At 59.1% G+C, this 96,149-nt stretch carries 89 protein-coding genes (1 of these 89 cut by a window edge); 66 read left to right on the top strand and 23 right to left on the bottom strand.

Annotation, left to right across the window (positions count from 1 at the left end; all coding sequences use genetic code 11):
- The 3 genes from Q7T10_RS16005 to Q7T10_RS15995 all read left to right on the top strand — a co-directional run.
- Nucleotides 1–2,203: PAS domain-containing sensor histidine kinase (locus tag Q7T10_RS16005; protein WP_304750237.1), on the top strand; the 2,203-nt coding region annotated here is incomplete at its 5' end.
- On the top strand, nucleotides 2,203–3,141 hold the full coding sequence (locus Q7T10_RS16000) for a diguanylate cyclase domain-containing protein (RefSeq protein WP_304750255.1): 939 nt from the start codon (nucleotides 2,203–2,205) through the stop codon (nucleotides 3,139–3,141). The genes Q7T10_RS16005 and Q7T10_RS16000, both read left to right, overlap by 1 nt.
- Before the next feature lie 76 nt (nucleotides 3,142–3,217).
- Complete coding sequence (locus Q7T10_RS15995) at nucleotides 3,218–4,066, top strand: response regulator (protein ID WP_304750236.1); 849 nt, start codon at nucleotides 3,218–3,220, stop codon at nucleotides 4,064–4,066.
- 28 nt (nucleotides 4,067–4,094) lie between these two features.
- On the opposite strand, the gene Q7T10_RS15990 is transcribed toward Q7T10_RS15995, so the two are convergent.
- From Q7T10_RS15990 to Q7T10_RS15980, 3 genes are read right to left on the bottom strand one after another with little or no spacing between them, the layout of a single operon-like run.
- Entirely contained in the window at nucleotides 4,095–5,348 is a 1,254-nt protein-coding gene (locus Q7T10_RS15990) for a triacylglycerol lipase (RefSeq protein ID WP_304750234.1), read from the bottom strand.
- An 18-nt stretch (nucleotides 5,349–5,366) separates the two neighbouring features.
- Nucleotides 5,367–6,311, bottom strand: a complete 945-nt coding sequence (locus Q7T10_RS15985) for a pseudouridine synthase (RefSeq protein ID WP_304750233.1) — start codon at nucleotides 6,309–6,311, stop codon at nucleotides 5,367–5,369.
- Nucleotides 6,312–6,368: 57 nt separating this feature from the next.
- A complete protein-coding gene (locus Q7T10_RS15980; protein WP_304750232.1) occupies nucleotides 6,369–7,079 on the bottom strand; it encodes a Crp/Fnr family transcriptional regulator in 711 nt (236 codons plus the stop codon).
- 173 nt (nucleotides 7,080–7,252) lie between these two features.
- Here Q7T10_RS15980 and Q7T10_RS15975 point away from each other — a divergent pair, with 173 nt between their 5' ends.
- The 9 genes from Q7T10_RS15975 to Q7T10_RS15935 all read left to right on the top strand — a co-directional run bounded on the left by Q7T10_RS15975 (nucleotide 7,253) and on the right by Q7T10_RS15935 (nucleotide 17,873).
- A complete protein-coding gene (locus tag Q7T10_RS15975) occupies nucleotides 7,253–9,199 on the top strand; it encodes a long-chain fatty acid--CoA ligase (protein ID WP_304750231.1) in 1,947 nt (648 codons plus the stop codon).
- Between the two features lie 17 nt (nucleotides 9,200–9,216).
- Nucleotides 9,217–10,002, top strand: a complete 786-nt coding sequence (locus Q7T10_RS15970) for an ABC transporter ATP-binding protein (RefSeq protein WP_304750229.1) — start codon at nucleotides 9,217–9,219, stop codon at nucleotides 10,000–10,002.
- 9 nt (nucleotides 10,003–10,011) lie between these two features.
- Nucleotides 10,012–10,941 carry a branched-chain amino acid ABC transporter permease gene (locus Q7T10_RS15965; RefSeq protein ID WP_304750227.1) on the top strand — a complete coding sequence of 310 codons (930 nt, stop codon included), beginning with the start codon at nucleotides 10,012–10,014 and terminating at the stop codon, nucleotides 10,939–10,941.
- A 90-nt stretch (nucleotides 10,942–11,031) separates the two neighbouring features.
- Nucleotides 11,032–12,108 (top strand): branched-chain amino acid ABC transporter permease, encoded by a 1,077-nt coding sequence (locus Q7T10_RS15960; RefSeq protein WP_304750225.1) that lies wholly within the window; start codon nucleotides 11,032–11,034, stop codon nucleotides 12,106–12,108.
- 53 nt (nucleotides 12,109–12,161) lie between these two features.
- Nucleotides 12,162–13,478 carry an ABC transporter substrate-binding protein gene (locus Q7T10_RS15955; protein ID WP_304750224.1) on the top strand — a complete coding sequence of 439 codons (1,317 nt, stop codon included), beginning with the start codon at nucleotides 12,162–12,164 and terminating at the stop codon, nucleotides 13,476–13,478.
- A 115-nt stretch (nucleotides 13,479–13,593) separates the two neighbouring features.
- On the top strand, nucleotides 13,594–14,403 hold the full coding sequence (locus Q7T10_RS15950) for an ABC transporter ATP-binding protein (protein WP_304750222.1): 810 nt from the start codon (nucleotides 13,594–13,596) through the stop codon (nucleotides 14,401–14,403).
- An 11-nt stretch (nucleotides 14,404–14,414) separates the two neighbouring features.
- Complete coding sequence (locus Q7T10_RS15945) at nucleotides 14,415–15,671, top strand: phenylacetate--CoA ligase family protein (protein WP_304750220.1); 1,257 nt, start codon at nucleotides 14,415–14,417, stop codon at nucleotides 15,669–15,671.
- A gap of 106 nt (nucleotides 15,672–15,777) precedes the next feature.
- Nucleotides 15,778–16,764: a tripartite tricarboxylate transporter substrate-binding protein gene (locus Q7T10_RS15940; RefSeq protein ID WP_304750218.1), complete on the top strand. Its 987-nt coding sequence runs from the start codon at nucleotides 15,778–15,780 to the stop codon at nucleotides 16,762–16,764.
- A gap of 158 nt (nucleotides 16,765–16,922) precedes the next feature.
- A complete protein-coding gene (locus tag Q7T10_RS15935; protein WP_304750217.1) occupies nucleotides 16,923–17,873 on the top strand; it encodes a tripartite tricarboxylate transporter substrate binding protein in 951 nt (316 codons plus the stop codon).
- A 24-nt stretch (nucleotides 17,874–17,897) separates the two neighbouring features.
- On the opposite strand, the gene Q7T10_RS15930 is transcribed toward Q7T10_RS15935, so the two are convergent.
- Complete coding sequence (locus Q7T10_RS15930; protein WP_304750215.1) at nucleotides 17,898–18,224, bottom strand: DUF1840 domain-containing protein; 327 nt, start codon at nucleotides 18,222–18,224, stop codon at nucleotides 17,898–17,900.
- A gap of 26 nt (nucleotides 18,225–18,250) precedes the next feature.
- Here Q7T10_RS15930 and Q7T10_RS15925 point away from each other — a divergent pair, with 26 nt between their 5' ends.
- Both Q7T10_RS15925 and Q7T10_RS15920 read left to right on the top strand, forming a co-directional pair.
- Entirely contained in the window at nucleotides 18,251–19,333 is a 1,083-nt protein-coding gene (locus Q7T10_RS15925) for an aminopeptidase (protein ID WP_304750213.1), read from the top strand.
- A complete protein-coding gene (locus Q7T10_RS15920) occupies nucleotides 19,326–19,652 on the top strand; it encodes a polyhydroxyalkanoic acid system family protein (RefSeq protein WP_304750212.1) in 327 nt (108 codons plus the stop codon). The genes Q7T10_RS15925 and Q7T10_RS15920 overlap by 8 nt, the downstream gene beginning before the upstream one ends.
- Before the next feature lie 63 nt (nucleotides 19,653–19,715).
- Here Q7T10_RS15920 and Q7T10_RS15915 read toward each other — a convergent pair whose 3' ends face one another.
- Nucleotides 19,716–19,970: an acyl-CoA-binding protein gene (locus Q7T10_RS15915; protein WP_304750210.1), complete on the bottom strand. Its 255-nt coding sequence runs from the start codon at nucleotides 19,968–19,970 to the stop codon at nucleotides 19,716–19,718.
- Nucleotides 19,971–20,104: 134 nt separating this feature from the next.
- Between Q7T10_RS15915 and Q7T10_RS15910 the strand changes: the two genes are divergently transcribed.
- A complete protein-coding gene (locus tag Q7T10_RS15910) occupies nucleotides 20,105–21,664 on the top strand; it encodes a wax ester/triacylglycerol synthase family O-acyltransferase (RefSeq protein ID WP_304750209.1) in 1,560 nt (519 codons plus the stop codon).
- Between the two features lie 4 nt (nucleotides 21,665–21,668).
- On the opposite strand, the gene Q7T10_RS15905 is transcribed toward Q7T10_RS15910, so the two are convergent.
- The 4 genes from Q7T10_RS15905 to Q7T10_RS15890 form a co-directional block, all read right to left on the bottom strand.
- Nucleotides 21,669–22,442, bottom strand: coding sequence for a hypothetical protein (locus Q7T10_RS15905; protein ID WP_304750208.1), 774 nt, complete (start codon nucleotides 22,440–22,442; stop codon nucleotides 21,669–21,671).
- 25 nt (nucleotides 22,443–22,467) lie between these two features.
- Complete coding sequence (locus Q7T10_RS15900) at nucleotides 22,468–23,133, bottom strand: TetR/AcrR family transcriptional regulator (RefSeq protein ID WP_304750207.1); 666 nt, start codon at nucleotides 23,131–23,133, stop codon at nucleotides 22,468–22,470.
- Nucleotides 23,127–24,380, bottom strand: a complete 1,254-nt coding sequence (locus tag Q7T10_RS15895) for a patatin-like phospholipase family protein (protein WP_304750206.1) — start codon at nucleotides 24,378–24,380, stop codon at nucleotides 23,127–23,129. The genes Q7T10_RS15900 and Q7T10_RS15895 overlap by 7 nt, the downstream gene beginning before the upstream one ends.
- A gap of 160 nt (nucleotides 24,381–24,540) precedes the next feature.
- The gene (locus Q7T10_RS15890) at nucleotides 24,541–25,122 is read right to left on the bottom strand and encodes a phasin family protein (protein ID WP_304750204.1); all 582 of its coding nucleotides are present in this window, start codon (nucleotides 25,120–25,122) and stop codon (nucleotides 24,541–24,543) included.
- A 205-nt stretch (nucleotides 25,123–25,327) separates the two neighbouring features.
- On the opposite strand from Q7T10_RS15890, the gene Q7T10_RS15885 reads away from it, so the two are divergent.
- The 42 genes from Q7T10_RS15885 (at nucleotide 25,328) to Q7T10_RS15680 (ending at nucleotide 67,936) form a co-directional block, all read left to right on the top strand.
- Complete coding sequence (locus Q7T10_RS15885; RefSeq protein WP_304750202.1) at nucleotides 25,328–27,325, top strand: SDR family oxidoreductase; 1,998 nt, start codon at nucleotides 25,328–25,330, stop codon at nucleotides 27,323–27,325.
- A 79-nt stretch (nucleotides 27,326–27,404) separates the two neighbouring features.
- A complete protein-coding gene (gene rfbB, locus Q7T10_RS15880) occupies nucleotides 27,405–28,475 on the top strand; it encodes a dTDP-glucose 4,6-dehydratase (RefSeq protein WP_304750200.1) in 1,071 nt (356 codons plus the stop codon).
- A 6-nt stretch (nucleotides 28,476–28,481) separates the two neighbouring features.
- Complete coding sequence (gene rfbD, locus Q7T10_RS15875; protein ID WP_304750198.1) at nucleotides 28,482–29,396, top strand: dTDP-4-dehydrorhamnose reductase; 915 nt, start codon at nucleotides 28,482–28,484, stop codon at nucleotides 29,394–29,396.
- Between the two features lie 16 nt (nucleotides 29,397–29,412).
- Entirely contained in the window at nucleotides 29,413–30,300 is an 888-nt protein-coding gene (gene rfbA / locus Q7T10_RS15870) for a glucose-1-phosphate thymidylyltransferase RfbA (protein ID WP_304750196.1), read from the top strand.
- A gap of 13 nt (nucleotides 30,301–30,313) precedes the next feature.
- On the top strand, nucleotides 30,314–30,889 hold the full coding sequence (gene rfbC, locus Q7T10_RS15865) for a dTDP-4-dehydrorhamnose 3,5-epimerase (RefSeq protein WP_304750194.1): 576 nt from the start codon (nucleotides 30,314–30,316) through the stop codon (nucleotides 30,887–30,889).
- 260 nt (nucleotides 30,890–31,149) lie between these two features.
- Nucleotides 31,150–31,809, top strand: a complete 660-nt coding sequence (locus Q7T10_RS15860) for a hypothetical protein (RefSeq protein ID WP_304750192.1) — start codon at nucleotides 31,150–31,152, stop codon at nucleotides 31,807–31,809.
- Between the two features lie 828 nt (nucleotides 31,810–32,637).
- Nucleotides 32,638–33,009, top strand: a complete 372-nt coding sequence (locus Q7T10_RS15855) for a MarR family EPS-associated transcriptional regulator (protein ID WP_304750190.1) — start codon at nucleotides 32,638–32,640, stop codon at nucleotides 33,007–33,009.
- Nucleotides 33,002–33,124: a hypothetical protein gene (locus tag Q7T10_RS15850; RefSeq protein ID WP_304750188.1), complete on the top strand. Its 123-nt coding sequence runs from the start codon at nucleotides 33,002–33,004 to the stop codon at nucleotides 33,122–33,124. Before Q7T10_RS15855 ends, Q7T10_RS15850 begins: the two co-directional genes overlap by 8 nt.
- A gap of 235 nt (nucleotides 33,125–33,359) precedes the next feature.
- A complete protein-coding gene (locus Q7T10_RS15845; protein ID WP_304750186.1) occupies nucleotides 33,360–33,842 on the top strand; it encodes an acyltransferase in 483 nt (160 codons plus the stop codon).
- Nucleotides 33,839–34,255, top strand: a complete 417-nt coding sequence (locus tag Q7T10_RS15840; protein ID WP_304750183.1) for an FdtA/QdtA family cupin domain-containing protein — start codon at nucleotides 33,839–33,841, stop codon at nucleotides 34,253–34,255. Before Q7T10_RS15845 ends, Q7T10_RS15840 begins: the two co-directional genes overlap by 4 nt.
- Nucleotides 34,252–35,361 carry a DegT/DnrJ/EryC1/StrS aminotransferase family protein gene (locus Q7T10_RS15835; RefSeq protein WP_304750182.1) on the top strand — a complete coding sequence of 370 codons (1,110 nt, stop codon included), beginning with the start codon at nucleotides 34,252–34,254 and terminating at the stop codon, nucleotides 35,359–35,361. The genes Q7T10_RS15840 and Q7T10_RS15835 overlap by 4 nt, the downstream gene beginning before the upstream one ends.
- Nucleotides 35,362–35,482: 121 nt before the next feature.
- Nucleotides 35,483–37,021 carry a lipopolysaccharide biosynthesis protein gene (locus Q7T10_RS15830; protein ID WP_304750180.1) on the top strand — a complete coding sequence of 513 codons (1,539 nt, stop codon included), beginning with the start codon at nucleotides 35,483–35,485 and terminating at the stop codon, nucleotides 37,019–37,021.
- A gap of 76 nt (nucleotides 37,022–37,097) precedes the next feature.
- The gene (locus Q7T10_RS15825; protein WP_304750178.1) at nucleotides 37,098–37,937 is read left to right on the top strand and encodes a hypothetical protein; all 840 of its coding nucleotides are present in this window, start codon (nucleotides 37,098–37,100) and stop codon (nucleotides 37,935–37,937) included.
- Nucleotides 37,934–38,923 (top strand): glycosyltransferase family A protein, encoded by a 990-nt coding sequence (locus tag Q7T10_RS15820; RefSeq protein ID WP_304750176.1) that lies wholly within the window; start codon nucleotides 37,934–37,936, stop codon nucleotides 38,921–38,923. The genes Q7T10_RS15825 and Q7T10_RS15820 overlap by 4 nt, the downstream gene beginning before the upstream one ends.
- 78 nt (nucleotides 38,924–39,001) lie before the next feature.
- The gene (locus Q7T10_RS15815) at nucleotides 39,002–40,339 is read left to right on the top strand and encodes a hypothetical protein (RefSeq protein WP_304750174.1); all 1,338 of its coding nucleotides are present in this window, start codon (nucleotides 39,002–39,004) and stop codon (nucleotides 40,337–40,339) included.
- Between the two features lie 15 nt (nucleotides 40,340–40,354).
- A complete protein-coding gene (locus tag Q7T10_RS15810) occupies nucleotides 40,355–41,398 on the top strand; it encodes a polysaccharide biosynthesis protein (protein WP_304750254.1) in 1,044 nt (347 codons plus the stop codon).
- Nucleotides 41,399–41,402: 4 nt separating this feature from the next.
- Nucleotides 41,403–42,530, top strand: a complete 1,128-nt coding sequence (locus tag Q7T10_RS15805; protein ID WP_304750172.1) for a capsular polysaccharide biosynthesis protein CapF — start codon at nucleotides 41,403–41,405, stop codon at nucleotides 42,528–42,530.
- A 29-nt stretch (nucleotides 42,531–42,559) separates the two neighbouring features.
- Nucleotides 42,560–43,708 carry a non-hydrolyzing UDP-N-acetylglucosamine 2-epimerase gene (wecB, locus tag Q7T10_RS15800; protein ID WP_304750170.1) on the top strand — a complete coding sequence of 383 codons (1,149 nt, stop codon included), beginning with the start codon at nucleotides 42,560–42,562 and terminating at the stop codon, nucleotides 43,706–43,708.
- An 11-nt stretch (nucleotides 43,709–43,719) separates the two neighbouring features.
- Entirely contained in the window at nucleotides 43,720–44,973 is a 1,254-nt protein-coding gene (locus tag Q7T10_RS15795) for a glycosyltransferase family 4 protein (protein ID WP_304750168.1), read from the top strand.
- A complete protein-coding gene (locus Q7T10_RS15790) occupies nucleotides 44,970–45,716 on the top strand; it encodes an NAD-dependent epimerase/dehydratase family protein (protein WP_304750166.1) in 747 nt (248 codons plus the stop codon). The genes Q7T10_RS15795 and Q7T10_RS15790 overlap by 4 nt, the downstream gene beginning before the upstream one ends.
- Nucleotides 45,713–46,273, top strand: a complete 561-nt coding sequence (locus tag Q7T10_RS15785) for a sugar transferase (protein ID WP_304750164.1) — start codon at nucleotides 45,713–45,715, stop codon at nucleotides 46,271–46,273. The genes Q7T10_RS15790 and Q7T10_RS15785 overlap by 4 nt, the downstream gene beginning before the upstream one ends.
- Nucleotides 46,274–46,345: 72 nt before the next feature.
- A complete protein-coding gene (locus Q7T10_RS15780) occupies nucleotides 46,346–46,711 on the top strand; it encodes an H-NS histone family protein (protein ID WP_304750161.1) in 366 nt (121 codons plus the stop codon).
- Between the two features lie 19 nt (nucleotides 46,712–46,730).
- Nucleotides 46,731–48,605: a nucleoside-diphosphate sugar epimerase/dehydratase gene (locus Q7T10_RS15775; protein WP_304750158.1), complete on the top strand. Its 1,875-nt coding sequence runs from the start codon at nucleotides 46,731–46,733 to the stop codon at nucleotides 48,603–48,605.
- Nucleotides 48,606–48,688: 83 nt separating this feature from the next.
- Nucleotides 48,689–49,579 carry an acetylglutamate kinase gene (gene argB / locus Q7T10_RS15770; RefSeq protein ID WP_304750155.1) on the top strand — a complete coding sequence of 297 codons (891 nt, stop codon included), beginning with the start codon at nucleotides 48,689–48,691 and terminating at the stop codon, nucleotides 49,577–49,579.
- A 58-nt stretch (nucleotides 49,580–49,637) separates the two neighbouring features.
- Entirely contained in the window at nucleotides 49,638–50,333 is a 696-nt protein-coding gene (locus tag Q7T10_RS15765; protein WP_304750153.1) for a response regulator transcription factor, read from the top strand.
- A gap of 18 nt (nucleotides 50,334–50,351) precedes the next feature.
- Nucleotides 50,352–51,794, top strand: a complete 1,443-nt coding sequence (locus Q7T10_RS15760; RefSeq protein WP_304750150.1) for a sensor histidine kinase — start codon at nucleotides 50,352–50,354, stop codon at nucleotides 51,792–51,794.
- A gap of 121 nt (nucleotides 51,795–51,915) precedes the next feature.
- Nucleotides 51,916–52,533 carry a nucleoid occlusion factor SlmA gene (slmA, locus tag Q7T10_RS15755; protein ID WP_304750147.1) on the top strand — a complete coding sequence of 206 codons (618 nt, stop codon included), beginning with the start codon at nucleotides 51,916–51,918 and terminating at the stop codon, nucleotides 52,531–52,533.
- A gap of 140 nt (nucleotides 52,534–52,673) precedes the next feature.
- Nucleotides 52,674–53,384 carry a TetR/AcrR family transcriptional regulator gene (locus Q7T10_RS15750; RefSeq protein ID WP_304750144.1) on the top strand — a complete coding sequence of 237 codons (711 nt, stop codon included), beginning with the start codon at nucleotides 52,674–52,676 and terminating at the stop codon, nucleotides 53,382–53,384.
- Between the two features lie 5 nt (nucleotides 53,385–53,389).
- Nucleotides 53,390–55,186 (top strand): acyl-CoA dehydrogenase C-terminal domain-containing protein, encoded by a 1,797-nt coding sequence (locus Q7T10_RS15745; RefSeq protein WP_304750141.1) that lies wholly within the window; start codon nucleotides 53,390–53,392, stop codon nucleotides 55,184–55,186.
- A 52-nt stretch (nucleotides 55,187–55,238) separates the two neighbouring features.
- Entirely contained in the window at nucleotides 55,239–55,673 is a 435-nt protein-coding gene (locus Q7T10_RS15740; RefSeq protein ID WP_304750138.1) for a DUF2147 domain-containing protein, read from the top strand.
- Nucleotides 55,674–55,693: 20 nt separating this feature from the next.
- Complete coding sequence (locus Q7T10_RS15735; RefSeq protein WP_304750137.1) at nucleotides 55,694–58,093, top strand: 3-hydroxyacyl-CoA dehydrogenase/enoyl-CoA hydratase family protein; 2,400 nt, start codon at nucleotides 55,694–55,696, stop codon at nucleotides 58,091–58,093.
- A 13-nt stretch (nucleotides 58,094–58,106) separates the two neighbouring features.
- Nucleotides 58,107–59,303, top strand: coding sequence for an acetyl-CoA C-acyltransferase (locus Q7T10_RS15730; RefSeq protein ID WP_304750134.1), 1,197 nt, complete (start codon nucleotides 58,107–58,109; stop codon nucleotides 59,301–59,303).
- Nucleotides 59,304–59,392: 89 nt separating this feature from the next.
- Entirely contained in the window at nucleotides 59,393–60,244 is an 852-nt protein-coding gene (locus Q7T10_RS15725) for an acyl-CoA thioesterase II (RefSeq protein WP_304750131.1), read from the top strand.
- Nucleotides 60,245–60,248: 4 nt separating this feature from the next.
- A complete protein-coding gene (locus Q7T10_RS15720) occupies nucleotides 60,249–61,037 on the top strand; it encodes an SDR family oxidoreductase (protein ID WP_304750128.1) in 789 nt (262 codons plus the stop codon).
- The gene (locus Q7T10_RS15715; RefSeq protein ID WP_304750125.1) at nucleotides 61,037–61,630 is read left to right on the top strand and encodes a 2-hydroxychromene-2-carboxylate isomerase; all 594 of its coding nucleotides are present in this window, start codon (nucleotides 61,037–61,039) and stop codon (nucleotides 61,628–61,630) included. The genes Q7T10_RS15720 and Q7T10_RS15715 overlap by 1 nt, the downstream gene beginning before the upstream one ends.
- 14 nt (nucleotides 61,631–61,644) lie before the next feature.
- Nucleotides 61,645–62,409 (top strand): enoyl-CoA hydratase, encoded by a 765-nt coding sequence (locus Q7T10_RS15710; protein WP_304750122.1) that lies wholly within the window; start codon nucleotides 61,645–61,647, stop codon nucleotides 62,407–62,409.
- Nucleotides 62,410–62,491: 82 nt separating this feature from the next.
- Nucleotides 62,492–63,340, top strand: coding sequence for an NAD(P)-dependent oxidoreductase (locus Q7T10_RS15705; protein ID WP_304750119.1), 849 nt, complete (start codon nucleotides 62,492–62,494; stop codon nucleotides 63,338–63,340).
- Between the two features lie 134 nt (nucleotides 63,341–63,474).
- Nucleotides 63,475–64,152 (top strand): TetR/AcrR family transcriptional regulator, encoded by a 678-nt coding sequence (locus tag Q7T10_RS15700; RefSeq protein ID WP_304750116.1) that lies wholly within the window; start codon nucleotides 63,475–63,477, stop codon nucleotides 64,150–64,152.
- Nucleotides 64,152–65,036, top strand: coding sequence for an SDR family oxidoreductase (locus tag Q7T10_RS15695; RefSeq protein ID WP_304750113.1), 885 nt, complete (start codon nucleotides 64,152–64,154; stop codon nucleotides 65,034–65,036). Before Q7T10_RS15700 ends, Q7T10_RS15695 begins: the two co-directional genes overlap by 1 nt.
- Nucleotides 65,037–65,055: 19 nt before the next feature.
- A complete protein-coding gene (locus Q7T10_RS15690) occupies nucleotides 65,056–66,231 on the top strand; it encodes an acyl-CoA dehydrogenase family protein (protein ID WP_304750111.1) in 1,176 nt (391 codons plus the stop codon).
- A 30-nt stretch (nucleotides 66,232–66,261) separates the two neighbouring features.
- Nucleotides 66,262–67,437: an acyl-CoA dehydrogenase family protein gene (locus Q7T10_RS15685; protein ID WP_304750108.1), complete on the top strand. Its 1,176-nt coding sequence runs from the start codon at nucleotides 66,262–66,264 to the stop codon at nucleotides 67,435–67,437.
- Nucleotides 67,438–67,447: 10 nt separating this feature from the next.
- On the top strand, nucleotides 67,448–67,936 hold the full coding sequence (locus Q7T10_RS15680) for a thioesterase family protein (RefSeq protein WP_304750107.1): 489 nt from the start codon (nucleotides 67,448–67,450) through the stop codon (nucleotides 67,934–67,936).
- Between the two features lie 49 nt (nucleotides 67,937–67,985).
- Here the strand turns inward: Q7T10_RS15680 and Q7T10_RS15675 are convergent, their stop codons facing one another.
- The 8 genes from Q7T10_RS15675 to Q7T10_RS15640 all read right to left on the bottom strand — a co-directional run bounded on the left by Q7T10_RS15675 (nucleotide 67,986) and on the right by Q7T10_RS15640 (nucleotide 77,289).
- Nucleotides 67,986–69,170: an ABC transporter substrate-binding protein gene (locus tag Q7T10_RS15675; protein ID WP_304750104.1), complete on the bottom strand. Its 1,185-nt coding sequence runs from the start codon at nucleotides 69,168–69,170 to the stop codon at nucleotides 67,986–67,988.
- 196 nt (nucleotides 69,171–69,366) lie between these two features.
- Nucleotides 69,367–70,545, bottom strand: a complete 1,179-nt coding sequence (locus tag Q7T10_RS15670; RefSeq protein WP_304750101.1) for an ABC transporter substrate-binding protein — start codon at nucleotides 70,543–70,545, stop codon at nucleotides 69,367–69,369.
- A 115-nt stretch (nucleotides 70,546–70,660) separates the two neighbouring features.
- Nucleotides 70,661–71,824: an ABC transporter substrate-binding protein gene (locus Q7T10_RS15665; protein ID WP_304750098.1), complete on the bottom strand. Its 1,164-nt coding sequence runs from the start codon at nucleotides 71,822–71,824 to the stop codon at nucleotides 70,661–70,663.
- Nucleotides 71,825–71,856: 32 nt separating this feature from the next.
- Nucleotides 71,857–73,713 (bottom strand): long-chain fatty acid--CoA ligase, encoded by a 1,857-nt coding sequence (locus tag Q7T10_RS15660; protein WP_304750095.1) that lies wholly within the window; start codon nucleotides 73,711–73,713, stop codon nucleotides 71,857–71,859.
- A gap of 4 nt (nucleotides 73,714–73,717) precedes the next feature.
- The gene (locus Q7T10_RS15655; protein WP_304750092.1) at nucleotides 73,718–74,515 is read right to left on the bottom strand and encodes an ABC transporter ATP-binding protein; all 798 of its coding nucleotides are present in this window, start codon (nucleotides 74,513–74,515) and stop codon (nucleotides 73,718–73,720) included.
- A complete protein-coding gene (locus Q7T10_RS15650; RefSeq protein WP_304750089.1) occupies nucleotides 74,512–75,324 on the bottom strand; it encodes an ABC transporter ATP-binding protein in 813 nt (270 codons plus the stop codon). The genes Q7T10_RS15655 and Q7T10_RS15650 overlap by 4 nt, the downstream gene beginning before the upstream one ends.
- Before the next feature lie 11 nt (nucleotides 75,325–75,335).
- Entirely contained in the window at nucleotides 75,336–76,412 is a 1,077-nt protein-coding gene (locus tag Q7T10_RS15645) for a branched-chain amino acid ABC transporter permease (protein ID WP_304750086.1), read from the bottom strand.
- 1 nt (nucleotide 76,413) lies between these two features.
- A complete protein-coding gene (locus Q7T10_RS15640) occupies nucleotides 76,414–77,289 on the bottom strand; it encodes a branched-chain amino acid ABC transporter permease (protein ID WP_304750084.1) in 876 nt (291 codons plus the stop codon).
- A 131-nt stretch (nucleotides 77,290–77,420) separates the two neighbouring features.
- Here Q7T10_RS15640 and Q7T10_RS15635 point away from each other — a divergent pair, with 131 nt between their 5' ends.
- The 3 genes from Q7T10_RS15635 (at nucleotide 77,421) to Q7T10_RS15625 (ending at nucleotide 80,743) form a co-directional block, all read left to right on the top strand.
- Nucleotides 77,421–78,236 (top strand): crotonase/enoyl-CoA hydratase family protein, encoded by an 816-nt coding sequence (locus Q7T10_RS15635; RefSeq protein WP_304750081.1) that lies wholly within the window; start codon nucleotides 77,421–77,423, stop codon nucleotides 78,234–78,236.
- Nucleotides 78,237–78,484: 248 nt separating this feature from the next.
- Nucleotides 78,485–79,441 (top strand): aldo/keto reductase, encoded by a 957-nt coding sequence (locus Q7T10_RS15630; protein ID WP_304750253.1) that lies wholly within the window; start codon nucleotides 78,485–78,487, stop codon nucleotides 79,439–79,441.
- Nucleotides 79,442–79,459: 18 nt separating this feature from the next.
- Entirely contained in the window at nucleotides 79,460–80,743 is a 1,284-nt protein-coding gene (locus Q7T10_RS15625) for an NTP/NDP exchange transporter (protein WP_304750078.1), read from the top strand.
- A 35-nt stretch (nucleotides 80,744–80,778) separates the two neighbouring features.
- On the opposite strand, the gene Q7T10_RS15620 is transcribed toward Q7T10_RS15625, so the two are convergent.
- On the bottom strand, nucleotides 80,779–81,219 hold the full coding sequence (locus Q7T10_RS15620) for an acyl-CoA thioesterase (protein ID WP_304750076.1): 441 nt from the start codon (nucleotides 81,217–81,219) through the stop codon (nucleotides 80,779–80,781).
- Nucleotides 81,220–81,260: 41 nt separating this feature from the next.
- Between Q7T10_RS15620 and Q7T10_RS15615 the strand changes: the two genes are divergently transcribed.
- Nucleotides 81,261–83,084: an ABC transporter ATP-binding protein/permease gene (locus Q7T10_RS15615; protein WP_304750073.1), complete on the top strand. Its 1,824-nt coding sequence runs from the start codon at nucleotides 81,261–81,263 to the stop codon at nucleotides 83,082–83,084.
- A 477-nt stretch (nucleotides 83,085–83,561) separates the two neighbouring features.
- On the opposite strand, the gene Q7T10_RS15610 is transcribed toward Q7T10_RS15615, so the two are convergent.
- The 3 genes from Q7T10_RS15610 to Q7T10_RS15600 all read right to left on the bottom strand — a co-directional run bounded on the left by Q7T10_RS15610 (nucleotide 83,562) and on the right by Q7T10_RS15600 (nucleotide 87,424).
- Nucleotides 83,562–85,337 carry a hypothetical protein gene (locus tag Q7T10_RS15610; RefSeq protein ID WP_304750070.1) on the bottom strand — a complete coding sequence of 592 codons (1,776 nt, stop codon included), beginning with the start codon at nucleotides 85,335–85,337 and terminating at the stop codon, nucleotides 83,562–83,564.
- Nucleotides 85,338–85,811: 474 nt separating this feature from the next.
- On the bottom strand, nucleotides 85,812–86,615 hold the full coding sequence (locus Q7T10_RS15605) for a hypothetical protein (RefSeq protein WP_304750067.1): 804 nt from the start codon (nucleotides 86,613–86,615) through the stop codon (nucleotides 85,812–85,814).
- Nucleotides 86,612–87,424, bottom strand: coding sequence for a 5'-3' exonuclease H3TH domain-containing protein (locus Q7T10_RS15600; protein WP_304750066.1), 813 nt, complete (start codon nucleotides 87,422–87,424; stop codon nucleotides 86,612–86,614). The genes Q7T10_RS15605 and Q7T10_RS15600 overlap by 4 nt, the downstream gene beginning before the upstream one ends.
- 251 nt (nucleotides 87,425–87,675) lie before the next feature.
- Between Q7T10_RS15600 and Q7T10_RS15595 the strand changes: the two genes are divergently transcribed.
- Together Q7T10_RS15595 and ppk2 are read left to right on the top strand one after the other, a co-directional pair.
- Entirely contained in the window at nucleotides 87,676–88,431 is a 756-nt protein-coding gene (locus Q7T10_RS15595) for a hypothetical protein (protein ID WP_304750064.1), read from the top strand.
- A 125-nt stretch (nucleotides 88,432–88,556) separates the two neighbouring features.
- Entirely contained in the window at nucleotides 88,557–89,357 is an 801-nt protein-coding gene (gene ppk2, locus Q7T10_RS15590) for a polyphosphate kinase 2 (RefSeq protein ID WP_304750061.1), read from the top strand.
- Here the strand turns inward: ppk2 and Q7T10_RS15585 are convergent.
- Nucleotides 89,332–91,197: a diguanylate cyclase gene (locus tag Q7T10_RS15585; protein ID WP_304750059.1), complete on the bottom strand. Its 1,866-nt coding sequence runs from the start codon at nucleotides 91,195–91,197 to the stop codon at nucleotides 89,332–89,334. The two genes, ppk2 and Q7T10_RS15585, sit on opposite strands and share 26 nt — an antisense overlap.
- A 25-nt stretch (nucleotides 91,198–91,222) precedes the next feature.
- Nucleotides 91,223–93,343 carry a bifunctional diguanylate cyclase/phosphodiesterase gene (locus Q7T10_RS15580; RefSeq protein WP_304750057.1) on the bottom strand — a complete coding sequence of 707 codons (2,121 nt, stop codon included), beginning with the start codon at nucleotides 93,341–93,343 and terminating at the stop codon, nucleotides 91,223–91,225.
- Nucleotides 93,344–93,451: 108 nt separating this feature from the next.
- Between Q7T10_RS15580 and Q7T10_RS15575 the strand changes: the two genes are divergently transcribed.
- The 3 genes in view from Q7T10_RS15575 to Q7T10_RS15565 are tightly spaced (at most 41 nt apart) and all read left to right on the top strand, a layout consistent with a single transcriptional unit that may run on beyond the window.
- Nucleotides 93,452–94,426 carry a LysR substrate-binding domain-containing protein gene (locus tag Q7T10_RS15575; RefSeq protein ID WP_304750054.1) on the top strand — a complete coding sequence of 325 codons (975 nt, stop codon included), beginning with the start codon at nucleotides 93,452–93,454 and terminating at the stop codon, nucleotides 94,424–94,426.
- Nucleotides 94,427–94,467: 41 nt separating this feature from the next.
- On the top strand, nucleotides 94,468–95,499 hold the full coding sequence (gene pyrC / locus Q7T10_RS15570; RefSeq protein WP_304750053.1) for a dihydroorotase: 1,032 nt from the start codon (nucleotides 94,468–94,470) through the stop codon (nucleotides 95,497–95,499).
- Nucleotides 95,496–96,149 carry the 5' portion of an NYN domain-containing protein gene (locus Q7T10_RS15565; RefSeq protein ID WP_304750050.1) on the top strand. 159 nt of this gene lie beyond the right edge of the window, so 654 of the gene's 813 nt are visible here — the first part of the coding sequence; it begins with the start codon at nucleotides 95,496–95,498; its stop codon lies off the right edge, out of view. The genes pyrC and Q7T10_RS15565 overlap by 4 nt, the downstream gene beginning before the upstream one ends.

The following is a 96,149-nucleotide window of genomic DNA, read 5'->3' as shown; positions in this document are numbered from 1 at the left end:
GCGCGGCATCGAGGACATCTACGAGCTGACCTACATCCGCAAGGACGGCAGCCGCTTTCCGGCGGTGGTGTCGGTCACGGCGCTGCGCGACGCTCAAAACGTCATCATCGGCTACCTGTTGATCGGCACCGACAATACCGCGCGCAAGCAGGCCGAGGAAGCGCTGCTCAAGGCCGGGGCCCTGCAGAGCGCGATTTTTAACAGCGCCAATTTTTCGAGCATCGCCACGGACGCCAAGGGCGTCATCCAGATTTTCAACGTCGGCGCCGAGCGCATGCTGGGCTACTTGGCCGCCGATGTGATGAACAAGATCACCCCGGCCGACATTTCGGATCCGCAGGAAGTGATCGCACGTGCCAAGACGTTGAGTGCCGAACTCGGAACCCAGATCGAGCCGGGCTTCGAGGCGCTGGTGTTCAAGGCTTCGCGCGGCATCGAGGACATCTACGAGCTGACCTATATCCGCGAGGATGGCAGTCGCTTTCCGGCCGTCGTGTCCGTCACGGCGCTGCGCGATGATCACAATGCCATCATCGGCTACCTGCTGATCGGCACGGACAACACCGCGCGCAAGGAGGTCGAAGCAGAACAGAAAAAGCTCGACCAACGCCTGCGTGACCAGCAGTTCTACACCCGGTCCCTGATCGAATCCAACATCGACGCGATCATGACCACCGATCCAGCGGGCATCATCACCGACGTCAACAAGCAGATGGAGGCACTCACCGGTTGCACGCGTGACGAACTGATCGGCGCGCCGTTCAAGGATTACTTCACCGACCCGGAGCGGGCCGAGGCGGGCATCAAACTGGTGCTGAGCGAAAAGAAGGTCACCAATTACGAGCTCACCGCGCGCGCCAGGGACGGCAAGGAGACGGTGGTGTCCTATAACGCGACCACCTTCTACGACCGCGACCGCAAGCTGCAGGGCGTGTTCGCCGCTGCGCGGGACGTTACCGAGCGCAAACTTCTTGATCAGGTGCTGCAGGAAAAGAACGTCGAGCTGGAGAGCGCCAGATTCGTGGCGGAAAAAGCCAATCTCGCCAAATCGGATTTTCTCTCCAGCATGAGCCACGAATTGCGCTCGCCGCTCAATGCGATCCTCGGCTTTGCCCAGCTCATGGATTCGGGCTCACCCCAGCCCACGCCCACCCAGAAGGCCAGCATCGGCCAGATTCTCCATGCTGGCTGGTATTTGCTGGAGTTGATCAACGAAATCCTCGATCTCGCCCTGATCGAGTCCGGCAAGCTGTCGCTGTCGCTGGAGCCGATGTCCCTGCCCGAACTGCTGCTCGATTGCGAGGCCATGATCGAACCGCAGGCCCAAAAAGGCGGCATTCACGTCAGTTTTCCGAAGTTCGATGGCCCGTACGTTGTCAGCGCTGACCGGACCCGGCTGAAACAGGTGCTGGTGAACCTGCTGTCCAACGCGATCAAGTACAACCGCCCGGGCGGCACGGTCGAAGTGACGTGCCGCGCGGTGACCGCACAGCGTCTGCGCATCAGTGTGCAGGACAGCGGGGAAGGATTGTCGGCGGACAAACTCGCCCAGCTGTTCCAGCCGTTCAACCGGCTCGGACAAGAGGCGGGCGCCGAAGAAGGCACCGGCATCGGCCTGGTGGTGAGCAAGCGGCTGGTGGAGCTGATGGAGGGTGAAATTGGTGTGCAAAGCATTGTCGGTGTCGGCAGCGTGTTCTGGATTGAACTGAACCAGGCGGCCGCATTGCAGCTCCCCCCCGATATGGACGGACCGACGGCGATGCTGCGCGCACGGGTGCATGATGGCATGGCGCTGCGCACCCTGCTGTATGTCGAAGACAACCGGGCCAATATGCAGCTGGTTGAGCAACTTATCGAGCGTCGTCCCGACATGCGCTTGTTGAGTGCGGGGGATGGCTTGCGCGGGATCGCGCTGGCGCGCATTCATAAGCCTGACGTCATTCTGATGGACATCAACCTGCCTGGCATCAGCGGCATTGAGGCGCTGAAAATTCTGCGTGAAGATCCTGCCACCCGGCACATCCCGGTCATGGCACTGAGTGCCAACGCCATGCCCCGTGACATTGTGAGGGGTCTGGAGGTCGGATTCTTCCGCTATCTCACCAAGCCGATCAGGGTCAATGATTTCATGGAGGCGCTGGACACCGCGCTGGAATTTGCACAAAGCGGAATGGACGGTGCGGCCGTGGAAGATTTCATGTGATGGTTGACGCTGCCGATATTCTTGATGCCCGTATCCTGATCGTCGACGATCAGGAAGCCAACGTGCAGCTGCTGGAGCAAATGTTGCGTCAGGCCGGCTATCGGTGCCTGACGTCGACGATGGATCCACATGCCGTGTGCGACCTGCATCGCGTCAATCAGTACGACCTGATTCTGCTCGATCTGCAGATGCCCGACATGGATGGTTTCCAGGTAATGGAAGGCCTGAAGGAAGACAAGTTGGGTGGCTACCTTCCTGTGCTCGTGATCACGGCCCAGCCGGGTCACAAGCTGCGCGCGCTGGCCTCGGGCGCGAAAGACTTCATCAGCAAACCATTTGACCTGATGGAGGCCAGGACGCGCATTCACAACATGCTGGAAGTGCGCCTGTTGTACAAGCAGCTTGAAGATAGCAACCGTGCCCTGGAGTCCCTGGCGCTGCATGACCCGCTGACCGGGCTGCCCAACAGGCGGCTTTTGATGGACCGCATTGCGCTGGCCATTGCCCATGCGCACCGGAACAAGGGCAACATGGCGGTGATGTATCTCGATCTCGACGGGTTCAAGCAGATCAACGATACCTTGGGTCATGATGCGGGCGACGCCCTGCTGGGGCTGGTGGCCGCCCGTCTGGTCGGCGCTGTGCGTCAGGAGGACACGGTGGCGCGGGTGGGGGGCGATGAATTCGTCATCGCTTTGCCGCAATTGAGTCATGGTGACGATGTGGCCGATCTGGTGTCAAAAGTGATACAAGCCGTGTCACAGCCCTACAGCATTCAGGGCCGTGGCGTGGATGTGACGGCCAGCGTCGGTGTCAGCGTTTACCCGACGCATGGTGATAACGTGGAGACGCTGATGAAGAGCGCGGATCTGGCCCTGTATGCGGCCAAACGCGCAGGAAAGAACGACTACCGCATCTCAGGGTACGCCGACCTGTGATGGCGACGCAGAGTTGACGTAAGCTGTCGCCGCAGGACTTTGATCTCAGTGCAAATTGACAAGAAAGCGAATTTTTATGGTTAGTACCGCCGATATTTTCAATGCCCGTATTCTGGTCGTGGACGATCAGGACGCCAACGTACGGCTGCTGGAGCAAATGCTGCGTGAAGCCGGCTATCAGTCCCTGACCTCAACCATGGACCCCTATGCCGTGTGTGCACTGCATCGCGCCAATCACTACGACCTGATACTGCTCGATCTGCAGATGCCCGGCATGGATGGTTTCCAGGTGATGGAAGGCCTGAAGAAGGTTGACCCTGATGGCTATGTGCCGATTCTCGTGATCACGGCCCAGCCGGGCCACAAACTGCGCGCGCTGGCCTCGGGCGCGAAGGATTTTGTCGCCAAACCGTTTGACCTGGTTGAAGTCAAGACGCGCATTCACAACATGCTGGAAGTGCGCCTGCTGTACAAGAAACTCGAACAATACAACGAGGTGCTGGAACAAAAAGTGCAGGAACGCACGGCCGAACTGCTTGAAAGCGAAGCGCGCTTTCGTCGCTTGACGGAACTGGCCTCCGACTGGTACTGGGAGCAGGACGAGAAAGGGACTTTCACCCGGGTTTACGGTCCCGTGCTGGAGATGCTCGGCATCCCGCTTGACTCCCTGCTTGGCGAGATCACGGAAGAGCAGGCGGTGCGCTGGAATGAGGCCGAACGCGCGGTGCTCAAAGCCAACATGGCGGCGCGGCGGCCGTTCCTCGATTTCGTCTTCAGCCGGAGCGATGCCGACGGTTCGCACCAATATTTCCAGGTGAGCGGGGAGCCAATGTTTGACGCAACGGGCCGCTTTACCGGTTATCGCGGTGTCGGACGGGACGTGACCGAGATCATGCGCGATATCGCGCAACCGCAGACAGCCTAGACTGCCCCAAACCGGGGGGCAGTCAACTTCAGGCGTGCCCCGGCGTCAGCCACTGCACGATTTGCCGCATCACATCAGGGCTGCTCAGCAAGGCCACATGACCGGTGCGGTAGGCAATCCATTGCGATGTTTTTGCAAACTCCAGGCTGCGTTGAGGGTCGTCATGCTGCCCCAGTGCGCTGTGCAGCGGCACCAGGCCGTCACCGATCAGACGGTCGGCCAGGGTGCCGCGCTTGGGCGCCAGGGTGGCGGCCACGGCATAACAGGCCACACCTTCAGGCAGGGGTACGAACTGGCGGCTGTCGGGCTTGCGATGAAAACGGTCATGGCCTTGCCAGTCAATGTCGAGCACATGGCCATAACGCAAATCGGTGATCCCGGCGCTGCGCAAATGGCCCAGCTTGGCAAAAGGCGCGGTATAGGGCGTGCTGCCCAGGATCACGTCCACCCAGTTGCCGGCCCGCTCCAGCGGGGCGCCGTGGTGCGGCGTGCCCAGAAAAACGATGTTCTTCAGATACGCCGGCCAGCGCAAGCCCTCCACTTTGGCGTAGTGAAAAGCGCTGCGGGTCAGCAAGCCGCCCATGCTGTGGGCGACCACGGTGATGTCTTCAATGGGGACGGGCCAGTGCGTGACCAACTGCTCCAGCATGGTTGACAGTTGATGCCCATTTTCTGAGGTGTGCAGGCCGGAGTTGTAGCGCAGATAAACCGGCGTGTAGCCCAGGCTGGATGCCAGTGCTTCGCCATGGTCAACCACCTGCCCCTTGTGCTGCGCGTGCCACTGCAGGTCGTTCATGCACAGACCGTGGATCAGCAGCAGGACCTTGCCCGTGGCCTGCGGCAGGCTCAGGGGCGCCTGCCAGTCCAGGGCTTCACCCCGGTAGCGCAGGGTCATGCGGGTTGCGAGCGGGTTGTTACTCTGAAGCAGGCGGTCACCCATCACGCCATTGAGGGCTGCGAGTACGGCTTCGCGCTCCGGCGTGCCGGGTCTGGCATCTTCAGCCGACTCCAGCATGGGCTGCAGCCTGGCCAGCAGGGTGTCCACGCCCTGGCCAAGCAGCTGCGTGACGCGCCGTATGCTCTGGTAGACCAACCCCGTGATGCCGCGTGCCTGCCCCGGCGCCTTGCCGCCGGGCGCACCCAGGGTCTTCCACACGGACTGGTGCACGCCTTCGGCGATATGCGTCACGCCTGTGGTGGCCTGCGTTGCGAGCTGGGCAATGCCGCGAAGGTCTGCGGCGCGCAGGTGCTTGAGTGGGTTCTGAGTTGCGGGTTTGGTCATGATGCTGGGGCGTCGCTGCTAGAAGCGCTCGTGCGGCGCCAGGTAGCGCCACTGGCCCACGGGCAGGTTGCCCAGCATCACATTGCCGATGCGCACGCGCTTGAGGCCCACCACTTTCAGGCCCACCAGTTCGCACATCCGGCGGATCTGGCGCTTCTTGCCCTCGGTCAGCACAAAGCGCAGTTGCTCGGGGTTCTGCCATTCGACCTTCGCCGGTTTCAGGGCCTGGCCGTCCAGGCTCAGGCCGTGGCGTAACAGGCGCAACTTGTCAGCGGGGAAGACCGATTGCACATCGGTGCTCACCGGATCGTCATCGTCGATGCGGCTCAGTTGCGTCGTCTTGCCGCCATAGGTAGCGGCAGCGGACGTGGCGGCCGCGGTGTTCTCGGCGCCGGTGTACACCACCCGCACCAGATACTCTTTCTCCATCACCGAATCTTCGCCGATCAGCTGGCGCGCCACGCGCCCGTCCTGCGTCAGCACCAGCAGGCCGGTGGAGTCGATGTCGAGCCGCCCGGCCGGCACCAGGCTTTTGAGCTGGCTGGGGTGGAAGAAAAAGCGGGCGTTGTCCTCGGCCCAGCGGTTTTGTGGCTGCACCAGGGTGATGGCGGGCTCATGGCCATCCTCGGCCTGCCCGCTGACCAGCCCCAGCGGCTTGTTGATCAGCACCGTGACCTGGTTGGCCTGCTGGCCCTGCGCCTGCTTGTTGATCTCAATGCGCACATCGGGCGTGACCTGCATGCCCATGGTGGCGACCTCGCCGTTGACCTTGACCCAGCCTTTGCCAATCCATTCGTCGGCCTCACGCCGGGACGCCAGACCGAGTTCGGCCATGCGTTTGTTGAGGCGCAGGGTGCCATTGGGGCCGATGGCCGCCGTGTTGCGTTGACCTGCCGGAATGGGCGCACGACTGGGAGGCGGGGCTGCGCGACGGAAGACGGGGGGTGTTTTGGAGTTTGTCATTTGCTATATTTTTTGTAGCTGCTTGCGCATATTTTACGGGGGCTGGCGGCTAATTTACTATGAAAAAACCCGGGAGCGCAGGGCTTGCAGGTCCAGCACCCGCAGGCCGCCGTATTCGACCCGGATGGAGCCTTGCGCGGCCAGCGAGGTCAGGGCTTCGTTGACGCGCTGGCGCGACAGGCCCACCAGATAGGCCAGTTCCTGCTGCGTGATGCGCAACACCTCGCCGACGCCGGGATACAACACCGGGTTGAACAGCGCGGCCAGGCTGCGGGCCACCCGGATGTCGGGGTTGGTCATGCGGTCGATCTCGCGCGCGGCAATGAACTGCCCCAGCCGTTCATTGAGCTGGTTCATGACAAAGCGGTTGAAGCCGATCGAATGGTCCAGCAGCCAGTGAAAGGTGTCCACATGCACCCCGGCTACCAGACTGGCGCGCAGGGCCTGGATGTTGTAGCGGTAGGTCTCGCGCTTGAGGGCGGTGCCTTCGCCAAACCAGCCACCCGGCGGCACGCCGGTGAAGGTCATGGTCTGGCCTTCGGCGTTGTCGCTGCTCATCTTGAGCAGGCCGTCCACCACGCCAAACCAGTAGGTCACAGGACGGCCGGTGCGGCACACGAATTCGCCGGGGCTGGCCTCGGCGATCTGGAGCTCGTCCACCGCCCGCTCGCGCTCAACCGGCGCCAGCAGGCGAAGCCATGGAATGGTGTCGAGTTCGGCCGCGCTCAGGCGGCGCCGGCGCTGGTGCAGAGAGGTTTCGGAGCCCATGGGTGAGTTGCGCTGTAAGCAGACAGAAAGTGCAGGGAAAACACCTACCTGGAAAAGTCCTGATTGTCGTCCAAACGACAACCTGACGTCAAACGAGTGACTATTATTTGGTCCATTCCAGCAACCAGACGACTCGTGTCCAGGTTGCTCCCATTTGAAGACAAGGTACCGGGATGCAGACGACTTTCCCTCGACTTCTTTTAGATCACGCCGCCAAACGCCCGCTGGAGCCGGCCATGCGCGAGAAAGAGTACGGCATCTGGCAGGCGCTGTCGTGGGCTGATCTGGCCGCGCTCGTGGAGCAGCTGGCGTGTGGCCTGCACCAGGCCGGGCTGCGCCGCGGTCAGCACATGGTGGTGGTGGGGGCCAACCGGCCCCGCCTGTACGCCACCATGCTGGCAGCGCAATCGCTGGGTGCTGTTCCCATCCCCCTGTACCAGGACGCCGCCGCGCTGGAGTGCGTGTTTCCCATCAACGACGCCGAGGTGTGTTTTGCCTTTGCGGAGGACCAGGAGCAGGTCGACAAGCTGCTGGAAATTCGTGACAAGTGCCCCCAGTTGGCGCACATCTATTTCGATGATCCGCGGGGCTTGCGCAACTACGACGAACCGGGACTCGCGTCGCTGGATGAGCTGGTGGCCTCGGGCCAGGCGTTTGCCGCCCTGCACCCCGAGTTTGTGAAGACTGAGGTGAACCAGGCCCGGCCCGATGATGTGGCGGCCATGTTTTTCACGTCAGGTACCACCGGCAACCCCAAAGGCGTGGTACATACCCACAACTCGCTGCTGAACCGCGCCAAGGCGGGGGCTGACTTTGACAAGCTGACGCACGCTGAAGAGGTGCTGGCGTATTTGCCACCGGCCTGGATTGGCCAGAATATTTTCAGCTATGCCCAGTGGCTGGCCTGCGGCTACGTGGTGAATTGCCCCGAGTCGGCGGCCACCGTCACCATCGACCTCAAGGAAGTCGGCCCAACCTATTACTTCGCGCCGCCCCGGGTGTTTGAAGGCCTGCTCACCAGTGTGATGATCCGCATGGAAGACGCGGGGGCCCTCAAGCGCCGCATGTTTCACTATTTCATGTCCGTAGCGCAACGGGTGGGCCCTGCCAAGATGGATGGAAAAGCGGTTTCCTTTACCGATGCCGTGTTGTACGCGCTGGGTAATCTGATGGTGTACGGCCCGCTGCGCAACAACCTCGGCATGAGTCGTGTGCGCGTGGCCTACACCGCCGGCGAGGCGATTGGCCCGGATCTCTTCACGTTTTATCGCTCCATCGGCATCAACCTCAAACAGCTCTATGGCTCGACCGAGACAGCCGTGTTTGTGTGCCTGCAGCCGGATCACGAGGCTCGCGCCGACACGGTGGGCGTCCCGATCGCCGGGGTGGAGATCAAGGTGGCCGACAACGGCGAGATTCTGGTCAAGTCACCTGGCCTGCTCAAGGAATACTACAAAAATCCGGCTGCCACCGCCGAGGTGCTGACCGCCGACGGCTGGTACCACACCAGTGACGCCGGCTTTCTGGACGCCCATGGTCACCTCAAGATCATCGACCGCGTGAAGGATGTGGGCCGCATCAAGGGCGGCGTCAATGACGGCGCCATGTTTGCGCCCAAGTATGTGGAAAACAAGCTCAAGTTCTTCCCGCACATCAAGGAAGTCGTGGCCTACGGTGACGGTCGCGAAAAAGTGTGCGTCATGATCAATATTGACTTCGACGCGGTTGGCAACTGGGCCGAACGCCGCAACCTGCCCTATGCCGGCTACACCGATTTGGCGCAAAAACCCGAGGTCTACCAACTGATCAAGGAATGCGTGGAAAAAGTCAACGCCGACTTGAGCGTGGACACCTTGCTGGCTGGTTCGCAAGTGAGCCGCTTTCTGGTGCTGCATAAAGAGCTGGATGCCGATGACGGCGAGCTGACCCGGACCAACAAGGTTCGCCGCGGCTTCATCGCCGAAAAATACCAGGCGCTGGTGGATGCCCTGTACGGCGGCAAGACCTCGCAGTTCATCGAAACCCAGGTCAAGTTTGAAGATGGCCGCACCGGCAGCGTCAGTGCCACACTGAGAATCGACGACGCAAAAACTTTTGCGCCGGTCAAGGCCGCTGCCTGAATACCGACTGAAGCACCATGGCGACAAAAAAAATTGGCGATGTCATTCTTGACGTCAAGAACATTTCCCTCAGTTTCGGTGGCGTTAAGGCGCTGACCGATATTTCCTTCAATGTGCGCGAACATGAGGTGCGCGCCATCATCGGCCCCAACGGCGCCGGCAAGAGCTCCATGCTCAATTGCATCAATGGTGTGTACACGCCTCAACAGGGGTCGATCACCTTTCGCGGCAAGACCTTCAGCCACATGGACAGCCATGCAGTGGCGGTCATGGGCATTGGGCGCACCTTCCAGAACCTGGCCTTGTTCAAGGGCATGAGCGTGATCGACAACATCATGACCGGCCGCAATCTCAAGATCAAAAGCAATTTGCTCTGGCAAGCATTGCGTGTCGGTCCGGCCCAGCGCGAGGAAGAAATGCACCGCGAAAAAGTCGAGCACATCATCGACTTTCTGGAAATCCAGGCCTACCGCAAAACGCCCGTGGGCCAGTTGCCTTATGGCCTGCAAAAGCGCGTCGACCTGGGTCGTGCGCTGGCGATGGAGCCGCAAGTGCTGTTGCTCGACGAACCCATGGCCGGCATGAATGTGGAGGAGAAGCAGGACATGTGCCGCTTCGTGCTGGACGTGAATGAAGAGTTCGGCACCACCGTGGTGCTGATCGAGCACGACATGGGTGTGGTGATGGATATCTCGGACCGCGTGGTGGTGCTGGATTACGGCATGAAGATTGGCGACGGCACGCCTGACGAGGTCCGAAACAATGAAGACGTGATCAGCGCCTATCTGGGCACCAGTCACTAAGGAAAAAAAATGGCATTCTTTTTTGAAACATTGCTGGGCGGCCTGATGGCCGGCATGCTGTATTCCCTGGTGGCGCTGGGCTTTGTCCTGATCTACAAGGCCTCCGGCGTATTCAACTTCTCGCAAGGCGCCATGGTCTTGTTCGCCGCGCTGGGGATGGCCCGCTTTGCCGAGTGGATTCCGGGCTGGACCGGCATCAGCAACCCTATTGCTGCCAATGTGCTGGCCTTCCTGATGGCCGGCGGCATGATGTTTGTCGTGGCCTGGCTGATTGAGCGGCTGGTGCTGCGCCACCTGGTCAATCAGGAGGGGACGACCCTGTTGATGGCCACCCTGGGGATTGGCTACTTCCTGGACGGCATCGGACAAACCATTTTTGGCAGCGACATTTACAAGATCGACATTGGCATGCCCAAGGAGCCCATCCTGGCATTCGAGAGCCTGTTTGAGGGCGGCATTCTGATCAACAAGGAAGACCTCTATGCCGCTGTAATTGCCGCGGTCCTGGTGGCCCTGCTCAGTGTGTTCTTCCAGAAAACCGCCACCGGGCGGGCGCTGCGGGCGGTGGCGGACGACCACCAGGCGGCGCAGAGCATTGGCATTCCACTGAACCGTATCTGGGTCATTGTCTGGTGTGTCGCCGGCGTGGTGGCGCTGGTCGCCGGAATGATCTGGGGCAGCAAGCTGGGTGTGCAGTTCTCATTGACCACGGTGGCCTTGCGCGCCTTGCCGGTGGTGATCCTGGGCGGTTTGACCTCGGTACCCGGCGCCATCATCGGCGGGCTGATCATCGGCGTGGGTGAGAAGCTGTCAGAGGTGTTTTTGGGACCCTATGTGGGCGGCGGCATCGAAATCTGGTTTGCCTATGTGCTGGCCCTGGTGTTCTTGTTGTTCAGGCCGCAAGGATTGTTTGGCGAAAAAATCATTGACCGTGTGTGAAGACGCACGGCACGATTTTTCAGTGAACACTCGACCCGCATAGTGAAGCGACGCGTGTTGAACCTAAAAGATTACTAGAGATCCACAAGTATGTTCTACAGAGAAAACGGTCAGTTCAAGACCAGCTATCGCGCCGACAGCCAGATATTCCCGATTGCGCAAGACCGCTGGGCGGTATTGCTGATCATCGCCGCCGCTTTTATCGTCGTGCCGATGGTGGGCAGCGACTACATGTTTCGGGCCATTCTCATTCCATTTTTGATCATGGCGCTCGCGGCCCTGGGTGTGAACATCCTGGTCGGTTATTGCGGTCAGATTTCTCTGGGTTCCGGCGCTTTCATGGCGGTCGGTGCCTATGCCGCCTTCAATTTCTTTGTGCGCGTGCCGAACATGCCGCTGATTCCGGCCCTGATCCTGGGCGGTCTGTGTTCTGCCGCCTTTGGCATCCTGTTTGGTTTGCCCAGTTTGCGCGTCAAGGGCCTGTACCTGGCGGTCGCCACGCTGGCGGCGCAGTTCTTCAGCGACTGGATGTTTCTGCGCATCAAATGGTTTACCAATGATTCGCCATCGGGGTCGGTGTCGGTGTCGGGGCTGCAGGTGTTTGGTGTACAAATCGAGAGCCCCATTTCCAAGTACCTGCTGTGCCTGACCATTCTCGTGGTGCTGGCCCTGCTGGCCAAGAACCTGGTGCGCTCGGCAATCGGCCGGGAATGGATGGCCATTCGCGACATGGACGTGGCTGCTGCGGTGATTGGTATCCGGCCCATGTATGCCAAGCTCAGCGCCTTTGCCGTGAGTTCATTCATCATCGGCGTGGCCGGCGGGCTGTGGGGTTTTGTCTACCTGGGGTCGTGGGAGCCGGCGGCGTTCTCCATCAACTTGTCATTCAGTCTGCTGTTCATGGTCATCATTGGTGGCATGGGTTCCATCATGGGCTGCTTCTTTGGTGCCGGCTTTATTGTCCTGCTGCCGATTGCCCTGAACCAGTTCCTGCCCATGCTGGGCAATCTGTTTGGTTTCCAGATATCAACCTCCGGCATTTCGCACGCCGAATTGATTATCTTTGGCGGCCTGATCGTGTGGTTCCTCATCGTGGAGCCCCACGGCCTGGCCAAGTTGTGGTCCATCGGCAAGCAGAAGCTGCGGCTGTGGCCTTTCCCGCATTGAGATTGTTTTTCGTTAACCCAGGCACCTTGGTGCCTCATATTTAGGAGACAAGCATGAAAATCAAAAATATCGCAGTGGCTGCCCTCATCGCCGCCGTGGGCTCTGCTGCCTTGGCTCAGGCCAAGGAGCAGTTCTTTCCGGGTCTGCCGTATCGCACCGGCGCCTATGCCCCCAACGGTGTGCCTTGGGCCAACGGCTACGCCGATTACCTCAAGCTCGTCAATGCCCGCGGCGGCATCAATGGCGTGAAGATCATCTATGAAGAGTGCGAAACCGGCTACGACACCGCGCGCGGTGTGGAGTGCTATGAGCGCCTCAAAGGCAAACATGGTGGTGCCACCGTGTTCCAGCCACTGTCGACCGGCATCACCTTTGCCCTGACGGAAAAGGCGCCAGGCGACAAAATTCCCTTGATCACTGCAGGCTATGGCCGCAGCGAGAGCCAGGACGGTACCGTTTTCAAATGGAACTTCCCATTGGCAGGCACCTATTGGCTGGCGGCGGATGCGCTGGTGCAGACCCTCGCCAAAAAAGAAGGTGGCCTGGACAAGCTCAAGGGCAAGAAAGTCACACTGGTGTACCACGACTCACCGTATGGCAAAGAACCTATTCCCTTGCTGCAGGAACGTGCTTCCATGCACGGTTTCAACCTGCAATTGCTGCCCGTGACCGCGCCTGGTGTGGATCAGAAATCCACCTGGCTGCAGGTGCGTCAGGCCAAGCCTGACTATGTGCTGCTGTGGGGCTGGGGTGTGATGAATTCCACCGCTCTGAAGGAAGCACAAGCCACCGGCTACCCACGGGAAAAAATGTACGGCGTCTGGTGGTCCGGCGCAGAGCCTGACGTGAAAGACGTGGGTGAAGGTGCCAAGGGCTACAACGCGGTCACCATGCAGCACGGTGCCGAGCCGCAGTCGGCCGTGGTCAAGGAAATCATGGCCAAGGTCCATGACAAGGGCCAGGGTACCGGACCCAAGGACGAAGTGGGTCAGGTGTTGTACATGCGTGGTGCCATGAGTGCCATGCTGGCCGTCGAAGGTGTGCGTCGTGCGCAGGAACGCTTTGGCAAAGGCAAGTGGGTCAGCGGCGAACAGGCACGCTGGGGCTATGAGAATCTGGCCCTTGACCAGAAGAAACTTGATGCATTGGGTTTCGGTGGCGTGATGCGTCCGATCAGCACCTCATGCGCGGACCACATGGGTTCCAACTGGGCGCGTGTGCACACGTGGGACGGCAAGAAGTGGGCGTTCTCGTCTGACTGGCTGCAGGCGGATGAGCAGGTTCTCAAGCCGCTGGTGAAATCCACGGCCGCGAAATACGCCGCAGACAAGAAGCTGACACCCCGCACGCCTGCGGACTGCCAGTCCTGATAAAGACCCGGTTCCCGGCCCGCGCATCTGGCGCGGCGGGGGCTGGAGGTTCGCAAGAACCTCCAGCCGAAAGGGCAGCCTCGCTGGTCTTTCGGCTGGTAACCACACATTCATCATGAGCACTCCAAACATCGTTCTCAACGTCAATGGCATCGAGGTCATTTACAACCACGTCATCCTGGTGCTGAAGGGGGTTTCCCTGAACGTGCCCGAAGGAAAGATTGTGGCCATTCTGGGTGGCAATGGCGCGGGTAAAACCACGACACTGCGCGCCGTCTCCAACCTGCTCAAAGGGGAGCGCGGTGAAGTGACGAAGGGCTCGATTGAACTGCGCGGCGAGCGCATCGAGAACCTTTCGCCCGCGGACCTGGTGCAGCGCGGCGTGGTGCAGGTGATGGAAGGGCGCCACTGCTTTGCGCACCTGACCATCGAGGAAAACCTGCTCACGGGCGGCTACACCCGCAAGAACAAAGCAGAAGTGGCGGCCAATCTGGAGAAGGTCTACAACTACTTCCCGCGCCTCAAGACGCGGCGCGCCAGTCAGGCGGCCTACACCTCGGGTGGAGAGCAGCAGATGTGCGCCATTGGCCGCGCCCTGATGGCCAACCCGAGCATGGTGCTGCTGGACGAGCCGTCCATGGGCCTGGCGCCGCAGATTGTGGAGGAGGTGTTTGAGATTGTGAAAGACCTCAACCTCAAGGAGAAGGTCACCTTCCTGCTGGCAGAGCAGAACACCAACATGGCACTGAAGTACGCCGACTACGGCTACATCATGGAGTCCGGTCGCGTGGTGATGGACGGTGTGGCCAGCGACCTCGCCAACAACGAAGACGTCAAGGAGTTCTACCTGGGCGTGGGCGGCGGCGAACGCAAGAGCTTCAAGGACGTGAAGAGTTACAAGCGTCGCAAACGCTGGTTGGCATAAGGGCTGTGCAAATGAACAACTATTTCGATGCGCTGGAAACGCGCGACAACGCCGAGCGTGAAGCCGCGCTCATGGCCGCATTGCCGGGCCAGGTGGCCCATGCCAAAAATTCGTCAGCGGCGCTCAAGGAGATCTTGAAGGACGTCGAGCCAGCCGGCGTGACCAGCCGGCAGGCGTTGGCCAGCCTGCCCGTGACCCGCAAGCATGAGCTGCTGGAGCGCCAGCAGGCCACGCGCAGCGCCGGCGGCGATGTGTTTGGTGGCTTTAGCGCGCTGGGCTTCGGCGCCCACATGCCGCGCATTTTTTCCAGCCCCGGCCCGATCTACGAACCGGAAGGCGTTTCACCGGACTACTGGCGCATGGCACGCGCCATGTTCGCTGCGGGTTTTCGCCCCGGTGAGCTGATTCACAACTGCTTCAGCTATCACTTTGTACCGGCCGGCTCGATGATGGAGACCGGCGCCCACGCGCTGGGTTGCACCGTGTTCGCAGGGGGCACCGGCCAGACCGAGCAGCAGGTTCAGGCCATGGCCCAACTGCAGCCCGCAGGCTATATCGGGACGCCCAGTTTTCTGAAAATCATTGTGGACAAGGCGGCTGACATGGGTGTGGCCTTGCCCAGTGTGAAGAAAGCCATGTTTGGCGGCGAGGCGTTTCCGCCGTCCCTGCGCGACTGGTTTGCCGAGCGCGGCATTGCCGGTTACCAGTGCTACGCCACGGCCGATCTGGGTTCGATTGCCTACGAAACCCAGGCGAGAGAAGGCCTGGTGCTGGATGAGCGCGTGATCGTCGAGATCGTGCGACCCGGTACGGGCGACCCGGTCAGTGACGGTGAAGTGGGCGAGGTGGTGGTGACCACCTTGAACCCGGTCTATCCCCTGATCCGGTTTGGCACCGGCGATCTGTCGGCCGTGCTGACGGGGCCATGCCCCACCGGGCGCACCAACACCCGCATCAAGGGCTGGCTGGGGCGGGCGGACCAGACCACCAAGATCCGGGGCATGTTTGTGCACCCGGGTCAGATTGCCGACATCGTCCGCCGCTTTCCAGAAGTGGCACGGGCTCGCCTCGTGGTGACTGGTGAGATGGCGAATGACGCCATGACGCTCAAGGTCGAGACCGCGTGTGGCGGGCCGGATGCGCTGGCGGCGAAGATTGGTGAGGCGATCCGTGACGTGACCAAGCTGCGCGGCCAGGTCGAACTGGTTTTGCCCGGCAGCCTGCCCAATGATGGCAAGGTCATTGAGGATGCACGCAGCTACAAGTGAGCTCAGTCAGAAGGTACCTGATCTGGCGTTTTCTAGGTAGTTTCCGCATTGCGCAGCGGGTCGCCGTGCCCTACGCTCAACACATTGTTTTATATGGAGTTGAGACATGAAACGTTTACTGGTTCTGGCTGCCGCCGTGACGGCACTTTTTGCCAATGCGCAGGGCTACCCTGGCAGCAAGCCGATCACCTTCGTGGTGCCCTTTGCTGCCGGCGGACCGACTGACCGCGTGGCGCGGGACTTGGCGGAAGCCATGCGCAAGACCATGGGCGGTGGCGCCAACTTTGTGGTGGAAAACGTCAACGGTGCCGGTGGCACGATCGGCGCCACCAAGGTTGCCAAGGCCAATCCGGATGGCCACACACTGTTGCTCTGGCATATCGGCATGGCGTCCACCGCAGGGCTGTACCGCAAGCTGCAGTACAAACCACTGGAAGATTTTGAATACCTGGGCATGGTCAATGATGTCCCGATGACCCTGATTGGCAAGCCGCAACTGCCTGCCAATACCTACCGCGATTTTGAAAATTACATCCGGGCGAACAGTGGCAAGCTCAACATTGCTCACGCAGGTCTGGGGTCAGCCTCCCACCTGTGCGGACTCATGTGGCAGTCGGCCGTCAACGCCAAAGAGGCGATGACCACGATCCCGTTTGGCGGCACGGCGCCCGCCATGACGGCCCTGATCGGCGGGCAGGTTGATTTGATGTGTGACCAGACCACCAACACGACCGCCCAGATTGAATCGGGTCGGGTCAAGGGGTTTGCCGTCACCACGGCCGGTCGCCTGTCAAATCACAAGGTTCTCAAGGACTACCCGTCCCTGCAGGAGATGGGTCTGAAGGGTTTCAACCTGACGATCTGGCACGGTCTGTACGCACCCAAGGGAACGCCTGCGCCGGTGCTCAAGCAACTCAATGACGCAATGAAGCTGGCGTTGAAAGACCCGGAATTCATCAAGAAGCAGGAAGGTCTGGGCGCGATCGTGGTGACTGACAAACGCATGGACCCCGCAGGCCACAAGGCCTTCGTCACGGCGGAAATAGCGAAGCTCAAGCCGCTGATCGAAGCAGCGGGCAAGTTCGCAGACTGATTCGCCGGACATCCGAACCAAGCCGCCCGATTTGCGTCCGGCGGCTTTTTTTATCAGCGGCATGGTCATGCCGGAACCCGAAACCTGAGGAGACTTCAATGACATCAAATTTCAAGACAAATCGCCGGCTAGCCCTCGCCATTTCTGTCGGAACTGCTATGTTTTCAATAGCAATTCCGGCCTTGGCGCAGACCGCCTGGCCGACCAAGCCGGTGAAAATCGTGGTGCCGTTTGCACCCGGTGGCACCACCGATATCCTGGCCCGTGCCGTGGCACCGGAGTTGTCGAAGGCGTTCGGTCAGACTTTCATCGTCGACAACCGTGGCGGAGCCGGGGGCAACGTGGGGGCCGATATTGTGGCCAAGTCGCCAGCGGACGGCTACACGCTGTTGATGGGCACAGTGGGTACCCATGGCATCAACAAGTCCCTGTACAGCAAAATGCTTTACGACCCGCAAAAAGACTTCGCGCCGATCACTCTGGTAGCAGGGGTGCCCAATGTGATGGTGATGCAGACGGAGAAGGCCAAAGCACTGGGCATCAACAGTGTGTCGGACTTCATCGCTTACGCCAAGGCGCACCCGGGCCAGCTCAACATGGCGTCCAGTGGCAATGGCACCTCCATTCACCTGGCCGGCGAACTCTTCAAGTCCATGACGGGGATTTTCATGACGCACATTCCCTATACGGGCTCGGGCCCCGCCATGATGGGAATGGTGTCGGGCACGGTGGATGTGATGTTTGACAACCTGCCCTCCGCCATGCCGCAGATCAAGGGGGGCAAGCTCAAGGCGTTTGCCGTGACCAGCTCGCAGCGTTCTGCCGCCATGCCCGATCTGCCCACGATTGAAGAGGCAGGCAAGCTCAAGGGCTTCGAAGCCAGCAGCTGGTTTGGGTTGCTGGCACCAGCGGGTACCCCGGCAGACGTGGTGTTGAGGCTTCAGCAGGAAACCGCCAAGGCGCTCAACTCGCCGGCCATCAAGGAAAAACTGCTGGCCCAGGGCGCCATTCCCAGCGGCAACAGCCCCCAGGAATTTGCCCGGTTGATCGATGCTGAAATCAAGAAGTGGGCGCCGGTGGTGAAAGCGTCCGGCGCCAGGGTCGATTGAGCTTTATTTGTCGCTCATCCTCATTTAGACGCCCCAGACAATTTCGGTGCCGGCTTTTTCGCAGCGGCGCAGCATCTCGATAAAGGGCAGGGCGCGTTGGCGCAGTGAGATAGCTTCGAAGCGCGGTGCTGGCTCGCCGCGGGCCAGCGCATCTGCCACGGCGGCCTTCTGTTCAGATTCCTCTTTGGCAATGGCCGCTTCCAGCGCATCGACCGCGGCGGACATCTGTTCGGGCAGGATGATGCCCTTGGCGCCCGCGGCGTCCTTGCCGATGATGTCCAGCACGCGCTGTCCATTGGGCTGCAGCATGATGACATCACCGGTGGTTTTGGATTTGAATTTGTAGAGCATAGAGGCACATCGTAAACTGTTCCCCAATGCGCGTCTTTCAATTTCTCGCCCTCGTGCTGCTCACCCCGTGGCTGGCGGGTTGCGCCGACACCAGCTATTACCTGCAGTCGGTTGGCGGGCACCTGCAAATGATGCAGGCGGCCCGGCCGGTGACGCAGTGGCTGGCCGATGAGAGCGTTGAGCCCGCCTTGAAGCAGCGCCTCGCCCTGGCCCAGCGCATTCGCAGCTTCGCCGTGACTGAACTTCACTTGCCCGACAACGCCAGCTACCAGCGCTACGCCGACTTGCAGCGCCGCGCCGTCGTCTGGAATGTGGTGGCGGCACCCGAGTTTTCGCTCACCCTCAAGACCTGGTGTTTTCCGGTCATGGGGTGTGTCGGCTACCGCGGCTACTTCAGCGAAGCCGAGGCGCGCGCTAAAGGACGGGAACTCGCCGCTGCCGGGCTGGAGACCAGCGTGTATGGCGTACCCGCCTATTCCACGCTGGGCTGGCTGAACTGGGCCGGCGGCGACCCCCTGCTCAACACCTTCATCCGCTATCCGGAAGGCGAGCTGGCCCGCATGATTTTTCATGAGCTGGCGCACCAGGTGCTGTATGTCAGGGACGACACCTTGTTCAACGAGTCCTTCGCCACCGCGGTGGAGCGCCTGGGTGCCGAGCGCTGGCTGGCGGCGCAAGGTTCGGAGTCCGCCCGGCGCGAGTATGCCGAGTTTGACGGACGGCGCCGGCAGTTTCGCGCGCTGTGCCTGGCCACGCGCACCCGGTTGGCGCGCATTTACAAGCAAAATGAGCCGTCAGCCCCCGATAAACAAGCGTTGTTAGCTATGAAAAATATAGCAATGCAGGATTTTCGGGATGACTACACCCGGCTCAAAAGCAGCTGGGGTGGTTATGCCGGTTATGACGCCTGGGTGGCCGGTGCCAACAATGCCGCGTTTGGCGCTCAAGCTGCCTATGATGAACTGGTCCCGGCTTTCGAGGCCTTGTTTGTTGCGCAAGGCAAAGACTGGTCGCGGTTTTATGATGCGGTCAGGCGGCTGGCGGAAATGCCAGCACCTGAACGGGCCAAGGCCCTGAAAGAAATATCAACGGAGCACACAAGTGGCTGATCTTCATATCCTGCGTGAACACGGTCTTGGTCTGATGGAGGCGCGAAAGATCGCCTTCAAGTGGGCGGAGCACGCCGAAGAAGAATTCGGCATGGCCTGTACCTATGAAGAGGGAAAGGCCGCGGACGAAGTGAGTTTCACCCGATCCGGCGTGCAGGGCACCTTGTCCGTCACCAAGGACCGGTTCGAACTCAATGCAAAGCTTGGTTTTCTCGTGGGCGCGTTCAAGGCAAGGATTGAGAGCGAGATCGTGAAAAATCTCGATGACCTGCTCACGCCGAGGCCGCCTGCAAAGACGCAGATGGCCAGGAAGAAATGAGCAGCGGCCCACAGGGGGCCGCCGTTCTGCGCAAACCAGCGGGCGCCGGCTCGTGTAGGTGCTTCAGCTCAGGGATTCGATCAGGTCAATGTATTGCTGCATGGCGTCCTCGTTGGACGTGCCTTTGAGCCCATTCCAGGCGTCCCATTTGGCGCGCCCCACCATGTCGGTGAAGCCGGGCTTCTTGTCCGCGTTGTCGCCCACGCTGGCCTGCTTGTACAGCGCGTAAATCTTGAGCAAGGTCGCGTTGTCGGGGCGCTCCGTCAGGTTCTTTGAATTGGCAACGGCGGCTTCGAATTTCTTCTTCAGGTCAGGCATTTTTTTCTCCGGATAGGGTGAATACCCACACACTTGGGGTATTTGCGCAGTATCTTACGGTTCGTTTTACCTACAGAATAGGGGGCCTTCCCCAAGAACCGCATTTGCACCATTTTCCCCCGTCTGGAGTAGTCATGGTTACCCGCATCATTGCCAAGAAAGTCGCCAACAAGGCACCGCGTCGAGCGGCGGCCAAAGTGGTCCGGAAGAATGGAGCCGATGCCGATCAAGGCACACCGGGCTCGACGGGCGAGCGCATGAGCAAGGTCGATACCGCCTGGCTGCGCATGGACTCCCCGATGAACCTGATGATGATCGTGGGCGTGTGGATCATCAAGCCGGGCGTCAGCTATCGGGCCGTGTGTCAACGCGTCGAGGAGCGGCTGCTGAAATACCCGCGCTTCGGCCAGCGGGTAGAGCAGGACGCCCTCGGTGCCATTTGGGTCAGGGACGAGGGCTTCCGGATTGAACGGCATGTGGTGGTCGAGAAACTGCGTCCCTCGGCGAAAGGTGGCGAGCAACAAGCCTTGCAGGACCGTCTGGGCGAACTGGCGGTTCAGCCGCTCGACATGAACCATCCGCTGTGGCAATTCCACCTGGTGGAGCACTACCAGGGTGGCTCGGCCTTGATGGCGCGCATTCATCATTGCATTGCCGACGGTATTGCCCTGATTGCGGTCACGCAGTCGCTGATGGACGGTGGGTCGGAACCCCCGCAGCGCACATCGAGAGCATCGCATCATGAGGGCGAGGCGGGTGCTGAGGACTGGGTTGCGGACATGCTGATCAAGCCGTTCACCGATGCGGCGGTCAAAGCGCTTGGGGCGGCGGGGGATGGGGCCGTCAACGCCATGGAGATGATGATCGAGCCGAAGAAAGGTCTCGGAAAGGGCATGGAACTGGGCCTCGCCGGTTCGGTAGAACTCGCCAAGCTGGCTTATCACGTGGTTCGTGACGGTGCCGCCCTGGCGCTCATGGCCGATGATTCGCCTACCCGCCTCAAAGGCATTCCCGGCGCGGCCAAACGCGTGGCATGGTGCCAACCGGTCCCGCTCGACGAAGTAAAGGCAGTGGCGAAGGCGCTGAACTGCTCCATCAACGATGTCCTATTGAGTTGCGTGGCCGGCGCGATAGGCGAATATCTCAGATCCTTTGGCGATGAGATTACGGGCAAGGAAATCCGGGCCATGGTGCCGGTGAACCTGCGCCCCATTGAAGACGCTTACAAATTGGGCAACCGCTTTGGCCTGGCGCCCGTGGTCTTGCCCATTGGCATAGAGAACCCGGTGGAGCGCGTGTATGAAGTGCGACGCCGCATGGGCGAGATGAAGGGCAGCATGCAGCCTCTGCTGGCCTACGGTCTGCTGGCGGTGGCCGGCTTGCTGATCAAGCCGGCGCAAGACGCCATGCTCAGCCTGTTCTCCAAAAAAACCACTGCCGTCATGACCAATGTTCCGGGGCCGCGCGAAAAACTCAAATTCTGTGGCGCCACGCTGGAGCAAAACCTGGTGTGGGTGCCTCAATCCGGCACCGTGGGCTTGGGGGTTTCTATTCTGAGCTACGGTGGCGGCGTGCAGTTTGGCGTGATCAGTGATGCGAAGCTGTGCCCTGATCCCCAGAAAATCATCAATGAATTCGAGCCGGAATTTTCCAAGCTGGCCATGGTCACGTTGATGCTGCCCTGGGGCGAATGACGGGTCAGTCTGCCAGTTCCACCCGGGCCATTTCCACATCCAGTCGTTCCATGGCGTCCATGGGTGTGGCTGCGGCTGCCTGCTCATAGAGCCGGGTGGCTTCCTTCATCATCCTGTCGCCCTCGAGCATGACCATGGCGTTCGCATATTCGATCATGCCAATGGCTGAGTCGAAGTTCAGTTTGAGCGCGTCTTGCAGCAGCTTCAGGCCGGTGTCTTTCCGGGCGCCGTAGGTCATGCCGCCAATGAGCGAGCCCACCTTGTCAATGACCTCGGCGTGGAACGTTCCCAGCGCGATGTGGGCATCGGCGTGATTGGGCTGAAGCTCAATTACCTTCTCCAACGATCCCTTGACCTTGCTGCCAAGCCCCTGGGCCAGCGCCTTGGCCACGCTGATGCCCTGGCAGTAACGTCCCAATGCGTAGGCCTGCCAGTAATGGGCGTTGACGTTTTGTGGATCTTCCTGGGCCTGGGCTTCAGCGCGCCGGGCTACTTCCATGTACAGGTCGAGCCGGGTTTTTTCCTTCTTTTCAAGGTAAGTGGCATAGATGCACGCGGCCTTGTTGGCGACGGTCAGACCGGCACCACCGAGACTGAGTCCCATGTCCACGGCCTGCTGGAATTCGCCGCTGTGAAACAGGGCCCAAGCCTGCAGCACCTGGACGTCCCGGGGCAGCGGCTCGGTATCGCCGGCATGCAGTCGCGCCCAGTTCTGCTGCACACGGGTGACATCAAACGCATAGTCGCCCGCATAGGGAAAAGCGGTCCATTTGGCCATGTTTGTCTCCTCTGCCTGACTTTTTTTATTTGTCGGTGTGATTATTGTAGGCGCCCACCAGCTTGAGCAAATGCAGGCGCTGCCCCTGCTCCAGATAGGGCGCCAGCAGGTTTAACACGTGTTGCGCACCCCGCAGCAGGGCGGACTGCGCGTTTTCGGGTTCCAGTGCCCGGCGTGGGTCGCGTACATACTCAAAGCTCAGCCAGTAGGTTAGTACCACCACCATGCTGGTGGCCGTAGCCTCGACCTCGCGCGAATCAATATGAACCGCGCCGGCGCGGCTCATGCCGTCCAGCAGTGCCTTCACGGCACGGGTTTTGTTTTTCAGGACGGCCTGGAAATGGGTTTCCAGCCGGCGGTTTTTGCTGAGCAGATCGTTCAGGTCGCGGTACAGGAACCGGTATTGCCAGATCAGCTCAAACAGGCTGTGCATGAAGAACCAGGCGTCTTCCACGTCGCGCACGCCGTCGCTGGCGTTGAGCAACTCATTGAGGGCACGCTCGTAGCGGTCGAACAGCGAGTTGATGAGTTCGTCCTTGGCCGGGGAATGGTAGTCAAGGTTGCCCGGGCTGATACCCAGTTCGGCCGAGATCAGGGTCGTGGACACATTGGGCTCGCCGAAGCGGTTGAAAAGCTCCAGCGTGATTTCCAGAATGCGCTCGGCTGTGCGCCTGGGCGCCTTTTTCACCACGAGGGGGTTTCCTTGTGTGCTGCGGACCGCACGACGTGACCCAAGTCGTCCATGATTTCCTGCAGGTTCGCAATCGCCCGCCCGATCTGGGTGGGCGCTTTGGCGGGGGCGGTCAGGTGCCGTTTCGGGTCATCCAGGGCTTCATGGTGCAGCGTGATGCCATGGCGCCAGAGGGTCGCTGAGAGACCGGTCTTGCGCGAGCGCAGCATCTGCCGCGTTTGCTGGTAGGCGTGTTCCGCCAGATGGCGGCGTTGGGCGTAGCTGAAGGTATTGGCCAGATACAGCTCGGGGTCACGGTGGTCGGGTTCGATCAGGATGATGTCGGTGTCCGGATAGCTGCGTTCGTACTGCTTCATGCCCAGCACCATGCGCGAATGAATCATGGAGCGAAAGGTCTGGCTCAACACGGCAGGCAGGCCGCCATCGACAATGCGCGGGATATGCTGTTTCTCGGCTGGCAGGCCACGCTGCATGACTTTGGCTACGTGGGGCGCCGTGGCGTCGAATGGCACCAACGGGTTCAGGCACAGCATCAGGTCCATACCCTCGTCCAGGGCGACGGACGCATGCATGGTTTTCTTTAAGGCACCGTCAACATAGTAGCTGTCGTCAATTTCCACAGGGGGGAACAGTCCGGGCAGAGCGGAGCTTGCCTGGACCGCTTTGGAGATGGGGACATGGTCCCATCCGGGGCGACCAAAGGGCGCTGCTTCGCCACTGTCCAGATTCGTGGCCACCAGTGTGAGCTGGGTCTTGAGTTGGCGGAAGTCGTTGGTGCGGCCTTCGCGCGAGAACAGGCGGGCCATCTGCACGTGGATCTGCTCATTGGAGAAGACGCCGGTCGGCAGGCCCGGAGCCAAGCGCTCCAGCGCATGGATAAACGATTTGCGGCCCGCCGTCAGGTGCCACAAAGCCGATATCAACAGGCTGGGCAGCATGATGCCGCGACGCGCAAATTCACCGTACGCCGGCGAGAGCAGCCAGGACGGATCGAATGTTTCGGACGGCTCGTCGTCATTCTCAATAAATGAGGCACACAGCGTGCGCGGGGTGATGCCATTGGCCAGCCCGGCGGCGATGAAGCCGCCAGCCGAAACCCCCACATAGTGCTGCAGCTTGGTGAAGTCGATCCCGTTCAGGGACTCTTCCAGCGCACACAGGGCTCCGATCTCATAGATGGCGCCCAAGGGACCGCCACCCGACAGCGCCAAAGCAATTCTTGGTGGGCGTGATGATTTACGCTTCATAAGCACAAAGTGTAGAGCTGATGGAGATGAAAAGATATTGCGATGCAGCAATGACGGGAAACACAAAAAGCAGAAAAGGGCGCCTCAGCGCCCTTTGTGAAGGAGTCTTCCGCGTGTCCTGTGCCGGAAGCCTCATTGGTCGTCTCCAAGCAGCCTGCGGTCAGACCGGGGCAGCCTTGCGGGCCGCTGCGCGTTTAGTGGCGGGCTTGGCCACGCTGCTGGACGTTGCCTTGACCGCCGCTTTGACGACCCGTTTGGCAGTGGTCTTGACTGCTTTCCTGGTGGCCGCTTTGGGGGCAGTCTTCGATGCCACGTTAGAGGCAGCGCCTTTGGCCGACAGTTTTTGAACGCTCTTGTTCAGTTCCTCGATCCGGTCGATCAGGGCATTGACGTCCTTGGCGGATGGCACCCCCAGTTTGTTCAAGGCTTTTGCCACCCGCTCCTCGAAAATGCTCTCCAGCTTGTCCCACTGGCCGGATGCCTTGGATGAAATGTCGGTAGCCATGGTGGACATTTTGTTGGTGGCCTCCGAGATTTTTTCTTCGGCCACCGATTGTGTTTTACGCTGGAGGCTGACTCCTTCCTTGACCAGGGCCTCAAATGCCTTGCTGCCCTCTGCCTGGGCCTTGTTGAAGGCGCCCAAGCCCGCTTGCCAGATTTGCTGGGCAGAGTCTTTGACCGAACCCGTCAAGGGCACGCCGGACTTCTTCGATGCATTGGTTTTTTGCAGTTTTTTGACCATGGAAAACTCCAGATAAGTTGAACAATTCGCGCACTGATGCACAACGCAGCCAATGCATATCTTGTACTGTAAGGTGCGCTTGGGTCGCCGTGTAGGTGGGGCATCCTAATTTCCCAGGGGTTGGGCTTCAGTCAGGCGCGGGTTTACGCTGAATAGGCGGCGCCGCAATTTTGCGCAAGAATGCGCCATCTAACTGGAGTTTTTCATGCAGTATTTCGTTACCGGTGCCACCGGATTTATTGGCAAACGGCTCGTCAAAAAACTGCTTGAGCGCAAGGGCTCGGTGGTTTACTTCCTGATTCGCAAGGAGAGTGAAGGCAAAGTGGCGGATCTGCGGCAATACTGGGGTGCCAGCGCGGCGCGGGTGGTGCCGGTGTTTGGCGACCTCACCAGCAAGAAGCTCGGTGTATCTGCCGACAGCGTCAAGATGCTCAAGGGCCAGGTTGACCACTTCTACCACCTGGCAGCCGTCTATGACCTGGAAGCGGATGAGGCCAGCCAGATAGCCGTCAACATTGAAGGCACCCGCCACACGGTGGAGTTCGCCAAGGCCATCGACGCCGGGCATTTTCACCACGTGAGTTCCATTGCTGCCGCCGGCTTGTATGAGGGCGTGTTCCGCGAGGACATGTTTGAAGAGGCCGAGAACTACGAACACCCCTACTTCATGACCAAGCACGAGAGCGAAAAAATCGTGCGCAAGGAGTGCAAGGTACCCTGGTCGGTCTACCGCCCGGCCGCGGTGGTGGGGGACAGCACCACGGGTGAGATGGACAAGGTCGACGGCCCCTACTACTTCTTCAAATTGATCCAGCGCATGCGCCAGTTGCTGCCACCCTGGCTGCCCTCGATTGGACTGGAGGGCGGTCGCATCAATATTGTGCCGGTGGACTTTGTGGTTGACGCGCTGGACGCCATCAGCCACCAGGACGGCATTGCAAAAAAATGCTATCACCTGGTGGACCCGGTGGGCTACCGCGTGGGTGATGTGCTCGACATCTTCAGCCGCGCCGCGCATGCGCCGAAGATGAACCTGTTCGTCAACGCGGCTTTGCTCGGGTTTATTCCCCGCAGTGTCACCAAAGGCCTGATGGCGCTCGCGCCGGTGCGCCGGGTGCGCAACGCCATCATGAAAGACCTGGGCCTGCCGGAGGACATGCTGACCTTTATCAACTACCCAACGCGGTTTGACTGCCGTGAAACGCTCGCCGCGCTCAAGGGGACCGGCGTGGCCTGCCCCAACCTGAAAGACTACGCCTGGCGGCTGTGGGATTACTGGGAGCGTCATCTCGACCCCGATCTGCACATCGACCGCTCGCTGCGCGGTACCGTGGCGGGCAAAGTGGTGCTGGTCACTGGCGGCTCATCGGGCATCGGCCTGGCAGCCGCGCACAAGTTTGCCGAGGCGGGTGCCATTACCCTCATTTGCGGGCGCGACGTCGACAAGCTCGAAGAAGCCTGCAAGGAGGCCAAGGCCAGGGGCTACAGTTTTGTGGCCTATCCGGCGGATATTGCCGAAATGGCGGACTGCGACCGTTTTGTGAAGCAGCTGATCGATGACCATGGGGGTGTGGATTTCCTGATCAACAACGCCGGTCGTTCCATCCGGCGCGCCATTGAGTCTAGCTACGACCGCTTCCACGACTATGAACGCACCATGCAGCTCAACTATTTTGGCTCTCTAAGAGTGACCATGGGTGTGCTGCCCGGCATGGTGGCCAAGAAAAAAGGCCACGTGGTCAATATCAGCTCGATCGGCGTGCTCACCAACGCGCCGCGTTTCAGCGCCTATGTTGCCTCCAAGGCCGCGTTGGACGCCTGGACGCGCTGTGCCTCAAGCGAGTTCGCCGATCAGGGGATATCGTTCACCACCATCAACATGCCGCTGGTGCGCACCCCCATGATTGCGCCCACCGGGCTGTACAACAACGTGCCCACGCTGTCGCCGGAAGAAGCCGCCGACATGATCGCCCAAGCCTGCATTTTCAAGCCGGTGCGCATTGCCACGCGTCTGGGGATCACCGGGCAGTTGTTGCACGCCGTGCTGCCGCGTGTTGCGCAAATTGCCATGAATACCAGCTTTCGCATGTTTCCGGACTCCGGCGCTGCCAAGGGTGCCAAGCCGGGCGATAAACCGGTCAAGCAACACCTGTCGCCCGAGGCGATTGCCATGCAGCAGATGATGCGGGGGATTCATTTCTGAGCCAGGCATGCCAGCGGCGATAATCAAAGGGCGCTTCATGCGCCCTTTGTTATGAAGGCGGATCCACAGGGGGGAAACAATGATTCTGGTAACTGGTGGCGCGGGGTTTATCGGCGCCAATTTTGTGCTCGACTGGCTGGCCCAATCGGATGAGCCGGTGCTCAACCTGGACAAACTGACCTACGCCGGCAATCTGGAGAATCTGGCCTCATTGCAGGGTGATGCCCGCCATGTGTTTGTGCAGGGCGATATTGGTGACGCAGCCCTGGTTGCCCAATTGCTGGAGCAGCATCAGCCGCGAGCCGTGCTGAACTTCGCGGCGGAAAGCCACGTCGACCGCTCCATTCACGGGCCTGAAGACTTCATCCAGACCAATGTCGTCGGCACCATGCGGCTGCTGCAAAGTGTCCGAGCCTACTGGCAAGGCCTGGCTGAGGCGCCGCGTGCGGCATTTCGCTTCCTTCATGTGTCCACCGACGAGGTGTACGGCAGTCTCGCGCCCGCCGAAGCGGCCTTTACCGAAATCCACAAGTTGGAGCCCAATAGTCCCTACTCCGCCAGCAAGGCCGCCAGCGACCATCTGGTGCGCGCCTGGCACCATACCTATGGCCTGCCGGTGCTCACCACCAACTGCAGCAACAACTACGGGCCATTGCACTTCCCGGAAAAACTGATTCCGCTCCTCATCGTCAATGCTCTGGCGGGCAAGCCCTTGCCGGTCTACGGTGACGGCCTGCAGGTGCGCGACTGGCTCTACGTCAAGGACCACTGCAGTGCCATTCGCCGAGTGCTGGAGGCGGGCCGTGTCGGTGAGATCTACAACGTGGGCGGTTGGAACGAAAAGCCCAACATCGAGATCGTGCACACGGTCTGCGCCCTGCTCGACGAACTGCGGCCCAATGGTGACGGCACCCACTACAAAACACAGATCAATTATGTGCAGGACCGCCCCGGCCACGACCGGCGCTACGCCATCGATGCCAGCAAGATCGAGCGCGAACTCGGCTGGAAGCCGGCGGAAACCTTCGAGACCGGCATCCGCAAGACTGTGCAGTGGTACCTGGCCAACCCCGACTGGGTGGCTCATGTGCAAAGTGGGGCCTACCGCGAGTGGGTGCAGACGCAGTATTCGGGCCATGAGACCCCCTGATCTGTCATGAAGATCCTCTTGTTCGGCAAAAACGGGCAGGTCGGCTGGGAATTGCAGCGCAGCCTGGCGCCTTTGGGTGAGCTCATCGCGCTCGATCGCCATAGCGCAGACCGCTGCGGCGACTTGGGCAACCTGCAGGGCCTGGCTGCCACGGTGCAAGAGGTGCGGCCCGACGTCATCGTCAATGCTGCCGCCTATACCGCGGTGGACAAAGCCGAGAGCGAGCCTGAATTGGCGCGTACCGTCAACGCCCTGGCGCCCGGTGTGCTGGCGCAAGAGGCGGCCAGGCTTGACGCCTGGTTGGTGCACTACAGCACCGACTACGTCTTTGACGGCAGTGGCACCGGTCCCTGGACCGAGGCCGATACCCCGGCGCCGCTCAATGTCTATGGCCAATCCAAACTGGAGGGCGAGCAACTGATCCAGGCGGTTGGCCCGCAGCACCTGATCTTGCGCACCAGTTGGGTCTATGCTGCGCGCGGCGGCAACTTCGCCAAAACCATGTTGCGGTTGGCGCAGGAGCGCGATCGCCTGACCGTGATCGACGACCAGTTTGGCGCACCAACGGGCGCTGAGTTGTTGGCCGATGTGACGGCCCACGCCATCCGCCATCTGCTGCAACATCCCGAAGACGCCGGGCTGTACCATCTGGCCGCCGGCGGTGAAACCAGCTGGTTTGGGTATGCAAACTACGTGCTAGCCCAAGTGGAATATGCGCAAATAGCTATAAAAGATGTAGCAAACCAACTGCCACTACTGAAAACCCGTGTCGCCACCCCCATCCCCACCAGCGCCTATCCCACCCCCGCCCGTCGCCCCCTCAACTCGCGGCTGGACACGGCGCGACTGGTGAAGACCTTTGATCTGGTCATGCCCCCTTGGCAACAAGGCGTAGCCCGTATGCTGACAGAAACACAATAACCCGGAAAGATACAACATGACCCAACGCAAAGGCATCATCCTGGCCGGTGGCTCCGGCACCCGCCTGCACCCGGCCACCCTGGCCATGAGCAAGCAGCTGCTGCCGGTGTACGACAAGCCCATGATTTACTACCCCTTGAGTACGCTCATGCTCGCGGGCATACGCGACATTCTGGTCATCAGCACGCCGCAAGACACGCCCCGTTTTCAACAGTTGCTGGGCGACGGTTCGCAATGGGGGCTGAACTTGCAATACGCTGTGCAGCCCAGCCCGGATGGCTTGGCGCAGGCGTTCCTCATTGGTGAGAAATTCCTGGATGGCGCCCCCAGTGCGTTGGTGTTGGGCGACAACATTTTTTACGGGCATGAATTTTCTGCTTTGCTGGCTGGTGCTGACGCAAAAATCCACGGTGCCACTGTGTTTGCCTACCACGTACAAGACCCCGATCGCTATGGCGTTGTGGCGTTTGACGCCGAAGGGCGTGCGAGCAGCATCGAGGAAAAGCCAGCCAAGCCAAAAAGCAACTATGCCGTCACCGGCCTGTACTTCTATGACGACCAGGTGGTGGACATTGCCAAGGCCGTCAAGCCCAGCCCCCGAGGCGAGTTGGAGATCACGGCTGTCAACCAGGCTTACCTGGATCAAAACCTGCTCAATGTGCAAATCATGCAGCGTGGCTATGCCTGGCTCGATACCGGCACGCACGACAGCTTGCTGGAAGCTAGTCAGTTCATTGCCACCTTGGAGCATCGCCAGGGTTTGAAAATCGCGTGTCCGGAAGAAATCGCGTGGCGGAGCGGTTTTATTGACAGCGCCCAGCTGGAGACGCTGGCATATCCACTAGCGAAAAGTGGTTACGGTCAATATCTGCATCGACTATTGGCCGAGAAGCGCGCTTCGTGAGGCGCGACGTTGCATGAGATTTACCCCCACAGCCATCCCGGAGGTGCTGACCATCGAGCCCCAAGTGTTCGCAGATGAGCGCGGGTTTTTCTACGAAAGCTTCAACCAACGGGAATTTGACCAAGCCGTGGGCTTGAATCTACCGTTTGTCCAGGACAACCACAGTCACTCGGTGCGTGGCGTGCTGCGTGGCCTGCATTACCAGATACAGCAACCACAGGGCAAGCTGGTGCGGGTGGTGCGCGGCGCCATATTTGACGTGGCGGTGGATATTCGCCAAGGCTCGGCCACCTTTGGCCAGTGGGTGGGCAATGTGCTGACTGAATACAACCACCTCATGAGCTGGATACCCGCTGGCTTCGCACACGGCTTTTTGGTCACGAGCGAGTCCGCCGACGTACTCTACAAAACTACGGCCTATTACGCGCCGCAGTTCGAATGCTGCATCGCCTGGGATGACCCTGCCCTGGCCATTGCGTGGCCTTTGGCAGGCAATTCCCCACTACTCTCGACCAAGGACCAGTCAGGTGTACTGCTGGCGAACGCGCTGATGTCTGCGGGGGCGAGCAGAAGTTCTTCTGGGGGATAATGTCGCGTTAAGGGAATGGTAGAAGAATGGAAATAGATACCGAAGAAAATGAAGTCAGCCTGCTTGACTTGTTGCTTGTCGTCGCCGAAAACTTGAAGCTTTTGATCTTGGGGCCTGTAGTGGTTGGGCTATTGGCTTTGGCAATTGGCTATGCCTTGCCGCAGAGCTTTATCAGTCAGGCTATCCTGGCATTGCCAACACCAATACCAACTCCAACACAGGCGCCAACGCCAACGCCAACGCCAACGCAGGCGGCCGCGATGATGGTTTCTCCTGTGGTGCTGGACCCTGTTATTGGGTCGCTGAAACTTTTCGCCGGCCGTCCGATTGATGTGGCGCGTACGGGGCTTGCCAAGCAGATCAAGGCCGTCGTGGGCAAAGATGGGCTGTTGCGTCTCGACGTGACCGCCAACTCGCCGCTTGAGGCGCAAACACTAGCCAACGCGGTCATCGGCACCTGGCTCAAGAGCACGGTGCCGGGCGATCAGGATCGCGCCGATCTGGAAAAGCGGCTGGCTTATGCCAAGGTGACCCTGGCGTCGGTGAGTCGTTTGTTGGACCGCCTGACTACAGAGGGGCTGGCCAATCTGAACCAGCCGCTCACGCGAGGCGAGGCTGGCACCAGTCTCGTGGCGGTGGGTGAGTTGCAGGCGCGGTATTTTGCCGAGGTGTTGACTATCCCGCGAACGCTACAGGGTTTGTCGGGTGATGTTGTCAAGCAATCGCCTACCTTGCCTACTGAACCTGTTGCCCCAAAAAAGAGTCTGATCGCCGTCATGGCTGCATTTGGCAGTGGCTTTGCGCTGCTGCTGTGGGTGTTCCTGCGCCACGCCTGGAAGAGTGTGGCGCAAGACCCGCAGGCGGCTGAGAAGCAAGCCAAACTGCGCGCTGCCATAGGACTCAAAAGTCGGATGCAGTAAGGTCGCGGCTGGCAGCTGCCAGCTGCCAGCTGCCAGCGCCAGCGCCAGTCAGTGATCTTCGTCCGTGGTGTTTTGATGATTTAGAACCAATGCATCAAAACATCTGGCGAAATGAAATGCGTGCCACCATTGATATTGACGATGACGTGCTACTCGCTGCGAAAGACATGGCTTGACGTGAGTGCCTGACACTTGGGCAGGTCATTTTGCGTCTTGCGCGACTGGCACTGACGGCGCGCGTCGATCAACAGCCGTCTGCCCTTACGGTGGGTGGGTTCAGGCCGTTGCCGGCGCGTGGGGTATTGGTCAGTAACGACCAGGTCAATGCCCTGCGTGAAACCGAAGGCGTTTGATTGTCTCGCTGCTGGATGCCGGCCACATGCACCATGCTATCGCCATGCGGTGGTTAAGTGTGACCACCTGGATGAGAGTCGGGAGTCGTACCTACTCACCCAGAATGGGTGCATACGAATCCTGTCGCCAATCGCTTACCCAACAGTGCGCCCGCAGCGGAGGTGGTGGTCCCTCTGGCTGAAGCCACCAAGCACCCGGCTCATCATTTTGGCCAGACGCCGTCAACCCGCTAAGCCCAGGCTTGATGGCGTTGAGCAAATTGCTCACTGGCCGCCACATCACAGATGCCTACTTACTGGCGCTTGCGGTGACAAACCGTGGCGTGTCTGTCACGCTGGATCAGGGCAATCCGTTGGCAGTTGTACAAGGCGCACAGACCAACCCCTGGGGTGCTCAAAACCCAAAACCAATAGCCCGGTAGATACAGGGGTGCGGGCTCTCCCATCAAGGCGTGTTAATATGCGCGTTCATCAAGTGAACACTGCCGAATTCCCCTCCCTTCAAGAAGAAAACCACCTCAAGGTCTTGCGCCTTTTGGAGGCCGATCCGCACCTGAGCCAGCGCGAGCTGGCCGATGCGCTGGGCGTGAGCTTGGGCAAGACTAACTATTGCCTCAAGGCTTTGCTGGGCAAGGGTTACATCAAGATGCAGAGTTTTAGGAAAAGCCAGAACAAGCTGGCCTATGCTTACCTGCTCACTCCCATGGGCATCACTGAAAAAACCGGCCTCAGGGTTCGTTTTCTGGCGCGCAAGTTGGCAGAGTACGAAAGCCTCACGCTGGAGATCGAAGCGCTGAAGTCTGAAATGGGCAAAGCCCAAAGCAAACCGGCCCCCATTCATGACTAACACAAGAATCACCGCCATTATTTTTTACTGCGGCTCGGGCACCCGGCTGCGGCCGCTGTCGCGCAAGCCGATGGATAGCCGCTTGAATGCATTGGGATGGGAGGCCACCCCATGAAGCTTGCCGCCATCCAATCCCTCATCGCTGCAGACGAATCGCAAACGCTGGAATTCAAAACCTCATTTGGCAATGCGCAGGCAGGACGACATGCGGGCATTTGTCCAACGAGTTGGTTTTGTATCGTCAGCACACGGACAACATCATCGATTTTCAAACAAACATGCTATCCGAGCTAGAAGCCTGTACTTAATTCACGATAGTCACCTTCTTCACACCAATTCAAAGTTGTTTCATGTCCCCACCATTTATTCATGGGTTGTCCGATGTCCAGTCCACCACCATTGGCGAAAATACACGCGTCTGGCAATTCGTTGTCGTGCTTCCCGGGGCAGAAATTGGCCGTGACTGCAACATCTGTTCGCATTGCCTGATTGAGAACGACGTCGTCATTGGCGACCGCGTCACGGTCAAGAGCGGCGTTCAGTTATGGGACGGTTTGCGTGTGGAAGACGATGTTTTTATTGGCCCCAACGTGACGTTTACAAATGACAAGCATCCCAAGAGCAGAAACGTAAACTTCGGGCTGGTCGGCACATGTATCGGAGCAGGGGCCAGCATCGGCGGTGGAGCTACGTTGCTGCCGGGCGTGCATATTGGCGCAGGCGCCATTGTGGGTGCCGGTGCCGTGGTAACCAAGGACGTGGCCCCTGGCGCCATGGTTGTGGGTAATCCAGCCCGGGAAATCAACCGGAAAAGCCCAATGGAAATCAAATGAAATTTAATATTGACCTCTGCCAAATAATTGAACTCCCAAAAATCTCGGACCCCCGTGGGAGCTTGACCTTTGTCGAAGGCGGCAACCAGATCCCCTTTGACATCCAGCGCGTTTATTACCTGTACGACGTTCCGGGCGGTGCAGAGCGTGGCGGTCATGCTCACAAAGGGCTGCACCAGCTCATCATTGCCATGTCGGGCAGCTTCGATGTGGTGTTGGATGATGGCGTTAACAAAAAGCGCGTGCACCTCAGTCGCTCATACAACGGCCTGTATGTCTGCCCCATGATTTGGCGCGAGTTGGACAACTTTTCATCTGGTTCCGTCTGTATGGTGCTGGCCTCGAATAAATACGACGAAGAAGATTACTACCGCAACTACTCGGAATTCATGCATGGGCGGGATCAACTATGAACATTCCATTTCTAGACTTGGGGGCTGCGTACCGCGAGCTGCAAGCTGACATTGACGCAGCAGTTGCCCGAACACTGGCATCTGGTCATTACATCGGTGGACCGGAAGTCGAAGCGTTTGAAAACGAATTCGCTACCTACTGCGGGGCAACCCACGCGGTTGGCGTTGCCAACGGCCTAGACGCCCTGCATCTGGCCCTGCGCGCCATGGACGTAGGGCCGGGTGACGAAGTCATCGTGCCCAGCAACACCTACATCGCCACCTGGCTGGCCGTGAGCCAGTGTGGCGCCACACCAGTGCCGGTGGAGCCCGATGCGTGCACTTACAACATCGACCCGGCCCGCATCGAGGCGGCCATCACGCCCCGCACTAGAGTCATCTCGCCCGTGCATCTGTACGGCCAGCCGGCTGACATGGATGCCATCTTGGCCATCGCACGCAAGCACGGTCTGCGCGTGTTGGAGGACGGAGCGCAGGCGCACGGTGCACGCTACAAAGGCAAGCGCCTGGGCGCGCATGGCGACGTGGTAGCTTGGAGTTTTTACCCTGGCAAAAACCTCGGTGCCATGGGCGACGGTGGTGCGGTGACCACTAACGATGTGCAGCTGGCTGACCGTATCCAAGTGCTACGTAACTATGGCTCACGCGTTAAATATGTGAATGAGGTCCAGGGCTACAACAGCCGGTTGGACCCACTGCAAGCCGCTATCCTGCGCGTGAAACTGGCGCACCTGGACGAATGGAACGCCCGCCGAAGTGCTATTGCTGCGGGTTACCGGCTGGGCTTGACTGGTTCCGGCCTGATCCTGCCCTTTGTGCCCGACTGGGCCGAACCCGCCTGGCACCTGTACGTGGTGCAACACCCCCAACGGGAGGCATTGCAGAAGAAGCTGACCGAAGCAGGGATTGGCACATTAATTCATTACCCCATTCCGCCGCATCTCCAGTCTGCATACGCCGCTCTGGCATATGAGCAGGGCAGCTTTCCGATATCGGAGAATATCCATAGGGATGTACTGAGCCTACCCATTGGTCCGTCGTTGAGCTTGAGCGATGCTGAGCAAGTGATCCAGGCCGTGCGATCTTCAGTCGTTGCACTCAGTTAGTCCTTCATTTTTTCAATGAAGACGAACGCCGATAGCGATGCAATCAAGACTTTGTGAAAAGTACCGTATTGAATGGTCAAGAATTCATTATCTCCTTATTGAATAAAACCAAGGTAAGTTTGTGACCTATAAAAACAATGAAAGTCTAATTAACATTAGACTTAATACAATAACCAACTATATTGGACAAGGTTACACGATCGCTGTAGCGATCATCATTACGCCCTTCTATCTGCAATATCTTGGAGCAGAAGCTTACGGGTTAGTTGGTTTTTTCATGGTGATGCAGAATTGGTTGAACTTACTTGACATGGGTTTGAGTACTACATTAGGTAGGCAAGTTGCTTATGCCAGAGGTCAAGTTAATGGATTTAAAAAACTTCATAATTTATTAAGAGGTTTCGAGTTCATATTTTTTGTTTTGACTTTAGGAATTGTGATCGGCATCTATTTCGGCAGTAATTGGTTGGCGCAAAGTTGGATAAAGGCTGTCATATTAAGCTCCGAAGATATATCATACTGCATCAGTATTATGGGGCTAATAATTGGGCTTAGATTTTTCTCTACAATATATCGCAGTGGCATCAATGGATTTGAGGATCAAATCTGGATTAATAAGGCCGGAGTCGCTATCAATAGCTTGAAATACATTGGTTCTTTTTTTATATTGGTATATATCTCAAGTGATATCCGGCGCTTCTTTGAGTATCAGTTTGTAATTGGCATATTGGAAGCAGCACTGCTTGGCAGGCGGTTTTATTACAACCTGCCCCCATCTGATATCTCGATAACATGGCTTAAGATTGACTGGAGTATCTTTAAGGAAATAATTCCTTTTACGTTAAGCATAACCTACACATCTGCTATTTTAATAACAATCACCCAATTCGATAAATTGCTTCTGTCGGGTTCTTTGTCGTTGGAGGAGTTTGGATATTTTAGTTTGATTACGTTAATAACAGGTGCTGTAATAAGCCTATCCACTCCTGTATTTTTGGCTTTTCTTCCAAGAATGACAATGCTGGTTTCTAAACGCAATCTGAAAGAGATGATTTCTGTATACGTCAATATGACACAGATAGTGACGTGGGTCACATTTTCATCGGCAGTGTTGATTAGCATTTACTCTCAAGAAATTCTTTATTCTCTTACTGGAGATAAAAAGGCATTTGTTTGGGGGCATGAAATACTTTTTTGGTATGCATTAGGGTCTGGCATTTTTGTATTGGGAACTTTCCAGTACTATTTACAGAATGCATTCGGCACACTTAGGTTGTATGTAATTGGCTCGACATTGTCACTTGTGATACAGCTTCCACTAATATATTTTGTAACGATGAAATATGGCGCACTTGGGGCCGGTCAGCTTTGGTTTGTATTCAGTGCAATTTGGTTTTTAGGATGGACTGCGGTTGTCCATAGGAAGCTTGTCCCCGGCTTTCACTTGAAATGGTTGACCAAAGATCTATTTCCGATACTATTTTGTATAGGTGTGCTGTCATATTTGATGAAGAAAGTGATTTATATTGATATGAGTGAGCCCAGAATACTGGTGACAGTAAAAACAGCAATTGTTGGCATTGTCTTTCTTGCTATCACTTCTACATGCGTTCGGTCAATTAGAAATAAAGTATTTGGAAAATCAGGGAAAAAATATTGACTGAAGCAGGACCGCCCCTATCTACGCCGCTGCTGTTGACGGAGGGCGTACCCTTCTTCCTAAATGAAACAGTGGCATGATAGATAATATTATCGTAGTTAATACATGTGATGCATACGAAGATGTTTGGGAATTATTTTTTTGTGCATTCCAAGAACACTGGCCTGAATGCAAATATAAAGTAGTTCTAAATACAGAGCGAAAACAAAAAATTCCAAATAACATCGATGTACAAATCCACAATTTCAATTCAAAAAATGGTAAAGATATATGGGGATTGAGGCTTAAGCAAACATTAAGTGCATGTGAATCCAAATTCGTGCTAATGCTTTATGATGATTTTATTTTGGAAGGCCGTGTTGATCAAGAAAAGATAAGTAATTGCATAAAATGGCTTAATGACAATCCCGATATTGCTGTTTTCTATTTCTCCAACATCCCAGTAAATGAAAATTTCAATGATAATCGTTTTGAAGGTTTTGAGTTAATACCAAGAAGAGGTGACTATAAATTAAACTCGGCGCCGGCTATTTGGCGGCGAGAAAAGTTATTGGAATTTATAGAAGATAACGACAATCCATGGGCGTGGGAATTTTTCGGTAGCTATCGTACCTATAACAGCACAGACTTGTTTTATTGCGCAAGAAAAGAGCACGAAGATATCTACCCTTATAACTACGCTATGGGTGGCGCCATCTACAGAGGGAAGTGGGTTGGCAAAGTTATTTTGCCCTTGGTACAAAAATACAATTTGCAAGTTGACATAAATAAACGTGGTCTAGCGGATGATCTTCAGCAAATTAACAAAAGATCACTATTGTGGAAAATGCAATTTTTTCTACTTGGTTTTAAAATGATAAGGTTCGGCGTATTTTTATACATTTATAGAATTATAAAGAAGAAATTCAGCGCATGACTATTATTAATAATTTTACATTTGTCGTTCTTACTTATAATCATTCAAATTATATTCTGGAGCATTTGGAGAGCATAAAATATCTTATTGATAATTACGGCAATGGCATTGCTGTTGACATTATTGTTGCAGATGATGCTTCACGCGACGATACAGTCGCATTGACTAAATTTTGGGTTGAAAAAAATTCATATTTATTTAGACGAATAACAGTATTATCCGATGGCACAAACAGAGGAACATGTAAGAACTTAACCCTTGCGCTTGAAAATCTCGCCACTGATTACTGTAAGCTTACTGCGGGTGATGATGTTTACTCCTATGAAAATTTATTTTTCGAGGCCAAAAAAATATATGGCAATCACATTCTTTCCGGCTTACCACTTAATTTGATCAATGGCACTATTGTCGACACGCAATTTGATCTATTTAATTTATTTGCCACAAATATCATTTATAAAAATTCTCCATACCTGGTGAGGTTGCAAAGAATTAATTTCTTCAACAGTCCTAGTATTTTTTATACAGCATCTGCTTTATTAAATAAAGACATAATTAACTTCGTCAATCAATATTCAGTAACTGAAGATTATCCTTTGCAAATAAAAATGGCTGAAATATATAAACCGCTAAAATTTGTTCAAGTGGAAAAGATTTTTGTTTACTATAGAAGAACGGCGAATTCAACATACCTCGTAAAAAACTCTCAATTCAACCGGGATAAGGTTGATATTTTTAATTACCTAATTAAATCTGAGTCAAATATTTTCGGGAAGCTACTTTTGCGCAACAGATTGTTTTGTTACAACTTGGGAAATAGGTATTTGAAGAAGGCGTTTAACTTAAGTTTTTATTTGTATGGATTCGGTGTCCTGAAGAACATTATTTTTATATTGAACAAGGTCAAGAAATTCGATAAACAATTAGATAAACACCAAAGTCACTATGATCTCATGGCGTTGAACGCAAGAAATTACAATATTTAATCTTTTTTGAGATCTGTAGATTTGTTGCCATGGAGTTCGACGGTCGACAGTCTGTTTTGAAATTGATTTGAAATTATCATGAATAATAGTATTAAATATTTAGGCCCCATAATTCTTGCGGAAATTTATCTAATATCTACTTTATTGATTTTTAGTTTTGGTCCAATTGAATATCATTTGGATGATCCGCTAGCTTTCTGGTTCTACATTGTCTTGTACCACATCAGCATGGTTCTAGGTTACGTTCTTGCTGCGATACCTTTTAAAAATAGGATTAAATCTGATAATAAGTTTAAGGAGTCAAGCTCCTTAAAAATTAGAGTTCTGATTTTGGCTGCATTCCTCGCTTTTTTAATTGGGCATAAAAATATTACGATGTCCGATAGCCTTATTCCGGTTGATTTTATTTCGGATATAACGACAGGCTTGCTTAAAAGTGAGGAGCAATACATTTTAAAGATTGAGCGCTTGGAGGGCTATTCTGGCAGTAAATTGTTAAATATATTCAATTTTTTTATAGCCTTTACAAAGATAATATTGATTCCAGTTGTAATTTTTTATTGGGAGAAGCTTACAATTGTCGATAGAGTCGTCGCACTGACGGTAACTTTTTTGCCTGTCTTGTCGGGAATTTCTACAGGAACAAATAAACCGCTATTTGATTTTGTAATTCTCTATGGATCTTCGCTTATTCTTTATTTTGTCGCTTGTTTTTATAATGAGGGAAGATTTAATTTCAAGAGCAGAAGATTTTTCATTGTGATTATTTTTATGTTTTTTGGTGCGGCTCTTTGGTTCTTTGGTACGGCGATGCTGGGTCGAGGGGGTGACCCAAGTTATGTTGAGTCAACTTCCCCACTTGGACATATAAAATTAGATTATGCATATCGAAATATGGACGAAGAATCCTTTTTGTCTTATGTTTACGTTTGGCTTTCCAATTATATTGTGCAGGGCTATTATGGATTTTCTCAATCGCTTAATGTGGATTTTACTAGTACGCTTGGCTTTGGGAATTCTCAGTTCTTAACAAGGCAGATTGAATGGGCGACTGGATATGATCTTTCACAATATACTTATCAGCATAAAATAGATGCGGTTTGGGGTGAGACGGCACAGTGGCACTCACTTTACAGTCATATTGCAAATGACGTTCATTTTCTTGGTGTTGCGGTATGGAACTTCATAATGGGCTTCTATCTTGCAAAACTATGGAGAAGTCTTTTAGATGAAAATAACTTGTATTCCAAATTTTTGCTGCCTTTGTTTGCCGTATTTATTATATTTACGCCTGCAAATAATCAAGTTTTCGGGTATCTGGAAACTTTCTCGGCCTTCTTTTTTATGACATTGCTTTGGTTTGGTAGTGTTTATGGGCGAAGACTTTTCGGAAGAAGAGCCTTTTCAAGAAACTGAGATGTGGAGGTGTTTGTGTTTAATGGAAAGAAATTGTTGATTACTGGTGGAACAGGCTCTTTTGGTAATGCTGTTCTTAAGCGATTCTTGGATACAGATATCGATGAGATTCGAATTTTCAGTCGGGATGAAAAAAAGCAAGACGACATGCGTAAGCGCTACAACAGTGCCAAGCTCCAGTTCTATATTGGCGATGTGCGAGATGCGCGCAGCGTAGCCGGGGCCATGCGGGGGGTCGACCATGTATTTCACGCAGCCGCACTCAAACAAGTGCCCTCCTGTGAATTCCACCCCATGCAGGCGGTGCGTACCAATGTGCTAGGTACCGAGAATGTCCTGGAGGCGGCGGTCAGTGCTGGTGTCAAGCGTGTCGTATGCCTTAGTACGGACAAGGCGGTTTATCCGATCAACGCAATGGGTATCAGCAAGGCGATGATGGAGAAGGTCATGGTCGCGGCTAGCCGCAACCTGGAAGGCACAAACACAGTCATTTGCGGTACGCGCTATGGCAACGTGATGGCGTCGCGCGGCTCGGTGATTCCTCTGTTTGTAGAGCAAGTGCTGGCGGGCACGCCCATTACCGTGACTGACCCGACCATGACCCGTTTCATGATGACGCTTGACGATGCGGTGGAACTGGTTCTGTATGCGTTTGAGCACGGCAACAACGGCGACATTTTTGTGCAAAAGGCGCCGGCGGCTACGGTGGAGGTGCTGACCCAGGCCGTGCTGGCGCTGATGGGCAAGCCTGACCATGAAGTACGCAATATCGGCACCCGCCATGGCGAAAAGCTGTATGAAGCGCTGTTGAGTCGCGAGGAAATGGCTTGCGCTGAAGACCGTGGCGACTATTTTCGCGTGCCGCCGGATGGGCGCGATTTGAATTACGCCAAATTTGTGGAGCAAGGCGAGGCTCGTCTGACGCAAAGTTCCCATAGCGAGGAGTACCACTCCCACAACACCACCCGGCTGGATGTGGAGGGCATGAAGGCATTGCTGCTGAAGCTGGACTTCATGCAGCGCATTGCAAGCGGCGAGCACGTTTTGGCAGAGGACTAAATCGATGAAAGTGCTGATCACCGGGGCCAATGGCTTCGTTGGCAAAAACCTGCAGTTGCACCTGGCCGAGCGCAAGGACGTGCAAGTGGTGTGCTTTACCCGGAACGATGACGCGACCCAATTGCCCGCATTGCTGGGGGGCGTGGACTTTGTGTTTCACTTGGCTGGCGTCAACCGTCCTCAGGATCCGCGGGAGTTTGTGTCGGGCAACGTGGATTTGACGCAGGCGATGTGCCAGGCGGTCGGCGCGGTGGCTGAGGCGACAGGTAAGTCGGTACCCATCGTTTACACATCCTCCGCCCAAGCGGGGCGCGATAACCCCTATGGCCAGAGCAAGCGCGGAGCCGAGGACGCGTTGCAGGCAGCCGCGCATAGCCACCAGCTGCCTGTACACATCTTCAGGCTGCCCAATGTGTTCGGAAAATGGTGCAAGCCCAACTACAATTCAGCAGTGGCCACGTTTTGCCACAACATTGCGCGCGGCCTACCGATCCAGGTTAACGATCCGGCCGCGCCGGTCAAGCTGGTGTATGTGGATGATGTGGTTGAGCGCTTTGTGCAACTGATGGATGGCGCTAATGCAGCCGTGGATGCCGATGGCTTTGCCACTGTGGAGCCGCAGTACACCACTACGGTGGGCGAACTGGCGCGGCAGATTCAGGCCTTCAAGGACAGCCGCGACACGCTGATGACCGAGCGTGTGGGCACAGGGCTGGTGCGGGCGCTGTATGCCACCTACGTGAGCTATCTGCCGGTGGAGTCATTCACCTACACTGTGCCGCAGCATGGCGACCCGCGTGGCGTGTTTGTGGAAATGCTCAAGACGCCCGACGCCGGGCAGTTTTCATACTTCACGGCGCACCCGGGCATTACTCGGGGCGGCCATTACCACCACAGCAAGACCGAGAAGTTTCTGGTGATCAAGGGGCAGGGGCGCTTCAAGTTTCGCCACATGCAGACCGGCCAGGAGCATGCGCTGGTGACCTGCGGCGACAAGCCCGAGATTGTGGAAACCGTGCCCGGTTGGACACACGACATTACCAATATCGGCACCGACGAGATGATCGTCATGCTTTGGGCCAACGAGGTGTTTGACCGTGCTCGGCCCGACACCTTTACCTGCCCGCTTTAAGCTGGTGCGGCTACCTACCTTCCAGAAATATGAAAAAACTCAAAGTCATGTCCGTGGTTGGCACGCGGCCCGAAATCATTCGACTGTCACGGGTGCTGGCGCGGTTGGATGAACATTGCGACCATGTGCTTGTACATACCGGCCAGAATTACGACTACGAACTGAACCAGGTGTTCTTTGATGATCTCGGTGTTCGCAAGCCGGATCATTTTTTGAACAGTGCAGAAGGCAGCACTGGCGCTGCCCACACCATTGGCAACCTCATCATCGGGGTGGACCAGGTGCTGGCCGAGGTGCAGCCTGAAGCCATGCTGGTATTGGGAGATACCAACAGTTGCCTGTCGGTGATTCCTGCCAAGCGACGCAAGATTCCCATCTTCCACATGGAGGCGGGCAATCGCTGTTTTGACCAGCGTGTACCCGAGGAAACCAACCGCCGCATCGTGGACCATACCGCTGATGTGAATCTTACCTACAGCACCATCGCCCGCGAATACCTGCTGCGCGAAGGCTTGCCACCTGATCTGGTCATCAAGACTGGCAGCCCAATGTTTGAGGTGCTGACGCACTATCGGCCTCGTATTGAGGCGTCCGACGTGCTGAATCGGTTGGAATTGCAGGCGGGTGCCTACTTTGTTGTCAGTGCGCACCGCGAAGAAAACATAGATTCGCCGCAGACGTTTGCCAAGCTGGTGGAGGTGCTGAACGCAGTGGCCGAAGATCACAATCTGCCGGTGATCGTGTCCACTCACCCGCGTACCCAAAAGCGCATTGATGCCACGGGCTCGCGCTTTCACCCGCAGGTACGGTTGCTCAAGCCACTCGGTTTTCATGATTACGTGAAGCTGCAACTCGCGGCTCGCGCGGTGCTGTCAGACAGCGGCACCATCAACGAAGAGTCGTCGATCCTGAACTTTCCGGCGCTTAACCTGCGCGAGGCGCACGAGCGCCCCGAGGGCATGGAAGAAGCCGCTGTGATGATGGTAGGGCTGGAGGTGGAGCGCGTACGCCAGGGGCTTGCCATTCTGGCCAAACAGCCGCGCGGAGACGATCGGACGGACCCGCACGGCATCCGCCAAGTGGGTGACTACAGTATGCCGAATGTGTCGGACAAGGTGCTGCGGATCATCCACAGCTACACCGACTACGTGAACCGTGTGGTCTGGAAGAAATACTGAGCGAAAGATTCATGCGTTTGCTTGTCGTTTCGCAGTATTTTTGGCCTGAGAACTTCAGGATCAATGATTTGGTCGCTGAGTTGGTTCGGCGCGGCCACCATGTGACGGTTCTGACTGGTCTTCCGAACTATCCAGACGGCAAGGTTTTTGAGAAATTCCTCTCGGATCCTGCCCGTTATTCACATTACGAAGGCGCCGAAGTCATTCGAGTACCGCTGATACCAAGGGGTCAAGGTGGACTACGCTTGATGTTGAATTACCTGACCTTTGCAGTCAGTGCATCGGTCGTGGGCCTTTGGAAATTGCGCGGCCGTCAGTTCGATGTGATCTTTGCTTATCAACTATCACCTGTCACGGTGGGCATCCCTGCTGCCCTGATGCGTGCTGTCAAGCGAGTGCCCCTGGCATTTTGGGTGCTCGATTTGTGGCCGGAGACCTTGCAGGCTCTTGGCGTTGTGCGCTCCTCTGCGCTCTTACAGGCGGTTGGAAAACTCGTGGCCTTCATCTACAAGCGCTGCGACTTGATTCTGACGCAGTCGAAAAGTTTCATCCCGCTGATTCAGCAGTATGCCGGTAAAAGCAGTCGTGTTGCATATTTTCCGAGTTGGGCTGAATCGGTTTTTGACATGCAACATACCGTTGCGGCAGACGAGGTGCCATTGAAGACCGGGAGTTTCAATGTGATGTTTGCCGGGAACATTGGCGATGCCCAGGATTTCCCTGCGATTTTGGCGGCGACAGAAAGCTTGAAGTCACACGCACATATTCGGTGGCTGATCGTTGGCGATGGGCGGATGGCGCGTTGGGTTGCCGATGAAATCAAGCGCCGTAACTTGCAGAATTGCGTTCTTATGTTGGGGCGGCATCCAGTAGAGCGGATGCCTTCGTTTTTCAAGCATGCCAATGCCTTATTGGTCAGCTTAAAGGACGAGCCTATTTTTTCCATGACGATTCCGGGCAAGCTTCAGTCGTATCTGGCGGCCGGCATCCCTGTCGTGGCCATGTTGAATGGCGAAGGCGCGGAGGTGGTGAAAACCTCTAATGCGGGCCTGGCATGTGCCGCTGGAGATCATCTTGGTTTAGCAGCTGCTGTACTCAAGCTTTCTGAAATGAGCAATCAAGAACGGGAAGCAATGGGTAGAAACGGGTTGAATGTAAGTGCTCGTGAATTTGATCGCGATACATTGATCGACCGGCTTGAGGGATGGCTTGAGAAACTGAAGGTTGAGGGGCTATCGCCTTCGGTATCCCGGGGGGAGTCATGATTCTGGCTATGGGGATTGCGGGTGCCGTTTGGGTCGTCAAACTGATCCACGAAGAAGTTGAAACGTGCGCCTGCGGTCGTCGCGGCGAGGTGCCGATGCCAAATGGCGTCCGCACTGTGCACGTGATGGATGACACCGCTATAGATTCCTTGGCTGAATTTCGTCGTATCAATGTTCATGGGACACTGGATTTGGCGCGACAGGCTGCAGCAGCCCGCGTGCTGCGATTTGTCTTCATCAGCTCCATCAAGGTCAACGGCGAAGCCACGAAGTTGGAAATGCCTTTTTCTGCGGATGACATTCCGGTGCCACTTGATCCCTACGAAGTGTCCAAGATAGAGGCTGAGCAAGGTTTGCGCGAAATTGCCGCACAAACCGGCATGAAGGTGGGCGTCATCGGCCCACCCTTGGTGTATGTCCCCGGCGTCAAGGCCAACGTTGCGGCCCACATGCGCGCCGTGCAGCTTGGCTGGTCCTTGTCGTTGGGGGCGCTGCATAAGACTACCGAGTTGGTGCTGGGCCTGGCGCGTGCGGCAAGGGTGCCAGAACGCTTGGTCCCCGTGGCTGTGTGGGTTTTACGGGTGGGGGGGGCGTCCCTGCTGGGCAAAAGCGACGCGGTGCAGCGACTGTGCGGCGATCTGCAGGTGGATATTTCCAAGGCGCGCAGCCTGTTGGGCTGGTTGCCTCCCATTTCGGTGGACGAGGGCTTGCGTGGGGCAGTAGTAGGAATGCAAAAACCATGAAAAGAGCATTTGACCTATTGCTGGCGGCCTTGGCGGGTATTCCCCTGCTGATACCTGTATTACTGGTTGGGATATTGGTGCGCTTGACCTCCAGAGGTCCAATCCTGTATTGGTCCGACCGGGTGGGGCGCGACAACAAGATTTTCAAAATGCCCAAGTTCCGTAGCATGCAGGTAGGCACGCCCGCCGTTGCCACTCATCTATTGAGCGATCCCGACAGGTACCTCACGCCCATTGGCAGTTTTTTGCGCAAGAGCAGCCTGGATGAATTGCCCCAGTTATGGAGCATTATCAAAGGGGACATGAGCTTTGTCGGTCCCCGGCCGGCTCTGTTCAATCAGCACGATTTGATTGAATTGCGCACCAGCAGCGGGGTCCACAAGCTGCTGCCTGGCCTGACTGGTTGGGCTCAGATCAATGGCCGTGATGAACTGCCGATTCCACAAAAGGTGGCGCTGGATATTGAATACTTGCAAAATAAATCCCTCTTTCTGGACACCAAAATCATATTTTTGACCGGTTTGAAGGTGTTGCGAAGAGATAATGTGACTCATTAAAATAATTAAAATTCAATCTGCAAAGAATGCAGTTTGCTCAGGGGTTCTATTTTCAATAATAAGGTGTTTGGCATGAGTAATTTGATCGAGATTCAAAGTCAGATTGAGAAGCTGCAGAAGCAGGCCAGCGAAATCAAGGCCAGGGAATTTGATAAAACCGTGCAGGATATTCTTGCCAAAATGCAGGCATTTGGCATTTCTTTGAAAGATTTGCAGCCCGGCAAGGCGCGCGGAGCAAAGGGCAGGTCCAAAACAGCCGCGGCGAAAAGCGCAGACACCAAAGTCAAAAAGAAAGCCGAGAAGGGCGCCGCGGTCGTGGCTGCAAAATACCGGGGCCCCAATGGCGAAACATGGAGTGGCCGTGGCTTGACGCCGCGTTGGCTGGTGGCGCTGGTAGCACAAGGAAGAACAAAAGAAGAATTCGCTATCAAAAACTGATGTGAATCAAGGGAGTTAAATGCAAGAAAGGGTTTTGGCTTGGCCGCGTGCCGCAAAGCGGCTGGTGGTCGTCGCGCTGGATGTGGTTCTTGCGTTGGTTGCCACCTGGATCGCCTTCACGTTCAGGCTGGATGCACTGCATTGGCCCACCGGCGCGCAGTGGTGGGTGTACGGGTTGGCGCCCTTGCTGTCGGTGCCAATATTCATTCGATTTGGCTTGTATCGGGCGATTTTTCGCTACACCGGCCAGGCCGCTCTGGTCGCGACGGCGCAGGCGATTGCCGTTTATGCGGTTTTGCTATCGACCGTGTTGTTGTGGCAAAGATGGCCGGGTGTACCTCGGAGTCTGGGCGTTTCGCAGCCATTGATATTCCTGTTGCTGGTCGGCACCAGCCGGGCGTCAGCCCGATTCTGGCTCGCCCACATGGGCAGCGTTCGCCAAAAGGTTGAAGGGCGCTTGCTGATCTTCGGTGCTGGCACCTCAGGTGTGCAAACAGCTTCCGCTCTGCGCGTTTCGGGACAGTTTTCGCTGCTGGGTTTTGTGGACGACGACCCGACCAAAGTAGGGCGCAGTATCAATGGCATACCGGTGTTTGCGCCGGCAGAGGTGCCCGATGTGGTCGCTCGGCAAGGCGTGACGGACATTTTGTTGGCGTTGCCCAGCGCTTCCAGAGAGCGCCGTAACAACATCATTGACAGTTTGCGCGCGCTGCCGGTTCATATTCGAACGCTGCCTGGCCTGGCTGATCTGGCCAGTGGCCGTGTCACGGTGCAGGATTTCCGCGAACTGGATGTAGATGATTTGCTGGGCCGCGACCCCGTGCCACCCGATGCCGAGCTGCTGGCGCGGGACTTGGCCGGACAGGTCGTGATGGTGACGGGGGCGGGGGGCAGCATTGGTGGGGAGTTGACGCGCCAAATCGTATTGCAGGGTCCGCGCCAGCTGCTCTTGCTGGACCACAATGAATTCGGGCTGTACAGCATTCACCAGGAACTGCAAGGCATCTGCACGGCCAGCGGCCTCGCCGTCGAGCTGGTGCCGCTGCTGGGCAGTGTCGCCAACTATGCGCGCCTGCTTGCGGTTTGCGAGACGTATCGCCCGGCCACGGTCTACCATGCCGCCGCCTATAAACACGTGCCCATGGTTGAGGACAACGCGGGTGAGGGGGTCGCCAACAACGTGTTCGGCACGCTGAACATGGCCCGCGCGGCAGTGGAGAGTTCGGTCAAGCGCTTTGTGCTGGTGTCGACCGATAAGGCAGTGCGGCCGACCAATGTGATGGGCGCTACCAAGCGCATGGCCGAGCTGGTGCTGCAGGCGCTGGCGGCCGACGCAACGCCAACCTGCTTCACGATGGTGCGCTTTGGCAATGTGCTGGATTCCAGTGGCAGTGTGGTGCCGCTGTTTCGCCGGCAACTGGCCGCTGGCGGACCGCTCACCGTGACACACGCCGACGTCACCCGCTATTTCATGACCATTCCGGAGGCGGCGCAGTTGGTGCTGCAGGCGGGCGCCATGGCCGTGGGCGGAGACGTGTTTGTTCTGGACATGGGTGAGCCGGTGAAGATCATGGATCTGGCGCGGCGCATGGTGCAACTCTCTGGCCTGACGGTACGGGACGGTGAGTGCCCGAATGGCGATATCGAGATTGCGATCACGGGTCTGCGTCCGGGTGAAAAACTGTATGAGGAATTGTTGATTGGTGACAACCCCGAGTTGACGGTGCATCCCCGCATCATGAAGGCCCACGAGCCTTTCGTACCATGGGCGCTATTGAGCGAAGAGTTGACGACGCTCAAAGCGGCTGCCGCGCTGGACGATGTCGCCGCGATCAAGGCGTTTCTGCAGCAGCACGTGCACGGCTATCAGCCCGGCGAATTCCCATCGGTGTGACTTTGTTTTGACTCGCCCGTGTGGGCGCAGAACATGCGGCACAATTTGCCCATTCACCTTTTGAGCCACAGGCAAAAATCCCCATGACCGACGTCACCAACATCTCTCCCCGCGACAAGGCCGAAATCCTGGCCCAGGCGCTGCCCTACATCCGCAAGTTTCATGGCAAGACCATGGTCATCAAATATGGCGGCAACGCCATGACCGACCCGGCCTTGCAGGCGGACTTTGCCGAGGACGTGGTGCTGCTCAAGTTGGTGGGCATCAACCCGGTGGTGGTGCACGGCGGCGGACCACAGATTGAAACCGCGCTGAAACGCCTGGGCAAGAAGGGCGAGTTCATTCAGGGCATGCGCGTGACCGACGCTGAAACCATGGAGGTGGTGGAATGGGTGCTGGCGGGTGAGGTGCAGCAGGACATCGTGGGCCTGCTCAACCAGGCTGGCGGCAAGGCGGTGGGCCTGACCGGGCGTGATGGCGGCATGATTCGCGCGCAAAAACTCCAGATGGTGGACAGCAGCGACCCCGCCAAAGTGCATGACATGGGCCAGGTAGGCGATATCGTCAGTATCGACCCCAGCGTGGTCAAAGCCTTGCAGGACGACGCGTTCATCCCCGTGATCAGCCCGATCGGTTTTGGCGAGAACAACGAGAGTTACAACATCAACGCCGACGTGGTCGCGGCCAAGCTGGCGACCGTGCTGCAGGCGGAGAAACTGATGATGCTGACCAACATCAGCGGCGTGCTGGACAAGGCCGGTAACTTGCTGACAGATCTCAGCGCACGCCAGATCGACGAGCTGTTTCTAGATGGCACCATCAGTGGCGGCATGTTGCCCAAGATCAGTGGCGCGCTGGACGCGGCCAAAAGCGGCGTGAACGCGGTGCACATCATCGACGGCCGGGTGCCCCATGTGCTGCTGCTTGAAATTCTGACGGACCAGGCGTTCGGGACGATGATTCGCTCCCACTAATTTGCTATCTGTTTTATAGCTTCTGGCGCAATAAATACGGGGGCTAGCGGCCTTTTTAATGAGACTCCTGCTCGTTGAAGACGACGTGATGGTGGCCAGCGGTATCAAGCTGGGGCTCACCGACGCCGGTTACGCGGTGGACTGGGTGGGCAATGCTGAGCGTGCGCTGGAGGTCACGCTGCGCGAAGCGTTTGATGTCGCCATCATCGACATCGGTCTGCCCGGCATGGATGGCCTGGCGCTGACCCAGCGGCTGCGCAAAGACGGTCATACCATGCCGGTGTTGATTCTCACAGCCCGCGATGCGCTGCATGATCGCGTCCAGGGGCTTGACCGGGGTGCCGATGACTACATGATCAAACCGTTCGAGTTGCCCGAGTTGCTGGCACGGTTGCGCGCGTTGTTACGCCGTTCGCAGGCGGCCACCTCGGCCGTGTTGAGTTTTGGCCCGCTGGAGCTGGACACGGCCACCCGGGTGGCCTGCATTCGTCCGGGCGGACAGCCGGTCGAACTGGGCCCGCGCGAATGGACGGTCATGGAGTATTTGCTGATCAATGCGCCCAAACCCGCCAACAAGGACAAACTGCTGCAGGCGCTGACCGGATGGGACAAGGAAATCACGCCCAACGCAGTGGAGGTGTACATCTCGCGGCTGCGCGGCAAGCTTGAGCCCCATGGCATCGCGCTGCGATCGATCCGTGGTTTTGGCTACCGCCTTGAGATGACTGCCGACCCCGCCAGCATGGCCGACTGATCGATGCAGACGGCTGCCATGTCCTCAGGCCTGAAGCGGCGCCTGTTGCTGTTGTTGTTGATTCCCCTGTCCGTGCTGGCCTGTGTCAACGCCTGGTTTGACTACCGTTTGGCGGACAGCGCCGCCCTGCAACAAGACCGCCAGTTGCTCCAGTTGGTGCCGCTGCTGGCAGACTCGGTGGTGGCCAAAGGCAAAACGCCCGATGCCCCCCCCGTTTTGCTCACAGCTCCGGCTGTCGAAGAATTCCTCAAGGGCAGAGCCGGTTTTTCGGCGTTTGGCATTGCCGACCTCGACGGCCGGGTGCTGGTGGGCGATGCCTGGCTGAGCACCGTGCCGCCCACCACGCGTGAGCCCGAGTTCTTCAGCGAAGAAGAAGGTGGCGTGACCTACCGCATCGTTTCCCAGCGCGTCCAGACTGCGGGCGGGGAGTTGGTGGTGCGCCTGGCGGACGGGTCCGACCCGCGCCAGCAGTGGGTCAGACTGGTACTGCTCAAGGTCTTGTTGCCCAACCTGGTGCTGATGCTGGTGGTGGTGTTCGTCGTCAATTGGGCGGTCAAACGGGCGCTGCGACCGCTGTTGGCGCTGAAGGACGCGGTGGAGCACCGGTCGCCGCGCGACTTGAGCGCAATTGATGTGCAAGCCTCGCCGGAAGAGGTGCGCCCGCTGGTGCAGTCGCTCAACCGGCTGTTTGACCTGGTGAATGCGCAGGCGGAAAGCCAGCGCCGCTTTGTGGCCGATGCGGCGCACCAGCTGCGTACACCGCTGGCGGGCCTGCAGGCGCAGGTTGAAGCCTGGGCGCAAGCCGTCAACACGCCGGCCGCTGCCGAAGCATGGCGTGAAAAATATGCAGGAAATACGCCTCTAGCCCCCGTCGATAATGCGTCATTAGCTATCAATATAGGAGCACCCCAGATCAACCGTTTGCGCGATGCCGTCCGGCGCACATCGCAACTGGCCAATCAGCTATTGGCCTTGTCCCGGGCCGACGCGCGCAACCTGGACGCGCAGCCCTTGCATCGGGTGGATCTGAAGGAGCTGTGCGAAACCCTGCTTGAAGTCCATCTGGATGCGGCCACGGCCAAACGCATTGACCTGGGGCTGGATGCGCAGGCCGTGCATGTGACGGGCAATGAGTGGCTGCTGCGCGAACTGGCCTGCAATCTGCTGGACAACGCCCTGAAATACACCCCCGAAGGTGGCACCGTCACACTGCGTTGTGCCTGGACGGTCGATGACAAGGCACCCTATCTGGAGGTCGAGGATGACGGTCCGGGCGTGCCTGTGGCGGAGCGGCGTCGTGTTCTGGAGCGTTTTTACCGCGTGCCGGGCACCAGCGCTGAAGGCAATGGCCTGGGCCTGGCGATTGCCGACGAGATTGCACGGGTGCATCGCAGCCAGCTGGTCGTGGGCAGCGGATTGGGGGGGCGGGGCACCCGCATCACCTTGTTGTTCGGGGCCTGACCCCGCGAAAACCCTTGGGTCCGCTATGCGAGAATCAAATGATCCTTTCGCCTAGTGCACCATGTCTGACGCCGAATCCACCCCATCTCCAGCGCTTTCTCCAACCTCTGCAGGCAGTGAGATGGCCGCACCGGTTCGCAAGCGTCCCAAGCCGGGCGAACGCCGGGTGCAGATTCTGCAGGCCTTGGCCACCATGCTGGAACAACCGGGTGCCGAACGCATCACCACTGCCTCGCTGGCGGCGCGTCTGGATGTGAGCGAGGCCGCGCTGTACCGGCACTTCGCCAGCAAGGCCCAGATGTTTGAGGGCTTGATCGAGTTCATCGAGCAGACCGTGTTTTCCCTGGTCAACCAGATCGCTGAGCGGGAGAGCGCGGCGGCCGCGACCGATGCCACGACGGGTACGCGCCAGGCCGGCAAGGTCGTGGCCATGTTGATGCAGTTCGCCGAGAAAAACCCCGGCATGGCCCGCGTCATGGTGGGCGATGCACTGGTGTTTGAGAACGAACGCCTGCAGCAACGCATGAACCAGTTTTTTGACAAGATCGAGTCCACACTCAAGCAGGCCCTGCGGACTCCCGCCGAATTGAGCGGTTCGGCGACCCCCAGTGTGGATATCCAGGTGCGTGCGGCTGTCCTCACCGCCTTTGTTGTGGGGCGCCTGCAGCGCTTTGCGCGTTCGGGCTTCAAGCGCCTGCCTTCGGAGTACCTGGACGCCAGTCTGGCCCTGATGCTTTAGGTCGGGCAGCGGCGGGGGCTGCAGCAGGGATTCGGGTAAACCCGCGCTTTCCTTAGAAAAAACTCTCTAGAAGTGGCTGCGGGTTGGCGGCAAGCCTCGAAAATGCTGCAAAATAGCACGATCGTTCTTTTTTGCGCACTATGACCGTTTCTCAATCACCTGCCAAACCCGTACGCGCCAGCCGCCAAGGCTCGCGCGGGGGGCGCGCCCTGCAAAAAGGGCAGCAGACCAAGCAGGCTATCGTCGATGCCGCATTGGGGCTGGCGGCGCAGATTGGCCTTGAAGGGTTGAGCATTGGCGCCCTGGCCGAGGTGACGCAGATGAGCAAATCGGGTGTGTTTGCGCACTTTGGTTCGCGCGAAGAACTGCAGATTTCCGTCATCCGCGAGTATTACGCCCGCTTTGCCGACGAGGTCTTTTCCCCCGCGATGGATGAAGCCCGCGGTTTGCCGCGCGTCAGGGCCCTGTTTTCCAACTGGATGAAACGCGTGGCCGTCGAAATCCAGTCCGGCTGTATCTTCATTAGCGGTGCGGTCGAGTTCGACGACCGGCCCGGGCCGGTGCGTGACGCCCTGGCCAGCTCGGTCAAGGTCTGGCTGGCCGCGATGTACCGGGCTGTTGTTCAGGCCAAGGAGATGGGGCATCTCAAGCAGGATGCCGACGAAGAGCAGATGGCCTTCGAGATTCACGGACTCATTCTGGCCTCGCACTATGAAGCCCGGTTTCTGGAAAACCCGGTCTCGGTCACACGCGCCAACCAGGGCTTTGAAAACATTCTCGCGCGCTACGGCAAGACCGTCGCCGCCGGATCAGCACCTTCCCCAAAATCCAACCCACGCTCAAAGGAATAATCAGCATGCCTATCTATACACCGCCCCTGCGCGACATGCGGTTTGTGATGCACGAGTTGCTCAAGGTCGTTGACGACTTCAAGCAGATCCCCCAGCATGCAGACATGGATGTTGACACCATCAACGCCGTGCTCGAAGAAGGCGGCAAGTTTGCGGCCGAAGTCACCTTCCCGCTCAATATCAGTGGCGACACCGAGGGCTGCAAGCTGGACCAGGTGACGCACGAAGTGACGACGCCTGCCGGATTCAAGGCGGCCTACGCCAAGTTCATCGAGGGCGGCTGGGCGGCGCTGGCTTGCGACCCCGCTTTTGGTGGCCAGGGCCTGCCGCTGGTCGTGAACCAGATGTTCTACGAGATGCTCAACAGCGCCAACCAGGCCTGGACCATGTATCCCGGCCTGACCCATGGCGCCTATGCGGCCCTGCACACCCACGGCACTGAAGAGCAAAAGCAGACTTACCTGCACAAGATGACCAGCGGCGAATGGACCGGCTCCATGTGCCTGACCGAGCCCCATTGCGGCACCGATCTGGGCCTGATGCGCACCAAGGCCGAGCCGCAGGCGGACGGCACCTACAAGATTACTGGTAACAAGATCTTCATCAGTGCCGGTGAACATGACATGACCGACAACATCATTCATCTGGTGCTGGCCCGTCTGCCCGATGCGCCTGTCGGCATCAAGGGTGTCAGCCTGTTCATCGTGCCGAAGTTCCTGGTCAACAAGGACGGCTCGCTGGGTGCACGCAATGGGGTCTACTGCGGTGGTCTGGAGCACAAGATGGGCATTCATGGCAACGCCACGGCCCAGATCGTGCTGGACGGGGCTGTCGGGACCATGGTGGGACAGCCCAACAAGGGCATGAACGGCATGTTCGTGATGATGAATGCCGCCCGGCTGGGTGTGGGCAACCAGTCCCTGGGCCTGACCGAGGTGGCCTACCAGAACGCACTGGCGTACGCCAAGGACCGCATTCAGATGCGCTCGCTGTCGGGCGTCAAGGCCAAAGACCAGCCGGCCGACCCGATCATCGTGCACCCCGACGTGCGCAAGATGTTGCTCACGGCCAAAGCCTACGCCGAGGGCGGCCGCGCCCTGAGCACCTACTGCTCCATGCTGCTGGAAAAAGAGCATAACCACCCGGACGAAAAAGTGCGCAAGGATTCCGGCGAGATGCTGGCCATGCTCACGCCGATCGTCAAGGCCTTCATCACCGACAACGGCTGGACCGCGACATCCGCCTGCCAGCAGGTGTTTGGGGGTCACGGGTACATCAAGGAATGGGGCATGGAGCAGTTTGTGCGCGATGCCCGCATCAACATGATCTACGAAGGTACCAACACCATCCAGTCGCTCGATTTGCTGGGCCGCAAGATACTGGGCAACAACGGTGCCACGCTGCGCAAGTTTGGCAAGCTGGTGGGCAAGCTGGTGGAAGAAGAAGGCGTCAATGAAAAGATGGCCGAGTTCATTACCCCGATTGCCATTCTGGGCGACCAGATGACCAAGTTCACCACCGAAATTGGTTTCAAGGGTTTCCAGAACCCGGACGAAGTGGGTGCCGCAGCGGTGGACTACCTGCGCGTGGCAGGCCATCTGGTGTTCGGCTACTTCTGGGCGCGCATGGCGCAAGTGGCGCTGCGTGAAATCGCAGCGGGCAACACTGACACCTTCTATCTGGCCAAGCTGCAGACGGCGCGTTTCTACTTCGCCAAGCTGTTCCCGGAGACGACGATGCTGATGCGCACGGCCCGTGCCGGAACGAAAGTATTGATGGACACGGATGCCGCTTTGGGCTGAGTGCTGATCCCGTCTTCACGGGTTTTCTAGTCTTTTTGATCGGGGAGTCCTTATGTACAAGTCGATTGTTGCTATTGCTTTTGGTGCGCTGGCATTGCCGGTGCTGGCGCAAATGACGCCCGCCGGTGTGTGGCGCACCATTGACGACAAGACGGGGGAGCCGTCATCGGAGGTGCGTATCACCGACAACGCCGGGGTGCTCTCCGGCCGGATCGAGAAGCTGTTGCGCAAGGATTCGAAGCAGGACGCCGTCTGCGACAAATGCACGGATGAGCGCAAGGACAAGCCGGTGATCGGGATGGAGATCATTCGTGGCGCCAAAAAGGCCGATGGCAAGGACGCATGGGAAGGCGGCAAGATTCTGGATCCGGACAACGGCAAGGAATACACCTTGCGTCTGACCCCGATTGAGGGCGGCAAAAAACTCGAAGTGCGCGGCTATATCGCATTCTTCTTTCGAACCCAGACCTGGATTCGCGCGCAGTAATTCATTTTTCAGGAACAACAATGTCCCGTTTTAAAGTCAAAAAAGTCGCCGTGCTGGGTGCCGGCGTGATGGGTGCGCAAATCGCCGCCCACCTGGTCAATGTCAAGGTGCCAGTCATTCTGTTCGACCTGCCCGCCAAGGAAGGTCCAAAAAACGGCATCGTCACCCGGGCCATCGACGGCCTAAAAAAGCTCAAGCCCGCGCCGCTGGGTGTGGTGGACGACGCGGGCCTGATCCAGCAGGCCAACTACGAAGAGCACATGGATTTGCTCAAGGACTGTGACCTGGTGATTGAAGCAATCGCCGAGCGCATGGACTGGAAGCTGGACCTGTACAAAAAGATCGCGCCTTTTCTGGCACCGCACGCCATCGTGGCGTCCAACACCTCGGGCCTGTCGATCACCAAACTGAGCGAAGCGCTGCCGGAGGCAATCAAGCCCCGCTTCTGCGGTATTCACTTTTTCAACCCACCACGCTACATGATGCTGGTGGAGTTGATCAACACGCCCACCACCCAGCCTGAAATTCTGGACGACCTGGAAACCTTCGTCACCAGCAATCTGGGCAAAGGCGTGGTGCGTGCCAAAGATTCCCCCAACTTCATCGCCAATCGCGTCGGCATTGCCGGCATGCTGGCGACGATGAAAGAGGTGGCGAATTTCGGCCTGACCTATGACGTGGTGGATGATCTCACCGGCAAAAAACTCGGCCGCGCCAGCTCGGGCACCTTCCGCACCGCGGACGTGGTGGGGCTGGACACCATGGCGCATGTCATCAAGACGCTGCAGGACACGCTGAGCATCGAGACCGATCCGTTCTACGAGAGCTTTGCCACACCTGAGGTGCTCAAGACCCTGCTGGAAATGGGCAACTTCGGTCAAAAGACCAAGGCCGGTTTCTTCAAGAAAGTCGGCCGCGATGTGCTGCGCTTTGATCTGGCAACGAAAGACTATGTGCCGGCCGGCCAGAAAGCCGACGAGGTCTACGCCCGGATGCTGAAAAAGCCTGCCGCCGAGCGGCTCAAACTGCTGCGCGACAGCGAAGGCGCGCAGGGCCAGTTTCTGTGGGCCATTCTGCGCAACAGCTTCCACTACTCAGCCGTGCACCTGGCATCGATTGCTGACAACGCGCGTGATGTCGACTTCTGCATGCGCTGGGGCTTTGGCATGAAGCAGGGCCCGTTCGAGCTGTGGCAGGAAGCCGGCTGGCTGACAGTGGCCAACATGATCAAGGAGGACATCGACGCGGGCAAGGCCTTGTGCAAGGCGCCGCTGCCCGATTGGGTCTTCAAGGGCCCGGTGGCCGATGCCGGTGGTGTGCACACCCCACAAGGCTCCTGGAACCCCACGACGAGCCAGTTCGTGGCGCCGCGCAGCCTGCCGGTGTACGAGCGCCAGCACTTCCCCGAAAGCGTGCAGGGGGCCAATGCACCCTCGGCTGCAACAGCCGGAAAGACCGTGCAGGAAGACGAGTCCATGCGCCTGTGGACGCTGGACGATGAGGTGCTGATTGCCAGCATCAAGACCAAGATGCACGCCATTGGCGGCGGTGTGATTGAAGGTCTGAACACCGCAGTGACACTGGCCGAGAAGGACTACAAAGGCCTGGTGATCTGGTCGCCCGACGAGATGTTCTCGGCCGGTGCCGATCTGCAGTCCATGCTGCCGGGCTTCATGATGGGTGGCGTCAAGGCCATTGATGGTGCCGCGAAGGAGCTGCAAAAAGTCATGCTCAAGCTGCGCTATGCCAACGTACCCACCGTGGCCGCCATTCGCGGCCTGGCGCTGGGCGGTGGCTGCGAGCTGGCGGTGTACTCCGGCAAGCGCGTGGCGGCCATGGAGAGCTACATCGGTCTGGTGGAGGTAGGCGTGGGCCTGGTGCCCGGTGCCGGTGGTCTGACCTATATTGCACGGCGCGCCGCCGAGAACGCGGCTGCCTCCACCGGCAAGGACCTGCTGCCCTTTTTGACCGAGGGCTTCACCGCCGCGGCCATGGCCAAGGTGGGCACCAGCGCGCTGGAGTCGCGCAAGCTGGGCTACCTGCTGGAGAGCGACGTGGTCGTGCCGCACAAGGATGAGCTGCTGTTTGTAGCGATCAACGAAGCCAAGGCCATGTTCAACGCCGGCTACCGTGCGCCGCACAAGCGCCTGTTCGCCGTGGCCGGTCGCAGCGGCGTGGCCACGATCAAGGGCTCCCTGGTGAACATGCGTGATGGCGGCTTCATCAGCGCGCACGATTTCCATATCGCCAGCCTGATTGCCAATGTGGTGTGCGGCGGCGACGTGGATGCCGGCAGTCTGGTGAGCGAAGAGTATCTGATGACACTGGAGCGCCAGGCCTTCTGCGAGCTGCTCGTCCACCCCAAGACGCAAGAGCGAATCATGGGAATGATGTCCACCGGCAAGCCGGTTCGCAACTGATCAAGAGAAGACCATGAAACAAATTCAAGAAGCCTACATCGTTGCTGCCACGCGCACGCCCATTGGTCGTTCGCACCGTGGATTTTTCCGCAACACCCGCCCGGACGATCTGCTGGTCAAGGCCCTGCATGCCGCGCTGGCGCAAGTGCCCAGCCTGGACCCGCAGTCCATCGAAGACCTGATCTGTGGCTGCGCCATTCCGGAGGGCCAGCAGGGGCTCAACATCGCGCGCATCGGCGCTGTGCTGGCCGGCCTGCCAACCAGCGTGGGCGGCATCACCGTCAACCGCTTTTGCGCCTCCGGCCTGTCGGCCGTGCAGATGGCCGCTGACCGCATTCGCGTAGGCGAAGCCGATGTCATGATCGCCGCTGGCGTGGAGAGCATGAGCATGGTGCCGATGATGGGCAACTCGCCCTCGCTCTCGCCCACCATGTTCAACAATGACGAGAACATCGGCATTGCCTACGGTATGGGCCTGACCGCCGAGAAGGTGGCCTCACAGTGGAAGGTCAGCCGTGCGGCGCAGGACGAGTTCGCCGTGGAATCGCACAGGCGGGCTCTGGCAGCCATGGAAGCAGGTCACTTTGCCGACGAGATGACCCCGGTGGAAGTGATTGACCGCTCGCCCAATCTGGAAACCGGTGAGGTCATCGAGAAACGGCGCGTGGTCAGCCTGGACGAAGGCGCGCGGTTCGATACCTCGATGGAAGGCCTGGCCAAGCTCAAGACCCCGTTTGCGGCGCGCGGTTCGGTCACGGCGGGCAACAGTTCGCAGACTTCGGACGGTGCCGGCGCCCTGATTCTGGCCAGCGAGAAAGCGGTCAAGCAGTTCGGTCTCAAACCACTGGCTCGTTTTGTCAGTTTTGCAGCCAAAGGCGTGCCGCCCCACATCATGGGCATTGGCCCGATCGAGGCCATTCCGGCGGCGCTGCGGTACGCTGGTTTGAAGCAGGACGACATCGACTGGATCGAGCTCAACGAGGCGTTTGCGGCGCAGTCGCTGGCCGTGATCAACACGCTGGGGCTCGACCCCGCCAAGGTCAACCCGATGGGTGGCGCCATTGCGCTGGGCCACCCGCTGGGTGCCACAGGGGCCATCCGGTCGGCCACCGCCATCCACGCACTGCATCGCAACAAGCTCCGCTACAGCATGGTCTCCATGTGTGTGGGCATGGGGCAGGGCGCTGCCGGAATCTTTGAGCGTGTCTGAACAAGAAAGGCCACTTCTAAGTGGCCTTTTTTTCGCCGTCGCCCAAATGACTGTCGGTTGCGCCGCGTGCTGCGACACTGAGTAACGCCATGACCTCACATCCCTTTGACATCGCCCTTCATTTGACGCCGGACTTTGGCGTCAAAGCCGATCAGTTTCTGGGCACGACCAGCGCGGACTGGTGGAACATGGTGGGTCCGTTTGGCGGCATGAGCGCCGCCATCGTCCTGAACGCCGTCATGACGCACCCGTCCCGGCTGGGTGATCCGGTGGCTTTGACGGTGAACTTTGCCAGCGCCATGAGTCAGGGTGGCTTCAAGGCGGTCGCCACGCCGGTACGAACCAATCGGTCCACGCAACACTGGTTGCTGGAGTTGCGCCAGGCCGATGCCAACGGCATGGAGGCCGTGGTGCTGACCGGGACGGCCATCACGGCCGTGCGGCGTGACACCTGGAGTGCCAATGACATGCCCATGCCGGAGGTCGCCCCGGCGGACGCCGTGGCCCGCATTTTGCCTCCCACCGAGGGGGTGGTCTGGATTCAGCGCTATGACATGCGCCCGGTGACCGGGCTCCTGCCATCCACCTGGGATGGCGGCGCCAGCAGTGATGATCCGCAGCTGGCCAGCCTGACGCAGCTCTGGATTCGCGACGATCCGCCGCGCCCGCTGGACTTCGCTTCCCTGGCCGCGATGGCCGACGTCTTCTTTCCGCGCATCTGGTTGCGCCGCTCGGTGCTGGTGCCGGTGGGCACCGTGTCACTGACCGTGTACTTCCATGCCGGTACCGAGCAACTGGCTGAATCCGGCACCGGCTACTTGCTGGGGCAGGCCCGCGGACAGGCGTTTCGCAACGGCTTCTTTGACCAGGCCGGGCTGCTCTGGAGCGCGAACGGCACCTTGCTGGCCACGACCCATCAGCTGGTTTATTTCAAGGAGTAAAGACATGACCCCCACGCTCCGCACTGAGGTGTCGTCGCGTTCCCCCGACGGAGCCCAGCCCAACCCTGTTGCACTCGTTGTTGGTGCCGGTGACGCGACAGGCGGCGCCATTGCGCGCCGTTTTGCCCGCGAAGGCTTTACGGCCTGCGTCACGCGGCGCAGTCTGGACAAGCTGCAACCGCTGGTCGAGCAGATCAAGGCCGACGGCGGGGCTGCGCACGGGTTTGCCAGTGATGCGCGCAAGGAGGACGAGGTGGTGGCACTGGTCGAGCAGATCGAATCGACCCTCGGCCCGATCGAGGTGCTGGTGTTCAACATCGGTGCCAACGCGCCCAGCAGCATTCTGGACGAGACCGCCCGCAAGTACTTCAAGATCTGGGAGATGGCCTGTTTCGCCGGTTTCCTGAACGGGCGTGAAGTGGCCAAACGCATGGTGCAGCGCGCCGCGCCCGAGCGCAAACAAAGCATCATCTTCACCGGTGCCACCGCCTCGCTGCGCGGCGCCGCCCACTTTGCGGCGTTCGCGGGTGCCAAGCATGCCCTGCGTGCACTGGCGCAGAGCATGGCGCGCGAGCTGGGGCCCATGGGCATCCACGTGGCCCACAGCATCATCGACGGCGCGATCGACACCGGATTCATCCGCGACAATTTTCCCGAGCGCTACGCCCTGAAGGCGCAGGACGGCATCCTCAACCCCGATCACATTGCCGATCAGTACTGGATGCTGCATGCCCAGCCGCGCGACGCCTGGACCCACGAGCTTGATTTGCGCCCTTACATGGAGAAGTTCTGATGAGCAAAACCGTAGATTTCTATTTTGACTTTGGTAGTCCGGCGGCTTACCTGGCCTGGACGCAATTGCCAAAAATTTGTGACGACACCGGGGTGCAGCTTGTCTGGAAGCCCATGTTGCTGGGCGGCGTGTTTCAGGCCACCGGCAATCGCGCGCCGATGATGGTGCCGCTCAAAGGCAGCTACCTGTTTGTCGACCTGGCCCGCTTTGCGCGCCGCTATGACGTGCCCCTGAAATTCAACCCGAATTTTCCGATCAATACGCTGACCTTGATGCGCGCCGCCGTGGGCCTGCAGATGCGTGGTGATGCGCGCTTCGAAGACTACTGTGCCGCCATGTTTCGTGCCATCTGGGTGGACGCGCAAAACATGAACGACCCCGCTGTAGTCGCCGCTGTGCTCACCAGCGCCGGCTTCGAGCCGCAAGCGCTGCTGGCCTTGAGCAGTGAACAGGCCGTCAAGGACGAGTTGAAGGCCGTGACCGAAGCCGCCGTTCAGCGTGGCGTCTTTGGCGCCCCCACTTTCTTTGTGGCCGACCAGATGTTCTGGGGCCAGGACCGACTGGATTTTGTGCGCGAAGCACTTGTCAAATAACCTGAGGAAACCGCATGACTGACATATTGACCGACATCGCCAACGGCGTCATGACCATCACCTTCAACCGGGTGGAGAAGAAGAATTCCATCACCAGTGCCATGTACGCGGCCATGGCCGATGCGCTGGCGCAGGCCGAAGCGGACGCCGCGGTGCATGTGGTCGTGTTCCAGGGGCACGAAACAATTTTCAGTGCCGGCAACGATATCGGGGATTTCCTGAATGCGCCCACCTCCACCCAGGACTCGCCGGTGTTTCGCTTTCTGCGCGGCATCAGCACCTTTTCCAAGCCGGTGGTGGCGGCGGTGTGCGGGCCAGCCGTCGGCATTGGCACCACCATGCTGTTCCATTGCGATCTGGTCTACGCCGGAGACAACGCGGCCTTCTCCATGCCGTTCGTCAACCTGGGCCTGTGCCCCGAAGCCGCGTCCAGCTATCTGGCGCCGCAGTTGATGGGTTATGGCCGTGCCGCCGAGGCGCTGTTGCTGGGGGAGCCGTTCATGGCCGAGTCCGCGCTGGAGATAGGCCTCATCAGCCGCATCGTGCCGCCGTCCGAGGCTGCCGCGCTGGCGCAACGCCAGGCCCAGAAGCTGGCCGCCAAGCCTTTGAGTTCACTGATCGAGACCAAGCGCCTGATGAAAAAAAGCCAGGCCAGCACTGTGGCCGAGCGCATGGTGGAAGAGGGCGCCAGCTTTGGGCGCATGCTGCGCGAACCAGCAGCGCGCGAGGCCTTCACCGCATTCATGGAAAAGCGCAAGCCGGATTTCTCGAGAGTTTAAGGAAAACCGGGCTCCAGCCCTCGTCGAATAAGCGTCAATAGCTATTATTTGTATAGCAAAAGCATTGTCAGGAGAATCGAGCATGACCGAAGTGAACCCGACCGCCAGCCTCAAGGGCAAGACCCTGTTCATCACCGGCGCGTCGCGCGGCATTGGCCTGGCCATTGCAAAGCGGGCGGCGGCCGACGGGGCCAACATCGTCATCGTGGCCAAGACCACCGATCTCAACCCCAAACTGCCAGGCACGATCTACAGCGCCGCCAAAGAAGTCGAGGCCGCCGGTGGCCGGGCCCTGGCCCTGGCGGTGGACATACGCGATGACGACGCTGTTTTTGCTGCCGTGGCCAAAGCGGCGGCGACCTTTGGCGGCATCGACATCCTGGTGAACAACGCCAGCGCCATCAGCCTGACCAACACTGAAGCCACACCCATGAAGCGCTTCGATCTGATGAACGGCGTCAATGCGCGCGGCACTTACCTGTGCACCATGGCCTGTTTGCCGGAATTGAAAAAATCAGCAGCGGCCGGGCGTAACCCGCAGGTGCTCACCATGTCGCCCCCGTTGTCGATGCAGACCCACTGGTTCCAGAACCACACCGCCTACAGCATGGCCAAGTACGGCATGAGCATGTGCACGCTGGGCCATGCGGGCGAGTTCAAGAAATACGGCATCGGCGTCAACAGCCTGTGGCCACGCACTGCCATTGCGACGGCGGCCATGCAGATGATTCCGGGCGTGGATGTGGCCTTGTGCCGCAAGCCGGAAATCCTGTCGGATGCGGCCTGGCTGATCCTGACCGGCAGCAACGCCAATACCGGCAACTTCTACATTGACGACACGGTGCTGGCCGCGCATGGCATCACCGACCTGGAGAAGTACTCGGTGACACCGGGGACGAAGCACTTCATTCCGGATTTCTTCGTGGATTGAATTTACCCGTTTCATGCGGCGTCTTCTGCCGGCGCGGCGCTTGCGTGCTGGCGGCCCCTGTGATTGCCTGGGCAGAATATTTTTACAAAGCAAGCGCTTGTTAAAAATAAACAATCTCGGTATGCTCCGGGGCAATGACTGCCTCAGCTCTGCCAATCCACCACGAATCCGGGTCGCCGGCTGACCCCGGGCCCAAGCGCCCGCGCGGACGCCCGCGCAAGACCGAGGGTGAGCGCGATGACGGCAATCGTCGGCATGAGCTGCTCACCGCGGCGGCCCGGCTGTTTCGCCTGCAGGGTTTTGACGCCACCAGCACGCGCGACATCGCGGCGGCGGTCGGCATGCACAGCGGCTCGCCGTTCTATCACTTCAAAAGCAAGGACGCGCTGCTTTACGCCGTGATGGAGGAGGGCATGCACTCGGCCATTGCGCGGCAAACCGCTGCCCTGCAGGCGGCCGGCCCGGGTGCGGGTGAGCCGCTGGTGCAGGTCCGGCGCCTGATCCGCGCGCACTTTGACACACTGCTGGGACCGGGCAACGACTTTGTGCCGGTGATGCTCTACGAACACCGCTCCCTGAGTGCGCGCCAGCGCGCGTCGCTGGCGCAACTACAGGTCGAGTACGAAGCGGCATGGATGCCGGTGCTGGAAGCACTGCACGCCAGTGGCCATTTGCGCGCACCGGTCAAGTTCTCCCGTCTGTTGATATTGGGGGCGCTGAATTGGTCGGTGCAATGGTTTGACCGAAAAAAGGGCGCATCGCTCGATGAGCTGACCGATGCCGCCATGTTTCTATTTTTTAAGGAGTGTTGATGAGCTACGGTTCCGTCTTTGTAAAGGGTATGTTTGCGGGCAAAGTGATGCTGGTCACTGGCGGTGGTTCCGGCATTGGCCGCTGCGTGGCGCATGAGCTGGCCGCGTTGGGGGCGCATACGGTGCTGGTCGGCCGCAAGCCCGACAAATTGCAGGCGGTGATGGATGAAATTGTTCAGGACGGGGGGGCCGCCAGTTTCTTCGTCTGCGATATCCGGCAGGAGGAGGTCGTCAAACAGACCGTGGCCGCCGTGGTGGCGGCTCATGGCCGCATCGATGGTCTGGTCAACAACGCCGGTGGCCAGTACATGACGCCGCTGGAAGCCATCAGCGCCAAGGGCTGGGAGGCGGTGATCAACACCAATCTGACCGGTGGCTTTTTGATGGCGCGTGAGTGTTTCCTGCAAAGCATGAACAAGTACGGCGGCAGCATCGTCAACATCGTGGCCGACATGTGGGGATCCATGCCCGGCATGGGGCACAGCGGTGCGGCGCGTGCCGGCATGGTCAGTTTCACCGAGACCGCCGCCATTGAATGGGCCGGCCGGGGTGTGCGGGTCAATGCCGTGGCACCGGGTTACATTGCATCGAGTGGCATGGACAAATACCCCGAGGAGATGGGGCCCATGTTGCGCGAGATGAGCAAGACCATTCCGCTGGGGCGCTTCGGCACCGAAGCCGAAACGTCCGCCGGCATTGTCTTCCTGCTGAGCCCGGCGGCGAGTTTCATCAGCGGCAGCACTTTGCGAATTGACGGCGCGCGGCCACAGGTGCGCATGGGCTGGCCGATGCGGGTGGCCGACGCCAAGGCACAGGAACGTGATGCCATCAAGCCGTTCAACGGCTTTCACCGTGCCCTGACGCCCAAGGTTTTCTCGTCCTGAACACGGAAGGTCGTTGATCATGAACTACACGCACGAACACCTGGAAATCCAGAAGACGCTCAAGCGTTTCATTGATGCCGAGATCAACCCCCATGTCGACGAATGGGAGGCTGCCGAAATGTTTCCGGCGCATGAGGTCTTCAAGAAAATGGGCAATCTGGGCCTGCTCGGGCTGACCAAGCCCGAGGCCTATGGCGGCTCGGGTCTGGACTACTCCTATGCCGTGGCCATGGCCGAGACCCTGGGTCATATCGACTGCGGTGGCATTCCCATGGCGATTGGCGCGCAGACGGACATGTGCACGCCGGCGCTGGCGCGTTTTGGCAGTGACGAGCTCAAGCGGGAGTTTCTGACCGGCGCCATTGCCGGCGATCTGGTGGGTTGCATCGGTGTCAGCGAGCCCGCCGCCGGCAGTGATGTGGCGGGTATCAAGAGCCATGCCCGCAAGGACGGGGACGACTATGTAATCACCGGCCAGAAGATGTGGATCACCAACAGCCTGCAGGCCGACTGGATGTGCATGCTGGTCAATACCGGCGACGGGCCGCAACACAAGAACAAGAGTCTGGTGATGGTGCCCCTGTGCGAGAACGGCAAACTGCGCCCCGGCATCGAGGTGGCGAAAAAAATCCGCAAGATTGGCATGAATTCCAGCGACACCGGCCTGATCTACTTTGACGAAGTACGGGTGCCGCAGCGCTACCGTATCGGCGAAGAGGGCCAGGGTTTCATCTACCAGATGCAGCAGTTCCAGGAGGAACGTCTGTGGTGCGCAGCCAGTTGCCTGCAAAGCCTGGGCAACTGCATTCAGTGGACGGTCGAGTGGGCGCAGGAGCGCAAGATGTTTGGCGCCACGCTGGCGGACCAGCAGTGGGTGCAGTTCAAGCTGGCGGAAATGAAAACCGAACTGGAAAGCCTGCGTGCGCTGACTTACCGTGCCTGCGATCTGTATCTGCAGAAACAGGACGTGCTGGAGCTGGCATCGATGGCCAAGCTCAAGGCCGGACGCTTGAGCCGGCTCATCCCCGATGGCTGCCTGCAATTCTGGGGCGGCATGGGTTTTACCTGGGAAAACAAGGTGTCCCGCATGTACCGGGATGCGCGGCTGGGCTCCATTGGGGGCGGCGCCGACGAAGTGATGATGGGCATTATTGCCAAGACCATGGGCGTGGCCAAGCGGCCCACCCGAAGCTAGACAACAATCAATTTTTTTCAGGAAACGTTAATGTCCATGACAGATATTGCCGACGAAGACATCACTCTGGTCGAAGACGCGGCGCGCAAATTCGTACAAACCGAAGTCGCACCACACTTGAATGACTGGGAAGAAGCGGGCGAATTTCCCCGCAGCCTGTACCGGCGCGCAGCCGAGATGGGCTGGCTGGAAATGGGCTACCCGGAGCAGTTCGGCGGCACACCGAGTCCCTGGAAGCTGCGTAACGCCATGACCATTGCACTGGCGCGCAGCGGCGGCAGCGGCGGCTTGATGGCCAGCCTGTTCAGCCACAACATCGGCCTGCCGCCGGTGGTGCGCCACGGGTCGCCCGCCTTGCAGGCGGAGGTCATTCCGGATGTGCTCGCCGGAAAAAAAATCTCCGCTCTGGCCATCACCGAACCGGGTGGCGGCACCGATGTGTCCGCCCTGCGTACCACGGCGCGGCTGGAAGGCGATGAATACGTGGTCGATGGCGAGAAGATCTTTATTACGTCCGGCATGCGCGCCGACTGGTTCACCGTGGCAGTGCGCACGGACCTCAAGAACAAGGGCCCCATGGGCATTTCGATGCTGATGGTGCCGGGCGATGCGGCGGGCCTGTCGCGCAGCCCCTTGAAGAAGATGGGCTGGCTGTGCTCTGACACGGCGCAACTGCGCTTTGACGGCGTGCGGGTGCCGGCCCGCTATCTGGTGGGTGAAGAAGGCTCGGGCTTCAAGATGATCCTGACCAACTTCAACGGCGAACGCCTGTCCATGGCGGCCATGGCGCTGGGCTTCTCGGAGTGCTGTTTTGATGAGGCGCTGAGCTGGGCCCAGCAACGCAAGACCTTTGGCACCGCACTGGTTGATCATCAGGTCATTCGCCACAAGCTGATGGACATGAAGATGCGCATCGAATCCACCCGTGCCTGGCTCAATGCCGTGTCCGCCCGTGCGGATGCGGGCGACCGTGGCGACAAGGCCGCCAAAGGCGCAGAGTGGGTGGCCCAGGTATGCCTGCTCAAGAACCACGCCACGCAAACCATGCAGTTCTGCGCCGACCAGGGGGTGCAGATTCTGGGTGGCATGGGTTTCATGCGCGGCACCGCTTGTGAGCGCATCTACCGGGAGGTCAAGGTCATGATGATTGGTGGCGGTGCCGAGGAGATCATGAAGGAGTTGGCCTCGCGTCAGCTCGGTCTGTGAGAATCACGGCATGACCAAACACATTGAAGTTGAACCAGAAGTTGAGTTCGAGGACGAATTCGTCACCGGACTTAAAAAAGTCTTTGAGGAAATGATCGTTTTCAACCAGGTGTTGGGCCTGAAGATCACATCACTCAAGCCCACGCAGGTCAGGGGCCGCATCGACATGAAGCGGGACCTGATTGGCCACTTCAGCTTCAACCGGATTCATGGCGGCGTCATCAGCGCCGGGCTGGATGCCATGGGTGGTCTCGCCGTGATGGCGGCCATCGGTGCGCGGCATATGGATGAGACACCCATTCAGCGCCTGCACCGCTTTGGCAAGCTCGGCACCATCGATTTGCGGATCGATTACCTGCGCCCGGGCATTGGTGAGTACTTTGAATTGCGCGCCGAGGTGATGCGTCTGGGCTCCCGGGTGGCCTCCACCCGCATGGAGTTCCTGGGGGCGGACGGCAAGCTGCTGTCCACTGGTTCAGGGGCATACATCGTTTCATGACAAGAGGCCGCCACCTGGCGGCCTCTTGTCTGGAGCGAGTCCTGGCGGACTATTTCTTTGCGGCGGGCGCCGCGTTTTCTTCCGGGTAGTCGGACACCACCCTCCATTTGCCGTCCTGAATCTGCGACAAGCGCGATACTTCCGTGCCCGCGTGTTTGGTCGGTGAAAACGTGCCTTGTGGGCTACCGAAGATGTCGGGCGGCACGGTCATCGAATCCATGGCCTTGATGAAGGTCTCGGTGTTCAGGTTGACACCGGCTTTGGTCGCGGCCTTGGCAAAGGTGTCGACGAATATGTAGCCGTAGGTCGACAGCACCGTGGGATCTTCATTGAACTTCGTCTTGTACTTGTTGGCCCAGAAGCGGATCGGCTGTGAGGCCTCGTCCAGGTAAGGGTTTTGCGCCGTGTTGGTGGCGTAGAAGCCGTTCATGGCAGGGCCCCCGAGCCGGTGAATCAGGTCGGTATAGGCGGCGTTGGAGCCCAGAAACACCGGGTTGTAGCCCATCTTGCGAGCGGTGCCAATGGCGCCAATGGTTTCGCGGATGATGGTGCCCATCGCAATGAAGTCGCAGCCGGACGATTGCATCCTGGCAACCTGGGACGAGAAGTCGGTGGCGCCACGCTTGTAGGAGGTCTTTTCGACGAAATCCATGCCGATGGATTTCAATCCGGCTTCGGCACCACGCAGCACCTCCAGACCAAACTCATCGTCCTGGTACAGGGCGCAGACTTTTTTCGCGCCCTTTTCCTTGACCAGTCTGGGGGTGGAGGTTCGCATCTGGTCGAAGTAGCTGGGACCATAGGCGTATTTGAGTCTGTGGAAGGGCTCGTACATTTCCCTGGACGAGGTGATTGGCAGGAAATTGACAATGTTCTTTTCGAACAGGACCGGCATCGCGGCAAGGTTTTGCGCCGTGCCGAGGTGGCCCAGCATCATGAAAATCTTGTCCTGGTTGACCAGCTTCTGCGCAGCCAGCACCGCCTTCTTGGGGTCATAGGCCGAGTCTTCAAAAATGATGCGCACCTTCCGGCCATTGATGCCACCCTGCTCGTTGATTTCGTCCACCCGTAACTGCATGCCCAGCCGGGCCTGCTTGCCAAAGCCGGCAATCGGGCCGGACAAATCCTGAATGGAGCCGAGGGTGATCGTGTCTTTGCTAACGCCCTGCTGGGCACTGGCCAGGGTGGCCGAAAGAGCCAATGCGGCCACTAGCACAGTCGATTTGAATCTCATGACTTGTCTCCATTCAGGTTGAGGAAAGCGCGGCCAGAAATGCGCGCGAGCGAGCACGCATTCTTGACGTGATGCAGCGCCTGTCAAGCTGTCGCAAACCCTCGATGGCACTGGAAGCATCCTTGACGGAGGCTCGCAGCGCCTTTCATTCAAAAAAAAAGCCACCCGAAGGTGGCTCTTCTTGTGAGCTCGGCGTTTACTTCTTGGCCGGCGCTGCATCGGAGATGTAGGGCCCGACCACCTTCCACTTGCCGTCCTGGATCTGCGACAGACGCGAGGCGTCGCTGCCCAGGCGCTTGGTCGGCGAGAAAGTGGCCGGTGCACTGCCAAAGATATCTGGCGCAATCGTCATCGTGTCCATAACCTTGATGAAGCTATCGGTGTTCAGGTTCTTGCCTGCCTTGTTGGACGCATTGATGAACGTGTTGATGATGGTGTAACCATACACGGAGAACACGGTCGGATCTTCGTTGAACTTGGTCTTGTACTTGTTGGCCCAGAAGCGGATCGGCTGCGATGCCTCATCGGTGTAGGGGTTTTGCACGGTCATGGACGCGTACAGCCCATCCATGGCCTTGCCGCCGAGTTTGTGGATCAGGTCGGTATAGGCAGCACTGGAGCCCAGAAAGACGGGGTTGAAGCCGGTCTTGCGCGATTCGCCGATGGTGCCAATGGTCTCGCGGATGATGGTGCCCAGCACCACCATGTCACAGCCTGCGGCTTTCATCTTCGCGACCTGGGACGAGAAATCCGTGGCGCCACGCTTGAACGATGTTTTTTCGGCGTATTCCATGTTCATGGTCTTCAGGCCAGCTTCACCGCCACGCAATACTTCGAGGCCGAAATCGTCATCCTGGTAAATGGTGCAGACCTTCTTGGCGCCCTTCTCTTTGACCAGCTGGGGCACGACGCGACGCATCTGGTCATAGTAGGTCGCGGCAAAGGAGTACTTGAGCTTGTGAAAGGGCTCGTACATTTCACGGGCGGCCGTGATCGGGAAGAAGTTGATGACGTTTTTCTCGAACTGGACCGGCATGGCGGCCATGTTCTGCGCCGTGCCAATGTGGCCGACCATCATGAAAATCTTGTCCTGATTGACCAGCTTTTGCGCCGCCAGAACCGCCTTCTTGGGGTCGTAGCCGGAATCTTCAACGATGAGTTTGAGCTTGCGGCCATTGACCCCACCCAATTCGTTGATCTCATCCACGGCCAGCATCATGCCCAGGCGGGCCTGCTTGCCAAAGCCGGCCAGGGGGCCGGACAGATCCTGGATCGAGCCGAGTGTGATCTCGGTCGCGCTGACGCCCTGCTGGGCCGTGGCAAGTGTGCTGGCCAGGGCCAAAGTGGCAAGTGCCGCCGTTGCTTTGAATTTCATGTGTCGTCTCCGTTCGTCTTAAAAAGGGTGAGCCAAAAAATGCAGATGGGACTCCATGCATTCTTGACCCCGGGTCAAAAATGTCAAGCTGTCGCAAACCCCCAAAGGGAAACTACTAGGGCTTGACGTAATCCGAGATGACTTTCCACTTGCCATCCTGGATCCGCGACAGGCGCGACAGATCGCTGCCCAGCCGCTGTTTGGCCGTGTAGGTCAGTTTGGGTGCGCCAAAGATGTCCGGCGCAATGGTCATGCTGTCCATGGCTTTGATGAAGCTGTCGGTGGTGAGGGCCGGCCCCGCTTTTTGAGCGGCCTGAATCAGGATGTCGATCATGGTGTAGCCGTAAGCCGAGAACACGGTGGGGTCTTCACTGAACCGGGTCTTGTACTTGTTGGCCCAGAAGCGGATCGGCTGTGACGCTTCGTCGGTGTACGGGTTCTGTACCGACATGGTGGCGTACATGCCGTCCATCGCCTTGCCGCCGAGCTTGTGAATCAGATCGGTATAGGCCGCCACCGAGCCGAAGAACACAGGGTTGAACCCATTCTTGCGCGATTCGCCGATGGTGCCTATGGTTTCCCGGATGATGGTGCCGAGCACGACGAGATCGCAACCCGCCGCTTTCATTTTGGCGACCTGTGACGAGAAATCTGTGGCACCGCGCTTGAACGAGGTCTTTTCGGTCATCTCCACTGAGATGGTTTTCAGTCCTGCTTCGGCACCGCGCAGCACCTCCAGGCCGAACTCGTCGTCCTGGTAGATGGCGCACACTCTCTTGGCATTCTTGTCCTTCACCATCTTGGGCAGCGTCGTGCGCATCTGGTCGTAGTAAGAGCTCAGCAGGGCGTACTTCAGGCGGTGGGTCGGCTCGTACATCTCGCGCGCCGCGGTGAGTGGCATGAAATTGATGACGTTCTTCTCAAACTGCACCGGCATGGCCGCGTTGTTGTGCGCCGTACCCAGATGGCCGGCCATGATGAAGATCTTGTCCTGGTTCACCAGCTTCTGGGCTGCCAGCACGGCCTTCTTGGGGTCGTAGCCGGAGTCTTCCGTCAACAGTTTGAGCGTGCGTCCGTGCACGCCGCCCTGCTCATTGATTTCGTCCACGCGCAGCTGCATGCCGTTGCGCGCCTGTTTGCCATAGCCCGCCAGCGGACCGGACAAATCCTGAATGGTGCCGATCACGATTTCGGTCTTGCTGACGCCCTGCTGCTGTGCATAGCACAGGGAGGAGGCGGTTGCCAACGCAACGAGGAGAAGGGAAATTCTCGGTTTCATATGGGTTACTCCGGTTGTGAGGAGGTTAAGGGTTAGCGGTACATGGCCTCAATTTGGGCCGCGTACTTCTTCTCGACCAGCTTGCGTTTGAGCTTCATGGTGGGGGTGAGTTCCTCATCCTCGGCGGTGAGCTGGTTTTCGAGCAGGAAGAATTTCTTGATCTGCTCGACGCGGGCGAACTTCTTGTTGACCCGGTCGATCTCAGACTGAATCAGTTCCTGCACTTGCGGCGACCGCGTCAGTGACGCATAGTTGCTGAAGGGCACGTCCTGGTCCTGGGCAAACTTCTCCACGTTTTCCTGGTCAATCATGATGATCACGGTGAGGTAGGGACGCTTGTCGCCGATCACCACCGCATCGGTGATGTAGGGGGAGAATTTCAGGTCATTCTCCAGCTCGCTGGGGGTGACATTTTTGCCGCCGGCCGTGATGATGATGTCCTTCATGCGGTCGGTGATGCGGAAGTAGCCGTCCGCATCCATCACGCCCACGTCGCCGGTGTGCAACCAGCCATCCTTGTCGATGGTCTCCGCCGTTTTTTCCGGCAGGTTTAAATAACCGGCGAATACGTTTTTGCCCCGCACCAGGATCTCGCCCGTGGCCGGGTCCAGTTTGACTTCATTGAAGCTGGCGGCCGGTCCGATGGAACCGGGTCGCATGCGGTCAGCCGGCACGCCGGTGGACGCACCGCAGGTTTCCGTCATGCCCCACACCTCCAGCATGGGCACGCCCAGGGCCAGGTACCAGCGCACCAGATCGGGCGAGATCGGCGCCGCACCGGTGACCAGGAAGCGGGCCTGGTGAATGCCAATCAGCTTGCGCACATTGTTCAGGGCCAGCCACTGGGCAATATTGAACTTGAGCTTGAGCCAGCCGCTGACGGCCTCGCCGGCCAGTACCTTGTTGGCAATTTCGGTGCCAACACCGATGCTCCAGGCATAGGCGGCTTGCTGCACGGCCCCGGCCTCTTTCAGGGAAATCATGACGCCTGAGTAGAACTTTTCCCATACGCGCGGCACCCCGGTAAAAACGGTCGGCGCGATTTCGCGCACGTTCTCGGGAATGGTTTCCGGGTTCTCCACAAAATTCAGCTTGGTGCCGGTGTACAAGGCGAAGTACTCGCCGCCCATGCGTTCGGCGATGTGACACAAGGGCAAAAAGCACATGCGCTCGTCACGCTCGTCCTGCGCGATCAGGGTGTTGAAACCGCGCACCGTGTAAACCAGTCCGGCGTGCAGGTGCATGGCGCCCTTGGGCTTGCCGGTGGTGCCGGAGGTGTAGACCAGAATGGCCAGGTCTTCGGGCTGGCAGGCGTCAACGCGCCGCTGCAACTCGTCCGGATGCTGGGCCAGGTACTGGCGGCCCAGCGCGCGCAGGTCATCCAGACTGATGATGCCTGGGTCATCCAGGTCGCGCAGCCCTTCCATGTCAAACACGACGATTTTGCGCAGACCCGGCAAGCGGTCGCGCACTTCGAGCGCCTTGTCCAGCTGCTCGTCGTCTTCCACGAACAGGACGGTGGTGCGCGAGTCCTCGCACAGGTAATGCACTTGCGACGGCGCATCCGTCGGGTAGATGCCGTTGGACACGCCGCCGCACGACAGCACGGCCAGGTCAGCCCACACCCATTCCACGACCGTGTTGGCCAGAATGGAAGCGCAATCACCTTGGGCAAAGCCCAGGCTCATCAGGCCGCCGGCTATTTCGCGCACGGCCTCGGCGGTCTGGTTCCAGGTCCAGCTGCGCCACAGTCCCAGGTGTTTCTGGCGCATCCACACATTGGGGCCGCGCTGCTTCACCGCGTTCCAGAATATCGCCGGAATGGTCTCGCCCGCCATCACGATCTCGCGATTGGGCTGGATATTGCTTAAATCCCAGAGTTGAGTCATTTCCTTATCTCCAGGTTTTCTTCTTTTTCCAGCGCCGCTCGCCGCGCACGCCGTCTTCTTTCAGCCCGAGGTAGAACTCCTTGATGTCATCCTTTTCGCGCAGGCGGGCACAGGTGTCTTCCATCACGATGCGGCCGTTTTCCAGCACGTAGCCGTAGTCCGAGGCGTTGAGCGCCATGTTGGCGTTCTGCTCCACCAGCAGAATGGTGGTGCCGCGTTCACGGTTGATGCGCACCACGATCTCGAAGATCTCTTTGGTGAGCTTGGGCGAGAGGCCCAGGCTGGGCTCGTCCAGCAGCATGAGGACTGGATTGGCCATCAGCGCCCGCGAGATCGCCAGCATCTGCTGCTGCCCGCCCGACAACAGGCCCGCATCCTGCGCGGCACGCTCGCGCAGGATGGGAAAGTAGCCAAAGACGGATTCGATGTCTTTGGCTACGCCATCGCGGTCTTTGCGTGTGTAGGCGCCCATGAGCAGGTTGTCACGCACGCTCAGCAGCGGGAACACCTCGCGCCCTTCCGGCACATGACTCAGGCCCTGCTGCACGATGAAGGCGGGGTCCTGGGCCGTGATGTCGTTGCCCTTGAATTCAATCGAGCCTTTGCGCGGGTCGATGATGCCCGAGATGGTTTTCAGAATGGTCGTCTTGCCCGCGCCGTTCGACCCCAGCACTGTCGCAATTTCGCCGCGCCGGACCTGAAGGCTGACGCCGCGAATGGCCTTGATGGGGCCATAGGCGCTCTCGACGTTGAGCAGTTTGAGTACGGGCAGATCGCTCACTGCGGGAGGGGTGGCGCTCATGCGGCTTGCCTGCGCAGGGAAGACACGTCATCGACCGAGCCGAGATAGGCTTCGATCACGCCGGGGTCGGTTTGCACTTCGCGTGGCGTGCCCATGGCCAGCACCTCGCCCTGATTCATTGCCAGCACGCGGTCCGAGACTTTGGAGACCAGTGTCATGTCGTGTTCCACCATCAGCACCGTAATGCCCAGTTCGTTTTTGATGTCCTGAATCCAGAACGCCATGTCCTCGGTTTCCTCGACGTTCAGGCCGGAGGACGGTTCATCCAGCAGCAGAAGCTTGGGCTCGGTGCACAAAGCCCGTGCCATTTCAACCACCTTGCGCACGCCGTAGGGCAGGCCGGCCACCATCGAGTCGCGGTGATGCTGCAGGTCGAGAAATTCGATCACTTCCTCGGCCTTTTCCCGCGCCTTCAGTTCGGCCTCACGCGCCGTGCTGGTGAAAAACAGGTCTTGCCAGAGCCGAGTTTTGCGGTGCGTATGGCGACCAATCAGCAGGTTGTGCAAAACCGTGGCGTGCTCGAAAAGTTCAATGTTCTGGAAGGTGCGCGCGATCCCCAGCCCGGCAACGTTTTGCGGCGGCTGGTCGGTCAACCGGATGACGCCCTGGGGGCCCAGGTAATCGATCTCGCCAGTGGTCGGGGTGTAGATGCGGCTGATCAGATTGAAGACCGTGGTCTTGCCCGCGCCGTTGGGGCCGATCAGGGTGAATACTTCCCCCTGCCTGACATCAAAACTGACGTTGTTGACCGCCAGTACGCCACCGAAGCGCACACTCAAATTTTTGGCGGAGAGGAGTGCTTGGTTCATAGCTGCATTTTTCATTTCAGCCGATCCGATTTCTGGAAGGATTTCTGCCGCTTGAACATGCCTTTGCGGTAGAACGGGAACATCTGCAGGTAGGTTCGGATCTTCAGCCAGCGACCGTAAAGCCCCTGGGGCTCAAACAGCACAAAGGCCACCAGTACGGCGCCGTACACCACGCCCTGCAGCCCCGGTGCCTGACCGATGACCGCAGGCAGGTAGTCTTTGAAGATGGCGATGGCCTGCGGCATGGTGATCAGGAAGATGGCGCCCAGGAAAGCCCCATGCACGGAGCCCACGCCGCCAATCACGATCATCAGCAGCAAATCGATCGACTGCAGGATGTTGAACTGGTCAGGTGAAATGAACTGCAGCTTGTGCGCGTACAGGGCGCCGGCAATTCCCGCCAGCGATGCCGACAGAGCGAACGACAGGGTCTTGTAGCGCGCCAGGTGAATGCCCATGCTTTGCGCTGAAATCTCCGAGTCGCGAATGGCAACAAACGCGCGGCCGGTGGGCGCGCGCAGCAGATTCAGGATGCCCAGCGTGGACAGCACCGTGATGACCAGGCATAAAAAATAGAACTCTTCGCCGGAGTTCAGCGTCCAGCCAAAAATATCTGGCTTTTTGATGTGAATGCCCGCGTTGCCGCCGGTCACCGACTCCCAGCGCGCCAGCACTTCTTCCACGATGAAGCCGAACGACAGCGTGGCCATGCCCAGGTAGATGCCCTTGACCCGCAGCGCCGGCAAGCCCACCACCAGGCCCACCGCCGCCGACAGGCCGGCGGCACAGGCCAGGGCAATCGGAAACGGCATGCCGGCATTGGTCAGCACCGCCTGGGTGTAGGCGCCCACGCCCAGAAACGCGGCGTGCCCCAGCGAGAACAGGCCGGTAAAGCCCGCCAGCAGCATGAGGCCCAAACCCGCGATGGCATAGATCAGCACGAAGGTCAGCTGCGCCAGCCAGTATTCGGCCACCAGCCAGGGCGCGGCGATCAGCACCAGCATGAGTGCGCCGTACCAGAAGATGTGTCCGCCGTGTTTGGCAAGCTTGATGTCCTGCCCGTAATCGGTCTTGAAGATAAAACGCATGTCAGACCTTTTTACGCAATTTTTCGCCGAACAGCCCGGTGGGTTTGACGACCAGCATGATGAGCACCACGATGTAGGCGGCCGTGTCCTTGAAGCCATCGGGCAAGTAGAAGCCTGACAACGATTCCACAATGCCGATCACCAGCCCACCCACGATGGCGCCGGGCAGGCTGCTGAAGCCGCCGACCACGGCTGCGGGAAAAGCCTTGAGGCCGATGAATCCCATGTTGGCGTGCACAAACGTAATTGGCGCGAGCAGCAGCCCGGCAATGGCGGCAACCGCCGCGGCCAGTCCCCAGGCAATGCCGTTGAGCCGTTTCACCGGGATGCCCATGTAATAGGCGGCCAGCTGGTTCTGGGAGGCGGCCTGCATCGCAATGCCCAGCTTGCTGTAGCGGAACAGCACATACAGCAGCACACACAGCACCGCGGTGGCACCAATCACGACCATCTGCTCAACGTTGAGCACCAGGCCGGCCACGTTCCAGATCTGGTCCTTGTAGGGCACGGGCAGCGTGTGCGTCTCGGTGCCGATGTTGGGGATCATGGTGATCAGGCCGCGTGCCACATAGCCAATGCCGATGGTCAGCATGACGATGGAAAACGCGGGTTGCCCGAGGATCGGCCGGATCACGACGCGCTCCAGCAGCACGCCGAACAGCGCCATGCCCGCGATAGCGCACAGCACCGACAGCCAGTACGGAAACCCGAGCATGGTCATGGCGGCCAGGCCACCGAACGCGCCCAGCATCATGAGCTCGCCCTGGGCGAAGCTCACGGTCTCGGTGGCTTTGTAGATGAGCACGAAGCCCAGCGCAATCAGCCCGTAAATGCACCCTTGTGCGATCCCGCTGATCACCAGTTGTAGAAGCTGCACTTTGTCTCCTGTTGCATAGCCTGTCGTTTATAGCGGCTAGTTCGACGAAGACCGACAGGGTTTTTACCGACACCCTGTCGGGCAAGCGACAGGTGAATGCAGTTAATCGCAGAAACCGGCATCATGTCGCCATGAACAACTCAGTTGATATCTGTCAGCATGGTGCCATCACCGTCGTGACACTGAATCGTCCCGACGTGCGCAATGCTGTGGACGCGGCCACGGCCCGTAAGCTGCACGCGGCCTTTCTGGCGTTTGACGCCGATGAAGCGGCGCGTGTGGCCGTATTTCACGGTGCCCATGGCCACTTTTGCGCGGGATGGGATTTGCAGGCCGGTGCCCGTCTGGCGCAACAGGCCGATGCAGATCAGCAGAGCCCGCTGGCGGGGTTGGCGTTCTCGCCGGACGACTGTGTGCCACCCGGTCCGCTGGGCCCGATGGGGCCGTCGCGTTTGCTGTTGTCCAAGCCGGTGATTGCCGCCGTCAGCGGTGCCGCGGTGGCTGGTGGCATGGAGCTGGCGCTGTGGTGCGACATGCGGGTCATGGAGGAGGACGCTTACTTTGGCGTGTTCTGCCGCCGCTTTGGTGTGCCGCTGATCGATGGCGGCACGGTGCGCCTGCCGCGGCTGGTCGGTATGGGGCACGCCATGGATCTGATTCTCACCGGGCGCAAAGTGGACGCAGCCGAAGCACTGCAAATGGGCCTGTGCAACCGGGTGGTGCCTACGGGCCAGGCGCTGGAGGCGGCACTGGCGCTGGCGCAGCAGCTGGCCAGCTTCCCGCAGAAGACCATGCTCGCCGACCGCATGAGTGCCTACGCCCAGTGGGACTTGCCGCTGCCTGAGGCCCTGCACCAGGAGTGGGAGCGTGGCAAGCAGTGCATTGATGAAGGATTGCAGGGGGCGGTGCGCTTTGCTGCCGGCGGCGGTCGGCACGGAAAGTTTTAATGAAATTGGCCGCTAGCCCTTATGCAATATGCGCTAGTAGCTATTGAATAGATAGCATTTGTGGGCCGGCTCGCCGGCCCACCTGATGCAGGCCGTTGCGTTGGGTCCATAGAAGCGGCGCGATGGAACTCGGCAGCCGCTTTCGCGGTCCTAGCTGGCATCGCCCGTTGCATCGGGTGCCATCGAATCCGGGAGGCTCCATGAATTTGCCACCTCGTCACCACGAACCGTCCTGTGCACCCGTTGGGATGCGCCGGGCAGATTTCCTGCGGCTGGCTGCCGGTGGCGCCACGCTGGCCATGGCCGGCGCTGCTGGCCCGCTGCATGCGCAGGGAGCCGCGCCTCCGGCGCCGGATGGCCCCACGAAACCGCAGACCATGCCCATGCTCACCCGCCCGATTCCGGCCAGCGGCGAAGCGCTGCCAGTTATCGGCCTTGGCACCTGGCAGGGCTTCGACGCAGCCCCCGGTTCCGCCGAATACCGCCGTCTGCCCGCCGTGTTGCAGGCCTTGTTCGACGCTGGCGGCTCGGTGATCGACAGCTCGCCGATGTACGGCCGCGCCGAAGCAGTGGCCGGCGAGCTGCTCGCTGCCGCCAACAGCCGTAACAAGGCGTTCGTCGCGACCAAAGTGTGGACGCGCGGCCGTGCCGAAGGCCTGCGCCAAATGAACGACTCGCTACGCCTCCTGCAAACCGAGTGGATCGAGCTGATGCAAATTCACAATCTGGTCGACTGGCGAACGCAGCTCGCCACGCTGCGCGACTGGAAAGCCGCCGGACGGATTCGCTACCTTGGCATCACCCACTACACACCTGTCGCCTACGGTGAACTTGAAGCGGTCATGCGCACGGAGCGCTTTGACTTTGTGCAGGTCAACTATTCGCTGGATGAGCGCGACGCCGGGCAGCGCATCCTGCCGCTGGCGGCCGAGCGCGGCATGGCGGTGCTGATCAACCGGCCCTTTGGCGGCGGCGGGTTGCTGCAGCGCTTGCGCGACCGGCCGCTGCCGCCCTGGGCGGGCGAGGTCGGTGCGACCAGTTGGGCGCAGTTGCTGCTCAAGTTTGTGCTCAGCCAGCCCGCAGTGACCTGCGCGATTCCCGGTACCAGCCGCCCCGAGCACATGGCCGACAACGCCCGTGCCGCTACTGGCCGCATCCCCGATGCTGCCTTCTGGCGCCGTCACGCCGAGTGGTTTGGCGTCTGAGTCGTGGACGGCTGATCGATGCTGACCACCCTGTTCCGGCGAGCAGTGCCGGTGCGTCCCGGCGAAACCGTGCCGCTGCTGCTCGCCACCGCCTACGGCTTTTGCATCCTGTTCGCCTACTACCTGTTGCGACCGGTGCGCGACGAGATCAGCGCCGCCGACCGGGGCAACCTGCAACTCTTGTGGACAGCGGTGTTCTTCGTGATGCTGCTGGCCGTGCCGCTGTACTCGGCGGCGGTGGCACGGCTGCCCCGTGGCGTCTTTGTTCCGCTCGCCAACCGCTTTTTTGCCGTCAACCTGATCGCCTTTTATGCTGCACTCATGCTGCTACCTGAATCGGCGCGGCTCTGGATTGACCGGGTGTTCTATGTGTGGACCAGCGTCTTTGCGTTGTTCGTGGTCACTGTGTTCTGGGGTCTTGTCGTCGACCTGTTTCGCGACGAACAGGGCAAGCGGCTGTTCGGGTTCATCGCCGTCGGCTCGTCGCTCGGCGGTCTTGTCGGATCGGCCAGCACCGCTGCGCTGGCGCCGCACCTGCCGGTTTTTCTGCTGTTGTTGTTGGCGGTGCCGCCGCTGGAAGGCGCCTGCTGGCTGGCCCGCGCGCTCGATCGTCGCGCCGCGCACGCCCCCGAAACGCTGAACCGCGAGCCCGAACAAACCATCGGTGGCAGTGCCTGGAGCGGCCTCGGCCCGGTCTGGCGCGACCCTGCGCTGCGCAACATCGCGCTATGGATATTGCTGATGACCTTTGCCTCGACCGTCCTGTATTTTGTGCAGGCCCATCTCGTTGGCGAATCCATCACTGACCGGGCGCTGCGCCGGGCGTTTCTGGCCCGCATCGATCTCGCCGTCAACGCGGTCACCATCGTCACACAAGCATTTCTCACCGCGCCCATCCTGGCCCGACTCGGTATTGGCCTGACGCTGGCGCTGCTGCCAGGCGTGGCCGCGCTCGGTTTTTTGCTGCTTGGCGCGGCACCGACCGCGATCACACTGACCGCGCTGATGGTGGTCCGCGTGCTCTACGACAGCAGCCGCCACGCACTCGCCAAGCCGGCGCGTGAAGTGCTGTTCACCCGTGTCAGCCGCGAACAACGTTACAAATCCAAGGCCTTCATCGATGCCGCTATCTATCGCGGCGGCGACTTGGTCAGTGGCTGGGCCTACGCCGGTTTCGCTGCGCTTGGCCTGGCGACCGGTGCCATCGCGCTGATCGCCGCACCGGTGGCCGTGGTGTGGGCCGTGCTCGGGTGGCGCCTGGGGCGGTCAAAGCCGCAGGCGCAGGCACAAGAGCGCAATTGAACGCTGCCGACGGCTTTTCTTCAACCGCTGCCGCGTCAAATCAGCTTTTGGGGCACTTCCCGCGGCTTGCCGTTTTCGTCAATCGCCACGTAGGTGAGGGACGCTTCCGTGACCTTGGCATATTCATTGGTTGAGCCGAAACGCTCGGCAAAGACCTCAATCTTGACCGTGATCGAGGTCCGGCCAATGCGCGTGAGCTTAGCGAAAAACGACAGAATATCGCCGACGCGCACCGGCTGCTTGAAGACAAATTCGTTCACCGCCACGGTGGCCATGCGGCCCTTCACATAGCGGGCCGGCACCACGGCGCCCGCCAGATCGACCTGCGCCATGACCCAGCCACCAAAGATGTCGCCATTGGCGTTGCAGTCGCCGGGCATGGGAATGACCTTGAGCACCAGTTCCTGGTCGGTCGGTAGCTGGACGTTGGCGCCACGGCTTGACGTGGCGGGGTTGGGGCTTGGGTCTTCAGACATTGGCACAATCTAGGTTGTTTAAGCCACCTGATTGTCCACCCATGCGCCGCTCTGGCGAACTCACCCACTCCCATCCCGGCGCCACCTCGGCGTCTACCCCCGCTGCCCCCCGTTCCGACTGGGCCACGCTCAAACGCCTGTTTCCCTATTTGTGGGAATACAAATGGCGCGTGATGGCGGCGCTGGCGTTCATGGTGGGCGCCAAGATGGCCAACGTCAGCGTGCCCTTGCTGCTCAAGGAACTGGTAGACACGATGAACCCCAAGGCGGGCATCGATGCCAGTGCCCTGCTGGTGGTACCTGTGGCGCTGTTGTTTGCCTACGGGTTGTTGCGCCTGTCCACCACCTTGTTCACCGAGTTGCGCGAACTGGTGTTTGCCAAGGCCACCGAAGGGGCGTCGCGCACGATTTCGCTGCAGGTGTTTCGCCACCTGCATGCCTTGAGCCTGCGTTTTCACCTGGAGCGCCAGACCGGTGGCCTGACGCGTGACATCGAACGCGGCACGCGGGCGGTCAACTCGCTGATCTCCTATTCGCTGTACAGCATCATCCCCACGCTGATCGAAGTGGCCATGGTGCTGACCTACCTGGCCATCAAGTTTGATGTCTGGTTTGCCCTGATCACCATCATTGCACTGGTGTTCTACATCACCTTCACCGTCAGTGTGACCGAGTGGCGCACCAAGTTTCGCAAGCAGATGAACGAGCTGGACTCCAAGGCCCACAGCCGTGCCATCGACTCGCTGCTGAACTTCGAGACCGTCAAATACTTCAACAACGAAGAGTTCGAAGCCAGACGCTACGACGAGAACCTGGAGAAATTCCGCCTGGCCTCCCTCAAGAGCCAGCGCACACTGAGCCTGCTCAACACCGGCCAGCAACTCATCATCGCCACCGGCCTGATCGCCATGCTCTGGCGTGCCACCCAGGGCGTGGTCGATGGCCGCATGACGCTGGGTGACCTGGTGATGGTCAACGCATTCATGATCCAGCTCTACATTCCGCTGGGCTTTCTCGGCGTGCTGTACCGCGAGATCAAGCAGAGCCTGACGGACCTGGACAAGATGTTCACCCTGATGGAGCGCGAGCGTGAAATTGCCGATGTGCCCGGCGCGCAGCCGCTCCAGGTGAATGGCGCCAATGTCACCTTCAGCCACGTCGATTTTGCGTATGACCCGGCGCGACCGATCCTGCATGACATCAGCTTCGAGATTCCGGCCGGCAAGACCGTGGCCGTGGTCGGTCCTTCCGGCTCGGGCAAGTCCACGCTGGCGCGACTGCTGTTCCGCTTCTACGACGTTCAGCGGGGCCAGATCTTGATCAACGGGCAGGACATCAAGCAGGTGACGCAGGCCAGTGTGCGCCAGGCCATTGGCATCGTGCCGCAAGACACGGTGCTGTTCAACGACACGGTCGAATACAACATCGCCTACGGCCAGCCCGGCGCCACGCGCGCGCAAGTTGAAGAGGCAGCGCGCGCTGCCCATATTCACAATTTCATCAGTGCCACGCCAAAAGGCTACGACACCATGGTGGGCGAGCGTGGTCTCAAACTGTCGGGCGGCGAAAAGCAGCGCGTGGCCATTGCCCGCACCCTGCTGAAAAACCCGCCGATCCTGATCTTCGACGAAGCCACCTCGGCGCTGGACTCCGCCAACGAGCGCGCCATCCAGGCGGAGCTGCAAAGCGTGGCGCAAAACAAGACCACGCTGGTGATTGCGCACCGCTTGTCCACGGTGGTGGATGCGCACGAAATTCTGGTGATGGACGCCGGCCGCATTCTGGAGCGCGGCACACATGCGGAGCTGCTGGCGGCGAATGGAAGGTATGCACAGATGTGGGCGCTGCAGCAGTCGTCGGAGTAGGTTTTTGAGTGTTTTAGGCCTCTAGCCCTCGTCGCATATGCTTGGGTAGCTATTTAAATAATAGCGACGGAGAGGTGGAGAACGAAAATCAGCTCAGTTCTTTTGAGCGATGGGAATGCGGCGGTTGCAGTCGATCACCTGGAAATCGGGAGTACCAGGTTGGGCCATATACGGTCATTGCGCTAAGTCGCACCAAGCGGACGTTCGCCACCTTCGGACACGGACTCGGCGGCCGATCCGCCTGTCAAGCACATTGCCTGCTGGTGGCCGCCAATTGCTTGGCCGTATCGAAGCTCCAGATACCAATTGGATCTCCCTCCAAGCCGCACATCGAGCGGCTGGACTGTTGCCCTCGCGACTTGGCCAGCCACTCTACGAGAGCACTACGGCGCGATGCAAACCCTTCAATTCCGGCGGCAAGCACAGTCCAGCGCCAATGAAGATGGCATTGGCTACGCAACCGCGTGCTGAGTCCATTCAAGGAATCTGGTATCGCCCCGTACCCCGACCCCGGCCCAAGCCTCCATGCGGATCGCTCGGTGGCTTGATCAGGCCAACGGCCTCCAGCGCCTGTGGGCATCTCTGAACCCACTTCTCGAACTGAGACGTACCGATCTGCGGCGGGGCCACGCACAGCGGCGTCACATACGGCAGGTAGGCCCTGAAGTCCCGGCTCTGCTCCACGTAACGCAGCAGGTAATAGTCTTGCACTAGTTGGGCCTGTTGCTCGACGTGGTAGTCCCCCAGATTGGGATGCGCTCCAAGCTTGTACTTGTATGCTCCGTCTCCCTGCCGTGCCTGGCGCTCCATCGAGTCGACCATGTACAGGGCACCTTGACTCAGGAATTGATGTACGTGCATCAGTTCATGCACGAACTCGCCTTGCTGAGGCGGACTCGGGAAGACCAGCGTCGACATCGTGGTGAAGGGACGTTCGTCCTCCATCAGACCGACGATATCCGCAGGGATTGAGCCCTGCACGATCCACACGTCTAGCAGCTTGGGCCAGAAACCGTAAACCCGGACTGCATCAGCCAGTTCGGCCGGTGTCAGGCGCCGTCCACTCCACAGCGAAACGAATCCGGCAAAGATGATGGCCAGTTGCGTCCCACCAAACGTCCAAGCCGCCTTCAGCAGGTCGAGCGCCGCGTGGCCTAGGTCCACCAGCGCGGCTAGAAACTGTCCCCGGATCAGATGACTCATTACCGCCGACGCAAGCTCGCCAATGATCGATGCGACGTTGTAGCCCAGGTCAAACATCGACCTGAGTGTCGCTTTCAGCGTATCGGCTACTGCGTGGACAAGCTGTTCCATGTAGTTGGCCAGGGAGCCAGCCGCAGCTATCAGGGTCCGACTGACTTCGAGGATGGCCACGCCTGCTATCAAAGCCCGTTCGACGATGGCAAGCGGTAACACAGCAGCCTTCAACAGCGCACCGACGACGCTACCGATGGAGCCGGTATGCGCAGCCACCCAATCGATGGCGTCTAGGGCCCGCTCCTTCACTGCGGCAACTGCCTGAACCATCTTTTCGAGCATCTCCCCCGAGACTTCTAGCGCCGCCGACAGCACGTCGCCAACGGTCTTTCCAGCATCAATAAGCGTATCTGCGAACGCCGCGAGGGCGTCGATGGATTCATCGACAAGCGACTGCAATGCGGAAGCCAAATCAAGTGCCTTGTCCAGCACGTCGTTGGCAAATTGAGTCGCGGCGTCCACTGCCGCCTGAGCGACATCGACTACGGCGGCGATCGCGTCCTCGACGTCGTCCCACCTATCGGCGATCCAGCCACCCAACGAAAACGCAAGTCGCGGCCCAGTATTCGCGCTTCCAGCGCTCCCCTGACGCAGCATCGTTCTACTTACCTGTGCGAACACGTGTAGCACCGCGGCCTTCTCATTGGGCTCCCAAATCTGATCCAGTACCGCCTTGCCGGTGTCGCGCCCCACCAAGTAGGCAGTGGCCAGCAGCAGATTGTGCCGGCGCAACGTGATCATTCTTGCGACGACCCTGTGCAGCAGGTCTGTGTTGCCAGTCTTCTTTGACGAGGCCAAGACAATGGCCACGTACGGAGCCATTTCCTTGTCGCTTTGATCCGCCGTCAGCCGCGCTGTCAGCATTTTGCCGAGTAGTGCTGATTGCGCCACTGCACTGGACACCAGCATGCCAAAACGGGCCGGCGTGATCTGTGACAGAGGCATCGCAGTACCAACCAACGGCCCTGCAGGCGCCGCACTGGAATGTGATGGCATGACTACTCCTATTATCGGATTGGCGACGACGCTCAAGGAGATGCGCATCGGTTTCGGAAAATTCTGCTGCGGATGTACGGTTGCCGCGTTGCGAATTCTCAATCCAGCGAAGGTCCCGGTTCGGCTTCATCCCTAACTTGAATCACGCACGGCTTCGACTTGAGAAGGCCGCCATCCAAATCTAAAGCTAGGCCGGTCGGCTTTCGAACCTCGTCACTCGTACCCATCATCCGTCAGCTTGCCTACTCCCCTCTCACTCCCACAGGTTGATTGATCGGACAGCATCAACGTTGGAAACGCTTATGGAGGATGTCTGCTTTTCGATCTAACGGAGGCCGGCTTTGGGTCGGGTCCTGCCGGTGGCCGCGGAAAGTTGAATGTCGCTTGCCAGTCTGAAGCCGGTATTCACCTGGAAAACCATGTAGATCAACCGCGACAGATAGCCACAGACTGTATCTGCGGATCTTCAACCACTTAACTGCCGACCCGTCCCTCGAAATAGGGCAAAAGTGCCTTCGCCGCCTCGATGCGCAGATGAAGTTCAATCGTCTTGTCGTTCATCACGCCCAACAAAAAGACCTTGGGATCGGGACTGTTCCCATGCAAGTCTGATGCATTGACTTCCTGGTTGGCTTGGCTGCCACCCCTTTCGACAGCCACCGATGTCATGGGCGAGGTCTCCGTCCTGACAACAACAGGACTCAGCCGTTCCAGGGCCGCATGAAAAACAGCGGGCTTGATGCATTCAAGGCGCGCCAGTACCTTGGCCTGCGCATCGGGGTTGGGGGGCAGGTCGAGCCAGGGTTCTTCCGAGAAGATGGCGGCCAGGTCCGGCGCAATAAAGGCGGACCATCGGCCCGTGGCTGGCTGCAGTGCGGGTACCAACAGGGCGTGATGGATTTTGCCGGGCATGGCCGCGTCGACAGAAGGCATCATCGAAATGCGTCCAGGTGCCACCAAGTTCAGATAGCGCAAACGCAAGAATTCAAGAAACGCCCTCGCTTGCGCGACGGACGTGGGCTCTGCGAGTGAAAACCACAGTTGGTAACCGTCAATGCCGGAGACGGCGATCGCAGGCGCGGGCAATTCGAGATCAGTCTGCACCCCTCGCCAAAGGATTGAGAGCAGGGTCCAGTCGGCGGGTCTGGCCAGTTCCAGCACCATGGCGCGTACCGTCCCGTCGGACGCAATCAGGCCGGGCTCTGCACCATGAGGGTTTTGGATGTTTCGCTCGTGAGAGAGATAGAGGCGGTCCAACTCCGCTTGCAGTGTGCTCATGGCGAATTATCGGCAATGGTGGGTGAAGGGGGTGTTTGTACCCGAACCTGCGCCAGCATCTTCCAGGTCAGCCCAAGCGGCATGTCGGTCTTGAATGAAACCAGTTGTCTGGACAGCCTGGCTATCTCTATTCCCTTGCGCAGATTCACGCCAACCTGGCCCCCGACTTTATCGGCGTTGGAGATCAGCCGGTCAAGATTGCCATTGATTCGAAGCAGCGTGGCTGCGGTTTTGCTGCCGACCTTGTCCACACCGGGAACGCCATCCACCGCGTCGCCCATGAGGGCCAGCAGATCGCCCATTTGCGATGGCGTGACGCCAAATTTCTGTTGCACATAAGCGCAATCACGCCAGACGTCTTTGAAGTGGTCGTAGACACAGACCTGGTCACTCAGCAACTGCAAAAAATCCTTGTCGGTCGACAAAATGATGGCTCGCTCCGACCTGGCCTTGCACCATTTGTCGACCAGCGCGGCGATGGCATCGTCCGCTTCTATGCCCTCAATGGCAATCCAGTGCAAGCCCATGTCATGCAGTTCGTGCTTGATGGTCAGCAAGCCATCGCGCAAGGGTTGCGGCATGGGTTTGCGGTGGGCTTGATAGCCCTCATAGAGATTGTGTTTCCAGGTGCGGCCCCCATGGTCAAAGACCGCAACCGCGTGGGTCGGACTGTGGGTCTTGAGCGCACGCTTGAACGAGCTCAGGCTCGATTTGATGGTGTCCGCCACCTTCTCCTCGCTGTCTGGCTCGGGAATCGCCTCGTGAATACGCCTGACGATGTTCAGCGCATCAATAATTAGCAGGGACATTGTGTGATCACGTCGGTTTGAAACTTCTCATGGAGACGAGGATTATCCCGTCGCTTTTCCCGCGCAGGGAGAGCCAGCGGCCGCAGGTCAAGAATATCGTTCTTCTTGGGCCACGTGTTTGTGGTTAATGACGTTTTTGGCCTCTAGACCCCGTTGAATATGCCTCTATAGCTATTAAAATAATAGCAGTTGGCGCCCCGTCTAGAATGGCGCCCCCGCCATAGCGTCTCTGCCTGCCAACATCCCCGCTCATGAATATCACCGTCAACGAAGACTTGCGTGCCTACATCGACCCGCTCACCCCTGACGAGCACGCCGCCCTGGAGCGCAGCCTGCTGACGGAGGGCTGCCGCGACGCCCTGGTGCTGTGGGGCGAGGTGCTGGTGGACGGGCACAACCGCTATGGCATTTGCGGCAAACACGGCATCCCGTTTAACACCGTGCAGAACACCCGCTTCAAGTCCATCGACGATGTCCACCTGTGGATGATTGACCAGCACCTGGGGCGGCGCAGCGTGTCGGATTTCCAGCGCGGCGTGCTGGCCTTGCGCAAGAAAGACATTCTGGCCTCGCGCGTGCAGCCAACGCCGACCGAAGCAGCAACGCCCGGGCAGCAGTCGTCCGAACCGGCTGCGGCGCCGGACCGCCTGGTCACCCGCGAGGCCATTGCCAAAGCGGCGCGCATCAGCAGCAACACGATCAGCCAGATTGAAAGAATCCAGAAATCGGCAACGCCGGAACTGGTGGAGGCGGTGAAGTCAGGCACGATTTCCATCAACGCCGCGGCCACCGTGGCCTCGCTGCCCGTGGACGAGCAGGTAGCCGCCGTGGCCGGGGGGCGGAGGGAGCTGCAGCAGGCGGCGCGGCAGGTGCGCCAGGCCAAGGCCGTGGCGCGCACCGAGCCCGAATCACCCGAGGGCGTGATCGCCCGGCTCAGGCAAACCATTGCGGAACTCAGCGCAGAGAACGCCGCGCTCAAGGCAAAGTTGGCTGAGCGGATGTCCTGATCTCGCTGGGGCTAACTCACCACGGCAGATGGCCGCAACGGGCTTGCTTTCCTGAACTGCTGACGGCGGTTGCGACTTGCTTTGAGGCCATTGAGATTCCTGTCCGGCTCCGGTACGATGCAACCATGAAAAAGACAAAGAACGGCAAGTCCGACAAGCTCGGCAAGGATGAGTACTTCGAGAAACTCGCTGTGCTGCAGCTTGAACTCAACGACGTGGCGCGCTGGCTGCAGCACACCGGCAAGCGTCTTGTCGTGGTGCTTGAGGGCCGCGATACCGCCGGCAAGGGTGGGGTCATCACGGCAATGGCTGAGACGCTCAATCCGCGCCAGTGTCGCACCGTGGCGCTGGCCAAGCCAAGCGATCGCGAACAAACGCAATGGTATTTCCAGCGCTATGTGCCGCACCTGCCGGCGGCCGGCGAAATCGTGCTCTTCGACCGAAGCTGGTACAACCGCGCCGGTGTCGAGCGGGTGATGGGCTTCTGCTCTGAAGACGAAGCCAAGGCGTTCCTGAAGCAGGCCCCGGTGTTCGAGAAGATGTTGGTCGACGATGGCGTCCTGCTCTTCAAGTATTGGCTGACGGTCGACCAGGCGCAGCAGGAAGAGCGTTTCGCTGAACGAATAATCGACCCGCTCAAGCGTTGGAAACTCAGCCCGATAGACGTACAGGCGCGCGAAAAATACGCTGACTATGGCCGCGCGCGTGACACGATGCTGAAAGCCACGCACACGGCGCAAGCACCTTGGGCGCTGGTTGACTTCAACGATCAGCGCCGTGGTCGCTTGACGCTGATTCGCCATCTGCTCGATCACATCCCCGAGCGTCTGGTGCCGGAGATCAAGATTGATTTCCCGCCGCTTGACCACAAGCCGCTAAGCGAGCGTTTTGGCACGCACTTCAAGCCGATCCCGTCTTTTCGCTGACGCCCGGTGCGTCGCCGCCATCGAGCCCTTGCCAGCCTGTATGACTTGACATCGGCCCTGAGCCATCACCACGGCGGACACAATGCTTGCCTTTGTGTTTGCCGGCATACATGGCGGCATCGGCACGCTTGAGAATGCTGGTGGCGTCGTTCCCATCCAGTGGCGCAAGCGCATAACCGATCGTCAGACCGATACGACAGACCTGCCCGGACACGGCAAACGGATCGTTGAACGCCTTGAGAAGTTGTTCGCCACGATCTCTGGCCTGCTGCACGTTGTGCAAACCGCTGGACATCACGACAAATTCGTCGCCACCCAAGCGCGAGATCACATCCCGTTGACGGACACTGGCACGCAGGCGCGCTGCAACGGCGATCAGCAATTCATCACCGACGTCATGACCATATTGATCGTTGATTTGCTTGAACCCATCCAGATCCAGCATATACACTGCGACAATTTTTTCCGGCCCGGCGTTCTTGATGGCCTCGGCCATTGAAGAATTCAGGCCACGGCGATTGGGCAACCCGGTCAGCGCGTCCGTATGGGCGAGCGAATGCAGATTGTCACGTTCACGTCTGGCATGCTGCACCGCTGCCTGCAAGGCCTTGGTGCGCAAGCCCAGCACGCGCATGAAGACCAGCATGTCGAAGGTGGCGCCAAACTGGAAGGAGTGCAGCGTCCAGAAGTTGACGCCGACGCGCCCCTTGATCACTTCGATCATGATCGCGGTCGTTACAAAGTAGGCGGCCCACGCCAACAGGAAATAGATGCCGACACTCTCGCCACGACGTGCCCGCGAAATGGCACCCGGCAAACCCAGCAGCGCCGGTGCCAGGCCCAGCGCGCTGATGATCGCCGTCACGATATGAAGGTCTATCAGGTCAAGGGAGAAACACAAGGCGAAGAAGACGGTGAAGGCTGCACCGGCTTTCATGATCCGGCTGATCCACGGGTGAACGTCGGGCCCGGCCAGGGCTTGTTCGATAAACAGGAAGGACCCGGTGGCAGCGATCAGCGCGGCCAAACCACCGGCATGCAACTCCATCCAGGAATTTCCACGCCAAACATACTGGGAGCCGATGCCAAACTGAAACAATGAGAACAGCAAGCTTCCCAGTATCAGGATGGCATATTTGAGGTACAGGTGCTCACGCAGGGTGACCCACTGCGCCAGGCTGTACACCAGCAGGCACAGTGCCAGGCCGGTGAGCAGGCCCTGCAACATTTGCTCATCAAGGGCCTTGGCATGAAACTCCGCGGGTTTGCTCAGGGTAATGGGCAATATCATGGCGCCGTTGCTTTCGACGCGCAGGTACAAATCGTAAGTAGTCCCCGCTTTCAGCTTCAAGCCATAAGAATGCGAGCGGCTGCGAATGAGGCGTTGGTCATAGGGCTGCAAACTGCCCAGTGTGGCGCGCTCGATGATGTTTTTGTCCCGGGTGACGAAGACATCCAGGCGATTGAGCACGGGGTAGTCGATGTCCAGTACCCACAGGCCGTTGCTCTGGCTGGACACCGAGATCGGGATATGCAGCCACACGGCGTCCTTGCGCAATCCGAGCGTGCCATAGGCCGTGTCGGGTGTCTTGAATTCTGCCCTGGCATCCATGACCTGATTGATGCTGCGCTTCTTTTCCGGATCGGAAAGCACCGTCACGGACGGCCACGCCTGCACCAGGGGCGTCGACTCCTGCAGAAAAATGGGTGCGGGCGCTGACAGGGCCACCGTAGGCGCGCCGAGACAAAAAATGGCGCTGACCAGCAGCATGCAGCGCACCATCAGGCGGCTTGCCGCAGGCAGACAGAGCCCGAGGAGCAGGGCAAATTTCTTACTCATTCGTTGGCGCATTCAGCGGTAGCCGTCATACCAATTCTGGCGTGGGCGTTGCCCGGCGCCAGCTCTCGAGAAACTCATCGGCCGGCTGGGGTTTCCCGAAAAGATAGCCCTGGATTTCGTTGCAACCCGCGTGGCGCAGGAATTCCAGTTGCCGTGTTGTTTCGACCCCTTCCGCAACCGTGCTCAGGCCCAAATTGCGGGCCATGCCGATGACGGCCTGAATAATCGATTCGTCGCCCAGGTTGTCGCCAATGCCAATGACAAAAGAGCGGTCAATTTTCAGGGTGTTGATGGGCAGGAGCTTGAGATAGGCCAGTGACGAATAGCCGGTGCCGAAATCATCCACGGCCAGCCGCACGCCCAGTTCTCGCAAGCGCTTGAGGACGCTGATGGCGTCCTCGGCATTCATGATCACGGACTCGGTGATCTCCAGTTCCAGCGCATCGGGGGGCAAGCCGGATTCTTCCAGGGCGGACCGCACCACTTCGACAATATCTGCGCGCTCCAGCTGCCGCACGGACAGATTCACGGAAATTCTGGGAACGTCGACACCCCTGGCGCGCCACGCTGCCATTTGACGGCAGGCCGTGCGCAGCACCCATTCCCCCAGTGTGACGATGAAACCGGTTTCCTCCGCGACAGGAATGAACTGCACCGGAGAGACCGGCCCCAGTACCGCGCTGTTCCAGCGCGCCAGCGCCTCAACCCCGCTGGGGCAGGCATTGTCCGCCGCCGTCATCTTGATCTGGTAGTGCACATCGAGTTCGTTGTTCTCGATGGCGTGGCGCAGAAGGCGCTCCAGTTGCGCCCGGTCCTGGGCGTATTGCGTCATCTCGGGTGTGTGAAAGTGGTAGGTGTTTCGGCCATGTTTTTTGGCCTGGTACATGGCGGTGTCGGCCGCGCGCAGCAAGTTGTCGGCATTCACGCCGTCGGCGGGGTACAGGCTTATGCCAATGCTGGCCGAAATGACGAGGTCGTTCTCGCGGATGGAGATGGATTCGGCGATGCGCCCGATCAGCTTGTCGGCCACCCGGCTGGCATCCTGCGGGGTGTGTATTTCTTCCAGGATACAAACGAATTCGTCGCCACCCAGGCGCGCCAGCAAGTCCCCGCCGCGCAGTTGCCCGGTCAGCCGGCGTGCCACCTCGACCAGCAACTCATCACCCACCGCGTGGCCCAGTGTGTCATTGACATCCTTGAAACGATCCAGGTCGACGAACAGCACGGCCAACTGGTGTCCATGCCGCTCAGCCTTGCTGACACTGCGCTGCAGTTGTTCGGCGAACAGCAGGCGGTTGGGCAGGCCGGTCAGCGGGTCATGGTGGGCGAGGTGGTCCAGCCGGGCTTCGGCCCTGCGTCGCTCCAGTACTTCTTCCTCCAGGTGGCTGTTAATGGCGGCCAGCTCGTGGGTGCGTTTTTCGACGCGCGCATCAAGCTCACGATTGGACTCCCTGAGCGCGGTCTCCTGCGTGTGCAGGATGCCCTGCGCGTAGCGGACCACCATCAGTTGCATCAGATACAGCGCGAACATTACCCCGGCGCCAATCAGAACGACTTTCAGCAGCACCTGCTGCAGTTTCTGCACAAAGGGGGTCACGTCCTGGTAGAGCTCGATGACACCGGCAATTTGCCCGCCGTCGCGAATGGGAAGGTAGCTGGAGATGACATCCACATCGACGCGGGATCCCTCGAAGCTGTCGAACTGGTTTCGGTGGGTCAGCGCACTGGTCGCTTTTCCGGCCAGGGCTGCGATGAAGCCCGCATTGCTCCGCTTGTTGTCACCAACCTGGCTGGGGTCCGATGAGAAAACCGTGAGGCCGTCGCGGTTGTACACCTTGACCTTGATGATGTCCGAATTCTTCATCAGTGCCGACGTCTTGGTCCCCAGGCCCAGGGTTTCGAATGTCGTGCGCAAATCGGCGGCCGAGCGCCCGCTCGACCCCGCAACGAATGCCGAGAAGTCGGGCCACAGCTCATTGATGAATACCTGGCTCATGGCTTCGTTGTGCCGGTGCGCCATGGTCGTCACTTGACGCGTGGCCTGATCCTGTACGGACAAGCCGAGTGCACTGCCCGCGATGGCGATCAGCGCGAACGAGAGTATCGAAAAATACCGGGTCAAGCGGAACGCTGTGAATGCACGCATGGAAAAGATAACTTTCTTGCTTCTAGTGACACCGATGCGGACAAATGGATCCAGTTCCAGTGTAGTGCTGAATCGGAGCGGAAGCTTCTGGCCGCTCATAATCCGCACATGGAAACCAAATGGCTGGAAGACTTCGTATCGTTGGCTGAAACCCGCAGTTTCAGTCGCTCGGCCCAATTGCGGCATGTGACGCAACCCGCGTTCTCGCGGCGTATCCAGTCGCTGGAGGCCTGGGCCGGCACCGATTTGGTGGACCGCAGCAGCTACCCGACGCGGCTCACGCCCGCGGGCGAAACCTTGTATGACCAGTCGCTGGAGGTGTTGCAGGCGCTGCAGAGCACCCGCGCCATGATGCGTGGACACACGGCCGCCGGGCAGGATGTGATCGAGTTTGCAGTGCCGCACACGCTGGCATTTACTTTCTTCCCGGCCTGGGTGTCGGCTCTGCGCGAAAAATTCGGCTCCATCAAAAGCCGCCTGATTGCGCTCAATGTGCACGATGCTGTCATGCGCCTGGTGGAGGGCAGTTGCGATCTGTTGATTGCCTACCATCACCCTTCCCAGCCCTACCAGCTGGATGCCGACCGCTACGAGATGGTGAGCCTGGGGGAGGAGGTCATGGCGCCTTATGTCAAACCCGACGCCGACGGTGCACCCATGTTCCAGCTGCCGGGACGCGCGGGTCAGCCCTTGCCCTACTTGGGTTACGCACCGGGTGCCTATCTGGGACAGATGGTGGAGCTGATCCTCAAGCAGTCCGGCACGGCCATCCACTTTGACCGCGTGTACGAAACCGATATGGCCGAAGGCCTGAAGGCGATGGCGCTGGAAGGGCATGGCATCGCCTTCCTGCCGTTCAGTGCCGTCAAGAAGGATTTGCGCGCCCGTAAGCTGGTCAGCGCGGCACCACCCGAGATGAAGGATCTTCAAATCACCATGGAGGTGCGGGCATACCGGCAGCGGCCCTCGGGCAAGGAGGCTGGCAAATCGGGGGTCCACACCAATCGCAGCGCAGCGCCAAGTCCGAAGCGCAACGCGCAGGCGCTGTGGGACTACCTGCTGGCCCAGGGGCCTGCCAGTTAGGTCCCGGACAGCCCATGAGCGCATTTGGGACAATACAGGCCATGACACAAGAAATTACCCTGACCCGACCCGACGACTGGCATTTGCACGTGCGTGATGGCGACGCCCTGAGCGTGGTGGTGCCGCATACCGCCGCCCAGTTTGGCCGCGCCATCATCATGCCCAATCTGCGGCCACCGGTCACCACGGCTGCGGCAGCGCTGGCGTACAAGGCGCGCATCCAGGCGGCGGTGCCGTCAGGCCTGGCGTTCGAGCCGCTGATGACGCTCTACCTCACCGACAATCTGCCGGCTGATGAAATCAAGCGCGCCCGGGACGCCGGCGTGGTGGCGGTGAAGCTCTACCCGGCAGGTGCCACCACCAACAGCGACGCCGGCGTGACCGACCTGCGCAAGACCTATAAGACGCTGGAAGCCATGCAGCGCGCCGGCATGTTGCTGCTGGTGCATGGTGAGGTGACCTCGCCTGAGATTGATATTTTCGACCGCGAGGCGGTGTTCATTGACACGCAGCTCATTCCCTTGCGCCGTGATTTTCCCGAGCTGAAGATCGTGTTCGAGCACATCACCACCAAAGAGGCCGCGCACTACGTGCAGGAATCGGATCGCTTCACAGCCGCCACCCTCACCGCACATCATCTGCTGTACAACCGCAACGCCATCTTCACCGGTGGCATCCGCCCGCATTACTACTGCCTGCCGGTGCTGAAGCGCGAGACCCACCGGCTGGCCCTGGTGCAGGCGGCCACCAGCGGGTCGCCCAAGTTCTTTCTCGGTACCGACAGCGCGCCGCACCCTGCCCACCTGAAGGAACACGCCAGCGGTTGTGCGGGCTGCTATACGGCGCACGCCGCCCTGGAGATGTACGCACAAGCGTTTGACACCGCCGGCGCGCTGGACAAGCTGGAAGGATTTGCGAGCTTCCATGGCGCTGATTTCTACGGTTTGCCGCGTAACACTGGCAGCATCACCTTAAAGCGCGACGCGTGGACACCGCCCGAGAGTTTTGCCTTTGGCGAGGCGACCTTGAAGCCTTTGGGCGCGGGTGAATCCATGCCGTGGAGGCTGGTATGAGCGCACGGGAGGCGCGGCGGTCCGAGCCGCACATCGCCTTGCTGATTGACGCGGACAATTCGCCCGCGGCGAAGATTGATGCGATCCTGACCGAGCTTTCCACCTTTGGCGTGACCAATGTGCGCCGCGCCTATGGCAACTGGAAGAAAAGCGAGTTGAAGGGCTGGGAGGAAAAACTGCATGAGCACGCCATCCGCCCCATGCAGCAATTTGACTACTCAAAGGGCAAGAACGCCAGCGACATGGCGATGGTGATCGATGCGCTGGAACTGCTCTACACCGACCAGCCAGATGCCTTTGGCATCGTTTCGTCCGATGCGGACTTCACGCCGCTGGTGATGCATCTGCGCGCCAAAGGGGCCGCCGTGTATGGCTTTGGTGCCCAGAAAACGCCAGAACCCTTTGTCAACGCGTGTTCCCGGTTCCTGTACCTTGACCGTCTGGGTGCAGTCGATGGCGTTGATACGGCGGCGGTGGTCGGCCCCGCCGTTTCGGCGGAGGCCGGTGTGGCCCCGGCCAAACCGGCGCAGCCCTTGCGCGTGCCCACCGAACAACTCCGGAAAGACACCAAGCTGCTCAGTCTTTTGCGGGGCGCAGTTATTGCCTGCGAGGATGAAGATGGCTGGGCCGGGGTCGGTCCGGTGGGCACT

The organism is Rhodoferax sp. (assembly GCF_030646845.1).
Classification (GTDB): domain Bacteria; phylum Pseudomonadota; class Gammaproteobacteria; order Burkholderiales; family Burkholderiaceae_C; genus Rhodoferax.
Note: the sequence above shows the minus strand (reverse complement) of the source record. Positions and strands in the feature narration are given on the sequence as shown.

Bases quoted from the DNA above. Each gene is read 5' to 3' on its own strand.
- Q7T10_RS15850 (WP_304750188.1), top strand. From the start codon at position 33,002: ATGACTAACACAAGAATCACCGCCATTATTTTTTACTGCGGCTCGGGC.
- Q7T10_RS15995 (WP_304750236.1), top strand. From the start codon at position 3,218: ATGGTTAGTACCGCCGATATTTTCAATGCCCGTATTCTGGTCGTGGAC.
- wecB (WP_304750170.1), top strand. From the start codon at position 42,560: ATGAAAAAACTCAAAGTCATGTCCGTGGTTGGCACGCGGCCCGAAATC.
- Q7T10_RS15885 (WP_304750202.1), top strand. From the start codon at position 25,328: ATGCAGTATTTCGTTACCGGTGCCACCGGATTTATTGGCAAACGGCTC.
- Q7T10_RS15915 (WP_304750210.1), bottom strand. From the start codon at position 19,970: ATGCCTGACCTGAAGAAGAAATTCGAAGCCGCCGTTGCCAATTCAAAG.
- Q7T10_RS15950 (WP_304750222.1), top strand. From the start codon at position 13,594: ATGAGCACTCCAAACATCGTTCTCAACGTCAATGGCATCGAGGTCATT.
- Q7T10_RS15635 (WP_304750081.1), top strand. From the start codon at position 77,421: ATGAACAACTCAGTTGATATCTGTCAGCATGGTGCCATCACCGTCGTG.
- Q7T10_RS15805 (WP_304750172.1), top strand. From the start codon at position 41,403: ATGAAAGTGCTGATCACCGGGGCCAATGGCTTCGTTGGCAAAAACCTG.
- Q7T10_RS15705 (WP_304750119.1), top strand. From the start codon at position 62,492: ATGACCGAAGTGAACCCGACCGCCAGCCTCAAGGGCAAGACCCTGTTC.
- Q7T10_RS15670 (WP_304750101.1), bottom strand. From the start codon at position 70,545: ATGAAATTCAAAGCAACGGCGGCACTTGCCACTTTGGCCCTGGCCAGC.
- rfbA (WP_304750196.1), top strand. From the start codon at position 29,413: ATGACCCAACGCAAAGGCATCATCCTGGCCGGTGGCTCCGGCACCCGC.
- Q7T10_RS15765 (WP_304750153.1), top strand. From the start codon at position 49,638: ATGAGACTCCTGCTCGTTGAAGACGACGTGATGGTGGCCAGCGGTATC.
- Q7T10_RS15735 (WP_304750137.1), top strand. From the start codon at position 55,694: ATGTCCCGTTTTAAAGTCAAAAAAGTCGCCGTGCTGGGTGCCGGCGTG.
- Q7T10_RS15780 (WP_304750161.1), top strand. From the start codon at position 46,346: ATGAGTAATTTGATCGAGATTCAAAGTCAGATTGAGAAGCTGCAGAAG.
- Q7T10_RS15650 (WP_304750089.1), bottom strand. From the start codon at position 75,324: ATGAACCAAGCACTCCTCTCCGCCAAAAATTTGAGTGTGCGCTTCGGT.
- Q7T10_RS15965 (WP_304750227.1), top strand. From the start codon at position 10,012: ATGGCATTCTTTTTTGAAACATTGCTGGGCGGCCTGATGGCCGGCATG.
- Q7T10_RS15750 (WP_304750144.1), top strand. From the start codon at position 52,674: ATGACCGTTTCTCAATCACCTGCCAAACCCGTACGCGCCAGCCGCCAA.
- Q7T10_RS15710 (WP_304750122.1), top strand. From the start codon at position 61,645: ATGACTGACATATTGACCGACATCGCCAACGGCGTCATGACCATCACC.
- Q7T10_RS15715 (WP_304750125.1), top strand. From the start codon at position 61,037: ATGAGCAAAACCGTAGATTTCTATTTTGACTTTGGTAGTCCGGCGGCT.
- Q7T10_RS15775 (WP_304750158.1), top strand. From the start codon at position 46,731: ATGCAAGAAAGGGTTTTGGCTTGGCCGCGTGCCGCAAAGCGGCTGGTG.
- Q7T10_RS15580 (WP_304750057.1), bottom strand. From the start codon at position 93,343: ATGCGTGCATTCACAGCGTTCCGCTTGACCCGGTATTTTTCGATACTC.
- argB (WP_304750155.1), top strand. From the start codon at position 48,689: ATGACCGACGTCACCAACATCTCTCCCCGCGACAAGGCCGAAATCCTG.
- Q7T10_RS15700 (WP_304750116.1), top strand. From the start codon at position 63,475: ATGACTGCCTCAGCTCTGCCAATCCACCACGAATCCGGGTCGCCGGCT.
- Q7T10_RS15860 (WP_304750192.1), top strand. From the start codon at position 31,150: ATGATGGTTTCTCCTGTGGTGCTGGACCCTGTTATTGGGTCGCTGAAA.
- Q7T10_RS15760 (WP_304750150.1), top strand. From the start codon at position 50,352: ATGTCCTCAGGCCTGAAGCGGCGCCTGTTGCTGTTGTTGTTGATTCCC.
- Q7T10_RS15930 (WP_304750215.1), bottom strand. From the start codon at position 18,224: ATGCTCTACAAATTCAAATCCAAAACCACCGGTGATGTCATCATGCTG.
- Q7T10_RS15795 (WP_304750168.1), top strand. From the start codon at position 43,720: ATGCGTTTGCTTGTCGTTTCGCAGTATTTTTGGCCTGAGAACTTCAGG.
- Q7T10_RS15645 (WP_304750086.1), bottom strand. From the start codon at position 76,412: ATGCGTTTTATCTTCAAGACCGATTACGGGCAGGACATCAAGCTTGCC.
- Q7T10_RS15575 (WP_304750054.1), top strand. From the start codon at position 93,452: ATGGAAACCAAATGGCTGGAAGACTTCGTATCGTTGGCTGAAACCCGC.
- pyrC (WP_304750053.1), top strand. From the start codon at position 94,468: ATGACACAAGAAATTACCCTGACCCGACCCGACGACTGGCATTTGCAC.
- rfbD (WP_304750198.1), top strand. From the start codon at position 28,482: ATGAAGATCCTCTTGTTCGGCAAAAACGGGCAGGTCGGCTGGGAATTG.
- Q7T10_RS15895 (WP_304750206.1), bottom strand. From the start codon at position 24,380: ATGAAGCGTAAATCATCACGCCCACCAAGAATTGCTTTGGCGCTGTCG.
- Q7T10_RS15745 (WP_304750141.1), top strand. From the start codon at position 53,390: ATGCCTATCTATACACCGCCCCTGCGCGACATGCGGTTTGTGATGCAC.
- Q7T10_RS15940 (WP_304750218.1), top strand. From the start codon at position 15,778: ATGAAACGTTTACTGGTTCTGGCTGCCGCCGTGACGGCACTTTTTGCC.
- Q7T10_RS15820 (WP_304750176.1), top strand. From the start codon at position 37,934: ATGACTATTATTAATAATTTTACATTTGTCGTTCTTACTTATAATCAT.
- Q7T10_RS15630 (WP_304750253.1), top strand. From the start codon at position 78,485: ATGCGCCGGGCAGATTTCCTGCGGCTGGCTGCCGGTGGCGCCACGCTG.
- Q7T10_RS15655 (WP_304750092.1), bottom strand. From the start codon at position 74,515: ATGAGCGCCACCCCTCCCGCAGTGAGCGATCTGCCCGTACTCAAACTG.
- Q7T10_RS15605 (WP_304750067.1), bottom strand. From the start codon at position 86,615: ATGAGCACACTGCAAGCGGAGTTGGACCGCCTCTATCTCTCTCACGAG.
- Q7T10_RS15790 (WP_304750166.1), top strand. From the start codon at position 44,970: ATGATTCTGGCTATGGGGATTGCGGGTGCCGTTTGGGTCGTCAAACTG.
- Q7T10_RS15680 (WP_304750107.1), top strand. From the start codon at position 67,448: ATGACCAAACACATTGAAGTTGAACCAGAAGTTGAGTTCGAGGACGAA.
- Q7T10_RS15970 (WP_304750229.1), top strand. From the start codon at position 9,217: ATGGCGACAAAAAAAATTGGCGATGTCATTCTTGACGTCAAGAACATT.
- Q7T10_RS15925 (WP_304750213.1), top strand. From the start codon at position 18,251: ATGCGCGTCTTTCAATTTCTCGCCCTCGTGCTGCTCACCCCGTGGCTG.
- Q7T10_RS15595 (WP_304750064.1), top strand. From the start codon at position 87,676: ATGAATATCACCGTCAACGAAGACTTGCGTGCCTACATCGACCCGCTC.
- Q7T10_RS15600 (WP_304750066.1), bottom strand. From the start codon at position 87,424: ATGTCCCTGCTAATTATTGATGCGCTGAACATCGTCAGGCGTATTCAC.
- Q7T10_RS15840 (WP_304750183.1), top strand. From the start codon at position 33,839: ATGAAATTTAATATTGACCTCTGCCAAATAATTGAACTCCCAAAAATC.
- Q7T10_RS15665 (WP_304750098.1), bottom strand. From the start codon at position 71,824: ATGAAACCGAGAATTTCCCTTCTCCTCGTTGCGTTGGCAACCGCCTCC.
- Q7T10_RS15725 (WP_304750131.1), top strand. From the start codon at position 59,393: ATGACCTCACATCCCTTTGACATCGCCCTTCATTTGACGCCGGACTTT.
- Q7T10_RS15905 (WP_304750208.1), bottom strand. From the start codon at position 22,442: ATGGCCAAATGGACCGCTTTTCCCTATGCGGGCGACTATGCGTTTGAT.
- Q7T10_RS15730 (WP_304750134.1), top strand. From the start codon at position 58,107: ATGAAACAAATTCAAGAAGCCTACATCGTTGCTGCCACGCGCACGCCC.
- Q7T10_RS15985 (WP_304750233.1), bottom strand. From the start codon at position 6,311: ATGACAAACTCCAAAACACCCCCCGTCTTCCGTCGCGCAGCCCCGCCT.
- Q7T10_RS15720 (WP_304750128.1), top strand. From the start codon at position 60,249: ATGACCCCCACGCTCCGCACTGAGGTGTCGTCGCGTTCCCCCGACGGA.
- Q7T10_RS15980 (WP_304750232.1), bottom strand. From the start codon at position 7,079: ATGGGCTCCGAAACCTCTCTGCACCAGCGCCGGCGCCGCCTGAGCGCG.
- Q7T10_RS15740 (WP_304750138.1), top strand. From the start codon at position 55,239: ATGTACAAGTCGATTGTTGCTATTGCTTTTGGTGCGCTGGCATTGCCG.
- Q7T10_RS15835 (WP_304750182.1), top strand. From the start codon at position 34,252: ATGAACATTCCATTTCTAGACTTGGGGGCTGCGTACCGCGAGCTGCAA.
- Q7T10_RS16000 (WP_304750255.1), top strand. From the start codon at position 2,203: ATGGTTGACGCTGCCGATATTCTTGATGCCCGTATCCTGATCGTCGAC.
- Q7T10_RS15785 (WP_304750164.1), top strand. From the start codon at position 45,713: ATGAAAAGAGCATTTGACCTATTGCTGGCGGCCTTGGCGGGTATTCCC.
- Q7T10_RS15845 (WP_304750186.1), top strand. From the start codon at position 33,360: ATGTCCCCACCATTTATTCATGGGTTGTCCGATGTCCAGTCCACCACC.
- rfbB (WP_304750200.1), top strand. From the start codon at position 27,405: ATGATTCTGGTAACTGGTGGCGCGGGGTTTATCGGCGCCAATTTTGTG.
- Q7T10_RS15955 (WP_304750224.1), top strand. From the start codon at position 12,162: ATGAAAATCAAAAATATCGCAGTGGCTGCCCTCATCGCCGCCGTGGGC.
- Q7T10_RS15815 (WP_304750174.1), top strand. From the start codon at position 39,002: ATGAATAATAGTATTAAATATTTAGGCCCCATAATTCTTGCGGAAATT.
- Q7T10_RS15890 (WP_304750204.1), bottom strand. From the start codon at position 25,122: ATGGTCAAAAAACTGCAAAAAACCAATGCATCGAAGAAGTCCGGCGTG.
- rfbC (WP_304750194.1), top strand. From the start codon at position 30,314: ATGAGATTTACCCCCACAGCCATCCCGGAGGTGCTGACCATCGAGCCC.
- Q7T10_RS15610 (WP_304750070.1), bottom strand. From the start codon at position 85,337: ATGCCATCACATTCCAGTGCGGCGCCTGCAGGGCCGTTGGTTGGTACT.
- Q7T10_RS15675 (WP_304750104.1), bottom strand. From the start codon at position 69,170: ATGAGATTCAAATCGACTGTGCTAGTGGCCGCATTGGCTCTTTCGGCC.
- Q7T10_RS15935 (WP_304750217.1), top strand. From the start codon at position 16,923: ATGTTTTCAATAGCAATTCCGGCCTTGGCGCAGACCGCCTGGCCGACC.
- Q7T10_RS15990 (WP_304750234.1), bottom strand. From the start codon at position 5,348: ATGACCAAACCCGCAACTCAGAACCCACTCAAGCACCTGCGCGCCGCA.
- slmA (WP_304750147.1), top strand. From the start codon at position 51,916: ATGGCCGCACCGGTTCGCAAGCGTCCCAAGCCGGGCGAACGCCGGGTG.
- Q7T10_RS15615 (WP_304750073.1), top strand. From the start codon at position 81,261: ATGCGCCGCTCTGGCGAACTCACCCACTCCCATCCCGGCGCCACCTCG.
- Q7T10_RS15910 (WP_304750209.1), top strand. From the start codon at position 20,105: ATGGTTACCCGCATCATTGCCAAGAAAGTCGCCAACAAGGCACCGCGT.
- Q7T10_RS15625 (WP_304750078.1), top strand. From the start codon at position 79,460: ATGCTGACCACCCTGTTCCGGCGAGCAGTGCCGGTGCGTCCCGGCGAA.
- Q7T10_RS15620 (WP_304750076.1), bottom strand. From the start codon at position 81,219: ATGTCTGAAGACCCAAGCCCCAACCCCGCCACGTCAAGCCGTGGCGCC.
- Q7T10_RS15685 (WP_304750108.1), top strand. From the start codon at position 66,262: ATGTCCATGACAGATATTGCCGACGAAGACATCACTCTGGTCGAAGAC.
- ppk2 (WP_304750061.1), top strand. From the start codon at position 88,557: ATGAAAAAGACAAAGAACGGCAAGTCCGACAAGCTCGGCAAGGATGAG.
- Q7T10_RS15945 (WP_304750220.1), top strand. From the start codon at position 14,415: ATGAACAACTATTTCGATGCGCTGGAAACGCGCGACAACGCCGAGCGT.
- Q7T10_RS15975 (WP_304750231.1), top strand. From the start codon at position 7,253: ATGCAGACGACTTTCCCTCGACTTCTTTTAGATCACGCCGCCAAACGC.
- Q7T10_RS15690 (WP_304750111.1), top strand. From the start codon at position 65,056: ATGAACTACACGCACGAACACCTGGAAATCCAGAAGACGCTCAAGCGT.
- Q7T10_RS15825 (WP_304750178.1), top strand. From the start codon at position 37,098: ATGATAGATAATATTATCGTAGTTAATACATGTGATGCATACGAAGAT.
- Q7T10_RS15960 (WP_304750225.1), top strand. From the start codon at position 11,032: ATGTTCTACAGAGAAAACGGTCAGTTCAAGACCAGCTATCGCGCCGAC.
- Q7T10_RS15695 (WP_304750113.1), top strand. From the start codon at position 64,152: ATGAGCTACGGTTCCGTCTTTGTAAAGGGTATGTTTGCGGGCAAAGTG.
- Q7T10_RS15660 (WP_304750095.1), bottom strand. From the start codon at position 73,713: ATGACTCAACTCTGGGATTTAAGCAATATCCAGCCCAATCGCGAGATC.
- Q7T10_RS15585 (WP_304750059.1), bottom strand. From the start codon at position 91,197: ATGAGTAAGAAATTTGCCCTGCTCCTCGGGCTCTGTCTGCCTGCGGCA.